The sequence below is a fragment of the Desulfoluna sp. HI9BLuna genome, assembly GCF_056829775.1.
Window position 1 is genome coordinate 3,305,386 of record NZ_CP186555.1, and the last position, 115,343, is coordinate 3,420,728.

Annotated in this window: 98 protein-coding genes (1 of these 98 running past the window's edge); 57 read left to right on the forward strand and 41 right to left on the reverse strand. The window is 58.0% G+C overall.

All coding sequences use genetic code 11. The features are described 5' to 3' along the window. Positions 1-682: 682 nt before the first annotated feature. The 14 genes from ACOYW0_RS13370 to ACOYW0_RS13435 all read left to right on the forward strand — a co-directional run bounded on the left by ACOYW0_RS13370 (position 683) and on the right by ACOYW0_RS13435 (position 13,364). Entirely contained in the window at positions 683-1,252 is a 570-nt protein-coding gene (locus ACOYW0_RS13370) for a hypothetical protein (RefSeq protein WP_482414367.1), read from the forward strand. 97 nt (positions 1,253-1,349) lie between these two features. Beyond that, positions 1,350-1,592 carry a site-specific integrase gene (locus tag ACOYW0_RS13375; RefSeq protein WP_482414368.1) on the forward strand — a complete coding sequence of 81 codons (243 nt, stop codon included), beginning with the start codon at positions 1,350-1,352 and terminating at the stop codon, positions 1,590-1,592. Next, positions 1,544-2,236, forward strand: coding sequence for a tyrosine-type recombinase/integrase (locus ACOYW0_RS13380; protein WP_482414369.1), 693 nt, complete (start codon positions 1,544-1,546; stop codon positions 2,234-2,236). The genes ACOYW0_RS13375 and ACOYW0_RS13380 overlap by 49 nt, the downstream gene beginning before the upstream one ends. Next, positions 2,220-3,311, forward strand: a complete 1,092-nt coding sequence (locus ACOYW0_RS13385; protein WP_482414370.1) for an IS91 family transposase — start codon at positions 2,220-2,222, stop codon at positions 3,309-3,311. Before ACOYW0_RS13380 ends, ACOYW0_RS13385 begins: the two co-directional genes overlap by 17 nt. Positions 3,312-3,618: 307 nt before the next feature. After that, a complete protein-coding gene (locus ACOYW0_RS13390; RefSeq protein WP_482414371.1) occupies positions 3,619-4,167 on the forward strand; it encodes a hypothetical protein in 549 nt (182 codons plus the stop codon). Between the two features lie 537 nt (positions 4,168-4,704). Next, entirely contained in the window at positions 4,705-6,255 is a 1,551-nt protein-coding gene (locus ACOYW0_RS13395; RefSeq protein ID WP_482414372.1) for a TIR domain-containing anti-phage reverse transcriptase, read from the forward strand. Between the two features lie 225 nt (positions 6,256-6,480). Then, on the forward strand, positions 6,481-7,407 hold the full coding sequence (locus ACOYW0_RS13400) for a transposase (protein ID WP_482414373.1): 927 nt from the start codon (positions 6,481-6,483) through the stop codon (positions 7,405-7,407). Positions 7,408-8,041: 634 nt separating this feature from the next. Beyond that, complete coding sequence (locus ACOYW0_RS13405) at positions 8,042-8,389, forward strand: TIGR04076 family protein (protein WP_482414374.1); 348 nt, start codon at positions 8,042-8,044, stop codon at positions 8,387-8,389. A 104-nt stretch (positions 8,390-8,493) separates the two neighbouring features. Beyond that, positions 8,494-9,066 carry a hypothetical protein gene (locus ACOYW0_RS13410; protein WP_482414375.1) on the forward strand — a complete coding sequence of 191 codons (573 nt, stop codon included), beginning with the start codon at positions 8,494-8,496 and terminating at the stop codon, positions 9,064-9,066. A 240-nt stretch (positions 9,067-9,306) separates the two neighbouring features. Next, entirely contained in the window at positions 9,307-9,654 is a 348-nt protein-coding gene (locus ACOYW0_RS13415; protein WP_482414376.1) for a response regulator, read from the forward strand. A 507-nt stretch (positions 9,655-10,161) separates the two neighbouring features. Next, the gene (locus tag ACOYW0_RS13420; RefSeq protein ID WP_482414377.1) at positions 10,162-10,929 is read left to right on the forward strand and encodes an outer membrane protein; all 768 of its coding nucleotides are present in this window, start codon (positions 10,162-10,164) and stop codon (positions 10,927-10,929) included. A gap of 722 nt (positions 10,930-11,651) precedes the next feature. Then, positions 11,652-11,903 (forward strand): type II toxin-antitoxin system Phd/YefM family antitoxin, encoded by a 252-nt coding sequence (locus tag ACOYW0_RS13425; RefSeq protein ID WP_482414378.1) that lies wholly within the window; start codon positions 11,652-11,654, stop codon positions 11,901-11,903. Continuing rightward, positions 11,893-12,183 (forward strand): type II toxin-antitoxin system RelE family toxin, encoded by a 291-nt coding sequence (locus tag ACOYW0_RS13430; protein ID WP_482414379.1) that lies wholly within the window; start codon positions 11,893-11,895, stop codon positions 12,181-12,183. Before ACOYW0_RS13425 ends, ACOYW0_RS13430 begins: the two co-directional genes overlap by 11 nt. Positions 12,184-12,428: 245 nt before the next feature. Beyond that, positions 12,429-13,364 carry a cyclase family protein gene (locus ACOYW0_RS13435; RefSeq protein WP_482414380.1) on the forward strand — a complete coding sequence of 312 codons (936 nt, stop codon included), beginning with the start codon at positions 12,429-12,431 and terminating at the stop codon, positions 13,362-13,364. A 41-nt stretch (positions 13,365-13,405) separates the two neighbouring features. On the opposite strand, the gene ACOYW0_RS13440 is transcribed toward ACOYW0_RS13435, so the two are convergent. From ACOYW0_RS13440 to ACOYW0_RS13450, 3 genes are all read right to left on the reverse strand, one after another. Next, positions 13,406-14,728, reverse strand: coding sequence for an MATE family efflux transporter (locus tag ACOYW0_RS13440; RefSeq protein WP_482414381.1), 1,323 nt, complete (start codon positions 14,726-14,728; stop codon positions 13,406-13,408). 504 nt (positions 14,729-15,232) lie between these two features. Next, entirely contained in the window at positions 15,233-16,099 is an 867-nt protein-coding gene (locus tag ACOYW0_RS13445) for a hypothetical protein (protein WP_482414382.1), read from the reverse strand. Positions 16,100-16,268: 169 nt separating this feature from the next. Then, positions 16,269-17,768: a DUF1254 domain-containing protein gene (locus tag ACOYW0_RS13450; protein ID WP_482414383.1), complete on the reverse strand. Its 1,500-nt coding sequence runs from the start codon at positions 17,766-17,768 to the stop codon at positions 16,269-16,271. A gap of 641 nt (positions 17,769-18,409) precedes the next feature. On the opposite strand from ACOYW0_RS13450, the gene ACOYW0_RS13455 reads away from it, so the two are divergent. After that, the gene (locus ACOYW0_RS13455) at positions 18,410-20,095 is read left to right on the forward strand and encodes a PAS domain-containing sensor histidine kinase (RefSeq protein WP_482414384.1); all 1,686 of its coding nucleotides are present in this window, start codon (positions 18,410-18,412) and stop codon (positions 20,093-20,095) included. On the opposite strand, the gene ACOYW0_RS13460 is transcribed toward ACOYW0_RS13455, so the two are convergent. The 3 genes from ACOYW0_RS13460 to ACOYW0_RS13470 all read right to left on the reverse strand — a co-directional run bounded on the left by ACOYW0_RS13460 (position 20,077) and on the right by ACOYW0_RS13470 (position 23,781). Beyond that, on the reverse strand, positions 20,077-20,931 hold the full coding sequence (locus ACOYW0_RS13460; protein WP_482414385.1) for a 50S ribosomal protein L11 methyltransferase: 855 nt from the start codon (positions 20,929-20,931) through the stop codon (positions 20,077-20,079). The two genes, ACOYW0_RS13455 and ACOYW0_RS13460, sit on opposite strands and share 19 nt — an antisense overlap. Continuing rightward, entirely contained in the window at positions 20,928-21,224 is a 297-nt protein-coding gene (locus ACOYW0_RS13465) for a DUF8180 domain-containing protein (protein WP_482414386.1), read from the reverse strand. The genes ACOYW0_RS13460 and ACOYW0_RS13465 overlap by 4 nt, the downstream gene beginning before the upstream one ends. A gap of 352 nt (positions 21,225-21,576) precedes the next feature. Further along, positions 21,577-23,781 (reverse strand): DUF4388 domain-containing protein, encoded by a 2,205-nt coding sequence (locus tag ACOYW0_RS13470; protein ID WP_482414387.1) that lies wholly within the window; start codon positions 23,779-23,781, stop codon positions 21,577-21,579. A gap of 410 nt (positions 23,782-24,191) precedes the next feature. On the opposite strand from ACOYW0_RS13470, the gene ACOYW0_RS13475 reads away from it, so the two are divergent. Next, on the forward strand, positions 24,192-25,076 hold the full coding sequence (locus tag ACOYW0_RS13475; protein WP_482414388.1) for a DMT family transporter: 885 nt from the start codon (positions 24,192-24,194) through the stop codon (positions 25,074-25,076). A gap of 546 nt (positions 25,077-25,622) precedes the next feature. Here ACOYW0_RS13475 and parC read toward each other — a convergent pair. From parC to ACOYW0_RS13510, 7 genes are all read right to left on the reverse strand, one after another. Further along, positions 25,623-27,908: a DNA topoisomerase IV subunit A gene (parC, locus tag ACOYW0_RS13480; RefSeq protein ID WP_482414389.1), complete on the reverse strand. Its 2,286-nt coding sequence runs from the start codon at positions 27,906-27,908 to the stop codon at positions 25,623-25,625. A 64-nt stretch (positions 27,909-27,972) separates the two neighbouring features. Beyond that, positions 27,973-29,886 carry a DNA topoisomerase IV subunit B gene (parE, locus tag ACOYW0_RS13485; RefSeq protein ID WP_482414390.1) on the reverse strand — a complete coding sequence of 638 codons (1,914 nt, stop codon included), beginning with the start codon at positions 29,884-29,886 and terminating at the stop codon, positions 27,973-27,975. Between the two features lie 518 nt (positions 29,887-30,404). Further along, the gene (gene rpmB / locus ACOYW0_RS13490) at positions 30,405-30,599 is read right to left on the reverse strand and encodes a 50S ribosomal protein L28 (RefSeq protein WP_180137520.1); all 195 of its coding nucleotides are present in this window, start codon (positions 30,597-30,599) and stop codon (positions 30,405-30,407) included. Positions 30,600-30,877: 278 nt separating this feature from the next. Continuing rightward, positions 30,878-31,546: an outer membrane protein assembly factor BamD gene (locus ACOYW0_RS13495; RefSeq protein WP_482414391.1), complete on the reverse strand. Its 669-nt coding sequence runs from the start codon at positions 31,544-31,546 to the stop codon at positions 30,878-30,880. 3 nt (positions 31,547-31,549) lie between these two features. Further along, the gene (gene trxB, locus ACOYW0_RS13500; protein ID WP_482414392.1) at positions 31,550-32,470 is read right to left on the reverse strand and encodes a thioredoxin-disulfide reductase; all 921 of its coding nucleotides are present in this window, start codon (positions 32,468-32,470) and stop codon (positions 31,550-31,552) included. A 179-nt stretch (positions 32,471-32,649) separates the two neighbouring features. Next, a complete protein-coding gene (trxA, locus tag ACOYW0_RS13505; RefSeq protein WP_482414393.1) occupies positions 32,650-32,976 on the reverse strand; it encodes a thioredoxin in 327 nt (108 codons plus the stop codon). 508 nt (positions 32,977-33,484) lie between these two features. Continuing rightward, positions 33,485-34,696: an EAL and HDOD domain-containing protein gene (locus tag ACOYW0_RS13510; RefSeq protein WP_482414394.1), complete on the reverse strand. Its 1,212-nt coding sequence runs from the start codon at positions 34,694-34,696 to the stop codon at positions 33,485-33,487. A 169-nt stretch (positions 34,697-34,865) separates the two neighbouring features. Here ACOYW0_RS13510 and purN point away from each other — a divergent pair, with 169 nt between their 5' ends. Next, positions 34,866-35,636, forward strand: coding sequence for a phosphoribosylglycinamide formyltransferase (purN, locus tag ACOYW0_RS13515; RefSeq protein WP_482414395.1), 771 nt, complete (start codon positions 34,866-34,868; stop codon positions 35,634-35,636). A 199-nt stretch (positions 35,637-35,835) separates the two neighbouring features. Here the strand turns inward: purN and ACOYW0_RS13520 are convergent, their stop codons facing one another. Together ACOYW0_RS13520 and ACOYW0_RS13525 are read right to left on the reverse strand one after the other, a co-directional pair. Further along, on the reverse strand, positions 35,836-37,014 hold the full coding sequence (locus ACOYW0_RS13520) for a TraB/GumN family protein (protein ID WP_482414396.1): 1,179 nt from the start codon (positions 37,012-37,014) through the stop codon (positions 35,836-35,838). A gap of 46 nt (positions 37,015-37,060) precedes the next feature. Then, positions 37,061-37,993: a tetratricopeptide repeat protein gene (locus ACOYW0_RS13525; protein ID WP_482414397.1), complete on the reverse strand. Its 933-nt coding sequence runs from the start codon at positions 37,991-37,993 to the stop codon at positions 37,061-37,063. A gap of 402 nt (positions 37,994-38,395) precedes the next feature. Here ACOYW0_RS13525 and yedF point away from each other — a divergent pair, with 402 nt between their 5' ends. The 5 genes from yedF to ACOYW0_RS13550 all read left to right on the forward strand — a co-directional run bounded on the left by yedF (position 38,396) and on the right by ACOYW0_RS13550 (position 43,529). Continuing rightward, a complete protein-coding gene (yedF, locus tag ACOYW0_RS13530) occupies positions 38,396-38,989 on the forward strand; it encodes a sulfurtransferase-like selenium metabolism protein YedF (RefSeq protein WP_482414398.1) in 594 nt (197 codons plus the stop codon). Positions 38,990-39,205: 216 nt separating this feature from the next. Further along, a complete protein-coding gene (locus ACOYW0_RS13535; protein ID WP_482414399.1) occupies positions 39,206-39,559 on the forward strand; it encodes an Hpt domain-containing protein in 354 nt (117 codons plus the stop codon). Between the two features lie 191 nt (positions 39,560-39,750). Then, positions 39,751-41,460, forward strand: coding sequence for a DNA repair protein RecN (gene recN / locus ACOYW0_RS13540; protein WP_482414400.1), 1,710 nt, complete (start codon positions 39,751-39,753; stop codon positions 41,458-41,460). 373 nt (positions 41,461-41,833) lie between these two features. Next, on the forward strand, positions 41,834-42,085 hold the full coding sequence (locus ACOYW0_RS13545; RefSeq protein WP_482414401.1) for an FmdB family zinc ribbon protein: 252 nt from the start codon (positions 41,834-41,836) through the stop codon (positions 42,083-42,085). 184 nt (positions 42,086-42,269) lie between these two features. Further along, the gene (locus ACOYW0_RS13550) at positions 42,270-43,529 is read left to right on the forward strand and encodes a radical SAM family protein (protein WP_482414402.1); all 1,260 of its coding nucleotides are present in this window, start codon (positions 42,270-42,272) and stop codon (positions 43,527-43,529) included. A gap of 229 nt (positions 43,530-43,758) precedes the next feature. On the opposite strand, the gene ACOYW0_RS13555 is transcribed toward ACOYW0_RS13550, so the two are convergent. The 3 genes from ACOYW0_RS13555 to ACOYW0_RS13565 are packed head-to-tail and all read right to left on the reverse strand — an operon-like array spanning position 43,759 to position 45,695. Beyond that, the gene (locus ACOYW0_RS13555) at positions 43,759-43,977 is read right to left on the reverse strand and encodes a PLDc N-terminal domain-containing protein (protein ID WP_482414403.1); all 219 of its coding nucleotides are present in this window, start codon (positions 43,975-43,977) and stop codon (positions 43,759-43,761) included. Positions 43,978-44,004: 27 nt separating this feature from the next. Next, positions 44,005-44,880: a lytic murein transglycosylase gene (locus ACOYW0_RS13560; protein ID WP_482414404.1), complete on the reverse strand. Its 876-nt coding sequence runs from the start codon at positions 44,878-44,880 to the stop codon at positions 44,005-44,007. Then, on the reverse strand, positions 44,877-45,695 hold the full coding sequence (locus ACOYW0_RS13565) for a histidinol-phosphatase (protein WP_482414405.1): 819 nt from the start codon (positions 45,693-45,695) through the stop codon (positions 44,877-44,879). Before ACOYW0_RS13565 ends, ACOYW0_RS13560 begins: the two co-directional genes overlap by 4 nt. Positions 45,696-45,771: 76 nt before the next feature. On the opposite strand from ACOYW0_RS13565, the gene radA reads away from it, so the two are divergent. The 5 genes from radA (at position 45,772) to lgt (ending at position 50,592) form a co-directional block, all read left to right on the forward strand. After that, entirely contained in the window at positions 45,772-47,142 is a 1,371-nt protein-coding gene (radA, locus tag ACOYW0_RS13570) for a DNA repair protein RadA (RefSeq protein WP_482414406.1), read from the forward strand. Continuing rightward, the gene (locus tag ACOYW0_RS13575) at positions 47,142-47,768 is read left to right on the forward strand and encodes an RlmE family RNA methyltransferase (RefSeq protein ID WP_180137505.1); all 627 of its coding nucleotides are present in this window, start codon (positions 47,142-47,144) and stop codon (positions 47,766-47,768) included. The genes radA and ACOYW0_RS13575 overlap by 1 nt, the downstream gene beginning before the upstream one ends. A gap of 129 nt (positions 47,769-47,897) precedes the next feature. Continuing rightward, complete coding sequence (locus ACOYW0_RS13580; RefSeq protein WP_180137504.1) at positions 47,898-48,632, forward strand: YebC/PmpR family DNA-binding transcriptional regulator; 735 nt, start codon at positions 47,898-47,900, stop codon at positions 48,630-48,632. Between the two features lie 143 nt (positions 48,633-48,775). Beyond that, on the forward strand, positions 48,776-49,105 hold the full coding sequence (locus tag ACOYW0_RS13585; RefSeq protein WP_180137503.1) for a YebG family protein: 330 nt from the start codon (positions 48,776-48,778) through the stop codon (positions 49,103-49,105). Positions 49,106-49,800: 695 nt separating this feature from the next. Then, a complete protein-coding gene (gene lgt / locus ACOYW0_RS13590; RefSeq protein ID WP_482414407.1) occupies positions 49,801-50,592 on the forward strand; it encodes a prolipoprotein diacylglyceryl transferase in 792 nt (263 codons plus the stop codon). 2 nt (positions 50,593-50,594) lie between these two features. On the opposite strand, the gene ACOYW0_RS13595 is transcribed toward lgt, so the two are convergent. Both ACOYW0_RS13595 and ACOYW0_RS13600 read right to left on the reverse strand, forming a co-directional pair. After that, on the reverse strand, positions 50,595-51,836 hold the full coding sequence (locus ACOYW0_RS13595) for a class-III pyridoxal-phosphate-dependent aminotransferase (RefSeq protein WP_482414408.1): 1,242 nt from the start codon (positions 51,834-51,836) through the stop codon (positions 50,595-50,597). 3 nt (positions 51,837-51,839) lie between these two features. Continuing rightward, entirely contained in the window at positions 51,840-53,285 is a 1,446-nt protein-coding gene (locus ACOYW0_RS13600; protein WP_482414409.1) for an aspartate aminotransferase family protein, read from the reverse strand. A gap of 532 nt (positions 53,286-53,817) precedes the next feature. Between ACOYW0_RS13600 and ACOYW0_RS13605 the strand changes: the two genes are divergently transcribed. The 4 genes from ACOYW0_RS13605 to ACOYW0_RS13620 all read left to right on the forward strand — a co-directional run bounded on the left by ACOYW0_RS13605 (position 53,818) and on the right by ACOYW0_RS13620 (position 55,686). Further along, entirely contained in the window at positions 53,818-54,051 is a 234-nt protein-coding gene (locus tag ACOYW0_RS13605) for a hypothetical protein (protein ID WP_180137499.1), read from the forward strand. Next, positions 54,044-54,244 (forward strand): hypothetical protein, encoded by a 201-nt coding sequence (locus ACOYW0_RS13610; RefSeq protein WP_482414410.1) that lies wholly within the window; start codon positions 54,044-54,046, stop codon positions 54,242-54,244. The genes ACOYW0_RS13605 and ACOYW0_RS13610 overlap by 8 nt, the downstream gene beginning before the upstream one ends. 185 nt (positions 54,245-54,429) lie before the next feature. Next, complete coding sequence (locus tag ACOYW0_RS13615; RefSeq protein WP_180137498.1) at positions 54,430-54,624, forward strand: ferredoxin; 195 nt, start codon at positions 54,430-54,432, stop codon at positions 54,622-54,624. A gap of 162 nt (positions 54,625-54,786) precedes the next feature. Then, a complete protein-coding gene (locus ACOYW0_RS13620; protein ID WP_482414411.1) occupies positions 54,787-55,686 on the forward strand; it encodes a TIGR01777 family oxidoreductase in 900 nt (299 codons plus the stop codon). A gap of 58 nt (positions 55,687-55,744) precedes the next feature. Here ACOYW0_RS13620 and ACOYW0_RS13625 read toward each other — a convergent pair whose 3' ends face one another. The 4 genes from ACOYW0_RS13625 to ACOYW0_RS13640 all read right to left on the reverse strand — a co-directional run bounded on the left by ACOYW0_RS13625 (position 55,745) and on the right by ACOYW0_RS13640 (position 58,659). After that, entirely contained in the window at positions 55,745-56,317 is a 573-nt protein-coding gene (locus ACOYW0_RS13625) for a hypothetical protein (RefSeq protein ID WP_482414412.1), read from the reverse strand. Positions 56,318-56,320: 3 nt separating this feature from the next. After that, on the reverse strand, positions 56,321-56,869 hold the full coding sequence (locus ACOYW0_RS13630) for a YceD family protein (RefSeq protein ID WP_482414413.1): 549 nt from the start codon (positions 56,867-56,869) through the stop codon (positions 56,321-56,323). Between the two features lie 108 nt (positions 56,870-56,977). Further along, on the reverse strand, positions 56,978-57,805 hold the full coding sequence (locus ACOYW0_RS13635; protein ID WP_482414414.1) for an endonuclease/exonuclease/phosphatase family protein: 828 nt from the start codon (positions 57,803-57,805) through the stop codon (positions 56,978-56,980). Beyond that, a complete protein-coding gene (locus ACOYW0_RS13640; RefSeq protein WP_482414415.1) occupies positions 57,802-58,659 on the reverse strand; it encodes a rhomboid family intramembrane serine protease in 858 nt (285 codons plus the stop codon). The genes ACOYW0_RS13635 and ACOYW0_RS13640 overlap by 4 nt, the downstream gene beginning before the upstream one ends. 250 nt (positions 58,660-58,909) lie before the next feature. Between ACOYW0_RS13640 and ACOYW0_RS13645 the strand changes: the two genes are divergently transcribed. Then, positions 58,910-60,847 carry a [Fe-Fe] hydrogenase large subunit C-terminal domain-containing protein gene (locus ACOYW0_RS13645; protein WP_482414416.1) on the forward strand — a complete coding sequence of 646 codons (1,938 nt, stop codon included), beginning with the start codon at positions 58,910-58,912 and terminating at the stop codon, positions 60,845-60,847. A gap of 191 nt (positions 60,848-61,038) precedes the next feature. Here the strand turns inward: ACOYW0_RS13645 and ACOYW0_RS13650 are convergent, their stop codons facing one another. From ACOYW0_RS13650 to ACOYW0_RS13660, 3 genes are all read right to left on the reverse strand, one after another. Continuing rightward, positions 61,039-61,839 carry an alpha/beta fold hydrolase gene (locus ACOYW0_RS13650; protein WP_482414417.1) on the reverse strand — a complete coding sequence of 267 codons (801 nt, stop codon included), beginning with the start codon at positions 61,837-61,839 and terminating at the stop codon, positions 61,039-61,041. A 63-nt stretch (positions 61,840-61,902) separates the two neighbouring features. Further along, positions 61,903-63,207, reverse strand: a complete 1,305-nt coding sequence (locus tag ACOYW0_RS13655) for a DUF945 family protein (RefSeq protein ID WP_482414418.1) — start codon at positions 63,205-63,207, stop codon at positions 61,903-61,905. Between the two features lie 158 nt (positions 63,208-63,365). After that, positions 63,366-64,589 carry an NADH:flavin oxidoreductase/NADH oxidase family protein gene (locus ACOYW0_RS13660; RefSeq protein ID WP_482414419.1) on the reverse strand — a complete coding sequence of 408 codons (1,224 nt, stop codon included), beginning with the start codon at positions 64,587-64,589 and terminating at the stop codon, positions 63,366-63,368. A gap of 288 nt (positions 64,590-64,877) precedes the next feature. Between ACOYW0_RS13660 and ACOYW0_RS13665 the strand changes: the two genes are divergently transcribed. Further along, complete coding sequence (locus ACOYW0_RS13665) at positions 64,878-65,804, forward strand: cation diffusion facilitator family transporter (protein ID WP_482414420.1); 927 nt, start codon at positions 64,878-64,880, stop codon at positions 65,802-65,804. A 475-nt stretch (positions 65,805-66,279) separates the two neighbouring features. On the opposite strand, the gene ACOYW0_RS13670 is transcribed toward ACOYW0_RS13665, so the two are convergent. Continuing rightward, complete coding sequence (locus tag ACOYW0_RS13670) at positions 66,280-67,722, reverse strand: sodium:solute symporter family protein (RefSeq protein ID WP_482414421.1); 1,443 nt, start codon at positions 67,720-67,722, stop codon at positions 66,280-66,282. Between the two features lie 425 nt (positions 67,723-68,147). Between ACOYW0_RS13670 and ACOYW0_RS13675 the strand changes: the two genes are divergently transcribed. The 6 genes from ACOYW0_RS13675 to ACOYW0_RS13700 all read left to right on the forward strand — a co-directional run bounded on the left by ACOYW0_RS13675 (position 68,148) and on the right by ACOYW0_RS13700 (position 73,934). Further along, positions 68,148-68,528 (forward strand): RidA family protein, encoded by a 381-nt coding sequence (locus tag ACOYW0_RS13675; RefSeq protein WP_180137486.1) that lies wholly within the window; start codon positions 68,148-68,150, stop codon positions 68,526-68,528. A gap of 37 nt (positions 68,529-68,565) precedes the next feature. Continuing rightward, a complete protein-coding gene (locus ACOYW0_RS13680; protein WP_482414422.1) occupies positions 68,566-69,726 on the forward strand; it encodes an NAD(P)/FAD-dependent oxidoreductase in 1,161 nt (386 codons plus the stop codon). Positions 69,727-69,733: 7 nt separating this feature from the next. Continuing rightward, on the forward strand, positions 69,734-70,027 hold the full coding sequence (locus ACOYW0_RS13685; protein ID WP_482414423.1) for a (2Fe-2S)-binding protein: 294 nt from the start codon (positions 69,734-69,736) through the stop codon (positions 70,025-70,027). Next, complete coding sequence (locus ACOYW0_RS13690; protein ID WP_482414424.1) at positions 70,024-71,409, forward strand: FAD-dependent oxidoreductase; 1,386 nt, start codon at positions 70,024-70,026, stop codon at positions 71,407-71,409. Before ACOYW0_RS13685 ends, ACOYW0_RS13690 begins: the two co-directional genes overlap by 4 nt. Positions 71,410-71,878: 469 nt before the next feature. Next, complete coding sequence (locus ACOYW0_RS13695) at positions 71,879-72,604, forward strand: aspartate/glutamate racemase family protein (RefSeq protein ID WP_218950952.1); 726 nt, start codon at positions 71,879-71,881, stop codon at positions 72,602-72,604. Between the two features lie 586 nt (positions 72,605-73,190). After that, positions 73,191-73,934, forward strand: a complete 744-nt coding sequence (locus ACOYW0_RS13700) for an IclR family transcriptional regulator (protein WP_482414425.1) — start codon at positions 73,191-73,193, stop codon at positions 73,932-73,934. Positions 73,935-74,397: 463 nt separating this feature from the next. On the opposite strand, the gene ACOYW0_RS13705 is transcribed toward ACOYW0_RS13700, so the two are convergent. Continuing rightward, complete coding sequence (locus tag ACOYW0_RS13705; protein WP_482414426.1) at positions 74,398-74,916, reverse strand: nitroreductase family protein; 519 nt, start codon at positions 74,914-74,916, stop codon at positions 74,398-74,400. Positions 74,917-75,162: 246 nt separating this feature from the next. Between ACOYW0_RS13705 and ACOYW0_RS13710 the strand changes: the two genes are divergently transcribed. The 6 genes from ACOYW0_RS13710 (at position 75,163) to ACOYW0_RS13735 (ending at position 86,762) form a co-directional block, all read left to right on the forward strand. Next, the gene (locus ACOYW0_RS13710) at positions 75,163-76,404 is read left to right on the forward strand and encodes a NupC/NupG family nucleoside CNT transporter (RefSeq protein ID WP_482414427.1); all 1,242 of its coding nucleotides are present in this window, start codon (positions 75,163-75,165) and stop codon (positions 76,402-76,404) included. A 215-nt stretch (positions 76,405-76,619) separates the two neighbouring features. Then, positions 76,620-78,605, forward strand: a complete 1,986-nt coding sequence (locus ACOYW0_RS13715; RefSeq protein WP_482414428.1) for an acyl CoA:acetate/3-ketoacid CoA transferase — start codon at positions 76,620-76,622, stop codon at positions 78,603-78,605. Positions 78,606-78,961: 356 nt separating this feature from the next. Continuing rightward, on the forward strand, positions 78,962-80,980 hold the full coding sequence (locus ACOYW0_RS13720) for a methyl-accepting chemotaxis protein (RefSeq protein WP_482414429.1): 2,019 nt from the start codon (positions 78,962-78,964) through the stop codon (positions 80,978-80,980). Positions 80,981-81,663: 683 nt separating this feature from the next. Next, on the forward strand, positions 81,664-83,682 hold the full coding sequence (locus ACOYW0_RS13725; protein ID WP_482414430.1) for a methyl-accepting chemotaxis protein: 2,019 nt from the start codon (positions 81,664-81,666) through the stop codon (positions 83,680-83,682). Positions 83,683-83,875: 193 nt separating this feature from the next. Next, positions 83,876-85,327 carry an alkaline phosphatase gene (locus tag ACOYW0_RS13730; protein ID WP_482414431.1) on the forward strand — a complete coding sequence of 484 codons (1,452 nt, stop codon included), beginning with the start codon at positions 83,876-83,878 and terminating at the stop codon, positions 85,325-85,327. 295 nt (positions 85,328-85,622) lie between these two features. Next, positions 85,623-86,762: a YibE/F family protein gene (locus tag ACOYW0_RS13735; protein WP_482414432.1), complete on the forward strand. Its 1,140-nt coding sequence runs from the start codon at positions 85,623-85,625 to the stop codon at positions 86,760-86,762. Here ACOYW0_RS13735 and ACOYW0_RS13740 read toward each other — a convergent pair. Continuing rightward, positions 86,711-87,622 (reverse strand): AraC family transcriptional regulator, encoded by a 912-nt coding sequence (locus ACOYW0_RS13740; RefSeq protein ID WP_482414433.1) that lies wholly within the window; start codon positions 87,620-87,622, stop codon positions 86,711-86,713. The genes ACOYW0_RS13735 and ACOYW0_RS13740 overlap by 52 nt on opposite strands. A 188-nt stretch (positions 87,623-87,810) precedes the next feature. Between ACOYW0_RS13740 and ACOYW0_RS13745 the strand changes: the two genes are divergently transcribed. Beyond that, on the forward strand, positions 87,811-88,977 hold the full coding sequence (locus tag ACOYW0_RS13745) for an iron-containing alcohol dehydrogenase (protein WP_482414434.1): 1,167 nt from the start codon (positions 87,811-87,813) through the stop codon (positions 88,975-88,977). A gap of 94 nt (positions 88,978-89,071) precedes the next feature. Here the strand turns inward: ACOYW0_RS13745 and ACOYW0_RS13750 are convergent, their stop codons facing one another. The 3 genes from ACOYW0_RS13750 to aqpZ form a co-directional block, all read right to left on the reverse strand. Beyond that, complete coding sequence (locus ACOYW0_RS13750) at positions 89,072-89,953, reverse strand: DMT family transporter (RefSeq protein ID WP_482414435.1); 882 nt, start codon at positions 89,951-89,953, stop codon at positions 89,072-89,074. 254 nt (positions 89,954-90,207) lie between these two features. Further along, positions 90,208-91,857, reverse strand: a complete 1,650-nt coding sequence (locus tag ACOYW0_RS13755; RefSeq protein ID WP_482414436.1) for a sulfatase-like hydrolase/transferase — start codon at positions 91,855-91,857, stop codon at positions 90,208-90,210. Positions 91,858-91,932: 75 nt separating this feature from the next. Continuing rightward, positions 91,933-92,622: an aquaporin Z gene (gene aqpZ, locus ACOYW0_RS13760; RefSeq protein WP_482414437.1), complete on the reverse strand. Its 690-nt coding sequence runs from the start codon at positions 92,620-92,622 to the stop codon at positions 91,933-91,935. A gap of 871 nt (positions 92,623-93,493) precedes the next feature. Here aqpZ and ACOYW0_RS13765 point away from each other — a divergent pair. Together ACOYW0_RS13765 and ACOYW0_RS13770 are read left to right on the forward strand one after the other, a co-directional pair. Further along, positions 93,494-94,624, forward strand: coding sequence for an alpha/beta fold hydrolase (locus tag ACOYW0_RS13765; RefSeq protein ID WP_482414438.1), 1,131 nt, complete (start codon positions 93,494-93,496; stop codon positions 94,622-94,624). A gap of 231 nt (positions 94,625-94,855) precedes the next feature. After that, positions 94,856-95,443, forward strand: coding sequence for a methyltransferase family protein (locus tag ACOYW0_RS13770; protein WP_482414439.1), 588 nt, complete (start codon positions 94,856-94,858; stop codon positions 95,441-95,443). A 20-nt stretch (positions 95,444-95,463) separates the two neighbouring features. Here the strand turns inward: ACOYW0_RS13770 and ACOYW0_RS13775 are convergent, their stop codons facing one another. Then, positions 95,464-96,123 carry an RIO1 family regulatory kinase/ATPase domain-containing protein gene (locus ACOYW0_RS13775; protein ID WP_482414440.1) on the reverse strand — a complete coding sequence of 220 codons (660 nt, stop codon included), beginning with the start codon at positions 96,121-96,123 and terminating at the stop codon, positions 95,464-95,466. Positions 96,124-96,976: 853 nt separating this feature from the next. On the opposite strand from ACOYW0_RS13775, the gene ACOYW0_RS13780 reads away from it, so the two are divergent. Next, on the forward strand, positions 96,977-97,828 hold the full coding sequence (locus ACOYW0_RS13780) for an acid phosphatase (RefSeq protein WP_482414441.1): 852 nt from the start codon (positions 96,977-96,979) through the stop codon (positions 97,826-97,828). 65 nt (positions 97,829-97,893) lie between these two features. Here ACOYW0_RS13780 and ACOYW0_RS13785 read toward each other — a convergent pair whose 3' ends face one another. Further along, positions 97,894-99,303 (reverse strand): hypothetical protein, encoded by a 1,410-nt coding sequence (locus tag ACOYW0_RS13785; RefSeq protein ID WP_482414442.1) that lies wholly within the window; start codon positions 99,301-99,303, stop codon positions 97,894-97,896. Positions 99,304-99,533: 230 nt separating this feature from the next. On the opposite strand from ACOYW0_RS13785, the gene ACOYW0_RS13790 reads away from it, so the two are divergent. The 3 genes from ACOYW0_RS13790 (at position 99,534) to ACOYW0_RS13800 (ending at position 101,708) form a co-directional block, all read left to right on the forward strand. After that, positions 99,534-100,019 (forward strand): ecotin family protein, encoded by a 486-nt coding sequence (locus ACOYW0_RS13790; RefSeq protein ID WP_482414443.1) that lies wholly within the window; start codon positions 99,534-99,536, stop codon positions 100,017-100,019. 53 nt (positions 100,020-100,072) lie between these two features. Then, positions 100,073-100,846: an enoyl-ACP reductase FabI gene (locus ACOYW0_RS13795; RefSeq protein WP_482414444.1), complete on the forward strand. Its 774-nt coding sequence runs from the start codon at positions 100,073-100,075 to the stop codon at positions 100,844-100,846. Positions 100,847-100,946: 100 nt separating this feature from the next. Further along, positions 100,947-101,708, forward strand: coding sequence for an SDR family oxidoreductase (locus ACOYW0_RS13800; RefSeq protein WP_482414445.1), 762 nt, complete (start codon positions 100,947-100,949; stop codon positions 101,706-101,708). On the opposite strand, the gene ACOYW0_RS13805 is transcribed toward ACOYW0_RS13800, so the two are convergent. Beyond that, positions 101,695-102,534: a hypothetical protein gene (locus ACOYW0_RS13805; RefSeq protein ID WP_482414446.1), complete on the reverse strand. Its 840-nt coding sequence runs from the start codon at positions 102,532-102,534 to the stop codon at positions 101,695-101,697. The genes ACOYW0_RS13800 and ACOYW0_RS13805 overlap by 14 nt on opposite strands. 6 nt (positions 102,535-102,540) lie before the next feature. After that, complete coding sequence (locus ACOYW0_RS13810) at positions 102,541-103,158, reverse strand: LysE family translocator (protein ID WP_482414447.1); 618 nt, start codon at positions 103,156-103,158, stop codon at positions 102,541-102,543. A gap of 428 nt (positions 103,159-103,586) precedes the next feature. Here ACOYW0_RS13810 and ACOYW0_RS13815 point away from each other — a divergent pair, with 428 nt between their 5' ends. After that, complete coding sequence (locus ACOYW0_RS13815; RefSeq protein WP_482414448.1) at positions 103,587-104,852, forward strand: NYN domain-containing protein; 1,266 nt, start codon at positions 103,587-103,589, stop codon at positions 104,850-104,852. A 59-nt stretch (positions 104,853-104,911) separates the two neighbouring features. On the opposite strand, the gene ACOYW0_RS13820 is transcribed toward ACOYW0_RS13815, so the two are convergent. Then, entirely contained in the window at positions 104,912-105,817 is a 906-nt protein-coding gene (locus tag ACOYW0_RS13820) for an alpha/beta fold hydrolase (protein WP_482414449.1), read from the reverse strand. A gap of 375 nt (positions 105,818-106,192) precedes the next feature. Here ACOYW0_RS13820 and ACOYW0_RS13825 point away from each other — a divergent pair, with 375 nt between their 5' ends. From ACOYW0_RS13825 to ACOYW0_RS13840, 4 genes are all read left to right on the forward strand, one after another. Beyond that, complete coding sequence (locus ACOYW0_RS13825) at positions 106,193-106,603, forward strand: MarR family winged helix-turn-helix transcriptional regulator (RefSeq protein WP_482414450.1); 411 nt, start codon at positions 106,193-106,195, stop codon at positions 106,601-106,603. A gap of 351 nt (positions 106,604-106,954) precedes the next feature. After that, positions 106,955-108,112: an efflux RND transporter periplasmic adaptor subunit gene (locus ACOYW0_RS13830; protein ID WP_482414451.1), complete on the forward strand. Its 1,158-nt coding sequence runs from the start codon at positions 106,955-106,957 to the stop codon at positions 108,110-108,112. Between the two features lie 119 nt (positions 108,113-108,231). Continuing rightward, positions 108,232-111,369, forward strand: coding sequence for an efflux RND transporter permease subunit (locus tag ACOYW0_RS13835; protein ID WP_482414452.1), 3,138 nt, complete (start codon positions 108,232-108,234; stop codon positions 111,367-111,369). Beyond that, entirely contained in the window at positions 111,370-112,776 is a 1,407-nt protein-coding gene (locus ACOYW0_RS13840; protein ID WP_482414453.1) for an efflux transporter outer membrane subunit, read from the forward strand. It abuts the gene before it with no gap. Positions 112,777-112,930: 154 nt separating this feature from the next. Here ACOYW0_RS13840 and ACOYW0_RS13845 read toward each other — a convergent pair whose 3' ends face one another. The 3 genes from ACOYW0_RS13845 to ACOYW0_RS13855 form a co-directional block, all read right to left on the reverse strand. Beyond that, positions 112,931-113,251: an AzlD family protein gene (locus ACOYW0_RS13845; RefSeq protein WP_482414454.1), complete on the reverse strand. Its 321-nt coding sequence runs from the start codon at positions 113,249-113,251 to the stop codon at positions 112,931-112,933. Further along, complete coding sequence (locus ACOYW0_RS13850) at positions 113,244-113,951, reverse strand: AzlC family ABC transporter permease (RefSeq protein WP_482414455.1); 708 nt, start codon at positions 113,949-113,951, stop codon at positions 113,244-113,246. The genes ACOYW0_RS13845 and ACOYW0_RS13850 overlap by 8 nt, the downstream gene beginning before the upstream one ends. Before the next feature lie 612 nt (positions 113,952-114,563). Continuing rightward, a protein-coding gene (locus ACOYW0_RS13855; RefSeq protein WP_482414456.1) for an AraC family ligand binding domain-containing protein crosses the window boundary here: on the reverse strand, positions 114,564-115,343 show its 3' portion. Its footprint extends 48 nt past the window's final position; 780 of the gene's 828 nt are visible here — the last part of the coding sequence; its start codon lies off the right edge, out of view; its stop codon occupies positions 114,564-114,566.

Genomic DNA, 115,343 nt, shown 5'->3' on the forward strand with positions numbered 1-115,343 from the left:
GCACTGCGAAAGGAGATAATGAAAGCGGGTGATCTAATCAATTCAATAACGTGCCATGTCCAACGTGATCTGGACAGGGAAAACACAATAGATTGGGTATACTCTCTTGGCTGCGTTGACAAGGCCTTAAGTCATCATTGCCCTAACGCCAAGGCCACTTATCTATTTCGTCATCAATTAGCATTTATACATGCCATGGGCTATGGCGTGATAGAGGGCGTGCCAATCCCATGTAATTTTAGAAAGGTCACCGATTCAGTAGAACAAATTAAATTGTCGTGTAAACACCGGCGATTGAGGAATATTAGTAGGCGTGTTGGATTCCGAGTTGATCACATACATTTTGGTCAAACAGGATTTATCGAAAAAAATTGGGAGAATCAAGCGAGAAAGAGTGGGGTAGCCAATTTCAGTGATGCAAGTGATGCATATCGATCGCTAATAGATTCCATATCCAAGGAGAGAAAGACGGGCGAGTGGATAGTGTATTCTAACACTGATGATCAGCTATTATTATGGTGTTTATGGTTGCATGAGCTAAGTGATGAGGGCTTGTCAGATGTCATTACGGAATATATGCCCAAGAAATAAATGCAGGGGACGCAAAAAGCCGCGCCCCTGATTTCAGCGTTATATGAACAAACCATGATGTGAATCGGACAAAAAACAACATAGGCTCTAAATGAAAAAAATTTTTAATAACGAACAAAATGCAGTCATTATATCAAGATTTTATTCAAGATTAGATTCAATAGCTACAAATGATAGTTTTGAGTTATCTCGAAATTCTACCATTTTGTTAGTCCTAAATTCTATTTTGAATCTGCCCGATCAGTGGGATAAAAGCTGTCAAATTAATATTTTGTGGATTGGAGACCACTTCATTAGTTCACTTTCAAATGAACAAGATGAACTTTCTAATGAAAAACTAAATGATACTTGCTCAATGTGCTTTAGATTTTTTTTTGAGTTGTACTTAAGTACTAAAAATTTTTTATCAAGAGAATTCGATCAAACTAAGAAATTTTTAATTTCAAATATTGATTCATTCGATCAAAGATCTAAAGATCAAATACTTTATGCATTCTACGAGATGCCAACAAACATACTAAAAGATCTATTTAACAATGAATCATTTACAAATTTAAAAGACTTTAAAGAATTATCTGAAAAGGCGAATGCTTTAAAGTCAGAGTGGAACAATGAGTTCAAGAAAGCCGCTACGCGGCAAATCATTCCTCAGCCGGCATAGCAAAAATCAATACCCCTACATACCAGCATATTTAAAACGAAAGAAAAACATCGTAGCCTTCCTGTAACTCAACCAATTCTAACCAAAGGAGACTACGATGCACGACTATTATGAAAAATCAATGCGCGCTTTGCAACTGGCAGGTTTGGGAAAAAGCACCCAAAAGGCATACACACGCGCTGTTCGTAAGCTTGTCGATTATTGTGGCAAGACGCCTGACAAAATCACGGAAGAAGAAATTGAAGCCTACTTTCTTCATCGTCGAAACGTTGACGGGTGGTCGGCTCCACCATGGGTATCGCCCATTACGGAATCAAGTTCTTCTTCACCAATGTGTTAAAGCAAGACTTCCATCTCTTTTCTTACCTGAAGGCCAGGCGGGAAAAAAACCTGCCGTGTATCCTCAGCCGTGAGGAGGTCTTCCGCATATTGAATCATGTGACAACCCCACACAATTTGGCGTTTTATCATACGGTCTATGCATGCGGCCTCAGGTTATCTGAAGGCCTCAATCTCCGAGTTTCAGATATCGACAGCGCCCGAATGATGCTTCACGTCCATCGCGGCAAGGGGGCCAAGGATCGTTATGTGCCTTTGCCGGAACACACACTGGGTATCCTGAGGCAATACTGGTGCAATCACCGCAACCCCACCCTGATTTTCCCTGCTCGGGGACGTGGGAACACAGAAGCCCCCACCACCGATAAGGTCATGTCCATTGAAGGCGTGCAGGGCGCCTTCCGAAAGGCCCGATATGCAGCGGGCATCAAGAAACGCAGGGTATCCATCCATACATTGCGCCATTGTTATGCCACCCACCTGCTTGAGGCTGGAGTCAACCCGAGGGTCGTGCAACGTTACATGGGGCATAGCAATCTCGAAACCACCATGGCTTACTTCCATCTCACACAGAAAGGGATTGAAGATTCGTACCGGATCATCAATCACGTGATGAGGGGGGACAGCCATGAACAAGATATCTGAAATCTTCCGGGAGTTCGCCCCCGAGTATCTGGATCGGTTTGGGGCATCCGTGCCGAAGACCCATCGCAAAACCATCGGCGCCATCCTCTCTTGCCGAACGCAGGCCCATGGGCTGCTCTACTATGAGTGCGAAGCGTGCGGTAAAATCCATGCTTTCTATCGTTCCTGCGGGAATCGCCATTGCCCGGCGTGCCAAAATCATAAGGCCCGCCAGTGGATGGCTCGTCAGATCAAGCGGCAGCTCCCGGGCCATCACTTCATGGTGACCTTTACGGTGCCGGAGGAGCTGCGGAATGTGATCCGCTCCAACCAGAAGGCTTGCTATGGCATGATGTTCGCGGCCTCCTCCCAAGCCATGTCAGAACTCGTGGGCAGGGGACGATGGATGACGGGTAAGACACCGGGATTTTTTGGCGTGCTGCATACCTGGGGACGCCAACTTCAATATCATCCCCATATCCACTACCTGGTCCCTGGAGGCGCTGTCTCAGGCGATGGAAAGGCTTGGCACCCCACAAGCGAAGGCTTTTTGCTCCCCTACAAGGCGCTGTCCGCCCTGTTCCGCAAAAAGTTTAGGGGGCTGATGGAAAAGGCTGGCCTGCTTCACAACGTGTGCCCCGACATCTGGTTTGATGGCTTTAATGTAGACGTCAAACCCGCTGGAGGTGGCCAGGAGTGTATCAAATACCTGACGCCCTATATCTTTAAAGTCGCCATCAGCCAGAGCCGCATCGAAAAGGTCGAAGGGCGCGAGGTGACCATCACTTACAAAAAGAAAGGTTCCCGACGCCCCAGGCGACTGACACTTGAAGTGATGGAGTTCATGAGGCGCTACCTCCAGCATGTGCTCCCCACAGGGTTTATGAAAGTGCGGTATTACGGCTTTATTAGTCCGGCGTCGGTCCTCGACCTCAAAGAGGTGCGCAAGCAGGTCATGGATGCCTTGCAGGGTGGGGATATCGTTCCACCACCCCAGGTCCCTGCAAAGCCATCGCTATGCAAATCCTGCGGAGGCGTGCTCAAATACGTCTGTGGTCTTTATGCTCTGGTTCTTCCACCCGACGATGACGGGTGATGGGGTATTGCCGACAAGCTGAATGTCAAAGAGCTGACTCCATGCCAAGGATCAGAGCCCTTGGGGTGCGCCTTGAGGCATGAACACGCCAAAACAGGGAGCACGCCGAGCCACAAAACACGAGACAAATCAGTGAAACCGATGCGACGAGTCACCACATCACGTCAATGAAGCAGCCCATCTCGCAACTCAGAGGTGGGCTCCCGCCTGTTTGCTGAAAAGCAATACCCTATAAGACCATCGAGTACCGAAAACCGGGCTTCTTGAACAAAGGATTGATGTGACCTTCGGTCACGAGCAATCCTTAATGTTAGATGAAAAAGAAAAACAGGTTACAAGCCTAAAGGAATCTCTTGAAAAGTATAAAAATGGATTTAATTTCGTTGGCTTATATGAGGGCTTCAATGATTTATCAACAGAAAAGTCAAATGAGCTCAGAAAAATCAAACTTGGAATGTTTATATTAACATTCGTAGCATTGACACCAATTACACTTGAATTATATTCGATATACACACATATAACAAACATTTCAGCTATTCAAAACGCTCTAATCGTTTCTATATTTCCTACAATTTCGTTTGTCGTTTTATCAGTTTATTATTTTCGAGTTTTTCTTTTTAACTACAAATCTGTAAAATCTCAACTTCTCCAAATTGATTTACGCAAGACACTATGTCGATTCATTCAAGGATATGCTGATTATTCACAGGAAATGAAAAAGAAAGACAAAGACTCATTATCAAAATTTGAAAATATTATATTCTCAGGTATTGTCTCAGATGATGGTAAATTACCTTCTACATATGATGGTCTGGAACAATTATCTAACATAATTAAATCCGTAAAATCTTGATCATATAACAAAAGCGAAGGGAAACAGGGGACAGGCTCTTTATGCTTTTCCATGTGCTCATAAAAACACAGAAAAAGAGAGGGCTGGGTTTCGAGGATTTTGGTGAAATTAAAGAGAATTAAGGATAAATAGCGGCAAGGTGATGGGCTTGAGTTTTTATTTTTTATGTAAAAATAGTAATGAATGCTTCTTGCGGGATCTTGAAGCTTTTTTTATAAGATTGATCGCGCCCCTTGGCTGGTAACATTTTTGATACATATTGTGTTTGTGTTTTTTTTGACATATGGTTAGCTTCATTAGTTAATACGGATAATTGATTATTTTGTTCATGGTTTAAGTGTTTTGATGATTGCATCAATCATCTATTGGCTTTTAATTATTTGAAATAATGAACCCCCCAAACTTCTATATTTGCTGTTGTTTCCTGCGGCAGAAAACAAAAAAGTTAGTCTTTATGCCTCTCTCGTCTCTTGGCGTCTCTTGGGGTCCTGTTCGTAATTGATAGGCTTTGCAATAAGTGTGAAGGGTAGGGGGTTCATGTTTCAAAATAAAAAATTGCAGCCTGACTTAAAAAGAGATTTGCAGAAGTCTTCACTACTTTTTTCTTCTCTAAAAACAGGCTATGACGTGGCTGACTTTTTGGAAATATCCTATGGGCAATTGGTTTATTTGCTTTACAAAAGAAATGATAGTTTAAAGTATTCCTCATTCAATGTCCCAAAAAAAACAGGTGGCTCCAGAGAAATATCAAGGCCGGAAAAAGGTATTGATATTTTACAAAAAAAATTAAAACCGTTTTTAGATCAATATTATAGAGTTAAGGCGCCAGTGCATGGTTTTGTTAAGGATAAAGGCATAGTAACTAATGCTACTATGCATCTCAAACAAAAACATGTATTAAATATAGACCTTTTGGATTTTTACGGATCGATTAACTTTGGTAGGGTAAGGGGGATTTTTATTGCAAGACCTTTTGCTTTTGGAAAAAAAGCCGCAACGATATTGGCTCAGTTATTATGCTTCAAAGGAACTCTTCCACAAGGAGCATCAACATCTCCTGTGATTTCAAATCTCGTTGCTGCCAACTTGGATAAAAGACTGATATCTATCGCTAAGAAATACCATTGCCGTTACACGAGATATGCTGACGATATCACCATTTCAAGTACAAAAAAAAATTTCCCACGTTCATTGGCAACCTTTGATGGGGATAATCCTATTACAGGAATTGTCAAAGTAGGAGATGTTTTAGAGCGTGCAATTCAAGACTCTGGTTTTTCGATAAATTATAAAAAAGTACGATTACAAATTCCAGCATGTCGGCAAGTGGTTACTGGAATAACCGTGAATGAGTTTCCTAATGTAAAAAGAACATATATTCGCAACATAAGAGCAATGATTCACGACTGGCAAAATAACGGTCTTCTTGAAGCGGAGAAAAATTATATATTAAAACATCCCGAAAAAATTAAGGCTTTTGCAAAAAGTAAAAAAGATGGGTCCTATTTTCGGGCTGTTTTATATGGAAAGTTATCATATCTTAAAATGGTAAGAAGTTATCATGGGAAAAGTGATTCTGTTGTTTCTAATTTTGCAAGAAAAATAGGTCAAATTGACCCTGAACCGCCCAAATATATAAAGGAAATTATTACATTGAGCGAAAAATACGATATTTTTATTGGGCATGCAAGTGAAGATAAAGATTTGATAGCTAAACCTATATATGATGCTTGCAAAGCTAAAGGGTTATCACCGTTTTTAGATAGTGTCCATATTGAATGGGGTGATTCATTAATTGAAATTATTAATAGTGCGCTTGGAAAATCAAAGTTCTTTTTAGCTGTGATGTCGGAGAAATCTATTGTAAAAGCCTGGCCGACCAAAGAGCTACAAAGTGCAATTGCAAGAGAAATTTCAAACGAACAAAAAGTGTTACCCTTAATTGTTGGGGATAAAGATAAAATACTTGCAAAATTTCCGTTGTTAAAAGACAAATTGTTCATTGAGTGGGCTGATGATGCAAAAGACATAGCTGAACGTCTTGAAAGAATGATAAAAAAAGCTCTTAAGGATGTACCAACACAATAGTCTTAATTTTTAAAATTCCACAAGGTTGACGGCCTTGTTAAAGACCGCCATACCGATATGAAACAGGACACAGGCTCTTTATGCTGGACCCCTCGCCCTCGCCCTCGCCCTCGCCCCTTTCTGTGAGATAGTTCCGTAAATCAATATCACTCCGTAATCATATGAAAATCGACCCACCAAAACCAAAGCCACATTAAATTCTGTAAGACCGTGAAGGAGGGTGCTATGCCGCGAGTTCCCCGTATGGTCGTGACGGATTCAGGTCAGAAGGCCGCTTACCATGTGATCAGCCGAACTGCGCTGGACGGCCTTCCGTTCGGGAAGGTTGAAAAGGACGAGCTGGTTCGTATCATTCAGACATTTTCATCGGTTTATTGTGTGGACGTTCTGGGGTTTGCCGTTATGGGGAATCATTTTCACCTGCTGGTTGAGGTGAGCCCTTGCGACATGATTTCCGATGAGGAGGTGCGACGGCGGTTTCAGCGTCTTTATGGTGAAGATGCGGCGTTTCCCGAGGGGCGGCTTACGGAGTACCGGGAGCGGTTCTGCAGCCTGTCAGCCTATGTGAAGGACATCAAGCAGCGGTTTTCCTGTTTTTTCAATAAACGTAAAAAGCGAAAAGGGACTCTTTGGGGAGAGCGCTTTAACAGCGTGATTGTTGAGCAGGGAAACACCTTGATCCACTGCCTTGCCTACATCGACCTGAATGCGGTGAGGGCCGGTATCGTGAAACGCCCAGAGGACTATCGCTGGTCCTCAATTGGATATCATATTCAGACCGGCAATAAGGATGGTTTTCTCTCGTCGGACCTGGGGGCCCCTGATTTCGTTGTTGACGATGCCTTAACGCAGCTCAGGGCATACAGAGAGTATCTCTACCATGCCGGAGCCATCGAGAAGAGGGGAAAAGCGCGGATATCCAAAAGGGTTCTGGATGAAGAGACGGTGCGAGGGTTCGAGATGAATCGCGTCAGACGCCTTCGATACAGGTCCCGGTATTTTACGGATTCGGGGATTATTGGGTCCAGGGTATTTGTCGAAACCCGCTACGAAACGTTTAAAGACCGGTTCCAGACGACGCGGGAAAAGATCCCGCAGCGTGTCAAAGGAATTGAAGGGATGTATTCTCTAAAGCGACTGACCGAGGCTTGAGCGGATGCATTGAGGGACGTGCAGGCGTTCTTTCGGGATGGGCCTTAGTTCGGATAATCGCTTCTCAGAGGCGGATTTTTCCACACGGCATGGCGGGTGGTGGGAAACGCCTGCGTTGTGGCGGGGTTCAACAGGTGGTGGCCCGATTCTCCTGTGTAGTACGCTCGGGGGGACCCTGAAACATCCTGATGGGAACAAGGAGCCGACTGCAGGGTGTTTTCCGTTGTGTTGTGAAGGATTTGATCGTTGGGGTCGGCAACCACGATCGCAGCGGCCAGGAGGATGCCGAAGAGTGGAAGTACTGTTTTGATAGCTGGGCGAATCATTGCGTGAGTTATACCTTTGAGGATCATCACATCAGTGTCGAAGCCGAGACAGTGACGGTGTGTTGATTGATGGTTGATTGTGTCTGAAAAACAGCAGAAACCTTATACGTAAAAGCGGCGCTTTACAAGGATATGGTTTGTTAAGACAGTGTTTGGCAAAAGTAGAAATGCACAAAAGACATAGAAAGCGGGTTTGTGCTAAGTGAGTAAGCCTGACCTCAGTAGTCTGCGCGGTTTGAAGTTTCATCTCAGGGTACATCAAATGGAATAAGTTTTCAGGTTTACAAACAATAGCTTGGAGGTTGATTGTGAAAAAATGGTATGATGAAGAATATGAATGGGACATCGAGGTGACAGGGTTTCTTCGAGGTGATCAAACAGAGGGATATTGCAGAAACGGTGAGGAAATTGGAGATAAGTACACCTGCACGTATGGCTGCCCTGTGAATAAGGATGGTCAGGGTATCTGTTCCAAAGTAATGATGATGATGTTCCCAATCATGGAGGCGGTCAGAAGTGGGGGGGATTTAGAGAACATCGGTGGAAATGGTAAATACAACAAGGACATTGTATGCCCGGACGGTTGCGTTATGTTTCGGATGACTGCAAAGAAACTTGGACATGAGAATTTTTTTAAGGGAACGTTTTTCAGTTAGTTTTATTTCTATTGTGTTCTGCTTGAGGGTAAGATGACGTGTGTATTTGCCCCCTTATAAGCAGGGGAGTCTCTTTTTATGTATGTGTAGTGGAGATATAAGAGTTGTTTAAAAACATGATGTTATGTTTGATGATTTTCGTTTTTACACCTCAAGCTGAAGTGCACGCTATAGACTATCCCCCTGAGCTGAAAGAGATTTTTTATAGGACGACTGACCTTAATGGTTCTCTAACCAGGGAAATGCATGACGAATTTTGGGATATTCTGAATCAGTCTCTTACAAAGGCACAAATTGGCAATTATGCAGCGTATTTGTTGGATGCCCAGGATTATCAGAAAGAGATATGGGTTAGTGCCAAGCTTTCATACAAAAATGGGAAGGTTGTCAGGACGTGCAAACTCATCGTGTTGCAGATGGTGTTGCCCATAAGATTCGAGTTGATGATACCGTTTCCAAAAAATTCAGCGGAATATATCTCTGAACGGCGCACATATGAAAGAAAATTTAAAAAAAGTGTTAAGAAATCCAATGGGATCTTTGAATTGGCAGCAAATCGGCCTGATGAATGGCAGAACGACCTTATAAACTGGAGCCAAATCAAGAAAGCCATTGCACATGCAGAGGATAGTTATTCAAGGGTGGAAAAGCTGCTAACCGAAACGTGGCATGATTGAAGATCTATTATAAAACCTCGACATCTGCAGCTCTGATGACTTGAATATGGGTGCTCTCGACTCATGAAATATCCGGGATAGGGTTTAACAGCCATGTTCCCTCTCTTCTGCCGTCCAGGCCTTTTGAGCGGCAGGAGAGGGCAACGTAAAACGGTTTGCGGGATTATATTAGAACGGGCTCTGCCGGAGGCACAGCCGACAGTTCGAATGTTTACAGGGGGGATTGATTTGGACAAGGATATGAAGGTTCTCATTGTGAATGATTCCTCTGCAAAGAGACGATTTATCAAGGCCTTGTTTAGAGATAATGGTTTTACAAATACATTTGAAGCTGATGACGGGCATATCGCTTTATCCATGCTGAAAGAGGAGGCATATGACTTCGTTGTCACAACGTGGAATATGCCGATTATGAATGGCATCGCATTTTTCAACGAGGTTCGTGACACCCCTGAATTAAAGACTCTGCCCGTTTTGATCATGTTCGAACCGGAAGATAAGGAGCACATGGCTGAAGCCACTCAGGCCGGGGCATACGTGCATCTTGCCGATCCTTCTGCCGCCGGTGCATTTGGGGTGATTGGTTAGGATGGGGATTGGTTGCGTTGCTTCTTTCCTCAACGCTGTGCCAGCCGACCCTGTCATCAATAAAGAGCACCCCAATTTTCTCACCCTTCTTCTGCGTTATCAGGACCTTTATAAAACCACGATTTCTTCAGCTCTGATGCTTTGACTATGAGTGCACTCGGCTCGTGAAATATTCGGGTTAAGAAATAGATTGTGTCGAATGAGTAGGAACCCAGCCCTCTTTGCTGTTTTTTTGGCTCCATGCATACACTATGTGCATAGCTTCATTGTAGCGATTACAATATGATATTTACAAGTCAGTTTCATATGGGGTAGGCTCCGCCAATTACGTATGAGTTCCTCGTGCAGTTAATCATTGAGGATGAACTTATTTCCTTTCTCTCTGGTTCTGTAGAATCCATAGGGGCCTCTCACCGGGATGGGATGGTTGGTGTCCGTTCCAACTCAAACGTAATGATTTGAAATCGAGCAAATTAGACTATTAAGGACTATCCACAAGGAGGGCTTATGAAGAATCAATTCGCATCGACTGCTTTTCGCATGACAACGTCTCTTGTTTTTACCGTGATACTGTATTGCCTTGCCGCTACATGCGCGGTGGCTGATTCCGACTGGACAGGCTTTTATGTCGGAGCCACAGTCGGAGCCCTTGACGGAGAGGCGAACCCTTCCGTGACCACTGTAGCTGATTCATATTTTACGCCGATTCGTGATGCCGCTCAGCTCGATCCGGCAGCTTCGAAGGAGATCGATGCACAAAATATGTCCGGAAGTCTCTTTTTTGGGGGGGATTATCAGCTCAATTCAATCGTGCTTGGGTTGGAAGCAGCCGTTATGTATTCTTCATTTTCTGAAGAGGAATCTTTTAGCGATATATACGATACCAACGCTGATACCTTTTACCTTTCCACAACCTTTGAGACTGACTGGATGGTGAGCCTCACACCTCGAGTCGGGTATGCTTACAAAAATTCCCTCTTCTATGTGATGGGTGGCGTAGCGCTTTCAAAATTCTCATATGAATTTTCTTTCAAAGACTCATTGCAACAGACCCAGGTTGATGAAAGTGAAACGTCTTGGGGATGGACCGCCGGAGTAGGCTATGAATACCAAATCTCCAATGGCTGGGGAATCAAAGCGGAATATGCTTACTACAAGTTTGATGACATATTTGAAGTAGAGAGCAGGCTTCCAAACCTTCCTGATGACGGCTTTAATCATAACGTAGATTTTGAAGCAGATTCTTTTCGGGTTGGTTTGGTAAAGAGGTTCTAACCCGGATGTTTCACGGCAAAACGGCTTGGCCAAAGCAATAGCATGTAATTTGCTGTTTTTTGCTCAGGGCTATTTCCCTTTGGCCGGGCCGGAGGCATTCATGTTTTCAACTCTGATACCTTGAATATTGGGGGACTCGATTCGTGCAGTGCCCGGGATATGTTCTTTGTGGGGATGTGCTTTAGAATCGGTTGGTGGAGGCGTGAGGGGGAAAGATGGGCACGCTGGCGCTTTGCCCATCCTACGAGTGAAAGCATGCGCTGGGGCTCGTGAGCAAAAGGTGGGAGACCTTATTCAGGATATTTCACGAGAAAACAAACAGCCAAGATGAAAGCTATATGATTTCAGAATGCTATAACGAAAATGTCAGCATTTTTGAAAATGCAAAGTATAAATCAGGGTTTGCTGTTTTATTTTCTTACTCTTCGGGCGATCCGAGTGCACCCATCTTCTGCGTTATCAGAGCTTTGAGGTAGAACGCTACATCTGCTGATTTGATGCTTTGGATATGGGGGCGATCGATTCGTGAAATATCCGGGCTATAGTTGACGTTAAAAATGACATTTGACGTTAGCACCCTCTGTTATTTGTATTGGGATGCTTGATAGGGCCTTTTTGTCATTATTAAAGTGTTTTGGAGCTTTACCTGGACTGAATTATGGCGCTATAATATGACCAATAATAAGAACCTTTAAATGGTCATATGGCCGAGGAGGCTATCCATGGAGCCCATATACGCTAAGTTTTCGGCAAGCATCTCTGAGCTCAAGAAAAATCCGAGTGCCCTTATCCAAGAGGCCGAGGGCAGTGCAATTACCATTCTGAATCATAACAAGCCGACGGCCTATCTGGTCCCGGCTGCGACATACGAGGCTCTCCTCGATAAAATCGAAGACTATGAACTCGGAAAAATTGTTCTTGAGCGAAAATCAGAAAAAGGTGGTGCTGTCGAGGTATCATTAGATGACCTATAAACTCAAGTTCCTGCCAACAGCCTTGAAGGAGTGGAAAAAGCTCGATAACACCATCAGGATCCAGTTCAAGAAAAAGCTGGAAGAGGTTCTTGAGAACCCTAAAATTCAAGCAAATCAACTTAGGAAATTCGATAACCATTATAAAATTAAACTCAGAACATCCGGCTATCGTTTGGTCTATGAGGTGATTGATGATGAAATTGTCGTTTTGGTAATCGCCATAGGCAAACGTGAGGGCAACAAGATCTATGAAGTCGCCAAACTGAGGTCTGGAGTTTAATGGATAGGCAGGCCGACTTTTTCCGGTTATTGAGGGGGGAGGTGGGCACGCTGGCGCTTTGCCCACCCTACGAGTGAAAGCATGCGCTGGGGCTGGTGAGCAATAGATCGAGGGCTGATAGGGCCTTATGATGTTCACATCCCATGGCAGTGCGCATTATTTCATTGAAAAGAAGAGCACGTATTCCGACCAGGGGGCTTTGTCGCTGGCCTCCCAAATCCATTCACGTTGAAGGGGGAAGCATCATGAAAAAGCTGGTCTGTGTGGTGGTTTTCTGTGTTGTTCTGTTTGCCGGTCTTCCTGCGTCTGCCGGTGGGGCAGCCCCGGGGCTTTGGGGTGTCTATTCCGATGTGTTTGAAAGCGCCAAGTACATCGACCTTACCCATGCTTTTGAACCAGAGCAGCCGGTGTGGCCGGGGTTTGCCAATGCCTCATTCAAACCGGCCAGGGCGGGCAAAGGCATCGACGGGTATGTGGATGCCGGGCAGGAATTTACCTACGACAAACACGGCTTCGTGGCCACGGCGTACATGCTCACGACGGATCAGTACGGAACCCAGCTTGACCCACCGGCCCACTGGGACAAACTCGGGGCGACCATAAGCGACATTCCGGCGACCTATGCCATTCGCCCTCTGGTGGTCATTGATATCCATGACAAAGTAAAAAAAGACAAGGGCTACCACCTGCAGGTCGAAGACATCAAAGCCTGGGAAAAGACGTATGGGCGCATCCCGGAAGGGGCTGTGGTGATGGTGCGGTCGGACTGGTACAAGCAGTGGTCGGATACCGAGCGGTTCAACAAAAAGCCCTTCCCCGGGGTCGGTCTTGAGGCGCTCAAGTTTCTTCACCTGGAGCGGCACATTCTGTTCCACGGCCATGAGCCTCTGGACACGGATACAACCCCGACCCTTGAAGGGGAATACTGGCTGATGCACAACCATTTTGCCCAGGCAGAAGGGGTTGCCAATCTCGATAAAGTCCCGGAGGCAGGGGCACTGATCATCATCGGGTTTGCAAAGCCACAGGGGGGCACAGGCGGCTACGCGCGATATATTGCCGTTGCTCCAAAACAGTGGCCCCATGGCGTTTCGGTAACGGAGGTTCCCGGCGCACCATTGCCTGTCCAGGCCCATCCGTTGAAGCGGGATAAAAACGGTGTGATGCGGCCAACGCCATAGGCCCTCAGGGTTGCTTCGTCATGCAGGGCGCACGGCGCTCCCTAGATCGGATTTGCCAGAACGGCTTTTTGCTGGGTACCGGCCGTGGCTTTCAGTGCCAGGGCCAGGACGGTCAGGGCCACCTGGGTTGCCGGGTAGGAGTACCAGATCCCCTCCACACCCATGACCATGGGCAGGGTGACAACAAAAAAGGGCGTGAAGACCAAGGGGTCGGCGTAGACGAGGATCGAAGCGTTTTTGCCGTCGTCCATGGCGTAGAAATAGGCAGACATCACCCGTGCAACCACGATAAACGGGGCGGAGACAACCACCGCCACCATGGCAGACATGCATGCCGTTGCCACCTCGTGGGAGACGCCGTAGAAAATAGGAAAGCTGTACCGTGTGGCATAAAACGCCACCATGAAAAAGCCGCTGAGGGCAAAGCCCAGGATCAGGCCTTTTCTCAACACGGTTTCAAGACCCTTTTTATCCTTTGCACCCGTGCAGTGGCTGATGAGGGGCTGGATGCCGTCAGCAAGGCCCTGCATGATGCTGTAGATGACATAGGCTGCGTAAGACATGACCGTATAGACGGCAACGGCTGCATTACCGCCGTAGTTAAGGCACTGGTAGTTGGTCAGGATGATGACGATGGCCGGTGCGATGGTCAGCCCGAAGGGGGAGATACCTATTTTCAGCATTTCGAGGGTGGTGTCTCTCTCCAGGCGATACCAGTCCGGGCCCAGTTTGGATTTCAAGATGGGGCCGATACCCATCAGCGCCACAACGGCCTGGGCGATGCACGTGGCCCAGGCAACCCCTTCCAGCCCCATGCCAAGGCCCAGCATGAACCAGGCGTCCAGGACAATGTTGATCAGCATCCCCACCACCATCATCACCATGGCGTAGACGGGCATCCCGATATTTTTCATCACCGGCACAAGGCCTGCCCCCATCACCTGGAACAGGGACCCAAAGGTGATGACGAGCATGTAGTCGAGGCCGTACTCGTGGATGTTGCCCCTGGCGCCCAACAGGGTCAGCAGGTCGTCGATGAGAAAAAAGTACAGGGGCATGAGGGCAAGGGAGATGGTGAAGAGAAGCACCAGGGTGGATGACTTTGCTCTCAGGGCCCCGGTTTCGTCGTCTCCGGCGCTGCGGATGGTCATGATAATGGAACCGCCGGTGCCGATTCCCGTACCGATGGCTGTCATCAGTGCCAGCAGGGGCCAGGCCAGGTTGATGGCCGTCAGGCCGTCGTCTCCCATGGCACGGCACAGGAAGTACCCGTCCACGATCATGTACATCCCCACCAGGACCATGGACATCATGGATGGAATGACATACCTGATGAATTGATTGGCCATGTTTTCCTGCTCCACCTACCACCTCCCCATCATCATTTTCCTGCAACACCTTTTCGGGACACACAATAGGGCCTGCCCATGTCTTGCCAGATGTATGGTGCGAGCCAGCGAAACCGTAAACCTTCCCGTAAGGGGAAGGTCAATGGCTTTTACTTAAAAAAGCAAAAGGATTTTATTTTAAGTTGAAGGATTACCAAAAGATGGGAGGGTAAGAAAGGAGACTTGTTGAAGGGGTACCGCCTGAAACGGTCGCCTGCGATACATCATGACAGTGCCATCGGCGCATCCTCTTGATTTTTGCGTGTCATTGGAGGGCCTGTGCTTCCAATGGGCACACAAGCGTCAATAACGCCTCTTTGTGCAGGTGCAGGGCCTGGAATACCTTCCTGATAATTCAAAGCGCCGAGGCATGCTTTGGGGTTGCTTGAATGCCGGATGGAATCAAGCAATTTGTGTGTTGAACGGCTGACAACAAGGGGCCGCTTAACATGATGCTGTCAAGAGGGCGCCATGGGCGATTTATCCGCCCAGAAACTGCATGTTCAGAGCAAAGAAGATCTGCCATTGGGGTTGGCCGGGGCCGTCGTCGGCCACGGAGTATTGCGGTTCGACAAAGAAGTTGTAGACCGTTGTGCCTTTTTTGATGACTTTCCCGATGCCGACGCCCATGGGGACGGAATAATAGTCTTTTTCAAAGTTGTAGACCCACAGGGGCGCCGCCCGCAGGTAGATGCCGTCCCCCAACTGGAAGAACGCAAAGGGCTGCAACACCCCGACGTTGACATCGTCCCGGTCGTCTTCACCGGCAAAGCTGGCTTGCCAGGTCAGCAGGTAGCCGTACTGGAACACAGGGGAGGTGGCCACAAAGGTGACCTGGGCCAGCCCGGCCGACCACTGCTCAGAGCCCAGGTCATCGTCTGTTGCCGTGGGGGCGGTGAGTTGTGGCCCTAAACCCACGCTGATCCCGGGGTTACCGGTGTCGAAGAGGTAGGCTGCAAAAATGTTGAAATCACCCAGGCCGGTCTCTTTGCTTCCGTCGGGCGGTGTCGGAAAGGTGTTGACCGGCAGCGAGGCCCGCATCAGCCAGGAGGTGTCCCCGATACTGATGGGCTGGGCATAGCGGAACACAAACTGGTTTGCGTCTTCGTCGGACTCGGTGATCTTTCCGATGTAATAGTTCTGGAGGTTGAAGGCCTTCATGTTGGCCAGGGGGTTGTTGGCCTGTGCCTCTGCGTTGGATGCGGAGGCTCCGGCCTCGTCCTGGCCTTCCGGTTCCGCCAGGGCTGCCTGGAGGTGGACACCCATCAGGATGCATGCAAACAGCGCTGCCCTGACGGCATGAATCAAAAAACGCGCTGGGGCTCTGTTGGCCTTACGATGTGTCATGTGTGACATCATTGCGGTTCCCTCCGTTTTTATTCATTTTGCCAGGTGCAGGGGCAGTCAGGAATGTGATTCATGACCTTTCAATTCTTCACGGGAAGGAACTCTGGCTCCGGCCGGGTCAGAAAGGGCCATCCGGGGTCGGGAGCCAGCTTCCCTCCTGGTGTTTTGGTCACTTCGCCTTTTCGATATCCGGCAGGACCCAGCTTCTGTCAAGGAAGGCCTGGTCGGGGGAGTAGAGCCTGAAATAGGGGAACCAGGCTTTGCCGGGCATGGTCTGTATCCAGTTTTTTGCCTTATCGCCTTCCGGTTTGTTCGGGCCGATGGCCAGATCGACGGAGCCATCTGCGTTTTCGTGCAGGTCCATGCGGGAGGAGCGGTCGGCCAGCTTGGTGTCGTTTACGATGATGGTTCGGGTCGAGACATCATAGACGGTGAGGGACCAGAACGCCTTGACCGGAACGTTGGGCGGAACATGCAGGGTGTAGTTGACGGCACCGTCCAGCCAGTCCCCGTCGCTGTCGCGATAGGCCGCCAGGTACACCTGGCCTTTGCCGGTTTTCTGGCCGTGCATCATGGGATCGTTGGTGACGGCTTCGTAGAACCAGGCGGCGCGCTCATCAAGGTCATCGTAATGCTCCCGGCGTTGTTCCGGTGTGCAGACGGTGGCAAATTCCCAGTGGGAGCCGTCCATGTAATGCGCGTCCTCCAGACGCGGGTTGAAGAAGTCATTGGCCTTGGCCATTGCTTCACCCACCAGGGTGGCCTCGATCAGGAGCCTTTTCTGGTTCGGCGTGGGGGCAAAGGGTTTTCCCTTCTCAATGCCTAAAGGTTTGAGCATGGCCAGCCAGAAGCGATCCCGTTCGTGAACCGGCTCCCGGTTGATGATGTCGGCCAGTCGTTCCCAGTAGGCGATACCACGTGGGTGCCAGGCCTGCCAGGCTTTTCCGTCGGGGGTGATGTAGCCGCGGGGTCGGGGATCCATCCGTTCGGCGTAAGGGTACACGTCGATTTTTTCCAGGATGGCCATGCGCTCGCTGCGGTCCTGGGACATCAGGCGGACGCCCGGCATGATGTTCATGGTGGGCATCCGTACCACGGTATACTCTCCGTCTTCCGCGTCTTCGGGCGGCTCCTGTCCCGGACCGACAAAGAGGTATTTGCCCGGTTTGGTCATCTGCATGACCCCGATCTGCCAGAAATCGTTGGCCGCGCCACGCACCTCGCCTTCAGGTATCACCATGATCCAGGGGCCCTCGTTTAAGTCGATGAAGACGACGACGTAGGGCGTCGTGGTGTTGAAGGTCAGCCCCCCGAGCTTGTCCTCGTAGGACTCCATAAAAACGATTTGCCCGTTTTCCGCGCCGAGCTGCCGGAGGTGTGCGTGCTGCCACTGCTCCATGCCAATGAGGGGGATGGCCCAAAGGTAAGCCTGGCAAGCCCGCTGGAAGTCCATCTCTTCCAGGAGAAGCGCCTGGGTCTCGGCCGTGGGGTAGCCATTGGCAAAGTCATGGGTAAATTCAAGCGCACCGATGCGAGTCTCAATGGTCTCTCCTGCGGGGGGAGCCGTGGCCTCCTTGCCTGACGTTGTAGCGCAGGCCGTGAGAAGAAGGGCCAGGAGTATTGCGGGAACCGTTTTTATCCACAAAGACCGACGGTAGAGGTGGACCATGGGGTATCCTCCTTGGTTGGGAGCATGAAGCAGGTTGTTGGGTGGGTGCCCGGCGTGTCGGTTTGTCTCCGGATGCTGCCGGAAGGGGGCTGAAAATGAGGGGCGGGGGTGTGGTATATTCTTGATATTGTATCAGATTGTTTTGAGCGTGAGAACGCCTTTTACAACGATGTGCCGCAAGGAACGATTGCAGGCGTTATCCCGTTGGGTTGCCGTGGATTGCCTTTTTGCCAGATTCCTCATTAATATTCTAACTGCTGTTTTTTGTATCATGGTTTCATTGTGTGCCTTTTCAGATGGTTAAATTCGGGCGTGGTGTTTCGGTTGGATTTTCTCGGTTTGCTTCTTGATTAGGGCGTCTGTGCGGGTGCGGGTTTTGGGGAATGGCGATTCTTTATTTGAATCAGTGTGTTAAAATGATTGATCAGGATATGTGATGTTGACACCATGATGATTTTGTACTATGTCTGAGTTCATCACATGAACCTCTGGTGTGTTTCATCTTTTCTCCTCGAGTCGAATCGAGTCTTTCCAAGTGACATTCCGTTGGTACCGGTTTGCCGGTTCACCTTTTTTCCAAGGCTGATGGGAGTGTTGTATCTTTCCCTTCCGATGGCCCCTGACACGAGTTGGAGGAAATCATGACGGAAGTGATTCAACTGCCGACAGGCCAGTCCCTGGCCGATATTATCACCGAAAACGAGGCACTTCGGGAGACCCTCAACGACCGCAGGGCATTGGATCAGATGCTTGCTGCTGTGTCGTCTGACTTTATGAACGTAACCGGGGAATGGACCGGCGATGTCATTGAAAAGGCCCTGAAACGGGTGGCCCGGTTTGCCGGGGCCAAGCGGGGTGTTGCCTTTATCATGCCCCAGGGCCAGGTGGAGTGTGCCCTGTTTTTTGAGTGGATCTCCGAGGAAGATCCCGAAGGGAGCTTCGAGTCCATCTCGCCCCGGGCTTTTTCTGTTTTCCTCCCTCCCATGCGTGAAGAGAAAATCACTATCTTGAGTCAGAAGTCAGAAATGGCCGATTTGACGTTCGAGCAGCGGCAGTTTTTTTCGGATTATGGGTTCAGGGCGCTGGTGGGGCTTTATCTCAACAGCCGGGACGGCAAGGAGGGGGGGATTTTCCTGTTCGGAGGACCGGATGAGGAGTACCTGTGGCCAGAGGAGATGATTACCCGGTTCCTGAAAACCGTGGAGGGGCTCTTCATCAGCTCCATGCGCCAGGTGGAGCTGACCATGGAACTTAAGAAAAGGGAAGCCCTGGCCTCGGCCCTTCTCAACGCCACCAGAGACTCGGCGGCGCTGCTGGACATCGAAGGCAATATCCTGGCCATCAACAGCTCCTTTTCCCGTCGCCTCAAGATCAGCCAGAACCACGCCAAGGGCAAACCGTTTTACGACTTCTTTTCCCCGGACCTGGCCCGTTTTCGACGCAAGCAGGTGAAGGCCGTGGTGAAAAGCGGCCACCCCGTTCATTTTGAAGACGACAACAACGGCCTGGTGCTCTCCAACGTTATCTACCCGGTGTTCGATACCCGGGGCGTGGTGGAGCAGGTGGCCTTCTATTCCCACGACATCACCCCGTTAAAAGACGCCGAGCAGAGCATCCGGACCCTGACCGGAGAGCTGGTTCTGGCCCAGGAGGGGGAGCGACAGCGCATTGCCTACGACCTGCACGACAACGTGGCCCAGGAGCTGGCCACCTTGAAGATCAGCTGCGACACCCTGGTGGACGCGGCCCGGAAATCCCCGTCGGAGTTTGAAAAGACCGTCAGCGGGTTTTCAGGGATCCTCCAGAGCTCCATCAACACGGTCCGTGAGATGGCCTACGAGCTGCAGCCCCCCACCACGGGCAATATGAGCCTGGTGGACACCATCTACAACTATTGTGATGAGTTCAGCGAGCGGTTCGGTATCACGGTGGATTTTTACACGGCCGGGATGCACAATGTGAACCTGGACAAGGAGCAGCAGCACCACATCCAGCGGATCATCCAGGAGGCCCTGAACAACGTGCGCAAACATGCCGGTGCAGCCGGGGTGATTATCCGGCTGGTGGCGGCCCATCCCCACGTGATCCTGCGCATCGATGACGACGGCACGGGATTTGATGTGGCTCGCCGCATGGAAGATGGTCTCAGGGAGAAGCGTATGGGGTTAAGGGGCATGGAGAACCGGGTGAGGCTGATCAAGGGGAGGGCACGCATCGAGTCCGCTCCCGGTGACGGCACCCACCTCTTTTTTGAGATCCCCGCCGAACAGATCGAGGAGATGAACGACCGCAAGGAGAGAGACCAGTATTACCCTCTTTTTACGTGAAAGGTGTGCCAGATACCATCCTGTGCATGGTGGGCGGCAATGGTGTACCCCTGTGAGACAAGCTGTGCTTCGATCTTTCCGGCTTCGGTGGTAAGAAGGCCGGAGAGGATCGCCTCCCGTTTTCCGAGAAACCCTTCCGAGACAACCAGGTGTTTCATGATGTCGTAGTGGATGTTGGCCACCACGAGATCCGCCGGTGCGTGCACCATCTTCTCGGCACGTCCCTGGACGGCCAGGATTCGGTGCGAGAGCCCGTTGACCCGGGCGTTTTCATGGGTGGTGCGCACGGCAAGGTGGTTCAGGTCCACGGCCAGGACCCGGCTTGCCCCTAAGCGTGCGGCGCCCAGGGCCAGAAGGCCGGTTCCCGTGCCCAGGTCCTGAACGGTTTTGCCGGAAAGCCCCGGGCCCATTTCCGCCAGCAGCGAGAGGCAGCAGCTGGTGGTGGGGTGCGCTCCGTTGCCGAAGACCACCCCGGCATCAAGGAAGATTTCATCGGGGGCGGGGCTGCCCCCAGGGGCTGCACCCCGCCGAAAGGGCCGCACCGTAAGGGGTCCGGCGGTGAAGGGCTCGGCGTCTCCTCCCTGCCACTGGTCGTATGTCATGTCGTAGCGGTCGATGAGGGTGAGGTGGGCAGCGGCCCGGGTCAGGCGCTCCACCACCTCGTCGGCGGGGCTCCCGAAAAAGAGGAAGGTGGAGGCGTCCTCCACCCAGTTGCCGAGAAAGTCGGGATGATCCACGGGCGTGGCCGGGTGGATCACCCCTTCGATGTAATAGATAAAAAGCGCATCCGAGGCCTCCGGGTGCGCTTTTTTCATGTCGGAGACAGGAGGCGTCATGGGGCGGTGTCGACCTCCTTTTGAGCCTCTTTGAGTTTTTCCGAGACAGCCTCTGTGAGCCCTACAACCTCTTCCAGCAGTCGGCACACGTTATCGTAGCCGCCTTCCCGGGCACGTTCTGCCCATGTGAGGTAATTGCCCTTGTGGGCGTCGTTGTGATTGACCCAGTGGGTGAGCAGTGTGGCCAGCTGTTCCTGCAAGGAAAGGGGGGCGGAGTCGTTCTGGTGGTCGTGGTCGTGACTGTGATCGTGGCTGTGGTGGTGGTCGTGATGATGATCGTGATCGTGTGGCATGCAACCCTCCTAAAAGTATTTTTTATAATGGCGGCTTCGCATAACAGACCGAATGGTGGGAATTCCCCGTGGCGCGCACGGTGTGGCCGGTGGCAGGGGATGGGGGGCAAGGCCCTTGGGCAAAAACTTTTTCACACTTGAAGGAGGGTGTCAAACAAAAGCGTTCGTCCGGAGATTTCATGAAAAGACGGGCCGGGAGAAGGAATAAAGCATCATGGGGTCCGGTTCCCGTGTGAAACGCAGATATTTCCAAAAATGAAAATTCAATTCACGGTTTTCAGCTTGTCCTTTTCACGCCTCAGGCGGGTCGACTGTCCCCCTTTTCCGCGTTATCAGCGTGTTGAACAGGGGGTCAGGGGGTCCGAACGGCATGAACAAAGCCGCAGCCGGTCAGGGGATGGGCTTCCCGGACGTAGCTCTCTTTGTTGTTGGGGTTGAAGGTGACGGCTTCGGTGCTGGTGCCCCAGGCCCCGGTCTCCAGTTCCGAGGTCCAGTACCACGGGGCTCCGCTGGTGGGGTAGTAGGGTTTGCCGTTGTAAAGCAGGGCCAGCTCGTTGGGCAGGGGGATGCGCCAGTCTGTGAATCCGCCGATGGAGAGGCGCTCCACCCAGGCCTTTGCCGAGGCAAAGGGCATGCAGCTATTCCCCAAGTTCCTGGAGTCCAGGATCATCCAGGTGAGGCCGGATTGGGTGTCCGTGAAGGTGCCGTTTCTGTGGTCCAGGAATCGGTTGCCCTTGTCCCGGAGAAGGGTGCGGATCTCGGCTTCCCGTGTGGCAATGCGAGCGGCAGCCTCCTGTCTGCGCCGGGCGTCGGCCTGGGCCTGCTGCTGGGCCAGGAGGCGGTTCTTCTCTTCTTCCAGGCGCCGGGCCTCTGCCTGGCGGGCCAGGAGGGTCTGGCGGGAGGCCTGCTCCTCTGCCAGGAGGCGCCCCCTCTGGGACTCCAGCTCACCCTTCAAGGCCCGTGCCTCCTTGATAAAGGCGCCGTCCGGGTAGCGATCCATGTAGAGCTCCACCTCCTGAATGCGAACAGAGATGGGGTTCTTGGGGTTGTCCGCAACCGTCCTGACCTCTTTCCACTGACCCTGCTGGTCCGCTTTTCGGGCGAGGGAGGCGATCTCTTTTCTGATCTCCGAGGCCTGGGTGGTGTGGGGATTGTTCTGGAGGAAGGAGATGTACATGGCCCGGGCATCTTCAAAGGAGAGGCCCGCAGTCTCACGTTTCAGCCTGTTGAACTCGATGGTGTCGATCATCTCGCCGCGCATCAGCCACACTTCGTTGAAGCGTCTGTCTTCGGGGAACTCGGCGGTGAATGTGTCGGCCAGGGCAATGCAGGGTTCCCAGTTCTCCGTTTTGTAACAGGTGGGGGCCTTGGTTTTGAGCATCAGGTAATAGTCGTCGCTCACCGATGCCACCAGGTTGGTGACCGGTCGGATGTGTTTGCCGTTGGGGTGATCGGAGAGGTAGGCCCGGTAGAGCCCAAGCCGCTCCTGGGCGCTGCGGTCTTCTGCCTGGCGGAGTTTCTGGTAATCCAGGTCGTCCAGCTGGGCGGGAAGGCTCTTGATCTTGGATCGGATGGCCGTGGCAAAGGGGGTGCCCTGGTTCTCCTTCAGGTGTTTCTTCATCATGCCCACGGAGGTGTCGATAAATTCCCCGTCCCGCGGCAGGGTGTCGATGCGGCGGTCCATCTCCATAAGGGCATTTGCCTCATTGAGGCGCTCGGTGACCTGCAGGGTGAACCGGTTGATCACATGGCTGTTGAGATAGGACTCCAGAAGGGCCTTCTGCTGCCGGAACTGCTTCATGGAGGCCAGGTCGGCCATGAGGGTGTTGAATTCTGTCTCCAGGGTGTGGGCACGGTACCAGATGTAGCCGCCGAAGGCGCCGCCGCCGATGACGACACAGGCAAGGAAGACAATGAGAATGGTGCGGATGGGGCTGGACGGCTCCTCCAGGTCCTCATCCTCGTATTCATAGACCCAGGAGCCGTCGCCCTCTTCCTCGGCCTCCTCGTCCCCGGGATCTTCGTCCAGTTCCAGGTCCACGCCCGGAGAGAGCGAGGCGGTCACCGGCATGGCAGGCGGTGTTGCATCGGGCATGGAGGGCAGGTCCGGCAGGGGAGGGAGGTCACCCGGAGGAGCTGCGGGTTCGGGTTTCTCCTCCATGACAAATTCCATGGCGATCTGGTCGTCCACGGAAGGGGCTGTGGGGCCGGGGGCGGGTGGTGTTCCTTCTGCGGCGGCTTTGGCCGCCTTGTCGTCGCGGAGCTTGAGGCCCTCCATGAGGATGGTGAGAAGGGGGGTGGTGATATTGTGCTCTGGGGCCGGGGCGTTGTCGATGACAATGACGGTGTCGTCCCAGCAGATGATTTCGTACACCGCGTCGAGACCGTGGAGGGCTCCGGATTCGGCGGCCACGAGGTTGCCGTCGTTGATCCAGAGGTAGCCGACGTCATCATTGGCGTAGATTTTCAGCGTGCAGGATGTCTTGTCCATCTGGACGATCTGCAGAAATGAGCTGAGGGAAATCCCCTGTATCTGGCCTCCAACTTCAATCTTCATCGATTCGGTTACCACCTTGAATGACGCGTGAATCCCCTTGTGGCTGGGGGGGAAAGAAAAAATCCGGTTTTGCAGCGGTATCCCGGTGGGTTACGATGCAGGAATTCTGGCGAGAATCCGTCCCGGTGTGTCTTGGGCTCAAAATCCTGGGCTGTTGGGCAGGATCTGCGGGTTGATAGACTAGGAAATAAACTATCAGATCGGCATGTTGGTGTCAATCGGTCCACCGCCATGGGCGGCAGGATGAAAATTGGTTAACAGCCACGGCCAAAGATGGTGTAGACTCAATTCTTTCGGGCCCCTTCCATGGTGTATGGAAGGGGCCGGGTACGTTTTTGCGGGGCGCTCTCGGGGCCCCCGGCACAGCGCAGCGTTGATATACAGTCAGTTGATTTTTGATGGAGTGATGCATGAACGGCAACAAACGTCTCGTGGGCATGGCCGGGTTGGTTCTGGTGGCCTTCTTCTGGGGAATGACCTTTACCGTGATCAAAGAGGCGCTGGACGATGTTCCGGTCGCCTTTTTCCTCGCCCAGCGGTTCCTTCTGGCCTTTGGGCTTCTGTTTGTGGCGCGGCCCCTGGCCAAGGCCCCGCTGAACGCTTACACCCTGGGACGCGGCGTGCTTCTGGGGGGGCTGGTGGTGATGGGCTATGCCCTCCAGACCGTGGCCCTCATCGACACCACAGCATCCAACACCGCCTTTCTGACGGGCCTGAACGTGGTGTGGGTACCCATCCTGGCCGTGCCCCTGCTCAAACGCCGCCTGGAAGCCCCCAAGGCCGTGGGCGCGATCCTGGCCGTGGGCGGAATCTATCTGATGTGCGGGCTCCTGGGCGGCGAAGGCCTCGCCCATGTGAACCGGGGGGACCTCCTTGCCCTGGCCTGCTCCGTGTTTTTCGCCCTGCACATCCTCTACACCGGCCGCTATGCGTCCCGGTGCGACAGCTACTGGCTTGCCGTGGTCCAACTGGGGACCATCGGCGTGCTCTGCGGGGGCGCAGCCCTTGCCAAGGGCCAGCCCCTGTTCTCCTGGAAACCGGAGATCGCCGTGGCCCTGATTTTGTGCTCCTTTCTGGCCACTGTCCTTCCCTTTCTTATCCAGACCACGGTCCAGAAATGGGTCTCCCCTTCGGATACTGCCCTGATCTTCTGCCTGGAGCCGGTCTTTGCCGCCCTGTTTGCCTGGGTCCTGGCCGGTGAGGCCATGGGACGCATGGAGTACGGGGGGGCAGCGCTGATTCTTTTGGGGATGGTGGTGTCGGAGAGGTGGAAGGGGGGCAGGAAAAACAGGTAACAGGTAATAGGGGATAGGGGATAGGGAGTTGTGGGGGGAAGCGCTCCGTCGATGTTGGCGGGGCGTTTTTTGTTGGGGGAGGGGGAGGTGACGGGCTAAGGGGGAAAGGCTAAAGGGTGAATAGAGAATAGAGAATAGTGAGTGGTAGCGCTCCGTCGATGTTGGCGGGGCGTTTTTTGTTGGGGGAGGGGGAGGTGAAGGGCTAAGGGGGAAAGGCTAAAGGGTGAATAGAGAATAGAGAATAGTGAGTGGTGAGTGGTAGCGCTCCGTCGGTGTTGGCGGGGCGTTTTTTGTTGGGGGTGGGGGAGGCGAAGGGTTAAGGGCGAAAGGCTAAAGGGTGAATGGTGAATGGTGAGTTTAAGCGCTCCGTCGGTGTCGGCGGGACGTTTTTTGTTGGGGGAGGCGAAGGGCTAAGGGCGAAAGGCAAAAGGTGAAGGGCAAAAGGGCAAAAGGGCAAAAGGGGAAAAGGGGAAAAGGGGAAAAGAAACGCCCTGCCGGTGGGGGGCAGGGCGTTATTTGTTGAAAAGGGGGGGGCGGAGGGCTGGATCAATCCGGGTCTGTGAGGAGCATGGGCTGTTCCGGTTCCTTGACTTCCACGCGGTCCACCTTCTGGTAGCCGCGGGGGAGTTTTTTGCCCCGTAAGCCACGGGAGCTCATGTATTCGGCCACGTTGCCGGGCTTGAGGGTGAGGTGGCGCTTGCCCGCGTAGATGATGATGCTGCTCTCTTTCTGCAGGGTGAACAGGCGGATGACCAGCTCTTCTCCGGCTTTGGCTTTTGCCGACGGGATGTTGATGATCTTGTTGCCTTTGCCCTTGGGGAGCATGGGCAGGTCCCGCAAGGGGAAGATGATCATGCGGCCCTCGCTGGTGATGGCGGCCAGCAGGGTGTCGTCCAGGGTGGGGACGGCAAGGGGCGGAATGGGCGAGGCTGCGGCAGGCAGGGTGAGAAGGGCCTTGCCCGCCCTGTTCTTGCTCAGGAGGTCGCCGAACTTGGCAATAAATCCGTACCCGGCGTCCGAGGCCATCAGGAGAAGGTCCTTGCGGCTTCCGGTGACCATGTGCCGGAAGGTGGCCCCTGAAGGCGGTGCAAAGCGGCCGGTGAGGGGCTCGCCATGGCTCCTGGCCGAGGGCAGGGTATGGGACTCCAGGCTGTAGCTTCGCCCTGTGGAGTCGATGAAGGCGGCGAACTGGGAGCTTTTGCCTTCAGCGGCGCAGAGGAGCTCGTCCCCTGCCTTGTACTTGATGCGGGACAGGTCCACGTCGTGGCCCTTGGCCGAGCGGACCCAGCCGTTCTTGGAGAGGATCAGGGTCACGGGCTCCGTGGGCATGAGGTCCTTTTCCGAGAGGGCCTGGGCTTCCTGGCGCTCCACCACAGGGGACCTGCGGTCGTCGCCGTAGAGCTTGGCGTCGGCCTTGATCTCTTTCTGGATGAGCTTGACCAGGCGCTTGCCTGAACTGAGGATCTTTTCCAGCTCGTCCCGCTCCTTGGCGAGTTCTTCCTGCTCGCCCCGGATCTTCATCTCTTCGAGCTTGGCCAGGTGGCGCAGGCGCAGCTCCAGGATGGCTTCTGCCTGCTGGTCGGTGAGTCCGAAGCGCTCCATGAGGGCGGGCTTGGGCTTGTCCTCGTTTCTGATGATGGCGATGACCTCGTCGATGTTGAGGAAGGCCACCAACAGGCCGTCTAGGATGTGAAGGCGCTTTCTCACCTTTTCCAGGCGATGGGTGAGGCGGCGGGTGACCGTGTCTTTACGGAACTCCAGCCATTCGGAGAGGAGCTGCACAAGCCCTTTGACCTGAGGCTTGCCCGAGGTGCCGATGACGTTCATGTTCACCCGGTAGTTGCGCTCCAGGTCCGTGGTGGCAAAGAGGTGGTCCATGAGGGCCTCTCTGTCGATACGGTTGGAACGGGGCACCACCACGATGCGGGTGGGGGCTTCGTGGTCGGATTCGTCCCTTAAGTCCGCCACCATGGGCAGCTTTTTGGCCTGCATCTGGGCGGCGATCTGCTCGATGACCTTGGCCCCTGAGACCTGGTAAGGCAGGGCCGTGATGACTATATCCCCGTTTTCCCGGCTCCACACCGCCCGCATCTTCACGGAGCCGTGGCCCGTGACGTAGAGCTTGCGCAGGTCCTCGGCCGGGGTGATGATCTCGGCCTCCGTGGGAAAGTCAGGGCCCTTGATGTGTTCAAGGAGGTCCCGGGTGTCGGCCTCGGGGTGGGAGAGAAGGTGCACGCAGGCATCGGCCACCTCCCGGAGGTTGTGGGGCGGGATGTCCGTGGACATGCCCACGGCAATACCCGTGGTGCCGTTCAAAAGCAGGTTGGGCAGCCGGGCCGGAAGCACGGCCGGTTCCTGAAGGGTGCCGTCGAAGTTGGGGATCCAGTTCACCGTGCCGTGGCCCACCTCGTCTAAAAGCACCTGGGCGTAAGGGGAGAGGCGGGACTCGGTGTATCGCATGGCGGCAAAGGATTTGGGGTCGTCAGGGGCCCCCCAGTTGCCCTGGCCGTCCACCAGGGGGTAGCGATAGGAAAAATCCTGGGCCATGAGCACCATGGCCTCGTAACAGGCCGAGTCCCCGTGGGGGTGGAACTTGCCCAGGACGTCGCCCACGGTACGGGCCGACTTCTTGTACTTGGCCGTGGCCTTGAGCCCCAGCTCGCTCATGGCGTAGACAATGCGTCGCTGGACCGGCTTGAGCCCGTCCCCGATGTGGGGCAGGGCGCGGTCGAGGATGACGTACATGGAGTACTCCAGGTACGCATCCTCGGCAAAATATTTAATGGGCTGCTGCTCGCCACCCTCTTCGGTGAAATGTGTTTCGTGCTTCATTTAGAAAAATGCCTTCTATGGAGAAAACCGTTTGCAAAAGCAGGCGTTCGGCCTCAGGGGATACTTATATCACCAGGGTGTTGGCTTCGGCGAGGTCGCCTTTGGTCTCCAGCCAGTTGCGGCGGTCCGAGGCGCGCTTTTTGGCCAGGAGCATGTCGAACAGGGCGTCCGGGGCGTCGTCTTCGTCCCCTGTGGTGAGCTGGAGAAGCCGCCGGGTGTCCTCGGCCATGGTGGTCTCCCGGAGCTGCAAGGGGTTCATCTCGCCCAGGCCCTTGAATCGCACCACGTTGACGGTGCCGCGTTTCTTCTCCTTGGCGATGCGGTCCAGGATGACCTGTTTTTCCGACTCGTCCAGGGCGTAGTGCACCTCCTTGCCGATGTCGATGCGGAAGAGGGGCGGCATGGCCACATACACATGGCCCTCTTCCACCAGGGGGCGGAAGTGCTTGAGGAACAGGGCGCAGAGCAGGGTGGCAATATGAAGGCCGTCGGAGTCCGCGTCGGCCAGAATGCACACCTTGCCGTAGCGTAGCTGCTTAAGGTCGTCGGAGCCGGGGTCCACGCCAAGGGCCACGGCAATGTCGTGGATCTCCTTGGAGTTAAGAACCATCTCGGGCTCCACCTCCCAGGTGTTGAGGATCTTGCCGCGCAGGGGCATGATGGCCTGGGTCTGGCGATCTCGGGCCTGTTTGGCCGAGCCCCCTGCGGAATCACCCTCCACCAGGAAGAGCTCGGTGCGGGCGATGTCGGTCTCCACGCAGTCGGCCAGCTTACCGGGAAGGGCCGGGCCCTGGGTGATCTTCTTGCGCGCCACCTTTTTACCGGCTTTCATGCGCTTCTGGGCCCTGGCCAGGGCCATCTCGGCCAGGAACTCCCCTTCGGCCGTGTTCTGGTTGAGCCAGAGGCTGAAGGCGTCCTTGGCAATGCCCGAGACATAGGCGGCGACCTGACGCGAGGAGAGGCGCTCCTTGGTCTGGCCCGAGAATTGCGGATCGGCCATTTTTACGGAGAGAACGTAGGCGCAGTTTTCCCAGATGTCTTCAGGGGCCAGGCGCACGCCCCGAGGCAGCAGCTTGTGGATGTCGCAGAACTCCCTCAAGGCGGCAAGCAGGCCGCTCCTCAGGCCGTTGACGTGGGTACCGCCCTGGGCCGTGGGGATGAGGTTGACGTAGCTCTCGGCCACCACGGTGCCCCCTTCGGGGAGCCAGGTGACAGCCCAGGAAGCGGCTTCGCTGTCCCCTTCCAGCTCTCCGATAAAGGGCGGGGAGGGGACCTGCTCTAAGTCGCCCAGGCTTTCGGTGAGGTAAGCGGAGAGGCCGTCCTCATAATACCAGCGGTGCTTTTCTCCCCCGGGGATGTCCCGGAAGCAGACGGTGAGGCCTTTGCAGAGAACGGCCTTGGCCTTGAGGATGTGGATGAGTCGCCTCACCGAGAATTTGGCGCTGTCGAAGTAGCTGGCGTCGGGCCAGAACCGGACCGTGGTGCCGGTGTTTCTCCGGCCCACTTCTCCCATCTGGGTCAGGGGGGAGACTGTCTCTCCGTGCTCAAAGGCGATGGCGTACTTCTTGCCGTCCCGCCGGATCTCTACTTCCACACGGGTACACAGGGCGTTGACCACCGAGACACCCACCCCGTGAAGGCCGCCTGAAAAGGTGTAGTTCTTGCCGGAAAACTTGGCGCCGGCATGGAGACGGGTCATGATGAGCTCCACACCGGTGATCCCCTCTTCGGGGTGGATGTCCACGGGCATGCCGCGTCCGTTGTCGCTTACCTCCAGGGAGCCGTCCTCATAGAGCACCACCGAGACCTTGTCCGCGTACCCGGCGATGGCCTCGTCCACGCTGTTGTCGATGGCCTCCTGGGCCAGGTGGTTGGGGCGGTCGGTGTCGGTGTACATGCCCGGACGGCGCCTGACGGGGTCAAGGCCCTTGAGGACCTCGATGGCATCCGCATCATATCGTTTTTCATGCAAGTCCATAGTGGTGAAACAACACTCCTAGAAAATCCGATTCAACGTCTTTTAAACGCAAGGGATACATCCGGCAGGGGCGGCGCGTGCCGCGTGTGCCGTGGGGTTTGCCGATACCGGAAGATGGGCCGCTGGTGACGAAGGCCGGCCGTGGAAGGCAGCACCAAAGATGGCCGCCATGGCGCTCCGGTTTCGGTATCATAACCTTTTTTGAAGTTTTCGCAATTTTTTTGTGGGGACGGGAAGGGCAGGGACCTATCGTGAGACATAACGACGGGTTGTGAAGCTGGGAAGGGCGGATGAAAACACTACAGGCTCTCTCGAATGGGTGCTGATGGCGTCAAGAGAGCCTGAGGTCTTCTGCGGGCGGTACGTGGGATGATGACGGGATCGGCGGCGGTCGGTGTCAGGCGGTGTTCCAACGGCAAAAAGGCAGGTCTGCCGGCGCGGCAAATTCTTTGTGCCGGAGTCGGGACCCACCCACCGAACGCGTTATGAACCGGTCAATCAAGCCTGAGCGAAAACCACTACTTGGCGGCTTTGATCACGTTGCCGGACTTGATGCAGCTGGTGCATACGGTCATCTTCTTCACGGTGCCGTTTTTGAGGGCACGAACGTTCTGAAGGTTGGGATTGAAACGGCGCTTGTTGACATTGTGGGCGTGGCTCACGTTGTTGCCAACCATCGGCTTTTTGCCACATATTTCACACATCTTGGACATGTTGCACACTCCTTTTTTCACGTTGATGGCTTTGTAAAACGGCCGGTAGGGCCGGATATCCATTCGGCAAGACACAAGTGGTTTACCGGCTCTTTTTTACGAACCCGTCAAGGCGTCAGGTGACGTAAAAAAATAACGAGTCTGTATAAAACAAAAGTCAGGCCGTGTAAAGCCTTTTTATCGCTTCGAATCAAACGGGAAGAAGGGCCGGCGCTTCAGCGCCCGCCCTTTTGCTTCCTGCGGGTTGCTTACGGGGGTGACCGCAAGGGGAAACAGGCCTATTCGGCGTCCTTGGCTTCCTCTTCGGCCAGCTTTTCCCGGGACTGAGTCGCCAGCTTCTGGGCTTCTTCGTCATACCCAAGGCCGGCGTAGGCGTCGATTACCGTCTGGAAACGGTGAAGGGCGCTTTTGTACTTTTTGTTCTTCAGGTAATAGCGGCCGACGTACATTTCGTGACCGGCAAGGCTCTTCAGGCAGACCTCCCTCTTTTTCTTCGCCTCATCCACATAGGCGCTCTCGGGGTACTGCCTGATCAGGCGCGTAAAGATGGAGATCGCCTTGATGGCCTGGGCCTGGTCCCTGTCCACCGTGTCCAGCCGGTTGAAGTAACAAAGGGCCTGCTGGTTGATGATGTAGTCAATGGACTCGTGCCGGGGGTGGAGCTTTTCAAACTCTTCGTAGGCAATGGCGGCCTCGTCGTAGGCTTCCATTTTGAAGTGGGCCTCGGCGATGTTGAACTCCGCCTCCACGGCCAGCTTGTCAAAGGGGTACCAGTCCCTGAGTTTGGTGTAGATCTTGATGGCCTCTTCGTAGCGTTCCTTTTCAAACTGGACCCTGGCGTCTTCGGCCAGTTCCGGGGCCAGCTTCTCTTCTTTGGTCTTGGAACCGCAGGAGACAAAGGCGAGCGTAACAAAGGCGATGAGTACGAGGGAGATCAGACGCTTCATGGATCAGTGCCCTTCTATGTAGTGTTCAGCCGAGGTGGCGGCAATGGCGCTGTCGCCCACTGCCGTGGCAATCTGGCGCAGGGGGGTGCTCCGGACGTCGCCTGCGGCAAACACACCGGGGATGTTGGTGGCCATGTTGGCGTCGGTCTTGATGAAATTCCACTCATCCATGTCCAGGGCAGTGCCCAGAAAGTCGGTGTTGGGCAGAATACCGATCCAGATGAAGCAGCCTTCCGCGGCGATCCTCGTCTCTTCTTCGGTCTTCACGTTTTTTACGGTGACGCCTTCAAGCCCGAAGAATCCGTCCAGGCCGGTGACCACGGAGTCCCAGACCATTTCGATCTTGTCGCTGGCCAGGGCCCGCTCCTGAAGGATCTTGGCGGCCCGGAGCTGGTCGCGTCGGTGGACCAGGTAGACCTTTTTGGCAAACTTGGTGAGGTAGAGGCTCTCCTGGACGGCGGTGTCGCCCCCGCCCACGGCCACGACGGTTTTGTCTTTGAAGAAGGGGCCGTCGCAGGTGCCGCAATAAGAGACGCCCTTGCCGTGGAATTTATCCTCGCCCACGTGCAGGGTGCGGGGGGAAGCCCCGGTGGTGATGATAATGGTCTTTGCCGTGAGGACCTTGCCCCCGACGGTGATGGACTTCACCTCGCCTTCGAGTTCGGCCTTTTCCACCTCGCCGTATTCGAATTTGAGGTCGAACTGGCGGGCCTGCTCCAGCATCTTGTCGGAGAGGTCGGGACCGCTGATGCCCTCGGGAAAGCCGGGATAGTTTTCAATCCAGTCGGTGATGAGAACCTGGCCGCCGGTGGCGGCTTTCTCAACCAGGACGGTGTTGAGGCGTGCGCGGGATGCGTACATGCCTGCGGTGAGGCCGGCGGGGCCACCGCCGATGATGATCAGGTCGTAGTTGTTTTCTGCCATGTCTTCCATCCAGAATCGACGGGGCACTGATGACGGTGCGGCCCGTTCCTTTGCCATCCGGCGAAAAGAGCGGGCCGCGTATACGCCCGGACGTGCTCCGTCCGTATGATGCCTGCGCGTGTTCTGCGGATCATGCCCCGGGCCGGGGCGCTGTGCAGGGCGCGGTCATCGGGTCAGTCTTAGAGAAGCTTGCCGATGGTCTCTTCCAGCTTTGCCTTGGCCGTCATGCCGGTGATGGTGTCCACAACCTCGCCGCCCTTGATAAAGAGCAGGGTGGGGATGGCGCGCACTTCATAGCGGCTGGGGGAAAGGGGGTTGTCGTCCACGTTGCATTTTACGAACTTTACTTTGCCGTCGTACGTGCCGGAGAGCTCTTCGATGATGGGACCGATGGCTCGACAGGGGCCGCACCAGGGGGCCCAGAAGTCCACAACAACGGGAAGGTCGGCGCTCATCACTTCAGTTTCAAACGTGTCATCTGTAATATTGAGGATACCTTCAGCCATGATCGTTTTCCTTTACTTGATATGGGTTGTTTTTCGATGATTTTCTTTGCGTTGAAATATATTTACGCTTCACGGGCTTGTCAAGTGGCCCCCTTCGGGAATCCCGGGTGGGTGAATCCTCCGACGGGCGGGGCGGCTTGAGGCAGCGTAAAAAACGTCGGCATCCCCGGTAGATGGGGGCCTCGATATGGGGTGGGCGTTGGTGCCGGGCTGCGGGCCGGCGATGTTGTTACACGCTCTGGCTTTTGCGGGGCCTGGATTTCATTGAGTATACCTTCTTTGGCGCGAATGGGAAAGGCCCCTTGTACCGGACTCCAGGGCCAGCACCTTTAACAATTCCGTTGACTCCGGCGTGTCGCTTTTTGAAAAAAGCTCCATAAAAACGTTCCGGTAATCAAGACACGCCCAAAAAAACGAAACCTGTTTGTTAGATTTTTCAAACGTTTTTGGCCCCCGGCAGGGCCGCCAGAGGCAAAATCTAAATGCGTTTGCCCTGTACCGGATCCCCTTACACCGGAAGGCTTTGGTTCCAGGTGAGGGTGTCTGTGATGATCTTTCCGATGTGATGTTCTGCAAGGTTGACGGTGCGGGCCTCCCTGGCCATTTCAGTCCACTGGCCCTGTTCAAAGGCCCTGGCAAACCGAAGGAAGGGGGCCTGGGGGCCGGTGCCGCTGGTGAGGGCCGCCACGGTTGCCGGGGAGAGGGGCAGGTGGCTGAGCACCTCCTTCATGGGGCGATGCAAAATGGTGTCGATGAGGGAGAAGATCCCCAGGGTGAAAAGCTCCGCAGGGTCGGTCCGAAGGCTGGAATGGCCCACGGCAAGCTCGCAGATGCGCCCGCGCACCGCTGAGACGCGCAGCAGCTCTTCGGGGACGTCCGAGGCGATGTTCCCCATGGCGATGAGGCCCACCAGCCGACGCACCTCGTCAAGGCCCAGCATGCGAAGGGCTTCCCGCAGGGAGGAAGCGGGGTGCTTGAGGCCGTACCAGGCGCTGTTCAGGTGGGAGAGGAGCTTGAACACAATGGCCACGTCCGTCACCACGAGGCGTTCCACGGCTTCCACATCCACGTCGGAGCGGTTGATCTCGGCCACCAGCCGCAGCAGGGTGAGGTTGGACGCGGGGATCTCTTTGCCGGAGATGATCTCCGGCCGACAGAAGAAGTACCCCTGGAAAAGGCTGAAGCCCAGCCCGGCGGCCCAGGCAAACACCTCACGGGATTCCACCTTTTCCGCCAGAAGGGTGATCCCCCTTTTCCGGGCGGAGCGCGCCAGGGCTTCCACCTTCTCGGGCGGGGTGTCCAAAAGGTCCACCTTGATGATGTCGGCCACATCAAGGAAGGGGCTGGAGGCGGCGTCCAGCACAAAATCATCCAGGGCCACGGTGTACCCCCGGGCCCGGGCTTCGGCCAGGGCGCGCACGACTTTGGGGGTGGCGGGTACGGTTTCCAGCACCTCGATGACGGTCTGTTTCAGGGGGAAAAGGCTTGGGATTCCGTCGTTTATCAGTTTTTCCGTGAAGTTGATAAAGGCATACTTTCCGTTTGTTAAGGTGTCGATGCCTATGGTAAAGAAGCTGCTGGAGAGAAGCTGAGACGTGGCCATGTCCCCGTCCATTTCTTCGGGCATGGCATTGTGTCTGCCGTTTCGAAAGAGAAGCTCATAACCGTAGACCTGCGTGCGTGTATCAAAGATCGGTTGCCGTGCTATATGGGTATCCATCTGTCGTTACTCCCCGGTGTGCCGTTGAACCTGGTCGAACCCTGGTGTCTGTGCAAGAGCCGAAAGTATAGGGAAACAGCGAGGGGCGGTCAAAAGAAAAAGAGATGGTCGCTCCCGAGAGAGGTGTTTTGCTGCGGGACCGCACGATAAAACCAGGTAAAGGAGTCGGATGAAAGGGAATTCTAAGATGAACATCGGTGTGTTGGTTTCTGGGGGAGGGTCCAACCTCCAGGCGATTATGGATGCCGTGGCCGTGGGCGACCTGGATGTGAATATCGCCTGTGTGGGCTCGGACAACCCCGATGCAGGCGGCCTGCAACGGGCCGATAAGGCGGGCATTCCCACCTTTGTCACCGATTACGGTGCCCTTTTTGGCCGCTGGCGGGACGGGGCTCCCCTGCCCGAGGATTTCTGCCTGGAGACCGTGGCAGCCCGCCAGAGCCTGATGAAAGGCAGTGATCCGGACTCCCTGAGGGCCTTCCTTGAGAAGCGCGCCATGGCCGAATCGGCCCTGCTGGCCGCCCTGGTACCCTACAAGATCGACCTGCTTGTGCTGGCCGGGTTCATGCGGGTCCTGACCCCCTATTTTATCGATGCCCTCAACACCGACCCGAACCGGCCCCGCATCATGAACATCCACCCGGCCCTTCTCCCCGCCTTCCCCGGCACCGACGGCTACGGGGACACCTTCCGCTACGGCTGCAAGGTGGGGGGCTGCACCGTCCACTTCGTGGATTACGGCGAGGACTCCGGCCCCATCATCGGCCAGAGCAGTTTTGCCATTGAGCCGGGCGACGACCTGGACGCCGTCAAGAAAAAAGGCCTGGCCGAAGAGTGGCGCCTCTTCCCCGAATGTATCCGTCTTTACGCCGAAGGCCGCCTGAATGTTGTGGAGCGTGAAGGCACCCGCGTGGTGGAGATTCTCCCCGAGAAGGATTGATCTGCCGAAAACGCTTGGTAGAAAAATATAAAAGGCCACGTCCGTGCGACTGCATGGTCGTGGCCTTTTGTGTTTTGTAAGGCGATGTCGATCAATATACGAACCTCTTCGAATGAATCGATACGGTTCTTAAAACCTGTTTGTTAAACTTTTTAAAAGTTTAGCCCCCGGCAGGGCCGCCGGAGGCATTTGTTGCTCTTTATCCGTTGAGGATTCGGGCCATCATGGGCAGGGCCACGGCCGTGCCGATGGTGCTGCCCAGGTTGGTGAAGACCACCACGAGGAGGACCCGGGTTACCTTGTTGCGCCAGAAGCCTTTGACCGAGAGGATGTCGTCCCCCAGGCTCTCGAAGTCCATGACCTTGGGCTTGCGCACAAAGGCCTCCACGAGGCCGGAGACCCAGCCTGCGGCCACCATGGGGTTCAGGGAGGTCAGGGGAGCGGCAAGGACCGCCGAGGCGATGGTGGCGGGGTGGCCGAAGGCGATGATGGCCCCGATACCGGCCAGGATGCCGTTGGCGGCGATCCACCAGCCCATCATGCCGGCACCGGCTTCGGCGCCGCCACTGGAAAACCCGTAGATGATCAGGGCGGTGACCAGAAGGGGCAGGCCCCACTTCAGGACCTTACCGGTCTTTCCCGGCGGGGGGACCTCATCTAAGGTGGTAATATCGATGGTGTTGTCGAAGTAGCGCAGGATGCCGGGCAGGTGGCCTGCCCCCACCACGGCCACGACCTTGTCTCCGGCCGCGTGGCGGATGTTGTGGGCCAGGTAGCGGTCCCGTTCGTCGATGAGGATCTCCCGAAGGGCCGGGTGGGATTTGCCCACATCTTCCAGCACGCTCTCCAGCATGTCCTGGTTCTTGAGCTTTTCGATCTCCTCTTCTTCGATGTCGTCGGCGCTGCCCACGGAAAGAAGCATCTGGAAGAGCAGGGAAACCTTCTTGAAAAAGCCCATGGAGTGCCAGGCCCGGGACAACGTGGTCTGGACGTTCCGGTCGGCGAGCACCAGCTCAGCCTCCACTTCGTCTGCCTTGGCCACCGCGCGGATCATCTCCTCACCGGGGCGGATGTCGAATTTTTCAGCCACCTTTTTCTGGAACGAGGCCAACAGCAGGTTGGCCAGGAGGAGAAAGGATTTCTTCTCCCGGATCACCTTGATGATGTCCATGTTACGCCAGGCGTCCCGTTCGGTCATGGACTGATAGCGGGCCTGACAGAGCTCCACGCACACGGCGTTGGGCTTCTCCTCTTCGATGACGCGCTCCACGAGTTCGGCGCTTTCGCGGGAGACGTGGGCGGTGCCGATGATGATGTACTCCTTGCCGTCGCGCGTCAGGCGTTTGACCATCTCTGTGTTTTGTTCCGTCGATTCCATTATACTAAGGTATCCCTTGTGGTTCACATGTCAGTGGGGTTCCGGGTCAGTCGCAGGGCGATGCGCTGCTGTCGCCCTGGGCCCAACGCTCCAAAAAGTAATCGGGGACGGGCGTGCTGCCTATTTCCCCGGGAAGGTCGATCAGCATGGCTTCGGTGATCTCCTGTTCGGTTTCGTCGCCCAGGAGCAGGGCAATGCCAAGGGCCCGTTGAAGGTGCCAGGCCGCGTCTTCGGATTGCTCCATGAGCGCCAGGCAGCGGCCCATTTCCCGAAGGTCTCCGGCCATGCGGAGCAGGGCGCCCCGTTTTTGGTCCGCCTTGAGGGCGTTGGAGAAGGCGGTAAAAGCCTCGTCAAAACGTCCCAGGTAAAGGTGGCATTTGCCGAGGGCCACGTTCAGGGAGGCCTCGAACGCGGGGGGCGGGTTTTGCTCTTTTTGGGCAAGGGCCTGAAGCATGGCCAGTGCCCCTTGGGCGTCACCGGTTTCCCGCATGAGGTTGGCCCGCACGACCTGTGCCTGGGGCCAGGAGAACCCCGCCTCAAGGGCGCTGCTGTCTGCCAGGTCCAGCCGGTTCTCCGCCAGAATCGCAGACCCGCCCATCAGGTGGGCAGCGGCCATGTTCGTCAGCACCCGGACTTCGCCCCGGGTGTTGTCCCTGTTGCCGTGGAGCCACAGGGCCTGTTCGTAATAGACCAGGGCCTCTGTTTCCTGCCCGTTTTCCAGGTAGAGGTTGCCGAGGTTGTTGAAGCAGGCTGCCAGGGCGTCCTGGTCGTCGGCCAGGGTAAAGAGTTCCACTGCCTTGAAGTAACTCTCCACCGCCTTCTGGGAACAACCCTGGATGGCGAGCCGGTCGCCGGTCTCCACGGCACGGGCGCCCTTGGTATAGAACGGATTGGTGGGCGCAGGGGGCTTGCCGCCGGTGGCGCAGGCAGAGCATCCGGCGAGGATCGCAACCGATATGAACAGCGCAAGGGGTTTCATGGGTATGTTACCTCCTGTGATCAGCGTGAACCGAGGCAGTGATTTGTGTGGCTCATCACGGGCGTCGAGCGGGGCGGCGATGGGTTCAAGTAATAAGGCATCCCAAGGCCACTCTCTACAAGATCATGCGCCCGGCATGCGAGGAAGCCCGGTATATAGTATGTGGTGGGGCTCCAACACCCTGCAATGCAAGGCCATCATATATACACCCATCACGTTGACCCTGTCACCAAAAAACTCCGGAGGACCCGGTAGGGATGCTGTCTATGGATACGCGGATTTGTATCGATAGAAACAATTGGACAGGGCCCTTTGGGGCGGAGATTATGCAATTCGGACGGGCCGCGTCGTGCCCGTGATACATGGCGTTGACAGTTTTCGGACACCCGATGAAGGAATATCATGGAAACACTCGATTTTAAAGGGCTGGCATGTCCCCAGCCCGTGATTCGCACCAAGGCGTATCTGGAAGAAACCGCCGACTGCCTTGATCTCGCCGTACAGGTGGACAACAGGGCTGCGGCGGAAAATGTGACTCGTTTTCTGGAAGGCCAGGGCTTTGCCGTGGCCACGGAAGGAGGGGACGACCTCTTTACCGTCTCCGGCCGACGCACCGAAGCCGGGGCGTCACCCGCGGCTTCCGAAGGGCCCGCTTCTACAGGGGCTGTCCTGGTGATGATCACCCACAACACCATCGGCACCGGGGATCTGGACCTGGGCGGCAAGCTTATGCTCAACTTTCTGAAGACCCTGCCCGAGATGGGGGACGGCCTCTGGCGGATCATGCTCGTCAACGAGGGCGTCAAGCTTGTCTGCCGGGACACCGAGACCCTGGCCGAGCTCTCCGCCCTGGAGAAAAGCGGAGTCAGCCTCCTGGTGTGCGGCACCTGCCTCGAACACTTCGGCCTCATGGAGGACAAGGGCGCGGGCATTACCACCAACATGCTTGATATCGTCACCAGCCTCCAGGTGGCGGACAAGGTGATCAATATCTGACCCCCGGCGATGCAAGGTGGGTGAGGGTTTGCTTTCATGGGTTCGGCTCCTGCCGCGCCCATGATTTGTTTTGACCCCGTGAAAAGGCTTCGGTATACTTTTTTGCCAGAAAGACATTCAGGGAAGTGGCAGGGATGGTTGTCTGACGTTTCAACGGGTTGGCCCCGTAGGGTCTCCCCCTTTTATGCGATTTTACGCGAAGGAACCCCCTCATCCATGAAACGAACCCACGACGAGGCTCCCATCGACGTTGACGAGCTCATGGACATCATGGGCGGCGACCGGACATTGATCCGGGAGTGCCTTGTGGATTTCTCCCGGGAATACGACGGAATGATTGCGGCCATCCGTGATGCCTCGGCCAAAGGGGACGGCGAGTCCCTGGAGAGGGCCGCACACGCCTTGAAAGGGAGCCTCGCCTACCTCGCGGCACGCCCCGCAGCTGCAGCGGCCTTTGAACTGGAAAAAACGGGCCGGGGAGGCCAGCTCAATGAGCTGGAGTCAAAGCTGGCGGACCTGGAGCTGGAGTGCGGCAAGCTGTGGGCCTTTCTCAAGGGCTTCATGAACTGAAGACCCGGTGTTTCAAGAGGTTATCGTTGCCGCTGGTCCCACCTTTTCTCATGGGCCTCCCTGTGTTGTCCACCCCGGGCCTGCTTTACAAAGACGGGATGCTGTGACATAACATACCGGCGCCCCATGCCTTGGGCGGGCTGCTGTGTATTGTGGACATTACGTCAATTCCGGGGGGGAAGGCATCGCCCATGCTCACAGAACTTTCCATTCGACATTTCGCGATCATCGATGATCTTTCCATCTCGTTCGACGAGGGACTGACCGTTCTCAGCGGGGAAACCGGCGCGGGCAAGTCGATCATCATCAACGCCTTGAACCTTCTTCTCGGAGGCCGGGCCTCCGCGTCCCTTGTACGCACCGGAGAGGCCGCAGCCGAGGTGGAGGGGCACTTTGCCGTTCCGCAAGGGAGCGACACCGCCGAAAGGCTCACCGCCATGGGGCACGACCCTGCCGAAGGGCTCCTCGTGCGCCGGGTAATCTCGGCCACGGACCGTCACCGGGTCTATATCAACGGTCGCCTTGCCACCATGCAGCTCCTGGCCGAACTCACGGAAAACCTTGCCAGCATCTCCGGTCAACACGCACACCAGGCCCTCTTAAAGGAGGAACTCCACCTCCTCTTCCTAGACCGTTTTGCAGGGCTCATGCCCCTGCGCGATAAGGTGGCAAAGGCCTACCACGCCCTGGCGCCCCTCCTTGAAACCCTCCGCAAAAAAGAGGCCCTGAAACAGCGCCAGCAAGAGCAGGAAGAGCTCCTGCGTTTTCAGAAAGAGGAGCTGGACGCCGCAGCCCTGGAGCCGGGGGAGGACACTTTCCTCGAATCCGAACGGGTGCGCCTGAGAAACGCCGAGTCCCTGTTGCGCACGGCAGGCGACGGGGTGGCCACCCTGTATACCGCCGAGGGCGCTGTCTACGAGCAGGTTACCCAGCTGAAAAAGGAGCTGGAGAAAGGGGCCGGAGCCGACAGCGGCATGGCGCCCCTTCTGTCCGAAGCCGAAGAGCTCTGCTACCGGGTGGAAGACCTTTCCCGGAACCTCCAGCAGTACCGCGACGGCATCACCGTGGACGAGCGAGCCCTGGACGCCGCCGAAGAGCGCCTCGACTTTCTCAACAAACTCAAGCGCAAGTATGTGGGCGCTTCCGCCGATCTTTCGGAACTCATCGATCGCCGACAGGTCATCGAGGCCGAACTGGCGGCCCTGGAAAATCTGGAGGTGGAGATGGAAGGCCTGGAGGCGGCCATCAGCGAGGCCCGTGAAACCCTCCATGCCCTGTGCCTGACCCTTTCGGAAAAGCGGCAAAAGGCCGCGGGCAAACTCTCTTCTCTGGTGGAAAAAGAGCTGAAAAACCTGGAGATGCCCCGGGCCAGGTTCCATGTGGCCGTTGCCCCCCTGGGCGCGGAGTCCGGCGGCACCGCCGAAGGCCCCGCAGGGGTCCGCATGGGAGAGACCGGCATGGACCGCGCGGTCTTCATGATCGCCCCCAACGTGGGGGAGGCGGAAAAGCCCCTTGCCAAGATCGCCTCGGGCGGCGAGCTCTCCCGCGTGGTCCTGGCCGTGAAAACCATCCTGGCCGAAGGGGACGCCGTGGGCACCGTGGTCTTTGACGAGGTGGACTCCGGCATCGGCGGCGGCGTGGCCGAAGTGGTGGGCATGAAGATCAAGGAGATCGCAGGCCACCACCAGGTGCTTTGCATCACCCACCTGCCCCAGATCGCCAAGTTCGGTACCCACCACTACCGCATCGAAAAGCAGGTGGTGTCCGGGCGCACCTGCACCTCCATTACCCCCCTCTCCGAAGAGGGGCGCGTGGACGAGATGGCCCGCATGCTCGGCGGGGTCGAAGTGACCCGCGCCACCTTGGATCACGCCCGTGAAATGCTGGAAACAGCCGGGTAAGGGCTAAGGCCTAAAGTAAGGCACCGGTCTTGGGGGCAACGCATTTAAACATTCAGTTGCCTCCGGCGGGTCGCTTTTTGAAAAAAGCTTCGCAAAAACGTTCCGGTAATAAAAAAGAAGAGGGCTATGCCTTGTAGGGACGCATCCTCAAAAAACAAAACCTGTTTGTCAAACTTTTCAAAAGTTTGGCCCCCGGCAGGGCCGCCGGAGGCAAAAATCTAAATGCGTTAACCCTGCACCGACCTTGACAACACTTAAAAAGTGCCCATAATGTACGGAACTGACGAAGGATTTGATCCCGTTTGGCGCGGGATGTTTTTTGGATATGCTCCGCGGCGCAGTCGCGGTGAGACGATGAAAAGGCGGGGAATCTATGCCCATTTACGAATTTAAGTGCAGCAAGTGTGAAGAGTTCTTTGAACTGCTCGTTATGGGCAGCAACGACGAAGAGGAGTTGAAGTGCCCCAAGTGCGGCTCCCAGAGCTTTGAGCGGGTCATCAGCACCACCAATTTCAAAATGGGGGCGGCTGCCTCCGGCGGCAACCCGGCAAACCAGTCCGGCATCCAGAAACGGCAGTGCTCCAGCGGCTCCTGTACGACCTACACCCTGGGAGGCCAGGAGTAACGCAGGACTTTCCGTTTAAGTGCACGATTTTGAAATGCCCCATGATGCCGGCAACGGCCATGGGGTGTTTTTGTTTGGAAAATAGGAAAGACAGGGGAAACAGGAAAGACAGGGAAAACAGGTTATAGGTTATAGGTTATGGGGGAATAGGGGAATAGGGGGTAGGGAACAGGGGAGAGGGATCATGCAGGTGTATTCACGGGACGGGATCACGGTGCGGGTAGGGCTTGTGGGGGCGGTGCGGTACCTCAAGGCGAGCTGGGCGGTGAGGTACGGCCTGTACCATGAGATCCGGACACCCGCCTACCTGTTTCAGTTCAGCCCGGAAGGGGTGATCCGGTTCCTCCAGGGACGTCCGGGTACCTGGCCCAACCACGGGGACTGGTTCAAACGCACGGCGGGCGGGGACTGGATCTATTATTCGGCCGGTGGGTACAACGGGGCGTTTTCGGCCATCGGCGAGCACTACATCCCGGTGTTTCCCTATTCCAGCAACGGGGTGATCGGTGAAAAGGCCTACCCCCAGGGGACACTGAACACAGCCCTGCATGCATTGGAAGAGCTGACAGCCTGGGCGGGTGACGCTGCCAGCGGGGCGCCACCAGAAGTGGCTGAACTCCTGAGCCGCGTGGCCCTGAAAAACTCCCGAGAGGCCCTGTCTGCCCTGGCAAACCGCTTCCACAGCCTGACCCACGGGCCTGTTACGGTTCTGCCCCCGGATTGCCGCCATGTGGACTACGATATCCTGCCCCTGCGACTGGCCAAAGGCTGTCTCTACCATTGCCGGTTCTGCGGGGTGAAGTCCCGACACGCGTTTTCCGTGGAAAACGATGAAAATGTGGTGGAAGGGGCCGGGGCCCTGGCTGATTATTTCAAAGACGACCTGGCCGACATGGGTGGGGTGTTCTTGGGAGAGCATGATGCCCTTGCCGCAGGGGCAGACGCCGTGATCCGGGCCGCAGAAGCCTGCGAGCCCTTTTTTGCAACAGGGCGACAAGTGGCGGATGCCCCGGGCCTCTTTCTCTTCGGAAGCCCTGATGCCCTTGTGAAGGTGTCCGATGCCCAGTGGCAGGCCCTGGACCGTTTGCCCTTTGACGTGCGGATCAATACCGGCATCGAGTCCCTGGATGAGACCACCCTGAATTACCTGGGACGGCCCACTCCCCTGTCCCTGGTCTCCGAGGCCGTGGCACGGGCCGACGAGGTCAACAGGCGGTTCAGCGGGGTGTCGGTCTCCCTTAACATGGTCACCGGATCAGGCCTGCCCGAATCCCATCACACATCCCTGGCGCGGTTCGTGGCCTCCCGCCGTACCCTGGACGCCCCCCTTTACCTTTCGCCCTTAAAAGACAACGCAGACCGGCGCACAACCCTCAATGAACTTACCGCCCTCAAACGCATGGGCCAGGGCTCGGTGTTTCTCTACCTGCTCCAGCGGTTATAACGATTTTGCAGGAAAAGCCTCCGGCGGGTCGCTTTTTGAAAAAAGCTCCGCAAAAACTTTCCGGTCAGAAAGGCTAGAGCAGTCAGAATCGCCGGAATTCATAGCAAAGCTATCAAGACCTGTTTGTCAAACTTTTCAAAAGTTTGGCCCCCGGCAGGGCCGCCGGAGGCAATTGTCGCTATGTTATTTAATGTTCGTTCCTTACATTCGTGGCCGGAGGCTGTTTTTGTTACTCCGCTTTGGTCTCGGAGCCCTTTCGCATTCCCAGGACGAGGTAGAGGAGCCATCCCACAAAGGGGATGAGGGCGACGATGGCCCAGAGGGCTTTTTTGCCGGTGGTGCCGAAGTCTTTTCTGGCAACATCCACAAAGGCGAGCATGGTGAGGGTGAAGAAGACGAAGCCGATGACGACCCAGGTGCCGAGGGTGGAGCTGGTCAGTCCGTTCATGGGGTGTATGTTCCTTGGCGTATTGGTTTATGGGGTTGGTTTTTTCAGGGCATCCATGATGTCGTGGAGCGTGTTTGCGTAATAGATGCTGTGGTTGTACCGCATGAGCACTTTGATGGCTTTTTTGCGTTCGATGCCGGGTTTCCAGCCGAAGTGGCGCAGGTAGTTGGCCACACTTGCGATGGCGTCCTCGTGGGTGTAGAGGTCGACGACGCCGTCGTTGTTTCCGTCCACACCAAGCTGGAGGATGCGGCTGGGCATGAACTGGGGAATGCCCATGGCCCCGGCATAGGAGCCGATGAATTTTCTGGGGTCTTTGCCCACCTGGTCGCTGTAGGTCAGGAGGGCTTTGAGTTCGCGGTAGGCCCACTGGGCCTTGTCCTTTGTCTTTTTCTCAAAGCGCTTGCGGCTGATGCGCCGATTGGGGGGGACTTCCCGCCAGAGGTGTGCCTTGGCGGTTTTGTCCGACAGGGAGGCCAGGGTGGCCAGGATTTTGAAGACCCGCTGGTTGCCGATGTAATTGCCCAGGGCGGTTTCCACCATGAGGACGGCGGTGATGATCTCCTTGTCCACGCCGTAGGCTGCTTCGGCCGCATCCAGGGATGCTGCGTGACGCTTCAGGTAGGCCCGGCCCGTGGCAAGGGAGCTTTTGGTGAGGAAGCGGCCGTAGTTGAGCTTGCCTTCGTTGTGCATGAAGTAGCCGGAGACCCCTTTAACGGCAAAGAGGCGCAGGCCTTCCTGAAAATAGATGTCCACCTTCTCTTCGGGGAATCCGTCTTTGACCAGTCTTGCTCGTACCGATTTAAACGGGTCGGGGCTCTTGGTGGCGGCATGGCCGGAGGGCGGCACAAGCCCCAGGAGCATCAGGGCCAGGAAAAACGTGACAAGCAGGCGACGGGTCATTGGGACTCCTGTGGGGTCGGTTGAGTGTCCATGGGGACGAGAATGCGTTGTCGGCGGTCAAACCGGGCCAGGTGGGTAACGCCCAGGTTTCGGAGGGTGTTCATGGCAGCGGGAATCCCCGCACCCACGGCCTGGGCCTTGTGGGCATCGGACCCCGTGGTCAGGGGAACTTCCTGTGTTACGGCCCGGGCAATGAGGGCCTCGGAAGGATAATAATCCTTTGCAGGATGGGCCAGGCCGCCGGTGTTCACCTCCAGAGCAAGGTTCTGGCGGGCCATGATGTCGATGACCTCGGCAAGGCCCTTTTCCACATCGGCGGGCAGGGGGCGACCGCTTTTTTTGATGACGTCCAGATGGCAGACCACGTCGAAGAAGGGCGTCTTCACCATCTGGCGGACCCTTTCCACATAGCGCCTGCACAGGGCGTCGAAGTCTTTGTCGGGAATGGCCGAGGCGTTCCGGCGGCTGGCGATGTTGATGCCGTCCACAAAGTGGATGGAGCAGCCGATGAGGTCGAAGTCGAAACGGTCGATGATCTCGGTGAGGGCCGGGACAGCCTCGGGGCAGAAGTCCACCTCCAGGCCGGTGCGGATGGTGATGCGGTCTTTGTACGCCTCTTTCATCTCCCGGACGGCGTAGACATAGAAGGGGACCTCTCCGGGGGCCATGGAGTGGGCGGTGCTGGTGCGATCCAGGGTGAAGTGCTCAAGAAAGCAGATTTCGGTCAAACCAGCGCGGACCGCGGCGTCTACGTAGCTTCGGATGCCGCCGACGGCGTGGTTGCACAACAATGTATGGATGTGGTAGTCAATCATTGCCTTTACCAACTATAATTATTCCACGGCCTTTACAGGCCAGCCATCTTACCAGAAGCCGGGATGAATTGACACCGTGAAAAAGAGAAGAAAAAGCCTCTACAGCTGCCAGTCGTGCGGGTATCAGACCCCCAAATGGATGGGGCGCTGCCCGGAATGCGGAGGATGGGATACCCTGGTGGAGGAAGTGGTCACCGAAGGGGATCGCTTCCAGGCCTCACCGTCTGCCAAGCGCGTGGCCGCCCCGGAACCCGAGAGCATCCTGGCCATCGAGACCCAGGAAGAACCCCGCATGCCTTCCGGCATTCCCGAGTTCGACCGGGTGCTGGGGGGCGGCATTGTGGCGGGCTCTCTGGTGCTCATCGGAGGGGACCCCGGCATCGGCAAGTCCACCCTCATGCTCCAGGCGTTAGACGGCCTGGCCCGGGACGGCCGCCGGGTCCTTTACGTCTCCGGGGAGGAGTCCAAGGGCCAGATCCATTTGCGGAGCCAGCGCCTGGGTGTCTCGTCAGGTTCCCTGATGGTGGTCACCGAGATCCACGTGGACGCCGTCCTTGCCCTTTTGGAGAGCCAGAAACCCGCGGCGGTGGTCATCGACTCGGTGCAGACCATGTACAATGCCGAACTGGCATCGGCCCCGGGCAGTGTGGGCCAGGTGCGGGAGACCACCATGAAGCTCATGGTGGCGGCCAAAAAGAGCGGGATCCCCATCTTCCTCGTGGGCCACGTGACCAAGGACGGAGCCATCGCAGGCCCGCGCGTCATGGAGCACATGGTGGACACGGTCCTCTACTTTGAAGGGGACACCAATCACATCTTCAGGGTCCTGAGGGCCGTGAAGAACCGCTTTGGCTCCACCAACGAGATCGGTGTCTTTGAGATGCGGGGCGGGGGCCTGGCCCAGGTGCCCAATCCCTCGGCCCTGTTCCTTGCCGAGCGGCCGGAGAGTGCGCCGGGATCCGTGGTGACGGCCAGCATGGAGGGCACCCGGCCCATCCTCGTAGAAGTCCAGGGTCTGGTGAGCCGATCGGGCCTGGGAACCCCCAGGCGCACCGTGCTGGGTCTGGACAGCAACCGCGTGGCCCTTCTGGTGGCGGTGATGGAAAAGAAGATCGGCATGAACCTGGCCGGGCTGGACATCTTCATGAACGTGGCCGGTGGGGTGCGTGTCACCGAGCCCGCTGTGGACCTGGCCATCCTGGCTGCCGCAGCCTCCAGCTTTCTGGATCGCCCCCTTCCCGAAGGGGCCGTTGTTCTGGGGGAGGTGGGGCTCACCGGCGAGGTGCGGGGCATCAGCCAGCTGGAGGGACGCGCCGCCGAAATACGGAAAATGGGGTTTACCCACTTCATCGTGCCGGAATCGGGCGCCAAGCGCCTGAAAAAGATTGACGGCCTCAAGGTCAGCGGCGTTCGCCACGTGGCCCAGGCCATGGAGATATTATTCTGATGGCAGTAAAAAAAGCAAAAATTTCAAGGCCTCCCAAGAAGAAGGGACAGTGGGAAGATCATTACACCCGCAAGGCCAGGGACGAGAAGTACCCGGCTCGAAGTGTCTATAAACTTCAGGAAATACAACGCAAGTTTACTCTGATAAAAAAAGGTGCTAAGGTGCTGGATCTCGGATGCTCGCCGGGTTCCTGGCTCCTCTACGCTGCGGAGCTCACCGGCGGCAGCGGGCACGTGACGGGCATCGACCTGAAGCCGGTGACCGTTAAGCTGCCCTCCCATGCCGAGGCCCTTGTGGGGGACATCCTGGCGTTGACCCCGGAGCTGGAAGAGGCTTTCTCCTCCGGCTTTTCTGCGGTGATCAGCGACATGGCCCCGGCCACCACCGGCATGAAGGACGTGGACGCTGCGCGTTCCCTGGAGCTTTGCGAGATGGCCCTCACCGTGGCCCTTGAGCGGCTTACCCCCGGGGGGCATTTTGTCTGTAAGATCTTCCAGGGTGGCGACTTTGACGCCTACGTGACCCACGTCAAGGGGCACTTCCGGCAGGTGAAGATCTTTAAGCCCGAGAGCTGCCGCAAGCAGAGCAAAGAGATTTACGTCATCGGCATCGGCAGGAAAGAGTGACCAGGGCGTCTGCATGCCCTTTTGACATAGAGCGATATCGAAACATTATTGAATGCACACCGCCTTTATGGCGAATCAGGCACACGCGTGACGATGGCCTGGCAGTAGGCATGACCAATAGGAGGATTTATGGCTGGACACAGTAAATGGGCCAACATCAAGCACAAGAAGGGTCGCGAAGACGCCAAGCGCGGCAAGATCTTTACCAAGCTGATTAAGGAAGTGACCGTGGCGGCACGCATGGGCGGAGGCGATCCTTCCGCCAACCCGCGCCTGCGCTCTGCCGTTGCAGCGGCACGTTCCGAAAACATGCCCAAGGACACCCTGGAGCGCGCCATCAAGCGCGGCACCGGTGAACTTGAAGGGGTAAACTACGAAGAGATCGTCTACGAAGGCTACGGCCCCGGCGGCGCTGCTGTGATCGTGGAGTCCCTCACCGACAACAAGAACCGCGCCATCGCCGAGATCCGCCACATCTTCACCAAGTGCGGCGGCAACATCGGCGCCAACGGCTGCGTATCCTGGATGTTCGACAAAAAAGGGCTCATCGTGGTTGCCAAGGACGCCGTGGATGAAGAGGCCCTCATGGAGACCGCCATCGAAGCGGGTGCCGAGGACGTTAAGGACGAAGGCGAGAACTTCGAGGTGATCACCGCCCCCGAGGACTACAACGAGGTGAAGGAAGCCATCGACGCTGCCTCCATCCCCACCGTCATGTCCGAAGTGACCATGATCCCCCAGAACATGAGCGACCTGGAAGGCAAGGACGCCGAGAAGATGGTCCGCATGATGGACATGCTGGACGATTGCGACGACGTTCAGAACGTCCACACTAACGCAGACATTCCCGACGACCTGGCATAAGGCCCCGGACAAGGGGACGGGTTCGGCCGCCTAAGGCCTCGGACCCTGTAACTCCTTTTCAGGCACCTGTGCCGACGGCGGGTGGACGACGGCGGGCAGATGAGCCCGCCGCCATGACCCGAACCGACCTTCGGAGGAGACAGATGGCAGTCATCGTAAAATATGTTGTGGTTCGCGATGGGGTCGAAAAGATGACGTTTACCACCAAAAAAGAGGCGGATGCCTACGACAAGATGCTCGATATCGCCGAGAACTTGAACGGCTTCATCGGTGCATCCGGCGTGGAACTCTCGGACGAGACCCTGGAGAGCCTCTCCATGTACCTCGCGGAACACAGGGACCAGGTTGCGGCCATTCTCAAGGGCGCCTCTCCCCGTCCCAAAGCCGCGGAACCCGAGGCCGAGGCACCGCCGAAACCTACCAGGAAAACGGCGGCACCCAAGACGCCCCGAACCCCGAAGAAAAAAGCGTAACAGCACGCTCTTCCGTAAAGGACCTGCCTTGGGCCTTTACCGAAAAAGGCCGGTCTTCCCGACAGTGTTCGGGGCCGGCTTTTTTGTTTTTTGGAAACAGCTCTGCTTTCTATGGTCAATGTTGCTGGAAAAAAGCATGCCTCCGGCGGCAAGGTGGGGGCACCTTGAAACCCTATGGCGAATGCATGAAGGCAACCATTCTGCCTGCGTTATGGGGGCATTCGCGTGATGTATGACATCTGGCAACCGTCTTTGCCGGAGAGGCCCATTTCATTCTTCTAAAAACACGATACAGAACGATTGTGATTCGCTTGACTTTAACCGGAATAACTCCGGCGGCGAGGGTGGCGAAGCCACTTAGGCCAAAAATCCCCTGGCCGCCGGAGACCTGCTTTTTTCACTCACTTTCACCATAGACGTTCGTGCGGTTAGATTCACAATGGACAAGCAACAACAACGCCTCCTGTTACCTCGAAGCTTGTGACCCAGCCCGCGTAAACCATCGGCGTTTATGTCGGGCGAAGCCCGAGCCGAAGGCCCTTGCGCTTGGGCCCGAGGAACGAGGGACAAAGCGCAAGGGCTATATACTTTCGAGGTGGCTCACCTCGCCGCCGGAGGCACGCTTTTTGCCAGTTACTTTAACCCTATAAGGCAGTTTTCAGCATTGCTTCACTGAACGGAAAGGAACGAACCCCATGGACCATCTGGTCTGGAACATCTCCCCTGAGCTCTTGTCCATCGGACCGTTGGCGGTTCGCTGGTACGGCCTTTTTTTTGCCTCTGCCTTTCTTTTCGGATTTTTTTATACGGAGCGCCGAACGGCCCGGGCCGGGGTGGATGTCAACACCGATGCCCTGCTCTTATACCTCATGGTCGGGACCCTTGCGGGTGCCCGCCTTGCCCACTGCTTTTTTTATGAGCCGGGGTACTTTTTTGCCCACCCCCTGGAGATCCTCATGGTCTGGAAGGGGGGGCTGGCAAGTCACGGGGGGCTTGTGGGGTTTCTTCTCTCGTTGGGGATTTTTACCCGCCGGGAGGGGGCACCTTTTTTCTTCCTCCTGGATGTGCTGGCGGTGCCTGCGGCCTTTGGCGGGGCCCTGGTGCGCCTGGGGAATTTTTTTAACTCTGAGATCGTGGGGCTTTACTCGGAGGTGCCGTGGGCCATTGTGTTTGCCCGGGTGGACACGCTTCCACGGCATCCGTCCCAGCTTTACGAATCCCTGGTCTGCTTTGTCACCTTTTTGCTTCTGTTTACCTGCGACAGGGCCGGGGCGAGCCGGGGGCGCGGCATTTTGTCCGGGGGATTCCTTGTGGTGATTTTTTCCAGCCGGATTCTCCTGGAACCCCTGAAAACCCGCCAGGCCCCCTGGGTCGAAGGGTTTTTCCTCAGCATGGGCCAGATGCTGAGCATCCCCATGGTCCTTGCGGGCCTTGTCCTCCTGGTGCTCGGCCTTCGCAGGCTATCCGCCTCAAAACCTTCCGCCTGATATCATCCCCCAGGGGCCTCAGCCGAGGAGGCCTCTTTCAATTCCTGAAGTGACATTTCCACAGCATTCAGCAGAGTGTCCCCTTCCTCTTTTGTGAGCAGGAGGGAGGGGCGCAGAACCACGCTTTCACAGGCCACGGCCCCGGGGACCGTAAAGAGCCCGTTGCCCGTTGCCATGCGGCAAAAGGCAACAGCTTTTCGCTGGGAGGCAAAGGTGAGGGCCAGGAGCAGGCCCATGCCGTCCATTGAGGTGAGGAGGTCCGGGAACTGCGCCAGGAGCCGGGTAAGGCCCTCTTTCAGTCTGTCTCCCATGGCCCGGGCGTTTTCCCAGGGAGCGAGGCGTTCGTATTCCCTCAGGGCGGCAAGGGCCACGCAACACCCCACGTCCGAGCCGCCGAAGGTGGAGAGGTGAATCAATGGATGGGCGTTGAGGAAGCGGTGGAGTTTCGGGGTGAAGAGGGTAGCGCAGATGGGGAATATCCCCGCGCCCAGGGCTTCTCCTGTGATGAGGATGTCCGGGGTCACCCCCAGGGCCCGGCAGGCGAACCGGTGTCCGCACCTTCCGAAGCCGGACTGGGTCTCATCCAAGATGAGCAGGGCGCCCTTGTTGCGGGTGATGGCCCGGAGGGCCGAGAGGTACTCTCTGGTTGCGCAGCGCCCCCGGTTTTCCGCCTGCACGGGTTCCAGGACAAGGGCGGCGGTCTTTTCTGTGACGGCCTCTTCGGCCCGGGCAAGGTCGCCCCAGGGGATGGTGCAGGTATCCGGGATCAGGCTGCCGTAGAGGTGCTTGTCCCGACGGTCGGACAGGGCCATGGCAAAGCCGGTATGGCCGAACCAGGAGCCCGACAGGGAGATGATCTCCGTGCGCCGGGTCGCTCCCCTGGCCAGCTTGCAGGAAAAATCCATGGCCTCGCCCCGCACCACGCTGAACATGACCCGCGAAAGCCCTTCCGGCGCAAAACCTGCTAGGGCTTCGGCAAGGTCCGCCTTTTCCGATGAGATGAGGGGGAAGTTCCCCTGGTCCGTTGCAAGGGTCGCTTTTTTGAGCGCCTCCACAAGGGCCGAAGGGCGTCTGCCCAGGTTGCAGATACCACCGGCCGATGTGGCGTCCAGGAGGCGTGTCCCTTCCGAATCCTCAATCCAGCTGCCGTCGGGGGCGCTTTCAAGGAAGTCGTGGCCAAGACGCTTCATTCGCTTCAGGGTGCCGGGATTGAAGGGCAGTGGCTCTTCGAATGCATGGTCCATGGGTTACCTCCTGCGCTTTCGGGTCATGAGGTGGGCGGCGGTCTCTAAGGTGCGCAGCCAGTTGAAGGTGACGGTCTGGATTTTTTCGCTGTTGAGAAGGGGAAGGATCCCGGGGATCTTGGCGGCGGGCAGAGCCACGGGGAGCAGGGTTTTCATGGTACGGATGGCCCGGCGGATCACCTCCACCACCTGCTCGATCTCTTCCTGGCTTACGGTCAGGGGCAGCATGAAGCGCATAACCTGTGGCGCGTTTCCCGAGTAGGCGGCAAAGATCCCCCCTTCGGCCAGGGCATTGGACATCATGGGCCCCATGAACTCGTGGAGGTACTCGATGCCCACCATGAGGCCGATGCCCCGCACCTCCCGGATGATGCCGGGGTTTTCCCCACGGATCTCCTCCAGGGCTCGGCGGAACTCGTCTCCCCGTTCCCGTGCGTTGCGGCAGAGATCCAGGCGTTCGATTTCGTCCAGCACGGCCAGGGAGACGCGGCAGCCGATGTCGCTGCCTCCGCTGTAGGAGAGGTGAAAGGCGGGCCAGGCTTTCAGGAACCGGGTCACCTTGTCGTTCATGGCGTAGAGCACGGCGCCGTTGGGGAACAGGCCCCCGCCCATGGACTTGGCCGTGGTCAGGATATCGGGGGAGACCCCGTAGTGTTCCGCGGCAAAGAGGGCCCCGGTGCGGCCGAAGCCCGTCTGCACTTCATCAAAAATAAGGAAAATCCCCAGCTCGTCACACAGCTTCCTGAGGCCTTGCATATAGGCCTGGGTCGCCACATGGATGCCCGCCTCCCCCTGGACCGGTTCGATGATGACGGCGGCTGTGTCGGGGCCGGCCATGTCCCGCACCGCCCCGAGGTCGTTGAAGGGGGCAAAGCGAACCCCCGGCATGAGGGGCTCAAAGTGGCGTCTGTAGTGGTCTTTGCCGTTGACGGAGAGGGCCAGGCCCGTGTGGCCGTGGTAGGCCTTTTGGGTAGCGATGATCCCGGTTTTACCCGAAGCCCCCAGGGCCAGCTTCAGGGCGCAGTCCACTGCCTCGCCGCCCCCGGCGGCAAAGAAAAGGTGGGTGAGCCCGGCAGGGGCCCGTTTCGTTAGGTGCCTTGCCAGGCGGATTTTGGTCTCGGAGAGGAGGTGGCCGCTTCCCATGTCGCAGGTGGTCAGGGCCTCCTCAATGGCGCGTTGGACGGCCGGGTTGCTGCGTCCGACGTTGAAGCAGCCGGCCGAGGTAAAGCAGTCCACCATGACGCGTCCGGTTTCCGGATCCGTAAAGCCCAGGTCGGTGCGGTGGCGTTCCAGAATATCCAGGTGACCGGCCCTGAGGTAGCGTATCTGGCCCTTGTTGAGATGTGTTGAAAAACGCTTGACCACGGCCCGTTTTTCTTCGGGTTTCAAGGGGTCGCGTTCCGGGGTATCGGGTGACTGCGGGGCGGGACTCGTCAACGGTTTCTGCATGGCACCTCCAGCTGAATCGCGATGGGTAAACGTCAGGTATCGGGGTGTTCCAAACAGGCCAGGTTGGGCCGGGGGGAAGGGAGGGACGTTGTTCATGGACGGGTGAAAGGACCGTCTCCACTCCCAATCTACTATTTGCTAGTTTTGTCCTGATAGTCAAGGGAATCGTTTCTAACCTGTGGATTTTTCTGAAAAGCCGTGCTGGCAGAGGCGGTCTGGAACCGGGACGATTCCCCAGGAATCAGGGGCAACATGGTGTTGACAAGTGTATGGGATTCGTGCAGATTTAGACAGGCTTAAATCGCGTTATCCCCCGGAGTTGATTCTGCATTTTGACGGGCCCGCCTCAGTTTTTCAGATGGCGTGGCTCGGTGTTTTTTCCTCCAGCGCGGTGTGTGCGGCCATCTCTTGCGATTTGCGCCGTCCCCGTGTTCCCGCCCACAGGGGTTCAGGCCCCGGGCAAGGGGCAAAAGGCCCCGTGACCCCATGTTTCTATATCCCCGACTCAGCGGAGTAAGGGAAAGGAGCGATCATGACAGCCTACGAATGCAAAACCTGCGGTAAGGTGACCATGGAGAAAGGACACCTCTGTGATCCTACGGAGGTGGGGAAGATTTATGCCTGCGAGCACTGCGGCAAGCAGGTGGCCAACGAAAAGCACGTGTGTAAGCCCCAGATACTGGAGTTCAAGTTCTTCTGCAACGATTGCGGCAGAAGCGCCGTCAGTGAAAAAGACGTGTGCAACCCGGTACCGATTGATGAATGATCAAGACACCGGGGCCCATGTCCCGGAATTCGTCCACGTGGAAAAAGAGTTCAGTCGCTGTGATGCCTGCGGGTATGAAGACGGATTTCACGTCTCTTTTTCTGTCCTCAAGGCACCACGGGCTGAGATTATCTTGATTTGTCCCAGATGCAGCAAACGCTTTCGAGTGGGGTGGGGTGTCACCCTGGCGTAAGCGCATCACAACCCGCGGGGAACGCAGTGCGCATTCCGCATACGCTAACGGACGTTCGTGAGTGGACACCGGAAAGGGGGAACTCCCTTTCCGGCGCATGGCGTCCGTGCCCGGTGCCTATGCGCTGTGTCCGTGTTCCCGGTATCGAAAAACCAGCAGCAGTTCACTATCAACAGGAGGAGAGTATGGGAAAGCGTGTTGTAATCGACGAAGAGGAGTGCATGGGATGTGAGGCCTGTGTTGAGATCGCGCCGGACGTGTTTGAATTTGACGATGACGCAGGAAAGGCCCTGGTGGTGATGGCCGAGGGAGGGGACGTGGGGTTGATTGAAGAAGCCATGGACGCCTGCCCCGCCGATTGTATCACCTGGGAAGGGTGATGCCGCAAACCATGGCGGCACGAGTCACGGGCCCTGGGGGCGCCGCTTGCCGATAAGGTGGCGGCTGCTTTCCGGGGCCTTTCTTGGTCGGAGATCGATTTGTCGGCGAATTGTTTTTCAAGGGGGGCTTTTCCCCCGGCGAAACCCATGGGAGGCGACGGCATGCATGTTCTGATCACAGGGGGAACCGGCTTTATAGGGACGGCGGTGGCAAGGCGCCTTTTGGACGAAGGACACGAGGTGACGGTGACAGGGCGCAGCGGCAAGTCAGCCATCCCCGAAGGGGAGATGTTTCGCGCGATAGCCTGCGACACCACCGTGGAAGGACCCTGGCAGGAGGCGGTGGCGAGCAGCGACGCGGTTATCAACCTTGCGGGGCGCAGCATCTTTACCCGCTGGAACAAAGAGAAAAAAGAGCAGATCGTCAACAGCCGCCTGCTCACCACGGAAAACGTGGTGACGGCCCTGCCTTCCGATGGAAAGACCTCCCTCTTCAGCGCCTCTGCCGTGGGGTACTACGGAAACAGGGGGGACACGCTGCTTGCCGAGGATGCCTCCGGAGGTGACGGGTTCCTTGCCGACGTGAGCCGACGCTGGGAAGCCGAAGCCCAGGCCGCTTCTAAAAAGGGCGGGCGTGTGGTGATCATGCGGTTCGGCGGGGTCCTCGGCCTGGGTGGCGGTGCCCTGGATGCCATGCTCACCCCGTACAAGCTGGGCCTGGGCGGGCCCTTGGCCGGTGGGGATCAGTGGTTTCCATGGATTCACATGGACGATCTCGTGGGGGCCCTTCTTTTTCTGATGGGGCAGGAGAGCGCCGAAGGCCCGGTGAACTTCTGTGCCCCGTATGTGGTGAGGAACCGGGATTTTTCCAAGGCCCTGGCCGGTGCCCTCGGGCGTCCGGCTCCCTTTTCCGTTCCGCTTTTTGCCCTGCGCATGGCCATGGGTGAGCTGGGTGATGAGATTATCGCCAGCCAGCGCGTGGTCCCGGAAAAACTATCCTCCTGGGGTTTTTCCTTTGCCTTTCCTTCCCTGGAAGGGGCCTTGAAAGATCTCCTGGCGTGATTCCCATGCCTGGCAAGTGTATCCGGGGCATTGCCCACCATGGGGAATGCCCTCGTTATCAGGCAAACAGCTCGCTGCGTTGCCAGTCCCTTGCCTGCTTCTGAAAGCTCTTCAGGTAGCAGCGCCCTTTTTTATCCCGCATATCATAGACCGCGTGGCGAAGCACGGTAATCGCCACCCCGCCTTTCATCCGCATTTCGATATCATATCGGGAAAAATTCTCCACAAGCCCTTTGATGATCTCCCCCTCCAGCAGGGTGATGAACATGACCTGCCTCTCTTTGATGAGGGGGTAAAGGGTTTTGTTCTTGATGAAGTAGCGATGGGCAGGGGCGTGAATGGGCCCCAGGTCCATGGCTTTGACTTTTTTGTCGACTTTGATGAGCTTGGTGAGGGCCTCCTCGGAAGAGGCGGGAAAGTGGCACTTGACTTCCACCTTGGGGACCAGGGTCTCCCCTTCATCCCCTGCGACATAGATGTCGTAGGGGGTCTGGCGGGTGACGGGCCCGGTGAGGGACGCGCCGCCGTGCAGGAGGAACCGGGTGGGCTCCCCGCCGGCCTCAAGGGCGTCGAAGCTGGAGGTGTGGTAGTGCGTTTTTTTGTAGTCGGAGAATCCCTGGAGTTGCGCCATGGGTTACTTTCCCCCTTTCAGGACTTTGAGTTTGGCAAAGGCGGGGTGCCCGGTGGCCACATCGCAGTCACAGGCTCCCTGGTTGAGGTTTTTCCCGCACTCCCGGCAGAGGCCCTTGCAGGTCGCGTTGCAGATCGGGTTCTGGGGAAGGGCCATGATCACCTCGTCCTGGAGGTTGGCGGAGAGGTCAATGGAATCTCCGCTGAAGGTCTCCCGGGTCAGGGCCTCTTCGGTGAGCTCCACCTCGTCGGCCACTTTGGTCTCGTATGCATGGACCCCTTCTTCCACAAAGCGCAGGTCCACATCGGCGGTGAGGGCTTCGGTGAAGGGTTCGAGGCATCGCCCGCAGGGATGCTCCACGGTGACGGAAACGGTCCCTTTGACCTCCACCTGGCCCCCTTGGGTACGTGCTGAAAGGGCTATGTCAAGGGGGCTCGTGAAGCGAACCTCGCCTTTGCTTTCCAGATCGGAGAGGACGGAAAAACGGGTGGCGGGCTCGCTTGCGGAGAACTCGCTCCAATTTTCTGAAAGAACGGATATATTGAGGATCATGATGATCTCCATGTGTGGCAAGGGTGTTGATGGTTGAGAAGGGCCGCCTGACAAACAAGCGACCGGTTCAATGGCTCATTAGAGCAGAAAGGCGTCTTGTTGTAAATGTCACGGCAGGGTGAATCGTGCCCGGACGGGCACATGGTCGGAGAGGGTGGTGTGCACGGCCGTGGCCGGGCCGTCAAGGCAAAGGCCGCGGTAAAAAATGCGGTCGATGGCCAGCTTGCTGTCGCCCCTGGCGAGGACCACCAGGCGTGAGGTGCCGGTGCGAGCGCCGCGAACCGGTGCCTCGGTGAAGCCGGGGAGGGCCTCGGTGACCACAGCGAGCCGACGGTTGCTCCAGGTGTTGAAGTCCCCGCACACCACGGCCGGTCCCCTGAATGCCTCCACCGCGTCACGGACGGCTGCCATCTGGGCCGAGAGGCCCCGGGCGGATATCTCAAAGTTAAGCCCGTGGAGGGTGATGATCAGGAGTTTGCGGGGCGTGCCGTCTTCACCTGCAATGGGGTAAACCGCCGCCAGTCCCATTTTGGGGGTGATGAACCCCAGTTCACGGGGCCTGACCGCGATGGGACGAGCGGAAAGGGGCGCTACGGGAGCCATGAGGGCCACCCCTGAGTCTGTATCGCTCCACCACCAGCGAAAGCTCCGGGCAAAGTGGGCGCCCAGGCCCGGAAGGGCGAGCATCTCCCCGGTGGCTTCCTGAAGGGCCATGATGGGGGCGGTAAGGTTTGTGCTGAGGGTTTTCAGCACCTCGGTGACCTCCTGGCCGGAGCTCTCATTGCCCTTGGCCACGTTCCAGGTAACCACGGTGAACTTTGGGCCCAGCGCTGCAGGGCCCTCGGGATAGGGGGCAGCCTCCTGGAGGTCCTGGAGCAGGGTGCAGGAGGTGAGCAGGAGGAGTGCGGTCACAAGGGGGAACATCCGTTTTTTCACAGGGCACCCCCTTGGCCGGAAAAGAAGGCGAGGCTGCAGGCAAGGGCCGATACGGCAAGGCCCGCGGCCTGGAGGAGGGGACCCTGTTTTTCTGGGATCAGGCCGGGAAGGACCCCGGCCCCGAGGCCGAAGCCGAACCCCAGCAGGTGGCCGGAGACATCGGAGCCCGGCCCCACACCGGTAAAGGCAAGGATGGCCAGCCCGGCTCCCAGGGGCATCAGGGCCCGCCAGGGCGTGGCATGGGAGAGGAGGCGCTTGAGGGTGCCGCCTGAGGCCAGAAGGCCTGCCGAGGCAAAGACCAGGGTGGAGGCCCCGAAGGAGATGTGCCCCATGCCGGCAAACCAGAAGGCGTTCACCGCGTTGGCCAGGGCCGAGGCCGCCAGCAGGAGAAACCAGCCCACCCCGTCTCCGCAGATCTGGAACACACCCGTGGAAAAAATAATGAGCCCGGCCATGTTGCCCAGCAGGTGGGGCCAGTCCGAATGGAGAAACAGGGCGGTTAAGGTCCGGTACCACTCACCGGCAAGGATTCGCGATGAGTAGGCGGCATAGAGCTTCACCGGCTCCTGGAGGCTGTCCAGGGGGCCCGTCTTGAGGAAGACGGCCAGGATTACGGCGGCGGCGAAGAAACCGGACCAGGAGGGAGCAAGGGTCCATGTCCGCTCCGGCCGTGGACGGTTCTCCGCGTCGTAAGTGGCGATGAGGGATTCGCAGCGCAGGGCGTCCTCCGGGGCCACCAGAAGGGTCAGGCGCCCGTGCTCGGCATCGATGCGGTGGGCGATTCCTTCGGTGGTCAGCAGCAGCTCGATTTCCCTGGCCCTTTGTCGTGTCAGGTGCGTCAGCAGAGGTTCCATGGCGTTCCTGTGGGTTGGGTGAACGGTTTAATGCTGTTTTTATCACAGAAACGGGGGGCAGCGGTAACCTTCTCGGGGACCGCGTTTCGTTATTTTTCTTAAGGCCTGCTTAAATTCGGCCGTTAATGAAGGTATAGATGGCCAAGATCACGGGGGGGCTCGGTTGATCTGTTTGGGCGATACTGCTCGCTTTTGTCAATTGATATGAGGGGTCTGTCTTGAAAAACTGAATTAAGGAGTCGATATAAATATGGGATCATCCCTTGCTGAAGTGATTTCAATCGATCAGGAGAAATGTGTCAACTGTTATGTCTGTATCGCCGCCTGTCCGGTGAAGTTTTGTAATGACGCCTCCGGGGACGGTGTGGTTGTGAATCACGCCATGTGCATCGGGTGTGGAGAGTGTGTGCGGGTCTGCACCCATGATGCCCGCACCGTGTTGGATGATACCCCGGCCTTTTTACGTGACCTGGGGCGGGAGAAGATGGTGGCCGTGGTGGCCCCTGCCGTGGCGTGCGCCTTTCCGGGGCGAACCCTCAACCTCAACGGGTGGCTCCGGTCCCGAGGGGTATCTGCGGTGTTTGACGTGAGCTTCGGGGCGGAACTCACCGTCAAAAGCTACCTGGAACACATGAAGGCCGACTCCCCTTCCTGCGTCATCGCCCAACCCTGCCCGGCCATTGTCAACTTCATCGAGCTTTACGCCCCCGAACTGATTCCCCACCTTGCCCCGGCAGACAGTCCCATGCTTCATGCCATGAAGATGATCAAACGGTTTCACCCGGAACTGGCACACCATAAAATCGTGGTGATCTCTCCCTGCCTTGCCAAAAAGCGCGAGTATGCAGAGGTGGGCATGGGGGATTACAACGTCACCATGAAGGAGCTCTCCGACTTTTTCCAGCGGGAAGGCATTCGCCTGGGGGATTTCCCTGAGGTGGCGTTTGCCAACCCGCCCGCAGAGCGGGCCGTGCTGTTCTCCAGCCCCGGTGGCCTTCTTCGGACGGTGGCGCGCTGGAAGGGCGGGGCCGACACCCGGTCCCGGAAGATCGAAGGACCCTCCGTGGTCTATCCGTACCTGAAGACCTTGAAACAGAGCGTTAAAGAGGGGGTGGCCCCCCAGCTGGTGGACTGCCTGAACTGCGACCACGGCTGCAACGGAGGCACGGCCACCCCGGCCCGGGACCTGTCCCCGGACCGCCTGGAGCACGAGGTGGAAAAACGCAGCCGGGCCATGCAGGAGGGCTACCGGAAATCAGGTCCCGGGGCCGAGGCGAGGACGAGAAAGAGCCTGGAGAAGCTCCTGGACGCTTACTGGGAGCCCGGACTCTACACCCGGAGCTACACCGACCGAAGCGCGGACAACATCATCCGTACCCCTTCCGAGGCCGAACTCAAGGCTGTCTACGGGAGCATGGGCAAGCACACCGCAGCGGACCTCTACAATTGTTCGGCCTGCGGCTACAACTCCTGCGAAGGCATGGCCCTGGCCATCTTCAACGGCATCAACAAGCCGGAGCACTGCGCTCACTTTATCATGGATGAGAACCAAAAGCTCATCGACCGCATCAACGCCCGGGCCATGCAGGACGAAGAGATCGCCTCCATCGATCGCTCCACCCGGGATCTTTCCACCAACATGCAGAGCATCTCCGGCAACATTGACGAGCTCAACACCAGCATCGCCGAGATTTCACGGGACGTCCAGCAGAGCAAGTCCGTGGCCGAAGAGGCGTCCCGCAACGTGGACGATTCCGGGGAGGCCTTCAGCGGCCTGCAGGCTGCCAGCCAGGAAATTCCCGATGTCCTTCAGTTTATCAACGACACCGTGGACAACCTCTCCCTGCTGGCCTTAAACGCCAAGATAGAGGCCGCACGGGCCGGGGACGCGGGCAAAGGCTTTGACGTGGTGGCCACCGAGGTCAAGGGCCTTGCCGACTCCACGGCCGGGGCCGTGGTGCGCATCCGCGAGATCACGGAAAAGATCGTCTCTGCCTCCAAGAACGTCAACCAGGCCATGGATGCCCTGCGCAGCTATGTGGCGACCCTGGAAGAGTACCAGGTCTCCATTGCCGCGGCCGTAGAGCAGCAGAGCACCAACACCCACAACGCTTCGGGTCTCCTCCAGGACCTCTCCGGGGCCGTGGCGGACATCCACGCCAACCTCAGCCGCGTGGCCGAAGGGTAAAGGGTCGCCCAGAAAAAATGCCTTCTATGGTTAAAGTCGGCTCAAAAAGCGTGCCTCCGGCGGCGAGGTGTGCCACCTCGAAAGCAGGTTGCGAATGCGATTTCCCCTTCGTTCCTCAGGGAAAATCACATTCGCTATTGATTCAGATTGAACTGAGTCTGTTTTTAAAACCTGTTTGGTAAACCCGCCCTTTACTCAGCGGGGCGCTCTTCCAGGTTTTTGAGGAAATTCATGACCAGGGCGTTGAATGAGGCCGGCTCCTCCACGTTCACCACGTGGTGGGTGCCGGGCAGGGTCATGAGGGTGGCGTTTTGCATGCGCGCGGCCACCTCTTTTTTGTGGTCCAGGGGGGCGTAGTCGTGCTCGGAGTGGATGAGAAGGGAAGGGCAGGCGATGCGGTGGAGCCGGTCCATGACGCTCCAGTTTTTTAGGGCCCTGAGGCTTGCGAGGTAAGGCCTTCGGGGGTTCTCCGCCCATCTGGCCTCCATGGTGTGCCGAAGGGGTGCCATCTCCGGGGCGGGGAAGACGTGCTTTGCGATGAATTTGCCCACGGCCCCCGGGCCCATGAGGGCTGAGAGGATCAGGCGGCTGTAGTAGAGGTGCTTTCGGGTGAAGGTGTCCACCGGCACCATGCCGCTCATGTTGGCGATGACAATGGATTTGACGAGGTGGGCGTGGTCCAGGGCGAGGTGAAAGGCCACGGCCCCTCCCATGGAGAGCCCCACCACATGGGCCGGTTCCCCGGCGATTTTTTTGAGGAAGGCCGCCACGTCCTTTGCAAACAGGGGCATGGCGTAGGGCCCTTTGGGTTTGTCGCTTCTGCCGTGGCCCCGCAGGTCCACGGTGAGGACCCGGAACCGGGGGGCAAAGTGGTCCACCTGATACTCCCAGTCCCTGAGGCTGGAGCCCAGTCCGTGGATCAGGAGAAGGGGAGGGCCTTCCCCGTGGGATTGGTAGTGCATGGAAATGCCGTTGACGATGGTCTGTGGCATGGCGGGATCTCCCTTGCGGGAACAGCCCCCGGCGAGAAGCCGGGGGCTTTTTTTATGGGGACGCTACATAATGGTGTTTCCGTTGATGGTGACGTGTCCCTCTTTGATGGTGGCCTTGGTGCGGTAGTAGTTTTCGTCGGAGACGAGGAGCCCCTGGTCCATGAGCTGCATGAGCTGGCCCAGATCCATAAAGGTGTTGAGGAACGCCTTGGGAAGGGAGGCCTCGAACTCGGCGTCCACGGCCTGGATGAGCATGGTCATGGAGGGGAGGTTGGCGGCCTGCTCTCCGATGATCTCTGCATAGCCGGTGGCGGTGAGGGTTTCGTCTTTTCCGGTGCCCAGGCTCAGGGTGGCCAGGGTGAGTTTGGGATCACGTTTGAGGATCTCGGGAAGCAGTTCCATCAGCTTGCCCATGATCATCATGCCGTACATATCGGAGTTCATGCTGCCGGAGGCCGCGACATCGTTTATGGTCTCCCGGAGGGTGTCCATGGATGCTTTGTCCAGGTTGTCCAGCATGATTTCGAGCTTGGCCGGGGCAAAGCTCAGGTCGTTGTTGGTCAGGTTGTCGAAGCCGGTTTCAAAGGTGGAGTTGTAGACCTCTTCGGCCTCCTTGCTCATGGCCGCCACATAGGCCTTGTCCAGGTTGAAACGGGTGTGGGATATTTTGTTGTTAAAGGCGATGCGTTCGATGTCGTATCGTGCGCTGGTGTCGCCGCCCGCCTTGGCAGCGGACAGGAGAATCTTGTCCACGATGAAGACGTCGGCCTCATTTTCCGTGATGGAAAAGGAGGGCATCTCCGCCTCAAAGTCGAAGTCCTCGGAGGCCCAGTTGTACGTGCCGTTTCCGTTGAGTCCGGCAAAATCGATGACCACGGGCTTGCTGGAGTCCTTAAAGGTCTTGGCATAAGCTGCGATGCTGTAGACGCTGGAGATGGTCTTGTCGAATCCGATGTGGCTTTCCATCTCAAAGGAGGGGAACTCCTTAATGATGGCGGCCAGCTCTGGATCGGATTCTTCCACGGGCTCAATCCAGGCAGAGGAGCGGTCCAGGGCCAGGCCAATGGGAGAGCCGGAAGAAAGAGCTGACCAGAATACGGGCCCGTGGGTGACCTCGCTCTTGAAGCGGATCACTGCGGGAAGGGCCAGGTCTTCCCCCATGGCCTTGAGGATGATGTCCCCGGTGATGACAGAAGAGAACCAGCCCCTCTGGTAGTCCAGGTCCTTGATGTCCATGGATGGGTTATTCATCAGGGATTCATCGGTAAGCTGGGTGTAGAAGGTTTCGACCTGTTTGCCGATGTACCATGGGGCGCCCATCAGAAGAACGAGAACAAGAAGGATAATGCCGCCGAGTACTTTTTTCATAAAATCTCCGTGAGATATGTGTCAGGGTTTCGGGATTGAAATAACTGCAAAAACAATGATGGTCAACATATCAGCAATTGATTGGGAGTAAAATAAAAAAGGGCGACGGAAGCGTAAAAGTGGTTGAATATGCGCTACAATGGCGGTGCCCGGTGCGATCAGGTCCGACGCCTCTTGAAGGCCATGGTGCCCATGCCCGAGAGGATCTTCCAGACCGTCTTGTAGACGTTTTCATGGGGCCTTGGCTCCTGGCCCATGCCCAGGTAGCGCAGCTGGTTCTCGTACCAGGTGATCTCCAGCATGGTGATGCGGTCCAAAAGTTTGACGCCGGTGGTCAGGCGCCGGACCGTGCTGGTGACCGTGCTCCCGTTAAGCACCTTGCCCGGTAGCTCGGGGTCCACCACCAGGGGACGGGCAAGGCCCACCATGGCAACGGCTGTTTCGCAAAGGGCCGTCCTCATCATCTCGTCGGATCGAAAGCCGCCGGTGAGGACCAGGGGCGCTGTGACGGTCCGGGCCGCCTGATCGGCAAACTCAAGGAAGTAGGGGCTTCCCTCTTTTTTTCTCCCGCCCATCATGGCCGGTGCCTCGTAGTTTCCCCCGGAGACCTCCACCAGGTCGATGCCCTCCGCGTCCAGGGCGCGGATCACCACAAGGGCCTCCTCCTCGGTGAATCCGTTTTGCTTGAAATCCGATGAATTGATCTTGATGCCCACGGGAAACTCAGGGCCTACCTCCCGCCGGATGGCCCGGTAAGTCTCCAGGACAAAGCGCATGCGCCCGGTGATGTCTCCGCCCCAGCGGTCGGTTCGGTGGTTGTACAGGGGCGAGAGGAACTGGCTGACCAGATAGCCGTGGGCTCCGTGGATCTGGACCCCGGTAAAACCGGCGCGCTTGACGGTCTCAGCGGCTTTGGCAAATCGGTGAATGATCTCCAGGATCTCGGCGTCGGTGAGGGCCCGCGGGGTGTTGAAGGCCCGTTTGAGGTCCGATGCGTAGGGGATGGCCGAAGGCGCCACAGGTTCCGGGGAGAGAAAGGCCGGGGACTGGCGACCCGGGTGGTTAAGTTGCACCCAGATGTGGGCTCCGTTTGCCTTGCCGCACTCGGCCCATCGGGACAGGGCTTCCAGGTGGCGGTCGTCTTCAATTACCACATTGTTGGGCTCCCCCAGGGCTCGCCTGTCCACCATGACGTTTCCGGTGACCAGAAGACCGGTGCCTCCCCGGGCCCATCGGCTGTAGAGGCGATGAAGCTCCGGTGTGGGGCCGTGGCCACGGTCTCCCATGATTTCGCTCATGGCGGATTTGACGATGCGGTTTTTCAGAACAGCTCCGCACGGGAGGGTGAGGGGGGCGGCCAGGGGGTTGGGTTCCGTCTTCATGGGGTCTCCCTTGATTCAAAATGGATGGGTGGGGATAGCGTTCTGACGAAACGTAAGCCCGAAATCGTGGAATGCAAGTGGGAGAGGTGGTGGGGTTCCCCTTGGTGTGGCTTCAGGAACCCGCGAATATCGGCGCTTTCGCTTTTTTTGAATGCACGGTACAATAAGCGAGAATTTTTTCTTCACAATCAGGCGGTTGGTCCAGCGGTCACCCATGCCGGGGCTCCTGCGCACTGCCGCCGACGGCTGTCGGTGACCCTCCCAACTCTTCTTTTTCGGGAGGTCTCCATGAGCCACGCTCACCATCACCATGCCCCCAGCGGAAGCCGCCTGGGGGCCACCATCGCCATCAACGTCCTCATCACCGTTGCCCAGGTGGCGGGGGGGCTTCTCTCGGGCAGCCTGGCCCTTCTCTCCGACGCCCTTCACAACGCCAGCGACGTGGTGGCTCTCATCATCAGTGCCATCGCCGAAAAACTCATCACCCGAACCTCTACCCCGGAGAAAACCTTTGGGTACCGGCGCGCCGGGGTGGTGGCCGCCATGATCAACAGCGTCACCCTCATGGCCATTGCCCTGCTCCTTATCAAGGAGGCCGTGGTTCGCCTGATTCATCCGGTGGCCGTGTCCGCTGGGCCGGTGATCCTCCTGGCGATCCTGAGCATTGCCCTCAACGGGCTCTGTGTCCTTTTGTTAAAGGAAGAAGCCGAGGGCAGCCTCAATATCCGCTCCGCCTCCCTGCACCTTTTTACGGACATGATCACCTCCGTAGCTGTCCTGGCAGGGGGCCTGGCCGTGGCCGTGTTCGGGGTGCACCGCCTGGACAGCCTGCTCTCCGTGGGCATCGCCCTGTACCTGATCTACGCCTCCTGGGGCCTGGTGATGCAGAGCCTGGCCGTGCTCATGCAGTTCTCCCCGCCTTCCGTGGACGTTTCAACGGTGGAAGCGGCCATGCTCGAAGAGGAGGCGGTGCGCAACATCCATCATCTCCATGTCTGGCAGCTCACCGACACCGACATCCACCTGGAGGCCCATGTGGACTTCCATGAAGACCTTCCCTTGAGCCGGGTGAACACCATCCTTGTTGCCATGGAAGAGCGCCTGCGCCATCGGTTCCACATTACCCATGTCCTGTTGCAGCCCGAGCTGGAGGTCTGCGACGACAAATCCCTCATCGCCGATGCGTCCTGCAGGCGCGATCCCCATGACCATTAAATACATCTGCACCCCGGCGTCTTGACTTCTATAGTTATAGTGCATGGAAAAGCCTGCCTCCGGCGGCGAGGTGTGCCACCTCGAAAGCAGGTTACGAATGCGTTTTCCCCTTCGTTCCTCAGGGAAAAACACATTCGTCTTTGATTCAAATTGAACTGGATTGATTTTTAAAACCTGTTTATCAAACTTTTTAAAAGTTTGGCCCCCGGCAGGGCCGCCGGAGGCTTTTTTACAGGTACTCGCTGCAAAGCAAAACGGGCGACACCATCGGTAGTGATGGGTCGCCCGTTTTGCACATCTCAGGGGAGGAAGTCCGAAGGCGCCCCGTTCAGGGGGTGGGCGCCTTCGGGGCTGGGGTCAGGATTTGTTGATGCTGAGAATGTATTTCACGATGCCGAGGGTCACATAGCCCGCTGCAAGGACGTTGATGGCAAGGGATGTGTAGATAATGGCTTCAAGCATGGGTCACCCTCCTTTAGATGGACTCCGGTTGAAAGTTTCGGGACGGTGTCGTGTTCTTTGTCATCTGGTGCACCACGACCATGGTGAGGATGTTGGCGGCCATGCCCACGATGTTGGAGGGCAGGCCCAGGGGATCGCCCAGGACCTTGGGGCCCCAGACAAAGGCCGTTAAAAGGCCCACCACCACAGCCGGGGCGCCGACGTAAGGGGAGATGCCTCTCTTCCAGAAGAGGGCCACGAGCAGGGTCGGGATCACGGCGGGAGCCCAGAGGTTGTAGACGTAGATCATCAGCTCGAAGATCTTGGGGAAGGCCAGGGCAATGCCCACGCCGCCGACACCGATGACGATGGTGATCTTCTTGGTCCAAGAGAGGAGTTCCTGCTGGCTGGCCTTGGGGTTGATGAACTCGTTGTAGATGTCCCGGGTGAAGATAACCGCCGCGGTGTTGATAAAGGAGTCACCTGTGGACATGACCGCCGCCAGCAGGGCGCCGAAGACAAGGCCTGAGATGCCCGGGGGAAGAGTCTCCCGGATCAGGGTAGTGAGAGCCAGGTCGGGCCTTACATCGGGCTGGATCACCAGGGAACACACGCCGATGACCAGGGTGGTGACGAGGAAGAACATGTAATAGCCACCGAAGATGGTGACCCCCCACTTGCTGTCCTTGGGGGAGGCGCCGGTGGCGTAGCGCTGGATGAAGTAGGGCGCGGCCATCTCACCGAACATGAAGGTGAGGAAAAAGGCGAAGATCTTGGTGGTGCTCCAGTCCGAGCGGAAGAAGTCCACCTTGTCGGCAAACTCAGGACCCATGGCGATGACGGTCTGCACCGCTTCGTTGATGCCCCCCACCTGGTTCAGGGAGAGGAAGGCGCAGAGGGTGATGCCCAGGGCCAGGACCACAAACTGGATGGCGTCGGTGAGGATAACGGCCAGCATGCCGCCTGCCCAGGTGTAGGCGATGGTGATCACTGAGGAGATGACGGCCGCCGGGATCAGGGGAATACCGGTGACGGTCTGGAGGATCCGGCCCATGGCCAGGATCTGCACCCCGAACAGGGCGATGACAAAGGCGAAGGCCACGATGCTTGATGCCAGGCGGCCGCTTCGGCCGAAGCTCCTGCCGAACAGGTCGCCCACCGTGTAGACGTTGGCGCCGGCCTCACGCACCTTCGGGGCGATGTAGAGCCCGCTTAAAACCTGGCCCAGGGCCATGCCCGAGATGCCCATGAGGACGATGATGCCCTGCTTGTGCACAAAGGCGATACGCCCGATGGTGGAACCGCCGCCGCAGAGGGTGGCAGCAACGGTTGCAAAGAGGATGGCCATGGGGATGGAACGGCCGGCTACGGAGTAGTCGTCAAAATCTTTGATGTTTTTCATGGAAAAGACGCCGATGCCGAGTACCAGTGCGAAATACCCGAAGATCAGTATCATGTCCAACGTGGATACTGCCATACTTCCTCTACCTCCTACGTAGATTCGATGAAAGAGACGGGCGCGGCCTTAAATAAGGCCGTGCGGGTGAACTCTCATCAAAGCGACAGACACCTCGGTTTCCCTGGTGGGGGCCGGAGAAGATGATGATGGTTCGGTCTGTACGGCAGGCGCCGTTGCCTGGGTTGAACCGCGGGTCGGGCCATCATCAATGTTCAAAAGTGTACGCCATTTGTCGCTTCGATTTCCAGAACAATATCTGATATATCTGATTTCTGTCAATGGGAAATATTCATTATGTGATCTTGTTATCATTATATGATAAAAATGTGGCTGGCGAGATCGTTTTTCAAATGCATTGATTTTTCTTGAACTTTGAAAAACGGTGGCGTATACACTTGGTCATAATATGAACTTTTCTCATAATATGATTTATCGGAGGTTGCATGTCAGACATCAAACGCCACGGCACCCCCACGGGCGGGGGGCTTCCCATCTCCAAGGCAGTGGAGGCCGACGGCTGGCTCTATGTCAGCGGTCAGGTTCCGCGAAACGAAAAGGGTGAGCTGCTGGCCGGCAGCATGAAAGCAGAGGCGGAACTCGCCTTTGACAACATGGTGAAGGTCCTTGAAACCGCCGGATACACCCTGGACAACGTGGTCCGGGTAGGGGTGTGGATCGACGATCCCAGGGATTTCCCCGAGTTCAACAAGGTGTTCGCCGCCCGATTCTCCCCTGCCCACGCACCGGCGCGGGTCACCATCCAGTCCTCCATGATGTGCGACTGCAAGGTGGAAGTGGACTGCATCGCCTTTAAGGCGTCCTAACCAGGGGCATCATGAAAATCACAGGATCCAAGAGACGATGATATTAGGAAACAGATCGAAAAAATCGGCGGATCGCAGGCAGGTGGATGTGCTCGTCATCGGCGGCGGGGTCACCGGCGCCGGCGTGGGGTTCGGCCTGGCGAAAAAAGGCGTCCGCGTGTGCGTCATCGACGACACCCCGGTGGTGGACCGCGCCTCCCGCAGCAACATGGGCCTTATCTGGGTGCAGTCCAAGGCCCTGGGGATCCCCGAGTACATGCGCTGGGGCTTTAACTCCTCCCGCCATTTCCCCGGGCTCGTCGCCGAGCTCGAAGAGACCTCGGGCATCCACATCCCCTACAACCCCACCGGCGGCCTCATCCCCTGCGTGGGAGAAGAAGAGTACGGCCGGAGGGCCGAGTACATCGAAGGGCTTCGCAAAGAGGCGGGGGACTTTGGCTACAGCGGCACCATGATCAGCCGGTCAGAGCTGGAAAAACTGCTCCCGAAAATTTCTTTTGGCGACAAGGTATGCGGGGCGGCCTGGTGCGAAGAGGACGGCTTTTTAGAGCCCCTGAAGATGATGTTTGCCATGCGCAAGGCCATGGTGAATTTGGGGGGGACCTTCCTGCCCGAATGCCGCGCCCATACCATCCGGCGCGAGGGCTCCGGCTACCTTGTCACCACCAGCCGGGGAGAGATCGCCTGCGACAAGCTGGTTCTGGCCGGGGGGCTGAGCAACCGGCAGCTGGGGGCCTGGTTCGACCTCAAAGTGCCCGTGACCCCGGACCGCGCCCAGGATCTCCTCACCGAGCGGGTGACGGACAACGTGCTGCCCATTCCCATCCTGGGACTCACCCAGACCCCCGGCGGGACCATCATGGTGGGCTACAAGCATGAGTACGTGGGCACGGACACGGGCTTTACCCCCGAGGCCGTGGCTTCGGAAGGGCGGTGGGCCGTCTCTGTCTGGCCCGACCTGGCAAAGCTCCGCGTGATCCGGTGCTGGAGCTGCCTGCGGGTGATGCCCGTGGACGGGCTCCCCATCTACGACACCGTGCCCGGTCACGACAACGTCTTTGTTTTCAACTGTCACAGCGCCGTGACCCTCTCCGGGATCCACGTGGCAACCCTCCCCGACTACGTGCTCGGCAACGGGCTGCCCGAGGACGGCAAGATTTTCAGCCTTTCACGGTTCAACAAGACCGGGGCCAAGTGAGGAAACCATGAGCAAGAAACCAGCCAAGGCGGAGCAGACCGTCACCATCACCGTGGACGGTGAATCCATGACGGTTCCGGAAGGCATCTCCGTTGCCGCCGCTGTCCTGGGACACTCCCACGACAGGCACACCTGCAAGAACAGCGTAACCAACGAGCCCAGGGCCCCCTACTGCATGATGGGTGTCTGCTTTGAGTGCATGATGGAGATCGACGGCAGGCCCAACCAGCAGTCCTGCGTTACCATCGTCCAAGAGGGAATGACCGTCCGGCGTGAACCGGCGGAGCGGGAGGGGAAATGATCCAGCAGCAGTGGGACCTCGTTGTCATCGGGGCCGGACCCGCGGGACTCTCCGCCGCCGCAGCAGCCGCAGAGTGCGGCCTGGAGGTGGTGCTCCTGGACGAGCAGGCCTTTGCAGGCGGCCAGATCTATCGCTCCGTGGACGCCCCCGGCGCCAAGGGGCGCTTTCTCCAGAAGGAGGACCGGGCCGAAGGGCTTCGGATTCTAAGGCGCTTTCAAAAGAGCGGGGCGGCCTACGAACCCCGCAGCACCGTCTGGTTTGCAGAACCCGGACGCGTCCTGGCCACCCGGGACGCCCAGACCCGGGAGTACAAGACCCAAAATATTGTTGTGGCCACCGGGGCCATGGAGCGCCCCGTGCCCTTCAGCGGATGGACCCTGCCCGGGGTCATGGCCGCCGGTGCCGCCGATATCCTCTACAAAAGCGCCTCGGTGGTGCCCAAAGGCCCCATCGTGGTGGCAGGGAACGGGCCCCTGATTCCCCTGATCACCAACCACCTCCTGGAGCTGGGAGCCGATATCGCCGCCGTGGTAGACACCACCCCCAAGGCCAACATCATGAAAGCCGCTCCCCATATGCCCATGGCCCTCCGGGACATCCCCTTTCTCTTCAAAGGGCTCAAGATGGTGGCCAAGATGACCCGAAGCCGCGTGCCCATCTATCGCAACGGTTCTGATATCACCGCCTTCGGCAAAGATCGCCTGGAGCGGGTGAGCTTTGCCGTGGACGGCACTCCCCGCAGCGTGAGCGCCGCCACCCTCCTGGTCCATGAAGGGATTCTGCCCCGCACCCACATGAGCCGGGCCCTGGGCCTCGACCACGCCTGGAATCCGGTGCAGCGCTACTGGTATCCGGTGTGCGACGAAAACGGGAAAAGCAGCCGGGAAGGCATCTACGTGGCCGGGGACGGAGTCTTTGTCCACGGCGCCGCCGCAGCCGCGGCCAAAGGCGAGCTGGCAGGCATCGACGTGGCCCGCTCCCTTCGGGTGCTCACCGATGAAGACGCCAAACGAAAGCGCACCCGCCCGCGCAAGGTGCTGAGCAAGGCCCTGGCCCCGCGAAAGTTCGTGGACGGTTGGTTCGCCCCCCGCAAAGACCTCTACGAGGTGGACGACGATGTCCTGGTCTGTCGCTGCGAAGGGGTCACGGCCGCGGCCATCCGCGAGGCCGTCAAAGAGGGGTGCCACGAAGTCAACGATATCAAGGTCAGGACACGCTGCGGCATGGGCCCCTGCCAGGGACGCATGTGCGGCCCGGCCCTGGCCGAGATCGCGGCAAACGCCCTGGAACGTGAGGTCCCCGACGTGGGCTCCCTGCGTATCCGCCCCCCCATGCGCCCGGTCCTCTTCGGCGAGATCTGTGGCCTCGGTGGCGGGGACTAAGACGAAAAACGAAAAAGCAAAAGCGTGCCTCCGGCGGCCAGGGGATACATCCCCTGGACCCCAGGGGCGCGAATGCTCGGGGCTCGTTCCTCGCCCTTCACATTCGCTGACGGGCTTTGCCCGTGATGATTTTGATGTGGGGGGGCACGTGCAAGTCAGGGATCGCAATCCGGTCGTTGTTTCGCTTATCTAAGGGCATCTTCATATGGATCCTTTGGCGAAAAAACATTCCCGAATCTGGGCACACAGGCAAAACCAGATAATCTTCAAGGCACGGTAACGTATCCAGGTATTTCAAAGCCTGTGCGACACCCCGTGTCAGCCGTCAACTTAGTATATCGGGCGAAGCCCGAGCCGAAGGCCCTTGCGGTTTGGCCCGAGGAACGAGGGACAAACCGCAAGGGCAATGAGCTTTCGAGGTGGCTCACCTCGCCGCCGGAGGCATGCTTTTCGAACATAGCAAGGAGGGATGATGATTTTAAAGGGCGGTCTTCTTCATACGGACACCCCCATTGGTGTGCTGTGTCTGGAGTCTTATTTTCCCAAGCCCCCGGGGCATTTGAGGAATCCGGTGACCTTTGATTTTCCGGTCACCTACAAGGTGTTGCGCGGGATCGATGTGCCCACGCTTCTTTTCAACCCCACCCCGGAGCTGGTGGCGCCCTTTATTGAGGCGGCCAGGGCGCTGGAGCGGGAGGGGGCCATGGCCATCACGGGCAGCTGCGGGTTTCTTGCCCGGTTTCAGAAGGAGCTCACCGAGGCCGTGAGAATTCCGGTCCTTGTCTCCAGCCTCATCCAGATTCCCATGGTGCGGACGCTCCACGGGCCGGATGCCGTCATCGGGGTGCTTACAGCCAGCAGGGATGCCCTGACCCCCATGCATTTTGCCCAGGTGGGGGGAGACATCAACGACGTGGTCATCAAGGGCATGGAGGGGTGCCCCGAGTTCTGGGAGACCATCATCGAGGCCAGGCGCACCGACTTTGACATGGACCGACTGGAGGCGGAGATCTGCGGGGCAGCCGAGGCCCTGATGGCAGAGCACAACCTTGATGCCCTGGTGCTGGAGTGCACCGACCTTTCCGCCTTTGCCCGGAGCATCCAGGAGCGCATCGGCTGCCCGGTGTACGACATCGACGGGCTCATTGAGTACGCTCGCTACGCCGTGAAACGCAAGGTGTACCACGGGCTGTAATGGCCTGACGTGACTTCCATGGGAAGGGCCGTCTCGTTTAAAGATGCCTCCGGCGGTCCTGCCGTGACCGTTGAAAAAATCGAGAAAGCTCGACCGAAACGGAGCGCCGCACTCCGGTGCGGCATTTTAGTCCGTCGTTACCCGTGCCGCACAGGAGTGCGGCGCTCCAGGGGCAAGAGGGTTCCGGGGGTGATGTAAATATGCCGATGCTCTAAACGTTGATCAGGGCACGTTTGGTTGAACGGCGGATGTGATTTGACCCGAGGAATCCGCCTGCACCGTGCCTATGCGGCTCTATTCGACCCACGTCAATGGGCTACGGCGCGACAAGCGAGGGGCACCGCATTCGCCGCCTGCTTTCAAGGTGGGAGGCCGTGCAGCTAAATCGATAATGGGCAAGGGACGACAACGTATCCTGTTACGTCGAAGCTTGTGAGCCAGTCCGCACAAATCGCAAGGGCAATGAGCTTTCGAGGTGGCTCACCTCGCCGCCGGAGGCTGGCTTTTAACCATATCAGGCCACTTACCGGCGCATTGACGAACCCCTGTTGACCCTTGAAAGGGGAGCTGGTAGATTCACCCCATTATGATTAAAGGAGCTCAAAGCGCATACCGGATCCTCAACATCCTCACCCTTATCGTGGAGGAGAGCGAGGAGACCGTTTCACCCCGGGAGATCAGCGAACGGCTGGGCATTCCAGCCCCCACCGTGCACCGGCTTCTCTCGGTCCTCAAGGAGTGCCGGTTCGTCTCCTGCGACCCCGCCACCAAGGGGTACCGGGTGGGTGACGAGTGCATCATCCGACCCAATTTCGACCGCGACCAGCGGATCCTTTCCCGGTTCTCTCCCCTGGCCCACGAAGCGGCCCAAACCTTCGGGTACACCACATCCCTCTATTCCCGGGACAACGACGACTGCACCTGCGTGGAGCGCGTGGAAGGGACCCACAATATCCAGGTGTTCTCCAGCCGGGTGGGGGAACGACGCCCCCTGGGGCTCGGCTCCTGTACCTTAGGCATTTTGTCTGTTCTTCCCGTTGAGGAAGGGGACGCCATCCTGGCCCGCAACGAGCCCGAACTCAAAGAGCGGATGGTGGGAAGCTGGGATACCCTTAAACTCTTCCTCGAGATCTCCCGCAACCGCGGCTACGGCTACGCCTACGACTTGGCCGTGGACGGGGCCGTGGGGCTTGCCTTTCCCCTGTGCTCCGGTGGCGAGGTGGTGGGCTCCGTCACCGTGGATGCCTTAAAGGGCGCCGAGTGGGACAACAAACTCGACGACATGGTCGCCTTCTTTCGAACCCGCCTCAACCAGCCAGCCAAAAAATAAACGTTACTGCTCAGTTTGCCTCCGGCGGCCCTGCCGGGGGCCAAACTTTTGAAAAGTTTGATAAACAGGTTTTGTTTGGTTTTTGCGGAAGCCGTCGCGAATCATTTCACCCCGATGAACGAGGGGTGAGAGAATTCGTATTCTGGGGCTCAGGAGATCATCACCTGCCCACCAGAGTTATCCCGGTTAAAGTCAAGCGAACCCCAAATGTCCTTCATCGTGTTTCCAGAAGAACGAAATAGGCCTTTCCTGCAAAAACGATTGCCACATGTCACACACCACGCGAATGCCCCGAAAGAGTGTGTAAAACGACTGCCTCCATGCATTCGCCATAGGGTTTCAAGGTGCCCCCACCTTGCCGCCGGAGGCTTTTTTTCGTACTTTAACGATAGAATGCAGTTTTTCGGAACTAAATAGCTACCCAAATTTTGTATGCTTTTTTGTCTTGTCTCAGTCCCGTGCCTTACCATGTTTGCCAATGGAGGTTTTCAGGGGCCCATTTCTCTTTGGGTTTGGGGTTGCCTGACGGGGTCCCTAAGGGGATGACGTTGAGGGGGACGATGTGGTCGGGCAGGTTCAGGATGTCGCTTACGGCGTCCATGCGCTCCTGCAAGGGGTAGACGCCGGTCCAGACCGCCCCCAGCCCCTTCATTTCACAGGCGAGCAGGATGTTCTGGGTGGCGGCGGAGCAGTCCTGGACCCAGAAGGGTTCCTCCACCCCCTCAAACGCTTTGGAGAGATCGCCGCAGACCACAATGGCTGCGGGAGCCCCTTTAACGAACACTGCGTAGGGGAGCACGGCACCGAGTCGGGCCAGCACCTCGGGGTCATCCACCACCACAAAGGCCCAGGGTTGTTTGTTGCCGGCGGTGGGGGCGGCCATGCCGGCCTTGATGAGTTGCGTTAACGTCTCCCTTGATACGGTTTCTTCTGTAAATTTCCTGACGCTTTTGCGTTGATAAAAGATGTTGAAGGGATCCATGTGCTGTCTCCTGATAAAAAAAGGTGGGAATCATACGGCTGTAGCGCGTACAATGTTAATTTTGTGTGGTTTGCGTTTGGCCGAGGGCCTGTTCTCGGTCTTGTTTCCTGTGGACAGTATAGGAAGCGGGGCGACGCGGGACAAGCAGGCACTTTTTTGTGCCTTGGTCACATGGAGGGAAGCTTTTCGGGATACCGGGGAGTTGGCAGGTTAATTGTGGGCGACATGTATGTGATGGGGGAGGATATGCTGCAAAGTGTGTTTGGGGTGCTGGTGTTGACGGCCATGGCCTGGGGGATAAGTGAACAGCGCCGGGTGTCCCAGGGGCGCAACATTCTCATGGGCCTGGGGCTTCAGGCGGCTCTGGCCTTTCTGTTGTTGAAGTGGGCCGTGTTTCGGGATGTTTTTATTGCCCTCAACGGGGTAGTACTGGCCCTGGAGGAGGCCACCCAGGCGGGCACGGGGTTTGTGTTCGGGTACTTAGGGGGCGGGCCGCTTCCCTTTGAATCCGGCGTGCCGGGTGCGGACTTTATCCTGGCTTTTCGTGCCCTTCCCATTCTTCTTGTGATGAGCGCCCTCTCCTCCCTGCTCTTCTACTGGGGCATCCTGCCCAGGGTTGTGAAGGGGTTCTCCTGGCTTCTGACGCGCAGCATGGGCGTGGGCGGTGCCCTGGGGGTTGGGGCTGCGGCCAACGTGTTTGTGGGCATGGTGGAGGCCCCGCTGCTGATCCGTCCCTATCTGGCCCAGCTCACCCGAAGCGAGCTCTTTGCCGTCATGACCTGCGGCATGGCCACCGTGGCCGGCACGGTCCTTGTCCTTTACGCAGGGTTTGTGGGCACCATTCTTCCCGGCGCCCTGGGGCATATCCTCACTGCGTCCCTTATCAGCGTGCCTGCTGCCTTCATGGTGGCACGGCTCATGGTGCCGGAAACCGAGGCTGTTACGTCGGGTGCCCTTGTCCCTGAGCAAACCGTCTCCAGCAGCATGGATGCCGTCAATCAGGGTACCCAGGCCGGGCTGACCCTTTTCCTCAATGTCACGGCCATGCTCCTGGTTCTCATCGCCCTGGTGCACCTGATCAATCAGGGCATGGGGCTTCTGCCGGGGCTGGGGGGCGAGCCCCTGACCCTGCAGCGGATTTTGGGGTGGCTCATGGCACCCCTGGTCTGGCTTATGGGTATTCCCTGGTCCGAAGCCCCGGCAGCGGGGAGCCTCATGGGGGTAAAGACCGTTCTCAACGAGCTTCTGGCCTACATCCGGCTGGCCAATCTTCCCGAGGGGACCCTCTCCCCCCGGAGCCAGCTCATCATGACGTATGCCCTTTGCGGGTTTGCCAACTTCGGCAGCCTGGGCATCATGTTGGGCGGTCTCAATGCCATGGTCCCGGAGCGCCGGGAGGAGATTGTGGGCCTCGGTCTGAAGTCCATTGTCTCCGGCACCCTGACCACCTTGATGACCGGAGCCATGGTGGGGATCATGGTGCCATGAAAGGATTCTTCCTGAAGGGCGTGTGAACGCACCCGGCTGGTCGGGATCCCGGCTTCGGTTGTTGCACTGTGGAATATTTTGTGTATGATCAATGTGTTGTTCTGGCTGTGGCTATGGGCGATGCCCCGTGGCCTGCCGGATCGGTTGGTGTCGGATGTGTTGATTTCTGTTTTTGAAGTGGCTTGCCTTCACGTGCAAAACAAGGAGAGAACAGGATGGAAAAAAACACGCTGTCTCATCCCTTTAACGCCGGCCTGGAGCCTGGGCCTATTCACAAAAACAAGGTGGTGACGGCCCGGGAAGCCGTGGAGATCGTCCAGAACGGCGACGTGATCGGTCTGGGTGGCTTCGTGGGGAGCGGGTTTGCCGAAGAGGTGGCCATGGCCCTGGAGTCGCGGTTCCTCTCCACCGGGTCCCCTGAGGCGCTGACCCTTTACTTTGCTGCGGGACAGGGGGACGGAAGGGACCGGGGGGCCAACCACCTGGCCCACGAGGGGCTTGTGAAACGGGCCATCGGCGGGCACTGGGGGTTGATCCCCAAGCTGCAGAAGCTGGCCATGGACAACAAGATCGAAGCCTACAACTTTCCCCAGGGCTGCCTGGCCCATATGCTGAGGGACGCAGGGGCCCACAAGCCGAGGACCATCACCCGGGTGGGCCTTGGCACCTACATCGACCCCCGCAACGGCGGGGGTAAAATCAACGGGCGCACCACCGAGGAGTTGGTGGAGCTCGTGACTTTTGACGGCAAAGAGTACCTGGCCTACAAGACCCAGCCCATTGACGTGGCCATTATCCGGGGCACCACCGCCGACCCGGACGGGAACATCAGCATGGAAAAAGAGGCCCTGACCCTGGAGAGCCTCTCACTTGCCATCGCGGCGAAAAACAACGACGGGTTTGTTATCGCCCAGGTGGAGCGTATCGCCGGAAAAGGGGCCTTGAGGCAGCGGGACGTGAAGATCCCGGGCATCATGGTGGACTGCGTGGTGGTGGCAACCGCAGCGGAAAACCACATGCAGACCTTTGACGTCCCCTACAACCCCGCCTTTGCCGGGGAGTTCCGGGTACCCCTCTCCTCCATAAAGCCCCTTGCCCTGGATGAGCGAAAGATCATTGCGCGGCGGGCCGCCTTTGAGTTGATCCCCAACAGCGTGGTGAACCTGGGGATCGGCATGCCCGAGGGGGTTGCCAACGTGGCCGCCGAGGAGAATGTCTTTGATTACATGACCCTCACCGCAGAGCCGGGGGTCATCGGCGGTATCCCTGCAGGCGGCCTGAGTTTCGGGGCCGCCGCCAACGTGGATGCCATCATCGACCAGCCCTACCAGTTCGATTACTACGACGGGGGCGGCCTGGATATCACGGTCCTGGGCCTGGCCCAGGCCGATGGGGCCGGCAACCTCAACGTCAGCAAGTTCGGCCCGAGGCTCGCCGGGTGCGGTGGGTTTATCAACATCAGCCAGAACGCCAAGAAGATCGTGTTCGTGGGCACCTTCACCGCAGGGGGGCTCAAGGTGTCTGTCTGCGACGGGGCCTTGTGTATCGATCAGGAGGGGAAGGTGAGAAAATTTGTGGATGCCGTGGAGCAGATCACCTTTTCAGGGCATGTCGCCACAGAGACTGGAAACCCGGTCCTGTATGTCACCGAGCGATGCGTGTTTACCCTGTCCCCCGAGGGGCTGGTGCTGACGGAGATCGCCCCGGGCATCGACCTGGAGCGGGACATCCTGGCCCAGATGGATTTCCGGCCCCTGATCCCTGAGACGCCCCGGACCATGGATCCCCGGATTTTCGCCCCGGAGCCCATGGGGCTCAAGGACGAACTCCTCTCCATCCCCATTGACCAGCGGCTGGTCTATGACGTGGAACAGAAGGTCTTTTACGTCAATTTCGAGGGCCTGGCCATTCGGTCCCGCCATGAAATCCGCACCATCGACGAGCAGGTGGCGGCCATCTTGTCGCCGGTGGGGCATAGGGTCAAGGCCATCGTCAATTACGACAACTTCGATATCTCCCCCGAACTCATTGATGAGTACATGGACATGGTGAAAAGTCTCATGAACCGGTTCTACTCCGACGTGACGCGCTACACCACCAGTACCTTCATGCGGATGAAGATGGGGGATTCCCTCAAGGCGAGAAATCTTTCGCCCCATATCTACGAAACACTTTTGGAGGCTTCTGACGCGCTGAAGTAGGAGCCTTGCGAAAAGAAGGGAGCACACAAGCCCGGTGGTCATCGCAGACCACCGGGCTTTTTTTGTTGAACATTAGGAAAATGGAGGGGTGATAATTTTTTATTGGAATTTGGCGGGTTTTTCTGAGGTTGCGGCGGGGTAGTTAGAAAAAAGAGTGGCAGGGATGTCTCGTTTAAATATCCTGTTATTGTTGTCGAAAGTGGGTGTCGCTTTGAGGTCTGAGGAATAAGGGCAAGGTTAAGAAATTTTTATTTTCGTCCGATATGAATGGAGACCGGCTCGCGGTTCAGGAGCTTTTTTCCGGGACACAGGGAAAGGCGGCGAGCCCAATTGATTCGATGTAAAGGAGTTTCTTTTTGAGCTATTTAACCATCAAGAAAAAGTTGATCGCATCGTTTTCCCTCGTGGCTCTCATTCCCGTCGCAGTGATCTGCGGGGTGACGCTGGTGGAGGTGAACACCATCTCCGAGGCCCATTTTGTCGATTCCACGACCCGCGAACTCAAGCAGCTGGACAATGCCATGGTGCAGTTCGCCGACATGGTGAAGACGTCGGCGCGGTATGCGGCGTCGCGGCCGGAGGCTATGGGGGCGGATCGTTCGGTGTTGAGCTACCTTCCGGGGGCCGTGGCCCACTCCAATGATCCGGAGCGGGAAGGGCCGGTGAACAGCGCGATGTATCACATGCTGGCAGGGATCGAGGCCTCCAACCCCGCCTTCCATGAGGTGTTCTTCGGGAGCCGATGGGGCGGTTTTGTGTCGTCCCAGAAAGCCGTGCCGCCCAAGGGGTATGACCCGCGTCAAAGGGAGTGGTACACGGCCGCCGCCGAGACAAAGGCTGCCGCGGTCACGTCAGCGTACGAGAGCATGGGAGCTGACGGTGTCCGGGCAGGGGGGATCTCCTTTGTGGCACCTGCCTTCGACCCCTCGGGGGAGCTGGTGGGTGTCGTGGGGATCGATGTGCCGCTGACAAACCTGACCACCATGGCCCTGGACATCAAGATCGGCAAGCGCGGGTTTGTCCTCCTTGCCCAGGGGGACGGGACCATCCTGGCCAACCCAAAGGCCCCTGAGACAAATTTCAAAAAGATGTCGGAGCTGGACCATCCGGTCTTTGCAAGCCTTGACCGCATGCCCGAGGGCCGGGTGGAGCTGGAGGAGGACGGGGTGGCGTACGACGCCTGCGTCTACACGTCACCGGTACTGGGGTGGAAATACGTCGGCGTCATCGAAAAAGAGGAGGTCATGGCCTCCATGCACAAGCTGGTGGTTGCGGTGGTTGCCATTGGCGGGGTGCTCCTTGCCCTGTTCGTGGGGGTTGCCTTTTTCATCGCCAACGCCATCACCCGGCCCATCAACCGCACCTCGGAAATGCTGCGGGATATCGCCGAAGGGGAAGGGGATCTGACCCGTCGCCTTGAGGTGGCTTCCAGCGATGAGCTGGGGACCCTTGCCACGTGGTTCAACGCCTTTGTGGAGAAGATCCACACCATTATCCGGGAGCTCTCCCTGCATGCGGAGAAGGTTACCGGGGCAGGGGGCGAGCTTTCCGGGTTGTCGGATGAGATGTCCGGCGGAGCCGGTGAGATGAATGAGCTTGCAGGGGGCGTCACCCGGTCCGCCGAGGAGATGAGCGCCGTCATGGTCAGTGTGGCGGCTTCGTCCGAGCAGACGGCCACCAACGTCAACACGGTGGCGTCTGCCACCGAAGAGATGCGGGCCACCATCGCCGAGATCGCCAAGCGTTCGGAAAAGGCACGGGATGTGACCTCGGACATGGTTGATCAGGCCCATGGGGCCAGGGAAAACATGGATGCCCTGGGCCAGGCCGCCACAGAGATCGGCAAGGTCACGGAGACCATCACCGAGATCTCCGAGCAGACCAACCTCCTGGCCCTGAACGCCACCATCGAGGCGGCCCGTGCCGGAGCGGCAGGCAAGGGGTTTGCCGTGGTGGCAGGGGAGATCAAGGCCCTGGCGGCCCAAACCGCCGAGGCCACCGGTGAGATCCGCTCGCGCATCAACGGGGTTCAGTCCTCTTCCGCGCGGTCGGTGGAGGGGATCAATCGCATCGCAACGGTCATCGAGGAGGTCAGCGAGCTGGTGGCCGCCATCGCGGCAGCCGTGGAAGAGCAATCCGTCTCCACAGGGGAGATAGCTGAAAACCTGGCCCAGGCCTCGGCCGGGCTCCAGGAGGTGAACAGCCAGGTAGCCCGAAGCTCCGGTGTGGCCGAAGAGATTGCCCGGGACATGGGGGCTGTGAGTCGCTCGGCACATCAGCTGTCCGACGGCAGCGGCATGGTCCATGACCGGTCGGAAGATCTCTCCAGGCTTGCCGGTGGGCTGAATTCCGTGGTGGGGCAGTTCAAGGTGTGACGGATGGCCTGATGGGATGTTCGGCAGGCAGGGTTAACGCATTTAGATTTTTGCCTCCGGCGGCCCTGCCGGGGGCAAAACTTTTGAAACGTTTGATAAACAGGTTTTGTTTTTTGCGGAGGCGTCCCTACAGGGCATAGCCCCTCTTCTTTTCTTACTTATCAAGGCGCTTATCTTCAGCCCCTGCGGGGGTGAAGATAAGCGACTTGATTACCGAAAAATTTTTGCGGAGCTTTTTTCAAAAAGCGACCCGCCGGAGGCAACTGATTTTTTAAATGCGTTGACCGTCCTGTAGGCTATCAGGGAAAAGGTGGCACCTGCCTGATCGCTGCATGGGGTCGCATGCAAAGAGACATATCTGCGTCCATGTGGAAGGGCTCGGTGATTTTTGAGAATCGCCGGGCCTTTTTTTGCGTCGGTGCGGGGTGTTGGGCGAAGGGATTTCGCTTGTGTCGCAGTGAAAACGAAATAGCTTAATTACTGTATCTCAAGGGTTTGATTATGTGCCTGTATGCATAGCGCATGCGTTTTATTTGATTGATTTGTATGGTGTGCAAAATAATATTAAAGAATTCTAGCTCCGGTCCGATATGAAATTGGGCCATCCCGTGGGAAGGGGTCGTGTTTCTTAATGCTTAGGGAATATCGACAGGTTCAATGGATTTGAAATGAAGGAGTTTTTTTTGAGCTATCTGACAATCAAGACAAAGTTGATTGCTGCGTTTTCTCTCGTGGCATTGATTCCCGTGGCGGTGATCTGTGCGGTGACCGTGGTGAAAGTGAACACCATCTCCGAGGCGAATTTCGTCGATTCAACAACCCGTGAGCTCAAGCAGCTGGACAACGCCATGGTCCAGTTCGCGGACATGGTGAAAACATCGGTGGCGTATGTGGCGGCCAGGCCGGAGTTGAAGGGGGCGGACAGCTCGGTGCTGAGCTATCTTCCGGGGGTTCCGGACCACTCCGCCGACCCGGAAAAAGAGGGGCCGGTCAATGCTGCGATCTATCGGGCCCTGACGGGGGTACAGGCATCCAACGACGCCTTTTACGAGGTGTTTTTTGGAACCCGTTGGGGCGGGTTTGTGTCGTCGAATAAAGGCGCCTTGCCTCCCGGCTACGATCCGCGCAAGAGGGGCTGGTATCAGGGTGCCGTCGAGGAGAGGGTTCCTTCTGTTACCCCGGCGTACCAGAGTTTGACCGGCACCGGCACCATGGCCGGTGTTATCTCTGTGGTGGCACCGGCCTTTGACCCATCGGGGGCGCTGGTGGGGGTGGCGGGGATCGATGTACCACTGACAAATCTGACAAAGATGGTCCTGGACATCAAGATCGGCAAGCGCGGGTTTGCCATGCTCGCCCAGGAGGACGGGACCATCCTGGCCAATCCCAAGACCCCGGAGACGAATTTTAAAAAGATGTCGGAGCTGGATCATCCTGTCTTTCATACCCTTGACCGCATGTCCGGGGGGCATGCGGAGCTGGAGAAAAACGGGATCGTGTACTATGCCTGTGTCTACACCTCACCCGGGCTGGGGTGGAAGTATGTGGGGGTTATCGAAAAGGACGAAGTGATGGCCTCCGGGCACAACATGGTTGTTGCGGTGGTTTCCATCGGCGGGGCCCTTCTCGCCCTGTTTGTGGGGCTTGCTTTTCTGTTTGCCAATGCCATTACCCGGCCCCTCAACCGCACCTCTGACATGCTGCGGGATATCGCCGAAGGGGAAGGGGACCTGACCCGTCGCCTTGAGGTGGCATCCAAAGATGAGCTTGGGACTCTTGCCACGTGGTTCAATGCCTTTGTGGAGAAGATCCATGCCATCATCCGGGAGCTCTCCCTGCACGCGGAGAAGGTCACCGAGGCTGGGGCAGAGCTCTCCGGGTTGTCGGATGAGATGTCCGGCGGAGCCGGTGAGATGAATGAGCTTGCAGGGGGCGTCACCCGGTCCGCCGAAGAGATGAGCGCCGTCATGGTGAGTGTGGCGGCTTCGTCCGAGCAGACGGCCACCAACGTCAACACCGTGGCAGCGGCAACCGAAGAGATGCGATCCACCATTGCCGAGATCGCCGAACGCTCGGAAAAGGCGCGGGGTGTGACCTCGGACATGGTTGACCAGGCCCATGGGGCCAGGGAAAACATGGATGCCCTGGGCCAGGCCGCAGCAGAGATCGGCAAGGTCACGGAGACCATCACCGAGATCTCCGAGCAGACCAACCTCCTGGCCCTGAACGCCACCATCGAGGCGGCCCGCGCCGGAGAGGCAGGCAAGGGCTTTGCCGTGGTGGCAGGAGAGATCAAAGCCCTGGCGGCCCAGACCGCCGAGGCCACCGGGGAGATTCGCTCCCGCATCGACGGGGTGCAGGCCTCATCCGTGCAGTCGGTGGAGGGGATCAATCGCATCTCAACGGTGATTGAGGAGGTCAGTGAGCTGGTGGCCGCCATTGCGGCAGCCGTGGAAGAGCAGTCCGTCTCCACGGGGGAGATAGCCGAAAACCTGGCCCAGGCATCGGCGGGCCTTCAGGAGGTGAACAGCCAGGTGGCCCGGAGCTCCGGTGTGGCCGAAGAGATTGCCCGGGACATGGGGGCGGTGAGTCGCTCGGCACATCAGCTTACCGACGGCAGCAGCACGGTCCATGACCGCTCGGAAGATCTCTCCCGGCTTGCCGGTGGGTTGAATTCGGTGGTGGGGCAGTTCAAGGTCTGAAAACAGGAGTACTTTGCAACCGGCAGGGAGCCCATGGCCAGTGGTTCCCTGCCCATGGCTCTTTTCAACGGATCATCACCAAACACTCACACAATCCGAACATCCTTTCATAATAGTCTCCCGTGACAAAAGAGCGCGCATGAGCCCATGGCAGCGCTCCTTTTATTTACCCATTCCATCACGGGAGGACCCCATGTCACCATGTCGTCGTTTGTCTATCCTCATCACCACCACTGTGCTTGTCGCAGGGCTTTTTGCTGTTTCAGCGACAGCGGCTCCGTTGCCGGGCGCCAAAGGGGAAAAGGCGAAATACGTGTTTCTGTTTATCGGGGACGGCCTGGGCATGCCCCAGCGCGCCGCAGCCACGGAGTTTCTCAAGGATTGCGGCAAAGAGAGGCGCCTGGTCATGGAGGCCATGCCCGTGCACGGGGTCACCTCCACCCATGCGGCGGATCGGTTCATTACGGGGTCTGCCGCCGCAGGAACGGCCATGGCCACAGGGGTGAAGACCAACATCGGGTGCATCGGGGTGGACCCTTCCTTTCGGCCGGTGGCCACCCTGGCCGAGCGGGCCAAGGGCAGGGGCTATAAGGTGGGGATCGTCTCCAGTGTCTCCATCGATCACGCCACGCCTGCGGCCTTCTACGCCCATGAGCCTTCCCGGAGCATGTACCATGAGATCGACCACGCCCTGGCCGAAAGCGACATGGATTTTTTTGGCGGGGGAGGCATGAAGGACCCCGAGGGGAAAAAGTCCGAGGCGCCCCGGGGCAATGCCCTGGCCGCGGCAAAGGCCAACGGGTTTACCGTGGCGGACACCAGGCGGGAGATCATGGGCCTTAAAAAAGGCTCGGGCAAAGTTATCGCCGTCAACCCCCGCCTGCCCGACGGCAAGGCCCTGCCCTACGACATGGACCGGAACCGAAAAGATGTGAGCCTTGCCGAGTTCACGGAAAAGGCCGTGGAGCTCCTGGACGGAGAGGCCGGTTTTTTCCTCATGGTGGAGGGGGGCAAGATTGACTGGGCCTGCCATGCCAATGACGCAGCCGCCGCCGTCAAGGACACCCTGGCCTTTGACGACGCCGTTGCCGTTGCTGTGGATTTTGCCGAAGAGCACCCCGGCGAGACCCTTATCGTGGTCACCGGCGACCATGAGTGCGGGGGACTTGCCTTAGGGTTTTCCGGCACCAAGTACGCCACCTCCTACAGCCTCATGAACCGTCAGACCAAGAGCCACCAGGCCTTTTTCGACGACGTTTTTGCGGATCACCTTAAGAAAAAGGGGAGCTTCGAGGCGGCCATGAAGCTGGTCAAGGCCCACTTCGGCCTGGCCCCGGACGCCGACGGCCCCCTCGCCTTGAAACCCTTTGAAGTGGCCGAACTCAAGCGCGCCTTTGACGCCAGCCTCCGGGGCGAAACCCTCAAACCCGGCATGGCCGACTACATGCTTTACGGCAGCTACGACCCCTTTACCATGCAGCTGACCCACCTTCTCAACCGCAAGGCAGGCCTCGGCTGGACCACCTACTCCCACACCGGCGTGCCCGTCCTCACCTCGGCCTCCGGCCCAGGAGCCACCCTGTTCGGCGGCAGCTACGACAACACCGACATCGCCAGGAAGATCGTCCGCGTCATGAATCTTTAAAGGCACAATGTGCCTTCTATGGTTAAAGTCGGGAGCAAAAGCCAGCCTCCGGCGGCGAGGTGAGCCACCTCGAAAGCTGGTTGCCGTTGCGATTTGTCCCTCGTTCCTCGGGCCAAATCGCAACGGCCTTCGGCTCGGGCTTCGCCCGATACAAAAACCGGAGGTTTATGAAGGGCATTTTGGATTCGTTTGACCTTAACCGGAATAATTCAGTAAATCACGGGCGCAGCCCGTAAGCGAATGCGACAATCCGAGGCACGAGGATTGGAGCATTCGCGAACCAGGGGTGGTGAAGATGACAAAAAAACGGGATCGGGTTTCCCTGGGCGTGTTTGTGCTGGTGACTCTGGTGCTGCTTCTCTGGCCTGCGGACAGGCCCGATGACGGCGGGGTGAGGTGCAGGGCCACGGTGCTTTCCGCAGACAACGGCCAGGTGTTGCGGCACGGGCTCATCAAGACCGGGTTCCAGAAGCTGGAGTTGCGGGTGGAAAACGGGCCCTATGCCGGAGAGGTTGTTTCGGCCGCCTCCAATCTCATGGGCAAGCTGGAGCTCGACGCCTTTTACGGGGAGGGGGACAGCCTCCTTGCCGTCCTCACCGTGGGGGAGGGTGGAGAGGTGATCCACGTGACCCCGCGGGACCATTACCGGCTTACGGGGCTCTGGGTGATGGTGGCCCTTTTTTTCGGGCTGCTCCTCATCACGGGGGGAGAGACCGGAGCCCGGGCCCTGGTCTCCTTTGTGCTGACGGGAGCCATGATCTGGAAGGCAATGATTCCAGCCCTTTTGGCGGGGTGGAACCCTCTTTTCGTCTCCTTCGGGGTGGTGATGATCCTTAATTTTTCCGTGATCTTTCTGGTGGGCGGCCTCAACCGTCTGGGGCTCACCGCCTTTTGCGGGGCAACCCTGGGGATCCTTGCCACCTGCCTTATTGCCCTTGTGGCGGGCAAGGCCATTCACCTCAACGGGGCCGTGAAACCTTTTTCCGAGGCACTGCTTTACGCTGGGCACGCCGATCTTTCCCTCTCCCTGATTTTTATCGGAGGGATTTTCCTTGCCTCATCCGGGGCCGTGATGGACCTTGCCATGGATATTTCCGCCAGCATGGCCGAGGTCGCACGTGTGGACGCCACCCTCTCTCCCGTGGCCCTCATGGGTTCCGGTCTCCGGGTAGGGCGCTCCGTCCTCGGCACCATGACCACCACCCTCCTTCTGGCCTATTCCGGCGGCTTTACCTCCCTTCTTATGTCCATGATGGCCCAGAACGTGCCTCTTTCAGTCATGCTCAACACCCCGTGGGTCTCCTCTGAGATCATCCATACCCTTTCCGGCAGCATCGGCCTTGTGACCGTGGCCCCCTTTACCGCCATGTGCGGGGCGGTGATCTACAGGCGGGGTGCCGCGCCAGCCTGTGACGCTGTGGCGCGGGCCGCCTGATTGCTGAAGGCCACCGGGCTCTCCCCGAAATAGCGTTTGAACTCCCGGCTGAACTGGGTGGGGGACTCGTAGCCGACCCGGGTGGCGGCTTCGTTGACCCGTGCCCCGGAGAGGACCAGCAGGTCCCGGGCTTTGTTGAGCCGGACCTTTTTGATGTACTGGATGGGGGAGGAGGCGGTGACCTCTTTGAAAGCGCGGTGAAAGGCCGACGGGCTCATGTTCACCAGCCCGGCGAGCTGGTCCACGTCCATGGGGCGGTGGTAGTGGCTGTGGATCTGTTTGAGGACCTTGTCGATGCGGGACAGGTGGGTGTTTTTTACGGCCAGGGCGTAGAGGGAGGCGGCGTTGTCTCCGCACATGACCCGGAAGAACAGCTCTTTAAGGAGAGCGTCTCCGAGTACTTCGGCCTCCATGGGAGAGGTCAGGGCCCTGAGAAGGCGGGCGGTGGTCTCTTTGAAGGGGGCATCGGCCTCGGCCAGGAAAAGCCCCCGGTTGGTGTCGCCGGTGTCGGCAAAGGGGGGGAGGTGATCCCCCATTTTGCCGATGACGGTGCTCACGTGGGCGAGGTTGATGTCGATGAGCATGGCCAGAAAGGGCTCCTCTTCGGTTGCCGGGGCTTCGCATTCCGCGGGTATGGGAACCGACATGACCAGATAGCGGTCCGGGGTGTATTCGTAGGCTGTCTCCCCTAAGAAGACCCGTTTTTTCCCCTGCCCAACGATGATGATGCCCTGGGTGTAGAGGAGGGGGGAACGTGGTGAGCTTTGGGTGGCTTTGTAGATTCGCACGCCGTCAAGACGGGTGGCGTTGAGCCCCACCGAGGGTGCGAGCCTGTTCATGAGTTTTGCGGTTGTTGTCATGGTGCTTCCTTGCGCTTGTGACCTTTGCCTGGTGTCCGGGATAAAAAACAGTCTACCACAAAGAGCCTGGTTCTGCTTTGATAAGCAGGAATGGGCATGATTTCGCGAGGATTGTGTATTCCAATAAAAAGGCGATGTATTATTGTATTTACAGCAATAAACTGAAACCCTAATCGGAGAATGCATCCATGCTTGATTTTGATTTTTATAACCCGACACGTATTGTTTTTGGCAAGGACAGACTGGCAGAACTGGACACCCTCGTCCCCAAAGGGGCCAAGGTGCTGGTTCTTTACGGGGGCGGCAGCGTAAAGCGCTTCGGAACCCTGGAGAAAGTAACAACGGCCCTGAAAGAGCGGGACGTGGTGACCTTTGGCGGCATCGAGCCGAACCCCAAGTATACCACCCTCATGAAGGCGGTGGAGGTGGTCAGGGCCGAGAAGGTCGATTTCCTGCTGGCCGTGGGGGGCGGCTCGGTGATGGACGGCACCAAGTTCGTGGCCCTGGCCTCCGGCTTTGAAGGCAACCCCGAAGAGCTTCTGGCCTGCGGGTTTAACCCGGTACCGGTGGAGACGGCCCTTCCCCTGGGCACGGTGGTGACCCTTCCCGCCACAGGCTCGGAGATGAACTCCGGCGGCGTCATCAGCCATAACAAGGGTAAATTTCCTGTGTTCAGTCCCCTGTCTTTCCCCGTATTTTCCATTCTGGACCCCACCCTGACCGCTACCCTGCCTCCCACCCAGGTGGCCAACGGCATTGTGGACACCTTTATCCACACGGTGGAGCAGTATGTCACCTACCCCGTATCGGCAGGTTTTCAGGATCGAACCGCCGAAGGCATCCTCCAGACCCTCATCGAGGTGGGAGAAAAGACCCTGGCAGACCCCGAAGATTACGACGCCCGGGCCAACCTTGTCTGGTGCGCCACCATGGCCCTGAACGGGCTCATTGGCGCAGGGGTGCCCCAGGACTGGACCACCCACATGATCGGCCACGAGCTCACCGCCATGTTCGGCATCGACCACGGCAAGACCCTGGCCGTGCTTCAGCCCTCCATCTGGGCCTTGAGAAAGGAGCAGAAGCGAGCCAAGCTTCTCCAGTATGCCGAAAGGGTGTGGGGCATCACCGAAGGGGATGAGGATAGCCGCATTGACGAAGCCATCGGAAGGACCCGGGCCTTTTTCGAGTCCCTGGGCATCCGTACCCGGCTCTCAGATTACGGGGTGACCGAAGACAAGATTGATGACGTGGTGAAAGCCCTGGAAGCCCACGGCATGGTGGCCCTGTCCGAGACCGGGGACGTGACCCCCGAGGTGAGCCGCCGGATCCTGGCCCATGCCCTCAACGGAGCATAGTTCTTCTTAAAGGGCTGCCAAAGCGTCCCTGGCGGCTGAGGAAAAAAGTAAAAAGATGTCTCTTGAGGCTCTTTCGTTTTTATGGGTTCCATCGTTATTCCTTAAGAAGAAACACCCCGACAAAGATCATGCCCGTGGCTGCAAAGTCTGCGGGCGTGATGGGCTCGCCCACCAGGAGAACACCGATAAAAAGGGCCACCACCGGGGGCAGGTAGGTGACGGAAGAGGCCGCAACCGCCCCCATGGTGTCCACGATGTAGTAATAGAGGATGTAGGCCAGGCCGGTTCCCAAAAGGCCCAGGCCCACGACGAGACCCGCTGAGGCGTGGGGGGAGGTCCAGATGCGTCCGATGCCCGAGGTGTCCGTGGCAAGGGCCAGGATAAGAAGGCCGAAGCCGAGCTGATAGGTGGTGAGGGCGGCTGCCGGGATGTGCAGGGGGACGATGAATTTCCGGGCATACACAAAGGACGCCCCCACTCCCAGGGACCCTGCCACCATGTAGCCGACCCCTTCCAGGTTGGTGGTGAGCACCTCCTGGCCCGAGGGTCTTGCGATGAGCACCACCCCGGCAAGGGCCACGAGCACGCCGCACAGTTTGCGCACCGTGGCTTTTTCTTCGGGGATAAAGACAATGGCCATGACAAAGGCGAAGAGGGGGATGGCTCCGCTGACGGCCCCGGCAATGCCCGAGAGCAGCAGGCTGGCCCCTTTGGCAAAGCAGTAGTAGTAGAACGCCGTGGCCAGGACCGACATCACCAGAAAGTGGTGCGCATGGCGGGCGTGGGCAAGGCGCATGTCCCGCCTGACCCCTGCATAGGCCAGGACAGGAAGGAAGCCGAAACATACCCGGTAGAGCACAACCTGACCGGGGGTGATCAGGTCCACAGCCATTTTCATGTAGATAAAGTTGCTCCCCCAGACAACGCCCAAAACAGCAAAAATGAGAAGGGGGAGGTGGCTTTTGTGTGATGTCATGGCTTGTGGTTCCTTTTGTGCTCAGGCAAAAAAACACGCTTCCGGCGATGAGGTGTGAGCCTCGAAAGCGGATTGCGCAACTCTGGGGTGTGGAAGGGGACTATAACAGGAAACCATCGTTGAGGTTTGAACAAAATTGCGGGGGGTGGGGAGATGTGGGGGGCTCTACGGTTCTGCCTCCGGTGCAGGCACACGAAAGCAAAAGGGCGGAGAGTCCGACTTGCGGCCTCCCCGCCCCTTCGGGGCTTGCTATGTCAATGCCATGACATAAAGGTTTCAACGGCCTCCTGGGATTCAGGTCGCAAGTTGTCTATGCCTTCATAGGGCTTGCCTTTGCCGATCTTGGCGTGTGGGTATTTTTTGATGCCCATCATGTGCCGTGTGAGCATGTCCTGAAAACTGGCACCCGACCACAATGCCGCCTTGATAAGCGGGGTCATTTCGCGGGGGTCCCGTGCGAGGTCAAAGACCGGTGCGGCGGCTCCGGGAACGCCGGGGCCCGGCATGTGCATCTTGAATTTCTGTTTGACGATGGAGCGCAGGACAACCCCCTCATAGATGTACACATAGTCCCTGCGGCCGTTTCCTTCCCCTTCGATGAGCAGGGCGGTCTGGTCGATGCCGTCGATGATCCTGTCCGTGGGGATGTATTTGGTGGCGTCTCCCAAACGGGCAAAGGTCGTATACAGGTCGCAGACGTGGATCATGTCCCCTGCCAGGGTGTCGGGTTTGATGCCCGCAGGCCACCGGGCAAAGGCATTGACTCGGACGCCGCCTTCAAGGTGGTCCAATTTGCCACCGCGGTAGATCATGTCGTTCATACCCGTGATTTCTTGGTACCCAGCCAGAAACGGACCGTTGTCTCCCATGAGGACAACCAGCGTGTTGTCTGCGATACCGAGGGTGTCCAGCTCATCGAGGATCTCTCCCACCCATCCGTCAAGCTGGTTCATGCTCTCGACCATGGTGCCGCCGTTGAGCGTTTGGAACTGCTCTCGGTCGCTGCGGACGAAGTTGATCGGGATCAGGGGCCAGTACTGAAGGAAGAACGGTTTCTCCTGGTTGGCAAGGGCTCGCAATTGCTCCAGCGTCTGTGTCTGGTAGCGCTGGTTCATCTCATTGTACTTGTCCTGGGTCCACTGCTCTCCGGCCTCCATCCCTACCTCATGGGCATCCTTGCCCTTGTACGCTTCAACGCCGGTGACAAGACCAGCGGGTTTGAATTTATTGTCCAATGCGAATTTGTCCGTGTAAGAGCTTTTTGCATGGCCGGTCAAGGAGTTGGCCTGCTCGGCATCTTCGGTCATCAAGGAGAGTTGTGCCTGTTGATGCAGGGGGAAAGCTGCAAAATCGAATCCCTGGTTGTGGGGGTAGGACTCCTTGATGTCGCCCATGTGCCATTTTCCGATATGAACCGTGGCATACCCAGCCTTGGAGAGCACCTCCGCAATGGTCACCTCGCTTTTGGGAAGCCCTTCGCCGATAAGGGCCACCTTGACCTCTTTGAGTCCGGCTCGAACGGGGTGGCGACCCGTCATCATCGCCGTGCGGGTCGGTGTGCATGATGGCTCGGTGTACATGCGCATAAAAGAGAGCCCTTCGTCGGCCAGCTTGTTGATGCGCGGGGTCTGGGTACCGCGCACATAGTTGAGTTCGGGAATGCCGAACTCCCCGAATCCCACGTCGTCAATGAGGATGTAGAGGATGTTGGGCTGCTTTCCTCCATTTTTCTCCCTGATTTCTGCCAGCTTTGTGTCAATTTGCTTGTCCTGTTCCGCCCATGCGTCAACGTGTTGGGCTTTGACGAAATTGTATTCGCCGTCATGCACAATGCCGCTGGCGCAGGCAAAGGTCCCCATGGACAAAGCGATGACTGTCAAACCGATTAGTCTTGCGAGTCGCATGATACGCTCCTTGTGTGTCTGAGGTTAAGGTGGGGGGCTTTTTTGCTGTGGTGGCTACAGCAGGGCTCTCGTCATTCAGGCATCGTTGCGGCCGATAAGGCGATACAGTGTGGCGCCGAGGATACCGCCGATAATGGGGGCTACCCAGAAGAGCCACAACTGGGTCACCGCCCAGTCGCCCACAAACACAGCCACCCCCGTGCTGCGGGCAGGGTTTACCGAGGTGTTGGTCACGGGGATGCTGATCAGGTGGATCAGGGTAAGGCACAGGCCGATGGCAATGGGGGCAAAGCCCTGTGGGGCGCGTGGGTCCGTGGCCCCTAAGATGACGATGAGGAACATGGCGGTCATGACCACTTCGCACACCAGGGCCGAGGGCAGGCTGTACCCTCCGGGTGAGTGCGCTCCGTATCCGTTGGACGCAAACCCGTCGGCCAGGGAAAAGCCGGGTTTGCCGCTGGCGATGAGGTAAAGGATTCCTCCTGCGGCAATGGCGCCGAAAACCTGGGCCACGATGTAGGGCACCAGCTCTTTTCCCGAAAACCGGCCCCCGGCCCAGAGGCCGAAGGACACAGCCGGGTTGAGGTGACACCCGGAGATGTGGCCGATGGCAAAGGCCATGGTCAGAACCGTGAGGCCGAAGGCCAGGGAGACCCCCAGCAGGCCGATTCCCACATTCGGGAATGCCGCTGCCAGGACAGCGCTTCCGCATCCGCCGAGAACCAGCCAGAATGTGCCGATAAATTCTGCGCCGTACGCTTTCATGATGTGCTCCTTTGCGGGTAAGGGTGTTCACAAAAACATGCATAGGGTTGGGCTGGAAAAAGAAAAGGGGTGTGCCTTGATATTGCCACCGCCTGGCGGACAGCCGGTTGGCTGGAGGGGCTCTGGGGCATGGGGCTTGGAAGGTGTTACGCCGGGGCGCTTGGGGAAGGTCAGTGTGGCGGTTTGATTTGGAATAATATTTTATACTTAAGGGCGTGTTTTGGCAAGGCCTTACCGGCGCAGGTGAGTGGGGCATCCCGCGGTGTGATATGGCCTGCCGGGCTTTCTCGTTTTCTGTCAATGGTTCGGTGTCGCACTTTACCCGGTGGTTGGTTCGTCTTTTTTCGAATTCGAAAATATGGTGCGATGGTTCTTGGCTATACATCAGCCCTTTGTCACGCTGCAGACGTGTACTAGTTTCCGGATGCCGGGAGTTGTCGATGCTCTGGGTGTTGGGAGAGACGCCTGGAATCGTATTTATGGCCAATATAGAGGGTTTTTGTGGTTTTCTCTCCGTGGCTCCAGACGCTGAAAATACCCTTTTATCTATGGCTCGAGTGGCGCTTTTTTCATCTTTTCTGTGGGGTGATATCGTTTTTTTGTTCCCGTATTGATAAAAAACGAGTATACACACTCTTTCTGTTGTGATGTAATATTACGAACATTGGATGTTGAGTTATGAACATTCGGGCAGGGTGGGTCTTGTTGGCTATCCGCAAAACATTGTTTGTTTGGGGGCGCTTGAGTCCTTCGGCGCGAATGTGTTCAAGGCAAGAACAAGGTTGCGTATAAGGGAGAACGTCGGAGGCTGAAAGCTCGCGCCCCGACGGCATGTAGAACCATATATCAATGCAATACAGAGGGATTGTCCATGAATTATCGTATTTCAAGGTTGTGCGCCGTGTTGCTCGTGGTGGGTGTCATGTTCACGGGCGTAGGGTGCAAAGAGGTGTTCGACATCGATACCCAGGAGGAGGTTGCTCTCCACAGGGAGTATTACAGATCAACGGTCATGCCGTATTTCGAGACGGGCGAAGAGGGGTACTTTACTGGTGTCGATGGTGTGGACATCGCTTACAGGGCCTTTCAGACAGACTCGGACAAAGGGGCCATCGTCATTTTTCACGGCAAATCCGAGAACCTCACCAAGTACGCTGAGTTTGTCTACGACATGAAGGATACGGGGTGCGCCATCTATCTCCTGGACCACAGAGGACACGGAGCCTCAGGCCGGCTGCTTCCCGACCCCATGAAGGTGTATGTAAAGGATTTCGACGACTACGTGGAAGATGCCAACTACCTGATCAGCAACATCGTCCGGAGGCGGGACGGGCATGAGAAACTCTTTCTCGTGGCCCACTCCATGGGCGGGGGTATCGGGAGCCTTTACCTGGAAAAGTACCCGAACGTCTTTGACGGGGCCGTGCTGTGCGCGCCCATGCAGGGGATCAACACCGAAGACTTCATCAAGATGTCCGATGAAGCCGGATACGCCCTGGCCCTGGGCAAGGTCATTGCCGGCAAGGGAAAAGAGTATGGCCTGAAGCAGGAGGCCCCCGAAGATTTCGGGCAGGACGTGGGTTACGAGGAGGGACAGGAGCGGTTTTTCACCGAGGCTGTCACCCACAGCTACAAGCGATGGCTGGTCAATGAGGAGTACCTTTCCGAGCACCCGGAGCTCCTTGCGGGCGGAGCCATCATCGGTGTGACCTGGCGCTGGCTGGAAGAGGGCTATGCCGCCATTTTCAAACTCCGTCGCAATGCCTGGAAAATCAACACGCCCCTTCTGCTGTTTGAGGCGGTGGACGATCATTTTACCACATCCGAAGGCCACGAGACCTTCGCGGACGGGCTCCGGCCCGGTGTGCTGAGGGAGTACGTCCGGTTTGATGCGGATATCAACGGAAAGCATGCCGCATACCATGAAATCCTCTGCGAAGAGGACACCATCCGCACCAAGGCGATCGAACGGATCAAGTCCTTTATTGCGTCCTTCGAATAATTTTTCCCCTCCCCATACCATCCGGTCTGTGCCCCAGTTTCGCACGGGCCGGGTGGTTACCTGACTTCCATGCCCCCCCCATCTTTTCTCCCTTTTCCTTGGTTCCCTACCGGCTCCGGTGCGCTGGGCGATAGGCCGTTACGAAAAAGAGTTTGACTTGTTGAGGGATTGATATCATAAAAACAGTACTGTTGAAAAAAAGAGCGAAAATCACCATTTAAGGGAGGTGTCATGCCGGAAAATGTCGCAGGCCCGATCCATGTTCTTTTCAACAACAAGTCATTGAGAAAAATCTTGCTTGCGTTGCGGGTCCCCCTGGGGGGGCTGCTTTTCGTATTGCTGCTTGTCCGGGTCGAGCCCGGCTGGTTTGTGCCCGGCCTGCTGGTGTCCGTAGTGGGGCAACTGATTCAATTGTGGTGCATGTCCACCATCAAAACCCGGAAACGTCTCACGGTCACCGGACCGTATATGTTTGTAAGAAACCCCATGTACCTGGGGCGGTTTCTGTTTGTGTTCGGCATCGTGATGGTAACCGGGAGCCCCTGGTGGCTGGCAGGGTTTTCCACTGTCTACTATTTTTACATGGTCAACAGGGTAAGGCGTGAAGAGCGGATTCTGGAAGATCTGTTCGGGGAGGAGTACACGTCCTATTGCCGGGATGTGCGCCCGTACCGCCCGGGGATGAAGCGGTTTGACCCGGCAGGGCTGTGGTCTTTCAACAGGGAAAGTATCGTTCAGAACAACGTGGTGACCAACATTGCCTTTCCCTGTCTGCTTTATGCCCTGCTTTTTGTCTCTGTTCTTCTCCAATCCGGTTGAGGGGAGCCCCAGGGACGAGGTCAGGCTCTGCGGCCTGCTTTTGTGCTCAAGGGGTAGCCCTTGAGGAACCATAAAAAGCGAATGCGATTCAAGGCGTCCAGGTGCTCCTGCCGGGCTCTGTCCAGGGAGCCGGGCTTCTTTTTGCGCCAGTTTTTGTAAACCCCGGACAAATCAATGTCCTTCATGAGCTTGTGCAGGGCCCGGGGGGTGTTTTCCAGATTCAGGCTGGACTGGAAATCCAAAAGGGCAGGGCGCCCCTTGTCCGTCACCAGGATGTTCCGGTGGTTTCGGATATCCAGGTGGACCATGTTGTGCCGATGCATGCGTTTCACCAGGTCTTCAAATTCAAAAAAGAAGTCATCACTGATCAACTCCGCAGGCGTTTCCTTCAAGGTTGTACCGGGCTGGTACTGATAACACACCGCATACATATCCAGAAAAAACGGGTCGGCAGGGATGCCGTCAAGGCCTTTGAGTTTTTTCAGGGCCAGAAATTCCCTTTTGGCCATCAGGCGGCCCCAGGTTTTTTTGATGACCGGGGGGCAGCGGGAGAAGTCTTTGACAACCCAGGTGGTTTGCCCCTGGGTGTATTGATAGAGCTGCGCATTGCCCCATCGTCCTTTGGAAATGACCTTGTACTCACCGGATTCCAAATCTCGTCGAGTAAACGATTTTCCCATGGTTTTTGGCCTTTTTCTGCATGGTGTGGTTGGTTGGATGTGTGGTGGCCTCGACTAATCGTATTCCGTCAGTTCGCGCGCGACGGCTCCATGCCCTGGCCCGCAGGTGCGGCGGCGTGAGGCAGAACCGCAGGGAAGGCCCTGAAACTGCGTGGTTTTAAAAGAGAACATGGTAAACCTGCCGGGTAAAAGGTGGCGACTCGTTACCGAGGCAAATGGGCTCCTGCCATGGGTGATGCGTCACCCTGATGAACGGTCAGGTCCGGTGTGTACTGGCTGTGCCTACATGCTGGGAGGGTATTGCTGAAGATCGATGACGCAGGTTGCGTGCCTTGCGGTGCACGGTCGTCGTCCCGGGCGTGCCCGAAACACTCTTCTTATTTCGTGTCCAACCGTATGTCTATGGTGCCCTTTTGCTGCCGTGTCGTTGGCTGTCTTGTTCTTCCAAACGGGACGGGGTCCAAGGCACCATGGGGGGTATTATACCCTCCTTTTAATCCGGGTTCAAGAACCCCCCGAGGACGGGGGCGCATTCTCTCCGGGAACTTCCCGCAAAGGGGCGGCCTTTCTTTTTTTGTTGTTTTTTATCAGGTACTAAGGGTACTCTGTTTAACATCCTGCTATTCCTGCCATAACCTGTTGTCGAATCATTGACAACCCATTCACGCGGCCATTCTGAGTGTGCCCGTCCATGAGAGACGGCCTTTCCTGCATCATGCGGAGACCACATGCCGATTTTTCGAACGCTGCCCGTCGGCATCCGTGAGTGCTCTGTCTTTGCGTTTTCTTTGTCTCTTTATCGGAGGCATGCATGAATCCACGATGGAATGACAAAAAGGACTTGGAGGTTTCTATGAAGATGACTGACGGATTCCGGATGTTCTTTCGACGTGCCATGCTTTTGCTGATGGGGGCTGTTTTGTTGTCTGCCTGTGCAACGGCCGACACGCCCCCACCCATGGCAGACGTTCCCGAGATAAAGCCGGGAATTCTTAAAGGGTACCTGCCCTCGGAAGCCCTGCCCAACAGTCTGGCCCTGATTCCCCTTCCCCCGGAAGAGGGTTCCGCCGCCTTTGGCCTGGACACCGATGTTCAGAAGCGAAGCAGTAAATTTGTGGATACGCCTCGCTGGGAGCTGGCTGCCGTGGATGCGGAGTTGATGTTTCCCGCCGCGGCCGAGACCTTCTCCTGTGCCCTGGGGATCGCCATTACAAAAGAGGAAACCCCCTACCTGTATCGCCTGTTGAGGCGAAGCCTGGCCGATGCGGGCCTGTCCACCTACACGGCCAAGGACCACTACAAGCGTGTGCGCCCCTTTGCGGCGAAGGCAGAGCCCACCTGTTTTCCCAAGGATGAGGACCATTTGAAAAACGACGGGTCCTATCCGTCGGGTCACACCGCCATTGGGTGGGCCTGGGCGCTGATTCTCACCGAGATTGCCCCGGAACGCGCCGACAGGATCATTGCCCGCGGCAGGGCCTTTGGGGAGAGTCGGGTTATCTGTAACTATCATTGGTACAGTGACGTGATGGAGGGGCGGTTCATGGGGGCGGCTACCGTGGCGAAGCTGCACGCCGACCCGACGTTCTGCGCGGACCTGGCGGCGGCCAAGGCCGAGTATGCCGTGGCTGTGGCCAAGGGACTTGCCCCGTCCGGCGACTGCGAAGCCGAGGCCGAGACCCTGACAAGGTATCCCCTTCCCTGATGGTTACCGGCAAATGAAACGGTTTGTTGCGCCTGGTGTGGCCGTTTTTTCATGAAAAAGAAGGGTTATCGTGCCATGGTGGTGATGGTCAGGCTTGCTTCGGCGTGTGCGGCCTCCTTCTTCTTTATTCGCATGAGGCCCCGGCTGGTCGCCACGGCCTTGGAAGGGGACGAGCCTCCCGTTTCAGGGCTGCCGACCTTGAACAGGCCGGTGGTCGGGTCTTGGAAAGTGCTGGGGACGTTTGCTTCAAGGTCGCCTGTGGCGGCATAGATTTGAACGGTCTCCACACCAAAGGGGGCCACAGCTTCGAATTCGCCGAGTTCGATCCATTTCCCGGCATCGTCCGGGCCCACGTAGGAGATGAACCTTCGGTCCCCCGGGGCATCGTTGAGCTCCACCAGGTAGGTGTACGGGGTTGCCTTGAAGGCGTGGCCCATGAGGTAGAAGTAGCCCGGCCGGTTCATCCTGATGAGCAGGGTGATGGACTCTCCGGATGTGTAAAGGAGGTCGGTTCGTCCGTCGGCAGTCTTGATATCCACGGAAAAGTCGCTGGAGACCACCAGGCCCGAGGCAATGAGCTTTTCAAAATCGAGGGTCTCGGGTTGCGTGCGGTAGCCCTGGCAGGCGGAGGGGAGAAAACAGGCCATGGCGGTTTGCAGGGTGTTCTGCTGCCGGTCCATGAGGCGGCAGGTCAGCTCTATGCCCTGGCCCGTGACGGTGTACTCACCGATGAGAATGAAGGCGGCGGAAGCAGGGGTCGGGCAGGTGTCGAGGAAGACCGAAAGGTGGTTTTTGACGGCGCTTGCAAAGGGGGTGACCTCACGGGACGCTCCCGTTGCGGGGGGAAAGATATAGATTCCTTTTTGGGTGAAGTGCCCGGCCATGCGTTTCAGTCCGTCGTCAAGGGTATCTGCCTTCTGCTCCAGTTTCCGGATGCGCGCTTTGAGACCGGCTTCGGTGACCTCCGAAGCAGCAGGGGCGACTCCTCCCAACAGGCGGGCCACGAGGCTGAGGCGCTGGAACCGGTCGAGGGCCGTGAGGGCCTCTTCGAGCACGGCGATTTTTTCTGCATGGCTTTTACAGGTGTCTGCCTTGGCCAGGGTCCGTGTGATGGCCCGGCGGGTCACTGCAATTTCGCTTGAATACAGGGGCAGGGCCTCTTCGGAGAGGCTCGCCGTGGCTGAAAATTCCGTGCCTGACGGCACAACGGACACTGTTGCCCCCAGAAGGGGCAGGCGGGATGAGATCTGAAGGTGCTTGGTTTTCAAGGTCTCTGCCGTGGTGGCACTTTGGGTGACCACGGAGCTGAAGTCACTGACCACCTCCACGTGGATGGCCTGGGAGAGATCGGCAAGGGCCTCTTTTTCCGCCTGGTTGCGGGTCGGGCAGATGCCTGTGCCGGTATACTCCCGGGCCGAGAGGAGGGGGGGACTAAGCAGGAGAAGAAGGGGAAGAAGAAGGACGATTTTTTTCATGGCGGTCAGGGCCCCCTGGTGGTTGTTTCTGCGGATCGGGCGTCATACTTATCGTTTGTATACCGGATAGGCTATATCACGTCTGTGATGCAAATCAATGTTCGCCGATTCGGGATATGGCATGGTACGAATGCATAAAGGATTTTTCCCGGGGAAACGGGGAGGAAAGAGTCGTCCTGAGCCCGGGGCGGCCAGTGCTGTGAACGGTTAGCGCAGAGGAGTGAGTCAAGATGAAAAAAACAGTGATGTTGTCGGGAATTTTGGGGTTTCTCATGGTCTTCGGGTCGGTCTCCTGTGCCGGGCACGGGCAGCTGAAAGCCTTTCCGGAAGCTTCGGAGGGCATGGAGCGTTTTGTGATCGTGCTTCCGGAAAAGGCAAAAGACGAAGAGGACGCCAGCATGGTGGAGCTCATGGCGGGCAAGATGATGATGACCGACGGGGTCAACCTGGTGCGCCTGGGCAGCAGCATCGAGCCCCGCCCCCTTGAAGGCTGGGGGTACACCTATTATGAGGTGACGGGATCGTCGGCCATGATGAGCACGATGATGGCTCCGCCCGAAGGCGCCCCCCAGGTGGAGGCCTTTGTCATGGGCACCCCCTTGAAGGTCCGCTACAACAGCAAGCTCCCCATCGTGGTCTATGCGCCGGAGGGGTATGAGGTGCGGTACCGTATCTGGGCGGCCTCGGAGACGGTTTCGACGGCGGATAAAAAATAGGGGAGTCCCCTTGCGGCTTGACGCGCTTTTCACCAACAGCGAGGTGACAACCTATGCGAAAGAAAAACGCCCTGGTCATCGGTATCGCAAACCGGGAGAGTATCAGCGCCGGAATTGCTGAAGAGCTTCATCGCAACGGCTATCGGATCGTGGCAACCTATCTTAACGAAAAGGCCCTGCGCCATGTCAGGGAAGTGACCGACCCCCTGGGAGTTGAGGAAGAGGCCCTGTTGCCCTTTGAGGTGGGCAATGCCGGGCAGCTGGATGCCATCGTTGAGTATCTGGGGGCCAGGGGCATGCGCCTTGACGCCATTCTCCACGGCATTGCCTACGCCTCGGAGATACGAAAAGAGCTCCACGAGGTGTCCTGGAAGAGCTTTCGGGACTCGACCCGGATTTCCGCCTTCTCCCTGGTGGAGATCACACGCCGGATGCTGGACGCGGACGTCTTGAACCCGGGGTGCAGCATCCTGACCCTCTCCTATATCGGTTCCCATCTGGCGGTGGAGGGTTACAACATGATGGGCCCGGTCAAGAGCATTCTGGAGGCCCTGGTCCGCGGCCTTGCCTCGGAACTCGGAGGCAAGGGGATTCGTGTGAACGCCCTCTCCCCGGGGCCTGTCATGACCCGGGCCGCCAGCGGCATCGGCGGGTTTTCAGACCTCATCAACCACGTGCGCAGCGCCACGCCCCTGGATCGCACCGCCACCTTGGAGGACATCGGAAATATCGCCTACGAGGTGATCACCAACCCGTCCATCAATGGGGGCTCCTATGTGGTGGATTGCGGGTCCAGCGTTCTGGTACGTGTGGGCAAGGAGACCTGAGGCGAGTGCATTCAATACCTGCTTGTCAAACGTTTCAAACGTTTGGCCGCCGGAGGCGCCCTTCTTTTGCACTTCTGCTTTTTTCAAGGAGACCATGACCATGACGGACAAAAACGCCTTGATCATCGGGATTCGAAACACAGAGAGCCTCTGCACCTCCATTGCCGCCGAGGTGAAGAAGGCCGGTTACACCCTCTATGCAACCTATCAGGATGAGATGACCCGAAAGGATGTGGAACAGGTGGCCGAGGACCTGGGAATCCGCAAGATCTTTAAATACGACGCAAGAAAGGACGAGGACCTGGATGCCTTTGTTGAGGCGTTTAAGGCCGAAGGGGTGAAGCTCGACGCCCTGGTCCACGGGATCTCTTACTCCACGGCGTCGGGGGCCAAGCTGAATTTGCCCCTGGTGAAGGTGGCATGGGGAGAGTTCACCGATGCCATCCGGGTGGGGGCCTTTTCCCTGGTGGAGGTCTCGGGAAGGCTTCTGGACGTGTTCCGGGAGGATGCCTCCATCCTGGCCGTTTCCCTTCGCTGGGGGCGGGTGGCGGTGCCCAATTTCAACGTGGTCTGTGCGGCCAAGGCCGCCCTGGAGTCCATGGTGCGGGGCCTGGCCCAGTCCCTGGGCAAGGCCAGGAAGATGAAGGTCAACGGCATCTCCCCCGGCTTTGTTTCCACCTACTCCCTTGCCAAGGTGGGCAATACCCTGGAGCTGCTGGAAAAGGCAAGGAACGCCTCCCCCTTGAAAACCAACGTGAGAAAAGAGGACGTGGCGAGCTTGTCGGTGAGCCTTCTTGAAAACAACTCCATCTCCGGCATGGTCTACACCATCGATTGCGGGGTGGAGATCATGGAGCGGTAAGGGGGCTCAGCTTTTTACTTCCCGGCTTGGCCTGGCCGGCGGTGACCAAAGGTCCCGTCGGTTTTTCTTTTTTTTCCTGAAAAAACTCAATCTGAAAATTGGTTTTCTCTTTTTCCCGGAAGGTGCGCACCAGGCCCATGAGGGTGTCGGCAGACGAGCGCATGGGGTCCAGGGCCTTCAGGCCCAGTTTGACGTACTCCCAGTTGTCCCGGAGCACCTGGGTGCTGAAGAAGGTCTCTTCCTTCACCGCGCCGATGGACACATCGTTGGAGATGTACCGGATGGACTTGTAGTCAGTGCCGTGGGTGGTGCCCATGGCCGAGGTGACGGCGTGGACGCTCAGGGTTTCGATGCGGTGGACCCTGTATGTGGTATCACCTAAGGTCAGCTCCTGGGGGACTGCAAGGTCCAGGGCTTCGAAGGCGGTGAACATACCGTTTGGCCGGGCCGGTTCCACCTTCAGGGGAAAGACCTCGTTCTTGTAGTGCAGCTCCGCCCTGACCACCTTGTGGTTTTTTACCCAGTAGTGGACCCGGTGCAGGAAAATATCTCCTTCCGGGTAACTGGCCAGGTGGATTTCTTCTCCGTTGATCTCCAGCACCTCGATCCAGGAGCCGAAGTCTTTGTCCAGCTCGTCATGGTGGTACCATCGGTAGACGGTATCTCCGCAGCGGGTGGCAGGGGATACGTAGAAGGCTTCGTGGATGGGTTTATCCTTCATGCTGGACAGGGCGCTTTTCTCCACAACCCGTGAGATCATGGTGGTGCAGCCCGTGCAGAGGACGAGGGCAACGGCGATCATGAGGATCGGGGTCGCTTTTTTCATTTTCTCTTATTCCGTGATGACGTCGGTGGCGAGTTTGAAGCCTGCGGCGAGCATCAGGCCTCCGGCTGTTTTTTGGACGGCGGCAACGGCATGGCGCCCGGTCATGGCCGCCCGGGCCCGGGACGCGAGCAGGGCGTAGCCGCAAAGCACCGAGGCGACCACCGTGGCCACGGTAAGGGTTGTCAGGGCGATGCCTGTGGGGGTGAGGGCGGAAAGGTCCATGAAGGCCGGGAGGAACCCGCAGTAAAAGAGGATCACCTTGGGGTTTGCCAGGGTGATGAAGAGCCCGCTGGTGTAGGATCGGCGCGAGGATGGGGCGGATTCCCGGGCTGTTTCATGGGGCCGCGCAGCAAGGAGGCGGATGCCGAGGTACGCCAGGTAGGCCCCTGCACAGAGCTTGATAAGGATAAAGCATTCGCCCAGGGCTTCGGCCACCATGGAGAGGCCGAAGACGGCGAAGAGAAGGTAACAGATGTCTCCGGTAACCAGCCCGGCGATAAGGCTCAGGGTACCGCGAAATCCGTGTGAGAGGGCGGTGGCCACGGTGGTGAGGACCCCCGGGCCCGGTGTCAGGGCCAGTACGACCATGGCGGCGGCCAGCCCTGCTAAGGAAAAGATGTCCATGATTCAGTGCTCCGATGCTGAGAAAAAGAAGTAAAGCCTGTATTGGAGCATCCTTTGTGGCAAATTTCAAGGCGCGAGTGCCGGGCAAGGGGCTGCAGGTCAGGGCTGACTCTTTTAAATGTTGCATCCGGCGGACCTGTCGGGAACCAACCTTTTGAAACTTTTGACTAACAGGCTTCGCTTTTTTGTGTGCACAGCCACCTTGCATGGCCATCTTGATTTTTACGTTTACCGGAACGTTTTTGCGGAGCTTTTTTCAAAAAACGACCCGCCGGAGGCAACGGATTTTTTCATGCGCTGGCCTTGGCGGCGGTGTCGGATCACCCTGTTTTTTTTTGTCGCATGTGGTAAAGGTGATGGGGTTGCGGGACGATACGGGCCGTGATTTTTTTAAGAACGCACCATCGATCGGGAAATAACATAAGGGCATGAAACTGAAAAATACGGCACTGCTTATCGATTTTGAAAACCTCATCTGCGGGTTGAGCGGCAACAACTCGGCGGACAGCGACGAAGGGCTGTTTGACCCCTCCCTTCTGCTGAAGATCTCCGAAGACCAGGGCAAGCTCACCACGGCCCTGGCCTATGCGGACTGGCGTCACCGGGACTACAACCAGCACCAGTTCAAGCTCTACCAGCACGGGGTGGAGCTGGTGCACGTTCTGGGCAAGGGCCAGAAAAACGCCGTGGATATGCGGATGGCCGTGGATGCCATGGAGATGATCTACGAGCGCCCCCAGATCGACCGGTACGTCATTGTCAGCGGGGACCGGGATTTTATCCATCTCCTGAAAAAGCTGAAGCTGCACAACAAAGAGATCGTGGGGGTCTCCCCGGAGAACTGTGCCTCGGAAGACCTGGCCGAGCTGTGTGACCGCTTCGTGAACTACGAGAGCCTGCAGGATATCTTTGATACGGAGCTGAGGCCCCACAGCGGCGGCAACACTGAAATGCTCAACGTCTTCAAGGCCCAGCTGCGAGACCTTCTGGAGCGACATGTGGGGGAGCAAGGGATTCTTGGGGCCCAGCTCAAATCCCTGATCCGCCGTCATATCTCCTCGTCCTTTGACGAGTCCCGGTACGGGTTCCGTAAGTTCATCGACCTGATCCTTGCCCTGGACGACGTCGCCACCGTGGAGCGCAGCGAGACCGTGGGGGATTTTTACATCAAGGCTGCCCGGTATGAAAACAGGGCTCCCAAAAGGGACGAAGCCGACGACATTATCCCCAAGCTTCGTGCCAAGCTCAGCGGACTCAACATCGACTGGGACCGTGCTTCCCGGGACGGCATGCTCGCCTTTATCCACGACAACATGGTCCGGGCCGAGACCTTCACCGTCAACTCCATCGTCGAAGATCTGGAGGGCATGACCTTTGACGACGGGCGCGTGGTGAGCTCCCGGAAACTCGACGGGTACATCAAGGTGTGCAATCACTCCAGCATGCTCCAGATGCAGCCTGCAGGCACCGGCACCTTCCGTGACCGGGACATCGCCCTGAAATCCGAGTATCACGACATCGAGTCCTTTATCAGCCGCTTCGAGTACAGCCTGATCTACAAGATCAAGGAGATGCTCCCCGCCTCCCGAAGCGAGGCCATCGACATCTGCACCAAGCTACTGGAGCTGGTGCCCGAAGACGACGACAGCTATATCGAGCACATTCTGGGGCGCTTGCCCCAGAAGTTCGCCTGACAGCGGTTATCCGGTACGAAGAACACGACGCCCTGTGGTGACTCACCACAGGGCGTTTTTTATTGCTGTGTTGCCTGGAGAAAGTCTGAGAGATCTGCCACGAAGCGTTGGGGGCGCTCCCACTGGAGCCCGTGGCCGGTGTCGGCGTAGAGCTTCAGGGTCGCATCCGGGATGTGGGTGCCCAAAAAAAGCTGCTCGGACGCGCCGAAGACCCCGTCTTGTTCTCCCCACAGGACCAGGGTGGGTGCGGCAATGGCGCTGAGCTGCTCCCGATGGTCCACGGCCATGAGCGCCGCCAGGACCTTCTGCCACTCATCTGCCTTCAGTTTCATGCTCTCGTCCACCACGTGGTCCAGAAAGGCCTCGGGGACGGGGGCCGCCACGGTGCTTGCCTGAAACTCCCGCACAAAACCCCGGTCGATGGGGTCTTTCAACGTATCCACGTAGGCTTTCAATTCGGCCAGGACCTTGTTGTCGTTGCACGAGGCCCCCGAGCCGATGAGGACCAGGCCGCTGACCCTCTCGGGGTGGGACAGGGCCACCTCCTGGGCGATGAAGCTGCCCATGGAGTGCCCCACCACCACGGCCTTTTCAATGCCGACCCGGTCCATGAATGCCGTGACGTCCGATGCAAAGAGCTCCATGGCATAGGCTCCGGGCCTGCCCGAGTTCCCGTGGCCGCGCATGGTGAGGTAAAAGGCACGGATCTCCGGGGGCATGAGGGGGGCAACGCGGCTGAAGGAGTCGTGGCTGTCGGTGTAGCCGTGGAGAAAGACAACGGCCATGCCGTCGGGGGACCCCTCTTCCAGGTATTCAAGGCAGAGGCCGGAGCCCAGGGTGATGGACCGGGTGGCCTGGGGGGAGGTGTCGGTTTTCTCTTTGGGAGGAGTGCATGCGGAAAGGTTCAGGAGGGCAAGGCCGACAATCAAAAGGGAACACACAGTCACTATCCAGGGTCGTTTCATGGGTCACCTCGTTGTGGGTTGCTGGTCGTGGGTTGCAGGCTCAAACGGGTCGTCGGTCGGATGGCAATTGTCTGACATCATAGCAAAAGGACGCGCCTGGATCACTGGAATTCTGCCTGTTCCCCTGGCGGTGTAAAATAAGGGGGTAGATTGTTTTTTTGTTGGGGGTGCCTGTTGCTTAGTGTTTTGATTTTAAGTGAATCTTTTTCTTTGCCTGGTTCTGGGAACAGCCGGGTTGACAAAAATCTGCGGCAGGCTATTGATCTGTGAAAATTATGTTGCTATGGTAACGTTACTATGGCAACAAAAAAGACAGGACCCAAAGAATTTGTGATGTTCGATCACCCCGTGATTCCGAACCGGGATGCGAGGGGCATGATTATTCATTTGCTGGATATTGAGATTGGAGCGGGGATCAGACGGCGTTTCGAAGCAGCCGGGGCCGCCATCACACCGGAGAACTTCGTGGTACTGGCCATGCTCGTGAATCAGGAGGGTGTTCACCAGAGCGAGCTGGCACGGCTTACCCGGAAAAACCGGCACAACATGGCCCGCATCATCGCCTGTCTGGAGCAGAAGGGCTATGTCCAGCGTCGCTCCGACGGCGGTGACAAACGCCGACAGCTTGTGTTCCTCACCGGTGAGGGGCGTTGCGTGCTGGATGAGTATGCCCCCATTGTCTCGGAGTTTTCTAGTCTGGTCTTTGACGGACTGTCCGATGAGGAGCTTGAGACCATGCAACGGATCCACCTTCAGATTTTGTCAAACCTGGGAGTCGAGGTGTAGGGGGCGTCAAAGCCTCCCCCGATGCCGAGACACACACTTTATTCTGCTGCCTTTTTTCAAGGCGGCACCGTTATTCGGAGACGACGCCGGGCCCTGGCAGGAAGGGCGGCCAACCTGTCGTTCCGAACCGCAGGGTTTGGGCCACTTCGTTTTCCTAACTATTTCACTGAGCCAAAAACCATCAGGATAACCGCCTTGTTTCCAAGGCTTGCCCCTTTGGGGCTTTTTTAGTCGATCTGCGTGTTTACGCGCCGGATAAAGACCGCTATCTCTGCGCGGTCGATCATGGTTCCCCGGTTGGTCCGGGGGCTGAAGAGGTCAAAAAAAAGTATGATTCGGAGACACACCATCATGAGTGAACGATCAACATCAGCATTGCGCAACCCGTATCGCCCCGCAGGGGTCATGGCCGTGATCGGCGCCGTGATCCTGGGGCTCGTCGTGATACCGTCCGTCAGCCTGGCCCAGGGGCCCGGCCCCAAGGCCCCCGTTTCGGCCATGTCATTGAAAAAAACATCCATTCAGTACACCCAGACCGCTCCGGCGCGGGTCAACGCCTTTAAGGTGGCTGAAGTCAGGCCCCAGGTCACGGGCATCGTGACCAAGCGCTTTTTCGTGGAAGGCGGCCTGGTGAAGAAGGGGCAGCCCCTCTACCAGATCGATCCGTCCACCTACCAGGCGGTGTATGCCTCGGCCATGGCCAACCTCCTTCAGGCCAAGGCCCAGCTGGAGACCACCCGGGCCCGGGAAGAGCGTTACGGCCGGCTGGTGGAGGACAAGGCGGTGAGCCGTCAGGAGTACGACGATGCCCACGCCGCGCTGCTCAAGGCCCGCGCGGCCATTGCCGTGGCCGAAGCTTCCGTGGCCCAGGCCAAGATCAACGTGGACTATACCCGTGTCTACGCCCCCATTACCGGGCGCATCGGCAAGTCAACGGTCACCGAAGGGGCCCTGGTTACAGCCAACCAGCCCCAGATGATGGCCAAGATCACCCAGCTGGACCCCATCTATGTGGACATGCAGCAGGCCCGTGAGAAGCTCTTTGAGTTCAAGGCAAAAAGCGTTAACACCGAAAAAGTCGAGGTGGCCCTGGATTACGGGGACAAGGACGGGGCTTACGGCCACAAGGGGGAACTCCAGTTCTCCGAAGTCACTGTGGATCCCACCACCGCCTCGGTGGTCTTAAGGGCCCTGTTTCCCAACCCCAATGAAGAGCTGTACCCTGGCTTTTTTGCCAGCGCCACCCTCTACCTGGACAAGGCCGATGTGATTCTGGTGCCCCAGAAGGCAGCCATCCTCCAGCCCAGCGGGAAGCGGATCGTGTGGGTGGTGGATCAGGAGAGCAAGGTGCACCCCCGCCCCATCGAGGTGGACGGGGCCTACGGGAACAACTGGATCGTGAAAGGCGGCATCTCCGAAGGAGAATCCATTGTGACCGAGGGCTTCCAGCGCCTGCGACCCGGCACCGATGTCGAGGTCTCACCCGCCAAACTGGCCCTGGTCGATTAGGGCCGCTTCCACAGACAGCAGATTATCCAGATCCGGTGCCGGTGTCTGTCCGCCCCGACAAAGGGGGGACTGTACCCGCACCGGGCTTACCGATTTACGTCATGTAAGGACACACAGTCATGTCTCGTTTTTTCCTTGATCGCCCGGTGTTTGCCTGGGTGGTCGCTTTGCTCATCATGCTGGCAGGGGTTTTGTCCATTCCGCAGATGCCGGTGGAACAATACCCCACCCTGGCCCCTCCCCAGATCTCCGTGAGCACGTTCTACCCGGGGGCCTCCGCGGACACGGTGCAGAACTCGGTGACCCAGGTCATCGAGCAGCAGCTGACCGGCATCGACAACCTCCGGTACTTCAGCTCCTCTTCCGACGCCACGGGCAAGGTGGAGATCATCGTCACCCTGGAGCCGGGCACCGACCCGGACATCGCCCAGGTGCAGGTGCAGAACAAGGTGCAGACCGCCATGCCCCAGCTCCCGGCTGCCGTGCAGTCCCAGGGGGTGGTGGTGGAGAAGGCGTCCACCTCTTTCCTGTTCGTGACCAGTTTTCACTCCACCAACCCGGACATCGACCAGACGTACCTGGCCGACCTGGTGGCCTCCCGCATCCAGGACCCCATTTCGCGGGTCAGGGGCGTGGGCTCCGTGAGCACCTTCGGGTCGCCCTACGCCATGCGTGTGTGGCTGGACCCGGCCAAGCTCTACTCCTACAACATCTCCACCAATGAGGTGCTGGGCGCCATTTCCGAGCAGAACCTCGATGTGTCCGCAGGACAGTTCGGGGCGCTTCCCGCGCTGGAAGGGCAGCAGATCAACGCCACCATCCTGGCCCAGTCCCGCCTCAACACCGTGGACCAGTTCCGGGACATTATCCTGAGAGTCAACGAAGACGGCTCCCAGGTGCGCCTGAAAGACGTCTCCACCATCTCCCTGGGCGAAGAGACCTACGGCACCGTGGTGGAGCGCAACGGGGTGCCTGCGGCGGCCTTCGGCGTGAGCCTGGCCACCGGGGCCAACGCCCTGGATACGGCAAAGCGGGTAAAGGACAAGCTGGCCGAACTCTCTGAGTACCTGCCGGACGGGGTGAGCTACTCCTTTCCCTACGACACGACACCCTTTGTCGAGATCTCCATCGAGTCCGTGGTCCACACCCTGCTGGAGGCCATTGTCCTCGTCTTTTTCGTGATGCTTCTGTTCCTGCAGAACTTCAGGGCCACCCTTATCCCGACCCTGGCGGTTCCGGTGGTGCTGCTGGGCACCTTTGCCACCCTGCACCTGTTCGGGTTCACCATCAACACCCTCACCATGTTTGCCATGGTCCTTGCCATCGGCCTGCTGGTGGACGACGCCATCGTGGTGGTGGAGAACGTGGAACGCGTCATGGCCGAAGAGGGGCTTTCGCCCATGGAAGCCACCCGGAAGTCCATGGACCAGATCACCGGCGCCCTGATCGGCATCGGCATGGTCCTGTCTGCGGTGTTCATTCCCATGGCTTTCTTCTCCGGGTCGGCCGGGGCCATCTACCGTCAGTTCTCCCTGACCATTGTTGCGGCCATGACCTTTTCGGTGATTGTTGCCCTGATCCTGACCCCGGTCCTCTGCGCCACCATCCTCAAGCCGGTCGCCGCCGGTCACGGGGAGAAAACCACCGGCTTTTTCGGCTGGTTCAACCGGGTGTTCAACAAGGCCCGCGGCGTCAGCCACACGGCTTCGGGCCGCATCGCACGCAACTGGAAGCGCTCCCTGGCGGTCTACCTCCTGATCTTTGTGGGGCTTGGCGCGCTGTTTGTCCGAATCCCCACGGGCTTTCTGCCGGATGAGGACCAGGGCGTGCTCATTGTCCAGGTCTCCACCCCGGCCTCGGCCACGGCGGCCCGTACGGCCAAGGCCCTGAAGAAGTACACCGATTACATGGACGCCAACCTGGCGGACCAGTTCCGGGAGTACATGACCGTGGTGGGCTTCAGCTTCTCAGGGTACGGCCAGAACACCGCCATTTCCTTTGTGAACCTGAAAGACTGGGCAGACAGGGACATGTCGGTGATGGAGATTGCCGGCAAGATCAACCAGGCCATGTCCCAGGTGAAAGACGCCATGATTTTTGCCTTTTTCCCGCCTGCCATTATCGACCTGGGCAACGCCTCGGGCTTTGACCTCCAGCTCATCGACTACGTGGGGGCAGGCCATGAGAAGCTCATGGAAGCACGGGACCAGATCCTGTCCAAGGCCCGTCAGAATCCCAAGCTGGTTGGGGTCCGGCCCAACGGCCTGGACGACGTGCCCATGTACAAGATCGAGCTTGATATGGAAAAGGCCCGGGCACTGGGGCTGTCCATCGGCGAGATCAACGCCAGCCTCCAGACGGCCTGGGGCTCGGCGTACGTCAACGACTTTATGGACAACGGCCGCGTGAAAAAAGTCTATGTCCAGGGTCAGGCCAAAGACCGCATGCAGCCTTCGGACATCGAGAAGTGGTACGTCAAAAACAGCCAGGGCAAGATGGTGCCGTTTACCTCGTTTTCCACGGGATATTGGACCTACGGGTCTCCCCGCCTGGAGCGGTTCAACGGCTACTCCTCCATCAACATCCAGGGGGCCAACGCCCCCGGCGTTTCCACAGGTGAGGCCATGGCTGAGATGGAAAAGCTGGCCGAAGAGCTTCCCGAGGGCATCGGCTACGCCTGGTCCACCACCTCCTATGAGGAGAAGCTGTCCGGGTCCCAGGGCCCTGCGCTTTATGCCATCTCCATCATCATCGTGTTCCTGAGCCTGGCAGCCCTCTACGAGAGCTGGGCCATCCCCTTCTCCGTGCTCCTGGCTCTGCCCCTGGGCGTGGTGGGATCGGTCGTGGCCGCCCTGGCCTTCGGCTTGAGCAACGATGTGTACTTCCAGGTGGCCCTTCTGACCACCGTGGGCCTGTGTGCGAAAAACGCCATCTTGATCGTGGAGTTCGCCAAGGAACTCTACGAATCGGGCACCCCCTTGATGGATGCGGCCCTGGAGTCCTTCAAGCTGCGTTTCCGCCCCATCATCATGACCTCCATGGCCTTTGTCCTTGGGGTCCTGCCCTTGGCCAAGTCCAGCGGGGCGGGGGCGGCCAGCCAGAACGCCATCGGCCTGGCCATCATCGGTGGCATGTTCGGGGCCACCTTTTTGGCCATCTACTTCGTGCCCCTGTTTTTCGTTTTCGTCGAGCGCGTCTCGTCATTCAAAGGAAAAAAGAAGCCTGCCCTGGAGTTGGGCAAGGGTGAGGTGAACTAGATGAAAAAATTAGCAACCGTTGTGCTGGCAGGGGCCCTGATGATCTCGGGCTGCTCCCTGGCCCCGACATACAAGCGACCTGAACCGGTGACCGCGGAAGACTGGTCCTCGGTCCAGGAGGGCGCTTCCGCGGCGGATCAGGGCCTTGCCCGGGATATTCCCTGGCGAAGCTTTTTTCAGTCTCCTGCCTTGCAGCAGGTGGTGGAAATCGCCCTTGCCAACAACCGGGACCTGAAGACCGCGGCCCTGAACGTCCAGAAAACCCAGGCCCTCTACCGCATCGAGCGCTCCAAGCTGTTTCCGGAGATCAACGCGGCGGGGACCGGGGAGTACAAAAAGGATTTCCGTGGGAACACGGCGGAGACCTACACCGCAGGCCTTGCCATGCCCGCCTATGAGATCGATCTCTTCGGCCGTGTGGACAACCTGAGCCAGGTGGCCCTGAACACCTTCCTGGCCACCGAAGAGGCCCGCAAGAGCGTCACCATTTCCCTCATTGCACAGGCAGCAGGCGCCTACCTGCAGCTCACCAGCGACATGGAGACACTGGCGCTCTCCAAGGAGTCCCTGGAGACCCGTCGCCAGACTTACGAGCTGGTGGACAAGAGCTACCGGAACGGCGTGGCCACCCGCCAGGATCTCTCCCAGGCACGCATTGCCCTGGAGTCCGCCCGGGTGAACACGGTGCTGTACACCCGCCTGGTCCAGCTGGACAAGAACGCCCTGGTGCTGATCCTGGGGACCCGGAACCTGGAAGGGATTCCCATGGTGGCAGCCCTCGAGAAATCTGCGGTGCTCGACGAGATCCCCGTGGGGCTCTCCTCCGAGGTGCTTCTGAACCGCCCGGACATCCTTCAGGCCGAGTATTCCCTGAAAGCGGCGGGGGCCAACATCGGCGCTGCGCGGGCAGCCTTTTATCCGCGCATTGCCCTCACCGGCAGCCTCGGCTACTCCAGCACGGATTTGGGTGAGCTCTTCTCCTCCTCGGATGCCGGGGCCTGGGGCCTGGGGCCCTCCATCTCCATTCCCATCTTCAACGGCGGGCGGAACAAAGCCCTTCTTAAGGCCGCGAAGATCGATCAGGAGATTGCCGTGGTAAACTACGAAAAAACCCTGCAGGTGGCCTTTAAAGAGGTGGCCGACGCCCTGGCCGCCAGGGAGACCCTGGGGCGTCAGCTGGAGGCCCAGGGGATGCTGGTCCAGGCAAGCCAGGAGGCCTACGACCTCTCCCTGAAGCGCTACACCGAAGGGGTGGACTCCTTTTTGAGCGTCCTGGACGCCCAGCGGTCCCTGTTTGCCTCCCAGACCACCCTCATCGACCTGCAGCGCCAGGAGCTGACCAACAGGGTCAGCCTCTACAAGGTCCTGGGCGGAGGTCTTGAAGAGCAGGCGAAAGCGAGTTCATAAAAAAAGGCACAGTAAAAAAATGCCGCTGCATCCGCAAACGGCATTTATGAACACGGCATCTCCTTGTCGATTAGACGTTTGCCGTCTCCGTTTTTTTTCCGGGGGCGGCAAACGTTTTTTTTTGCAATAAGCTTTGGAGGCAGGCTTTTTTTGATCAGATGCCCAGGGCCCTGAACCCGGCCACGATGGCGGTGCCCGCTACCATGGCAATGAAGGCGTTGCCGGTTTTGACGGTGACCCCCACCACGGCGCCCCCGGCCACCAGGCCGGAAAGACCGGCCGAGGCAAGGCCCGGAGCCACCAGGGAGAGGAGCAGGGTGCCGGGAAGGGCATCCAGGAACCGGCGCATGGGCCCGGTTTCGGGCAGCCATTGGGAGACAAAGAGGCCGCCTGCCCGGAGGCTGTAGGTGACAAGGGCAGCCAGGGCGATGGCGACCCAGGGGGCAAAGGCTTGGGGGATAGTGAACTCAGGCATGGGCGGCCTCCTCGGTGTCGGTGTGTGGGGCTTCGTTTCCGGTGAGGGCGGCGGCCAGGGAGCCGCTGAACCCCCCTGCCAGGATGTACCACTTGCCGGGAAAGAGCCTCTCGCAGGCGATGGCCGCCGCAGCAGCCACGATCCAGGGGAAAAGGTCGCTGCGGGCCCCGCGCCAGAGCCCCACCACCAGGGCCAGGAACACGGCGATAAAGGCAAAGTCCAGGGCAAAGGCCTCGGGGTTGGAGATGGCCGCACCCATGGTGTGGCCCATCAGAGTCCCGGCGCTCCAGAAGAGGTAGACGCACACCCCGCCACCGAAGAGGTGCCCCACGGACGCCTGGCCCCGCCGCTGGGCGGCCATGGTCATGGCCCAGTTCTCATCGGCCACCAGGTGCATGAAGGCCAGTTTTTTCCAGAGGGGTTTCCCGGCAAAGAGGGAACGCAGGGAAGCGCCCACAAGCAGGTACCTCAGGTTCATCACCAGCACGGCAAGGGTTATTTCAATGAGGGGCAGGTGATCCTGCCACATCTCCAGCATCACAAACTGGGCTGTTCCGGCAAAGACGGCCGTATTCATGACGGCAAGCTGGGCCAGGGAGACCCCTTTCCTGGCGGCAAGCACCCCCAGCACGCTTCCGTAGGCCAGCACACTCACCGACACGGGCAGCGCATCTCTGCATCCTTCATAAAATCGCGACATGGTCAACATCCTGACACAAGAAACAATGGGTGGATAATGGCTCCGGCTGTCCCCAGGACAGCCCGGAAGGTTTACCCGGCAAGCTTAGCCCCACTGTCACCCGGTGGCTTGAACAAAATTGCGGTCGCTTTTTTGTTTGTGCTTTCTAAGGCAACTATTCAAATCAAAAAAGCCTCCGGCGGCCCTGCCGGGGGCCAAACTTTTAAAAAGTTTGATAAACAGGTCTCAAGCAATCATTCATAGGCTCCGCCGAAACAATTCCGACATGTTCGTATTAGAAACGTTTTTTGCGGAGCTTTTTTTCAAAAAAGCGACCCGCCGGAGGCAACTGAATAGTTACAAGAAAAGTTCTGCAAAAAACGACGCACTGGAACAACATGCCTGAATTGTTCTGCGGAGCCTGGATATGATGATGAAAAAATCGCGAATCACAAACGTTCTGGATCGTGTTTTTTCGAAGAATGACATGGGCCTCTCTTTCAAAGACGGTTGCCAGATGTCACACATCACGCGAATGCCCCGATAACGCAGGCCGAATGGGTGCCATCATGCATTCGCCATAGGGTTTCAAGGTGCCCCACCTTGCCGCCGGAGGCACGCTTTGGCCTTTTTTTAGTGGTGTTTCTGCACCTTGCCGGGGGTGATGCCGAAGATGGCCTTGAAGGAACGGGTCATGTGGCTCTGGTCGGCAAAGCCCGAGGCAAAGGCCGCATCGGCCAGGGGGAGGCCGGACTCAACGGCGGCCTTGGCCTGGAAGACCCGGACCTGGGTGAGGTAGGCGTGGGGGGCCAGGCCCGTGTGTTTTTTGAAGACACGGATGAAGTGGTACCGGGAGAGCCCGGCTTGTTCAGCCATCTCCGTGAGGGTGATGGGCTCGGCCGCGCGCTGCTTGATGTACTCCTTGACCCGGCGGATGGCATGGGCTCCGGCGTCGGGGAGCTCCTTTGGGGCCAGCTCACCGTGTCGGTGGAACAGGGCACGCAGGGTGAGCACCAGCTCGGATTCTGCCTTGACGCGGCAGGTGGCGGGATCGGTCAGGGAGGCCAGGACTCGGTGGAATTCCCGGGCCAGGGCGGGGTCCTGGGTCAGGCGTTTCCGGAAGTGGGGATGGTTTGGAAACGAACCCGGCTCAATCTCCAGATAGCTGTGAAGGAGGCGTTCCGGCACATAGGCGAGGCGGTAGTGGTAGCCCGCCTCGGTGGCTGCTTCCCCGGCGTGGACGTCCCCGGGGTTGAGGGTGTAGAGGGTCCCTGCCGGGGCGGGGTAGGTTCCCCCGGGTTCCCGGTACCTCTGTACACCGGCTTCCACCACGCCGATGGCATACTCCTCGTGGGCGTGGGGGCGGTAGGCGTGATCGTGGATCCGTCCGGTGAGCAGCTCCACCGCGGGAAG

Bases quoted from the DNA above. Each gene is read 5' to 3' on its own strand.
- ACOYW0_RS13370 (WP_482414367.1), top strand. From the start codon at position 683: ATGAAAAAAATTTTTAATAACGAACAAAATGCAGTCATTATATCAAGA.
- ACOYW0_RS13375 (WP_482414368.1), top strand. From the start codon at position 1,350: ATGCACGACTATTATGAAAAATCAATGCGCGCTTTGCAACTGGCAGGT.
- ACOYW0_RS13380 (WP_482414369.1), top strand. From the start codon at position 1,544: ATGGGTATCGCCCATTACGGAATCAAGTTCTTCTTCACCAATGTGTTA.
- ACOYW0_RS13385 (WP_482414370.1), top strand. From the start codon at position 2,220: ATGAACAAGATATCTGAAATCTTCCGGGAGTTCGCCCCCGAGTATCTG.
- ACOYW0_RS13390 (WP_482414371.1), top strand. From the start codon at position 3,619: ATGTTAGATGAAAAAGAAAAACAGGTTACAAGCCTAAAGGAATCTCTT.
- ACOYW0_RS13395 (WP_482414372.1), top strand. From the start codon at position 4,705: ATGTTTCAAAATAAAAAATTGCAGCCTGACTTAAAAAGAGATTTGCAG.
- ACOYW0_RS13400 (WP_482414373.1), top strand. From the start codon at position 6,481: ATGCCGCGAGTTCCCCGTATGGTCGTGACGGATTCAGGTCAGAAGGCC.
- ACOYW0_RS13415 (WP_482414376.1), top strand. From the start codon at position 9,307: ATGAAGGTTCTCATTGTGAATGATTCCTCTGCAAAGAGACGATTTATC.
- ACOYW0_RS13420 (WP_482414377.1), top strand. From the start codon at position 10,162: ATGAAGAATCAATTCGCATCGACTGCTTTTCGCATGACAACGTCTCTT.
- ACOYW0_RS13425 (WP_482414378.1), top strand. From the start codon at position 11,652: ATGGAGCCCATATACGCTAAGTTTTCGGCAAGCATCTCTGAGCTCAAG.
- ACOYW0_RS13430 (WP_482414379.1), top strand. From the start codon at position 11,893: ATGACCTATAAACTCAAGTTCCTGCCAACAGCCTTGAAGGAGTGGAAA.
- ACOYW0_RS13435 (WP_482414380.1), top strand. From the start codon at position 12,429: ATGAAAAAGCTGGTCTGTGTGGTGGTTTTCTGTGTTGTTCTGTTTGCC.
- ACOYW0_RS13445 (WP_482414382.1), bottom strand. From the start codon at position 16,099: ATGACACATCGTAAGGCCAACAGAGCCCCAGCGCGTTTTTTGATTCAT.
- ACOYW0_RS13450 (WP_482414383.1), bottom strand. From the start codon at position 17,768: ATGGTCCACCTCTACCGTCGGTCTTTGTGGATAAAAACGGTTCCCGCA.
- ACOYW0_RS13455 (WP_482414384.1), top strand. From the start codon at position 18,410: ATGACGGAAGTGATTCAACTGCCGACAGGCCAGTCCCTGGCCGATATT.
- ACOYW0_RS13460 (WP_482414385.1), bottom strand. From the start codon at position 20,931: ATGACGCCTCCTGTCTCCGACATGAAAAAAGCGCACCCGGAGGCCTCG.
- ACOYW0_RS13465 (WP_482414386.1), bottom strand. From the start codon at position 21,224: ATGCCACACGATCACGATCATCATCACGACCACCACCACAGCCACGAT.
- ACOYW0_RS13470 (WP_482414387.1), bottom strand. From the start codon at position 23,781: ATGAAGATTGAAGTTGGAGGCCAGATACAGGGGATTTCCCTCAGCTCA.
- ACOYW0_RS13475 (WP_482414388.1), top strand. From the start codon at position 24,192: ATGAACGGCAACAAACGTCTCGTGGGCATGGCCGGGTTGGTTCTGGTG.
- parC (WP_482414389.1), bottom strand. From the start codon at position 27,908: ATGAAGCACGAAACACATTTCACCGAAGAGGGTGGCGAGCAGCAGCCC.
- parE (WP_482414390.1), bottom strand. From the start codon at position 29,886: ATGGACTTGCATGAAAAACGATATGATGCGGATGCCATCGAGGTCCTC.
- rpmB (WP_180137520.1), bottom strand. From the start codon at position 30,599: ATGTCCAAGATGTGTGAAATATGTGGCAAAAAGCCGATGGTTGGCAAC.
- ACOYW0_RS13495 (WP_482414391.1), bottom strand. From the start codon at position 31,546: ATGAAGCGTCTGATCTCCCTCGTACTCATCGCCTTTGTTACGCTCGCC.
- trxB (WP_482414392.1), bottom strand. From the start codon at position 32,470: ATGGCAGAAAACAACTACGACCTGATCATCATCGGCGGTGGCCCCGCC.
- trxA (WP_482414393.1), bottom strand. From the start codon at position 32,976: ATGGCTGAAGGTATCCTCAATATTACAGATGACACGTTTGAAACTGAA.
- ACOYW0_RS13510 (WP_482414394.1), bottom strand. From the start codon at position 34,696: ATGGATACCCATATAGCACGGCAACCGATCTTTGATACACGCACGCAG.
- purN (WP_482414395.1), top strand. From the start codon at position 34,866: ATGAAAGGGAATTCTAAGATGAACATCGGTGTGTTGGTTTCTGGGGGA.
- ACOYW0_RS13520 (WP_482414396.1), bottom strand. From the start codon at position 37,014: ATGGAATCGACGGAACAAAACACAGAGATGGTCAAACGCCTGACGCGC.
- ACOYW0_RS13525 (WP_482414397.1), bottom strand. From the start codon at position 37,993: ATGAAACCCCTTGCGCTGTTCATATCGGTTGCGATCCTCGCCGGATGC.
- yedF (WP_482414398.1), top strand. From the start codon at position 38,396: ATGGAAACACTCGATTTTAAAGGGCTGGCATGTCCCCAGCCCGTGATT.
- ACOYW0_RS13535 (WP_482414399.1), top strand. From the start codon at position 39,206: ATGAAACGAACCCACGACGAGGCTCCCATCGACGTTGACGAGCTCATG.
- recN (WP_482414400.1), top strand. From the start codon at position 39,751: ATGCTCACAGAACTTTCCATTCGACATTTCGCGATCATCGATGATCTT.
- ACOYW0_RS13545 (WP_482414401.1), top strand. From the start codon at position 41,834: ATGCCCATTTACGAATTTAAGTGCAGCAAGTGTGAAGAGTTCTTTGAA.
- ACOYW0_RS13550 (WP_482414402.1), top strand. From the start codon at position 42,270: ATGCAGGTGTATTCACGGGACGGGATCACGGTGCGGGTAGGGCTTGTG.
- ACOYW0_RS13555 (WP_482414403.1), bottom strand. From the start codon at position 43,977: ATGAACGGACTGACCAGCTCCACCCTCGGCACCTGGGTCGTCATCGGC.
- ACOYW0_RS13560 (WP_482414404.1), bottom strand. From the start codon at position 44,880: ATGACCCGTCGCCTGCTTGTCACGTTTTTCCTGGCCCTGATGCTCCTG.
- ACOYW0_RS13565 (WP_482414405.1), bottom strand. From the start codon at position 45,695: ATGATTGACTACCACATCCATACATTGTTGTGCAACCACGCCGTCGGC.
- ACOYW0_RS13575 (WP_180137505.1), top strand. From the start codon at position 47,142: ATGGCAGTAAAAAAAGCAAAAATTTCAAGGCCTCCCAAGAAGAAGGGA.
- ACOYW0_RS13580 (WP_180137504.1), top strand. From the start codon at position 47,898: ATGGCTGGACACAGTAAATGGGCCAACATCAAGCACAAGAAGGGTCGC.
- ACOYW0_RS13585 (WP_180137503.1), top strand. From the start codon at position 48,776: ATGGCAGTCATCGTAAAATATGTTGTGGTTCGCGATGGGGTCGAAAAG.
- lgt (WP_482414407.1), top strand. From the start codon at position 49,801: ATGGACCATCTGGTCTGGAACATCTCCCCTGAGCTCTTGTCCATCGGA.
- ACOYW0_RS13595 (WP_482414408.1), bottom strand. From the start codon at position 51,836: ATGGACCATGCATTCGAAGAGCCACTGCCCTTCAATCCCGGCACCCTG.
- ACOYW0_RS13600 (WP_482414409.1), bottom strand. From the start codon at position 53,285: ATGCAGAAACCGTTGACGAGTCCCGCCCCGCAGTCACCCGATACCCCG.
- ACOYW0_RS13605 (WP_180137499.1), top strand. From the start codon at position 53,818: ATGACAGCCTACGAATGCAAAACCTGCGGTAAGGTGACCATGGAGAAA.
- ACOYW0_RS13610 (WP_482414410.1), top strand. From the start codon at position 54,044: ATGAATGATCAAGACACCGGGGCCCATGTCCCGGAATTCGTCCACGTG.
- ACOYW0_RS13615 (WP_180137498.1), top strand. From the start codon at position 54,430: ATGGGAAAGCGTGTTGTAATCGACGAAGAGGAGTGCATGGGATGTGAG.
- ACOYW0_RS13620 (WP_482414411.1), top strand. From the start codon at position 54,787: ATGCATGTTCTGATCACAGGGGGAACCGGCTTTATAGGGACGGCGGTG.
- ACOYW0_RS13625 (WP_482414412.1), bottom strand. From the start codon at position 56,317: ATGGCGCAACTCCAGGGATTCTCCGACTACAAAAAAACGCACTACCAC.
- ACOYW0_RS13630 (WP_482414413.1), bottom strand. From the start codon at position 56,869: ATGATCCTCAATATATCCGTTCTTTCAGAAAATTGGAGCGAGTTCTCC.
- ACOYW0_RS13640 (WP_482414415.1), bottom strand. From the start codon at position 58,659: ATGGAACCTCTGCTGACGCACCTGACACGACAAAGGGCCAGGGAAATC.
- ACOYW0_RS13645 (WP_482414416.1), top strand. From the start codon at position 58,910: ATGGGATCATCCCTTGCTGAAGTGATTTCAATCGATCAGGAGAAATGT.
- ACOYW0_RS13650 (WP_482414417.1), bottom strand. From the start codon at position 61,839: ATGCCACAGACCATCGTCAACGGCATTTCCATGCACTACCAATCCCAC.
- ACOYW0_RS13655 (WP_482414418.1), bottom strand. From the start codon at position 63,207: ATGAAAAAAGTACTCGGCGGCATTATCCTTCTTGTTCTCGTTCTTCTG.
- ACOYW0_RS13660 (WP_482414419.1), bottom strand. From the start codon at position 64,589: ATGAAGACGGAACCCAACCCCCTGGCCGCCCCCCTCACCCTCCCGTGC.
- ACOYW0_RS13665 (WP_482414420.1), top strand. From the start codon at position 64,878: ATGAGCCACGCTCACCATCACCATGCCCCCAGCGGAAGCCGCCTGGGG.
- ACOYW0_RS13670 (WP_482414421.1), bottom strand. From the start codon at position 67,722: ATGGCAGTATCCACGTTGGACATGATACTGATCTTCGGGTATTTCGCA.
- ACOYW0_RS13675 (WP_180137486.1), top strand. From the start codon at position 68,148: ATGTCAGACATCAAACGCCACGGCACCCCCACGGGCGGGGGGCTTCCC.
- ACOYW0_RS13680 (WP_482414422.1), top strand. From the start codon at position 68,566: ATGATATTAGGAAACAGATCGAAAAAATCGGCGGATCGCAGGCAGGTG.
- ACOYW0_RS13685 (WP_482414423.1), top strand. From the start codon at position 69,734: ATGAGCAAGAAACCAGCCAAGGCGGAGCAGACCGTCACCATCACCGTG.
- ACOYW0_RS13690 (WP_482414424.1), top strand. From the start codon at position 70,024: ATGATCCAGCAGCAGTGGGACCTCGTTGTCATCGGGGCCGGACCCGCG.
- ACOYW0_RS13695 (WP_218950952.1), top strand. From the start codon at position 71,879: ATGATGATTTTAAAGGGCGGTCTTCTTCATACGGACACCCCCATTGGT.
- ACOYW0_RS13700 (WP_482414425.1), top strand. From the start codon at position 73,191: ATGATTAAAGGAGCTCAAAGCGCATACCGGATCCTCAACATCCTCACC.
- ACOYW0_RS13705 (WP_482414426.1), bottom strand. From the start codon at position 74,916: ATGGATCCCTTCAACATCTTTTATCAACGCAAAAGCGTCAGGAAATTT.
- ACOYW0_RS13710 (WP_482414427.1), top strand. From the start codon at position 75,163: ATGCTGCAAAGTGTGTTTGGGGTGCTGGTGTTGACGGCCATGGCCTGG.
- ACOYW0_RS13715 (WP_482414428.1), top strand. From the start codon at position 76,620: ATGGAAAAAAACACGCTGTCTCATCCCTTTAACGCCGGCCTGGAGCCT.
- ACOYW0_RS13730 (WP_482414431.1), top strand. From the start codon at position 83,876: ATGTCACCATGTCGTCGTTTGTCTATCCTCATCACCACCACTGTGCTT.
- ACOYW0_RS13735 (WP_482414432.1), top strand. From the start codon at position 85,623: ATGACAAAAAAACGGGATCGGGTTTCCCTGGGCGTGTTTGTGCTGGTG.
- ACOYW0_RS13740 (WP_482414433.1), bottom strand. From the start codon at position 87,622: ATGACAACAACCGCAAAACTCATGAACAGGCTCGCACCCTCGGTGGGG.
- ACOYW0_RS13745 (WP_482414434.1), top strand. From the start codon at position 87,811: ATGCTTGATTTTGATTTTTATAACCCGACACGTATTGTTTTTGGCAAG.
- ACOYW0_RS13750 (WP_482414435.1), bottom strand. From the start codon at position 89,953: ATGACATCACACAAAAGCCACCTCCCCCTTCTCATTTTTGCTGTTTTG.
- ACOYW0_RS13755 (WP_482414436.1), bottom strand. From the start codon at position 91,857: ATGCGACTCGCAAGACTAATCGGTTTGACAGTCATCGCTTTGTCCATG.
- aqpZ (WP_482414437.1), bottom strand. From the start codon at position 92,622: ATGAAAGCGTACGGCGCAGAATTTATCGGCACATTCTGGCTGGTTCTC.
- ACOYW0_RS13765 (WP_482414438.1), top strand. From the start codon at position 93,494: ATGAATTATCGTATTTCAAGGTTGTGCGCCGTGTTGCTCGTGGTGGGT.
- ACOYW0_RS13770 (WP_482414439.1), top strand. From the start codon at position 94,856: ATGCCGGAAAATGTCGCAGGCCCGATCCATGTTCTTTTCAACAACAAG.
- ACOYW0_RS13775 (WP_482414440.1), bottom strand. From the start codon at position 96,123: ATGGGAAAATCGTTTACTCGACGAGATTTGGAATCCGGTGAGTACAAG.
- ACOYW0_RS13780 (WP_482414441.1), top strand. From the start codon at position 96,977: ATGAAGATGACTGACGGATTCCGGATGTTCTTTCGACGTGCCATGCTT.
- ACOYW0_RS13785 (WP_482414442.1), bottom strand. From the start codon at position 99,303: ATGAAAAAAATCGTCCTTCTTCTTCCCCTTCTTCTCCTGCTTAGTCCC.
- ACOYW0_RS13790 (WP_482414443.1), top strand. From the start codon at position 99,534: ATGAAAAAAACAGTGATGTTGTCGGGAATTTTGGGGTTTCTCATGGTC.
- ACOYW0_RS13795 (WP_482414444.1), top strand. From the start codon at position 100,073: ATGCGAAAGAAAAACGCCCTGGTCATCGGTATCGCAAACCGGGAGAGT.
- ACOYW0_RS13800 (WP_482414445.1), top strand. From the start codon at position 100,947: ATGACGGACAAAAACGCCTTGATCATCGGGATTCGAAACACAGAGAGC.
- ACOYW0_RS13805 (WP_482414446.1), bottom strand. From the start codon at position 102,534: ATGAAAAAAGCGACCCCGATCCTCATGATCGCCGTTGCCCTCGTCCTC.
- ACOYW0_RS13810 (WP_482414447.1), bottom strand. From the start codon at position 103,158: ATGGACATCTTTTCCTTAGCAGGGCTGGCCGCCGCCATGGTCGTACTG.
- ACOYW0_RS13815 (WP_482414448.1), top strand. From the start codon at position 103,587: ATGAAACTGAAAAATACGGCACTGCTTATCGATTTTGAAAACCTCATC.
- ACOYW0_RS13820 (WP_482414449.1), bottom strand. From the start codon at position 105,817: ATGAAACGACCCTGGATAGTGACTGTGTGTTCCCTTTTGATTGTCGGC.
- ACOYW0_RS13825 (WP_482414450.1), top strand. From the start codon at position 106,193: ATGATTATTCATTTGCTGGATATTGAGATTGGAGCGGGGATCAGACGG.
- ACOYW0_RS13830 (WP_482414451.1), top strand. From the start codon at position 106,955: ATGAGTGAACGATCAACATCAGCATTGCGCAACCCGTATCGCCCCGCA.
- ACOYW0_RS13835 (WP_482414452.1), top strand. From the start codon at position 108,232: ATGTCTCGTTTTTTCCTTGATCGCCCGGTGTTTGCCTGGGTGGTCGCT.
- ACOYW0_RS13840 (WP_482414453.1), top strand. From the start codon at position 111,370: ATGAAAAAATTAGCAACCGTTGTGCTGGCAGGGGCCCTGATGATCTCG.
- ACOYW0_RS13845 (WP_482414454.1), bottom strand. From the start codon at position 113,251: ATGCCTGAGTTCACTATCCCCCAAGCCTTTGCCCCCTGGGTCGCCATC.
- ACOYW0_RS13850 (WP_482414455.1), bottom strand. From the start codon at position 113,951: ATGTCGCGATTTTATGAAGGATGCAGAGATGCGCTGCCCGTGTCGGTG.